Below are 115343 nucleotides of genomic sequence, written 5' to 3' on the forward strand. Positions count from 1 at the left end.
GAACGGGCAAAACGCCTGGTAGAGCTAGGTCAAGATGTGGTGGTACTGCTGGATTCCATTACCCGCTTGGGGCGTGCCTATAACCTGTCAGCCCCGGCTTCGGGACGGATCTTGTCCGGTGGTGTGGACGCTTCCGCGCTATACCCACCCAAGAAATTCTTTGGGGCGGCGCGTAACGTCGAAAATGGTGGTTCGCTGACTATTTTGGCTACCGCCTTGGTGGAAACCAACTCCAAGATGGACGAAGTTATTTTCGAAGAGTTCAAAGGCACCGGCAATATGGAGCTGCGTCTGTCGCGACAGTTGGCGGATAAGCGCCTATTCCCCGCGGTAGATGTGAACGCCTCGGGTACTCGCCGTGAAGAACTGCTGCTAAACAAGGAAGAACTGCAGGTCACTTGGAAGTTGCGGCGGATGCTTAGCGCCCTAGAGCCTCAGCAGGCTACCGAGTTTGTGCTGTCTAAACTGAAGAACACTAACTCCAATGCCGAGTTCTTGATGATGATCGCTAAGATGAGCAGCCAGGTTTAATCGAAAAATAGCGATTTTAAATCTGATACCAAGAGCGTGGTGCCCCGCCGTTTCTCGGCGGGGCACCACGCTTTCTGCGTAAACTGTGGTAAGGGCTACGAATGTAACGATTTGGTAGCGAAATGATTGCATAATGGTTTAGACTGATTTTCGCCTGGTAAACCGGGCAGGTTATTTTGTCGACTGAATGGGAAAATCGTGGGACGTCATAGCCAAGGAAAGAAACCATTCCGCCATCTACTATGGCAGGCGGGGTTAGCCACTGCAGTAATCGCAGCCGCAGTCGGTACCTCGGGAGCAGTCGCTCTGCATTCCGCTTCCCTTCCCGCCGGGCAACCGCAACCCGAAATGACGACGCAAACCATTTCCAAAACCAACCCGGTTGCTCAAGCAAGCGGAGAATACGGTTTAGAAAAAGTTAGCGCTAAAGTCTTAGACGAATCCCCCACAACCGATCCTGCCACTGCGTTAGCCAGCGATAATCCGCAACCAGCTTCGCAAGCAAGTACTGCTGGGGCTAGTGCTTCCAGCGCGCAATACTCCCTGGCAGCTTTACGCAGAGCAGGCGTAGTGCATTGGAGCGGATATAAATTCACCTACTATTCCCAAAAAGTCTTACCCGGTGGGGGACTGCGGATTCCCGGCCGCCACGTGAATGCTAACGGGTATGTAGCTGACGCCGACGGTTATATTGTGCTTGCCAATGATGCTCCGAAAGGCACCGTGATTAACACTCCCTTTGGCGGGCCAGGAAAAGTCTATGACCGGGGTACCCGGGGAAACCACTTCGACGTTTACACTTCCTAAGCAGCCGCTATTTGTGTTTTACGCGGGCGCGTCCTCGTACCTGATCCTACCCGGGTAAACAGGTAAAAGTGACCTGGGTAGCGCTCTCATCTAAGATGGACACGATGAGTTTGCAAGCCGTAGTAGAAAAAGTAGCTAGTGAGCCGGCAGCTAAAAAGTTCTTCTCCCAGCCCCATAGCGTCCAGTCCCTTTATTGTCCTGCCGGAGTAAGGCCGGCGCTCGCGGCAGCCGCGGCGCAAACCGAGGTAAGTAGCGGAAAGTTTTCCCCGCTACCCGTCTCATCAGTAAATACTAAGAAAGCTGCGCAGACTGAGGCGGCTAAGGAAAAGGGACGCGGCCTGATCTTGTATGTAACTGCCTCGGGCAGAGCCGCCGAACAGGTAGAGGCGGAACTGGCGGGATACCTGCCCCGAGTTGCCCGCTTCCCCTCCTGGGAAACCCTGCCGCATGAACGGCTGTCTCCCCGTGCCGACACTATGGCGCAGCGAATCGCCGCCCTGCGCCGCCTGACCCATCCGGAAACCAGCGGCCCCGGGCAGGCGATAACCATTCTGGTAGCTCCTGTTAGGGCATTATTGCAGCCGGTAGTAGCGGGTTTAACCGAGATTGAGCCCCTAAGAATTCTAGAGGGCGAAGATTATCCTCTCGATAAACTAGCTACCCGCCTACTGGAGCTGGGATACGAGAAAACCGATTTGGTGTCAACGCGGGGACAATTCGCGGTGCGGGGAGGAATTGTTGACGTATTCGTACCCGGGGAATCTCATCCCCAGCGCTTAGATTTCTTTGGGGACACTCTAGAGGAAGTAAACTACTTTTCCCTTTCAGACCAGCGCAGCCTGGAAAAAAGTCCTGCCGGGGTGTGGGCGCCGGCCTGTCGGGAATTGCTGTTAACCGACCAGGTTAAGCAGCGCGCTAGCGAGCTGCAACCCTCCCTGCCAGGTGTGGCCGATATGTTAGAACTGATCAGCCAGGGGATCGCAGTCCAGGGGATGGAATCTTTAGCCCCGGTGTTGGCTCCCGGGCTGCAAAGCGTGGTTTCCTTGCTGCCGGAAGATACCACTATCGTGATTGACGAACCGGGGAGAGTAGCTCGCCGCGCCGCAGATTTGCTGGCCACTTCCCACGAATTTGAGCAGGCGGCTTGGCAAGCAGCGGCGGGAGGCGGAAAAATCCCGATCCGCGCTGCCCGCGCCCTCCAAAGTCTCAATGATTTTAATCAAGAAGCTCTCGATAAAAGCCTTGGCTGGTGGGAACTAACTGGTCTGCCCAGTGCAGATATTTTGGATGCCGAAAACGAGGAAGAACCGGCCGCGGAGACCGTAACTCTCACGGAGGAACTCAGCGGGGGCGAAGAAGAAAATGGGCTCAGCGAAACTACCCGACCCACCTATGTTTACAACGGTCAAACTAGCATGGGCGCGAGGGCGACCAAAGGCTACCGCGGACAGATTGACCAGGCAGTTAAAGAATTAGGGCAGTACCTAAACGCCGGTTGGCAGGTGATTATCTCCTGTTCGGGACGCGGCTTGGCCAACCGATTCGCCGCTAATCTTTCCGAGGCAGGCCTGCCTGCCCGTGCAGTAGCCACTCTAGCTACGTCCTCGGATATAGAAAAGGGAAGCGTGCTGGTTACCGCCGGTAAAATCGCGGCTGGTTTCACCCTGAAAGCCTCACACCTGCTGGTATTGGCAGAGGCTGACTTGACTGGACGTTCTCCGCGCCTGGCACAAGCTCCCCGCAAATTGGCTAGTCGGCGGGGGAAAACCATTGTTGATCCTCTGTCACTAAAGCCCGGGGACTACGTGGTGCACTCCCAGCATGGGGTGGGACGCTTCGTGCAGATGACCAAGCGCACTATCGGTAAAGGCCAAGACGCAGTTACCCGCGAATATCTGGTATTGGAGTACGCCCCTTCGCGGCGGGGACAAGCTGGTGACCGGCTCTATGTCCCCACTGATTCTTTGGATTTGGTTTCCCGCTATGCCGGCTCGGATACTCCGCAGCTAAACAAAATGGGGGGAGCGGATTGGGCGAAAACCAAGAATCGTGCCCGTAAAGCTACCCGGGAAATCGCGGCAGAACTTATTCGGCTCTACGCTGCCCGTCAGGCCACCAAAGGACACGCATTCGGTCCCGATACCCCCTGGCAAAAGGAACTCGAGGACGCGTTCGAGTATCAGGAAACTCCTGACCAGCTCGCTACCATCGATGAAGTCAAGGCGGATATGGAAAAACCGTCCCCTATGGATCGCCTGCTCAGCGGAGATGTAGGGTTCGGCAAAACCGAAGTGGCGGTGCGCGCGGCTTTCAAAGCTATCCAAGAAGGGTTCCAAGTTGCCTTGCTAGTGCCGACCACGCTGCTAGTAAAACAACATTTTGAAACTTTTAGTGACCGTTTCGCGCCCTTCCCGGTAAAAATTGGGCAGCTATCGCGTTTTTCTACCCCTGCCCAGGCGCGAGAACTCAAAGACCAGTTACGTGGCGGCGAAATCGATTTGGTGATCGGAACCCATAGTTTGATTACTGGGGAAGTCGGGTTCAAAAATCTGGGACTGGTGATTATTGACGAAGAGCAGCGTTTCGGGGTGGAACATAAGGAAACTTTGAAAGCTCTGCGCACCAATGTGGATGTGCTCTCTATGTCGGCCACCCCGATTCCGCGCACCCTAGAAATGGCGGTGACCGGGATTCGGGAACTTTCGACCCTTTCGACCCCGCCGGAAGAACGCCACCCGGTGCTCACTTTTGTTGGTGCTTACCAGGACAAACAGGTAAAGGCAGCGATCCGACGGGAACTGCTGCGTGACGGACAGGTTTTTTATGTACATAACCGGGTAGAATCGATCGACCGGGTAGCGGCGCATCTGTCGGAACTGGTTCCGGAAGCCAGGATCGCGGTGGCGCACGGCAAAATGCATGAAAAGCAACTGGAACAAGTAATGGTTGATTTCTGGAACCACCAGGCTGATGTGCTAGTTTGCACCACGATTGTAGAAACCGGGCTAGATATTTCCAACGCCAACACCCTAATTGTTTCCGGGGCGCATCGAATGGGGCTTTCCCAACTACACCAGTTACGAGGACGAGTAGGGCGCGGGCGGGAACGTGCTTACGCCTATTTCTTCTACCCGGGCGATAAACCGTTAACCGAAACTGCGCATGAACGCTTACAAACTATCGCCGCGAATACCGATTTAGGTGCGGGGACAGCGGTTGCCCAAAAGGATTTGGAGATTCGCGGAGCCGGAAACCTGCTGGGCGGGCAGCAGTCGGGCCATATCGCCGGGGTTGGTTTTGACCTGTATATCCGGATGGTGTCCGAGGCGGTGCGCGGTTTCAAAGAGGGCGCACAAGCAGAAGCAGACGATAGTGAAGTGCGGATTGAACTGCCGATCGATGCCCATATTCCCCCTGAATATATGGAGTCAGAACGGCTGCGTCTAGAGATGTATCAAAAGCTATCCAGCGTGCGGGAAGAAGCGCAGCTGGAAGCGGTGCGAGAAGAAATGACTGACCGTTACGGAGTGCCACCAGCAAATGTGCAGCTACTGTTTACGGTGGCGAAGCTACGGATGGCTGCGCGTGCCCTAGGGATTAAGGAAATTGTGGCACAGGGGCGTTTTGTGCGTTTTGCCCCGATTAGCTTGGCGGATTCGCAAATGCTGCGGATAAAGCGGCTGCATCCGGGAACGGTGATTAAGCCGGCGGTACGCCAAATCTTGGTGCCAGCTCCTAAGGGAGAAAAATTGGGGCAAAGCGCTCTGCATGATGAACCGCTAGCGCAGTGGGTGGCAAAGTTGTTACAAAATGTGCTGACCCCCTTTGGAAAAATAAATTCTAATGCACAAGAATAGAGCTGACCGCACCCTCTTGATAAGCTAACCCTAGCTATTAGCTTCAGAAAGACAGTCTTATGAATAACAAAGTTCTTCGAGTTATTGGTATTTGCGCCGGCACCGCCCTGCTCGGGATGGGGCTTAGCGGATGTTCCAACGCTGAAACCGCGAAAGATGGTTTTCCGGTCGAACAGGTGGCAGCTGAGATTAATGCGGCCACTCCCACTGATGAACAGCGCGTATCCTATATGCAACAGATGCGTTCCCAAGTTCAAAAACAGTTGGGAACTGAAGTGTATCCGCAAGCTGTTTGGGATTCCCTAGAGCGCGGCGAGATACCGTCCCAATACCTTGCCTCTTGGGCATCCGCGATGAAGGTCGCCAGGGAAGAATTGCGTAACCAGTCTGGATATACCGATGCGGATATTAATAAGTGGCTGGCTGCCGAAGCTGGGGTAGCAGGCATTAAGCAGGCAGACTTTTCTACGGATACCCTAGATTTCTGGCGGCTACAAAAGTTGTCTAGTGATCAGCAACAGGGGAAGTTATCTGCGGATTTAGCAAAGCGAATTCAGCCGAAGCTCCTGGCGGCGCAAAAACAGGGTGACAAGCAGGCTGCGGCTTTGAAGATTAACGCCCTCTTAACTCAGGCATTGTCGAATACTACCGGGATCCAGGTGCTAGAACCTGATTTGGGTGCCGGAGTGAAACTGCAAAGTTTTGCCAAGGTGGAGCAAATGCTGCAAAGGCAAATGCCGCAAGGTTCGCAGCCGGCTAAGTAAACATTTTTCTTTCCGTCTGTGCCTAAAGATAGGGACTTTTGCAACCTGCTGACGTCCTTTACTTCCAGTAGACTGTAATTAAGTGATCAACAAAATCTATAAGGAGCGTGACCGTGTCACTAATCGTTGCTATTAATGCCCGTGAAATTCTTGATTCTCGGGGAAATCCCACCGTTGAGGTGGAAGTATTGTTGGATTCGGGTGCTTCTGCCCGTGCTTCCGTTCCTTCCGGGGCTTCTACCGGCGCTTTTGAAGCCGTGGAACGTCGGGATGGCGACAAAGGTCGTTACCTGGGTAAAGGCGTTCAGGATGCGGTTAATGCCGTAATGGATGACATTGCCCCAGAGCTAATCGGTGAAGATGCTTTTGATCAGCGCGCTATCGACCAGATGATGATGGATTTGGATGGCACTGCTAACAAAGGCAAATTGGGTGCTAACGCTATTTTGGGTGTTTCTTTGGCTGTTGCTCATGCCGCCGCCGAGGAAGCAGGGGTGTCCCTCTTCAAGTACCTGGGTGGCCCCAATGCCCACGTGCTGCCGGTTCCGATGATGAACATTTTGAACGGTGGTTCTCACGCTGACTCCAATGTGGATATTCAAGAGTTCATGATTGCCCCTATTGGTGCTGACTCTTTCGCGGAAGCTCTCCGTATGGGCGCCGAGGTGTACCACACTTTGAAGGGCGTTATTAAAGATCGCGGTCTATCGACCGGCCTGGGTGACGAGGGCGGTTTCGCCCCCAACCTGGACTCCAATGCGGAAGCTCTCGACCTGATTTGTGAAGCGATCAAGAAAGCTGGATACGAGCCGGGTAAAGATGTGGCTTTGGCTCTGGATGTGGCTTCTTCCGAGTTCTTCAAAGATGGCAAGTACCTGTTCGAGGGCGAGCCTCGCGACACTGATTACATGGTGAAGTACTACGATGAACTAGTCGCCAAGTACCCGATTGTTTCTATCGAGGATCCGCTATCGGAGGACGAATGGGATGCTTGGAAGGCTTTGACCGAGCATATCGGTGACAAGGTTCAGCTGGTTGGCGATGACCTGTTTGTAACCAACCCGGAGCGTCTGGCTCGCGGCATTAAAGAGGGCGTAGCTAACGCTCTACTGGTGAAGGTGAATCAGATTGGCAGCCTGACTGAAACCCTACAGGCGGTTGAAGATGCTCACCGCGCCGGTTACAAGTCCATGACTTCTCACCGCAGTGGCGAGACCGAGGACGTAACTATCGCTGACCTGGCGGTAGCCACTAACTCTGGTCAGATTAAGACCGGTGCTCCGGCACGCTCCGAGCGGGTAGCGAAGTACAATCAGCTGCTCCGTATCGAGGACGAACTGGGCGACGCTGCGGTATATGCTGGGCGGAACGCATTCCCGCGTTTTAAAGCCTAGTTTGCAATGCCTATACAGCTGATAGGCGATTAGCTCAAAACATCCGGGGTGGGTCGAAAGATTTTTCTTTCGACCCACCCCTTTTTTTGTTTTTAGGCATTAGGGCACCGATAAATCTGTTCGTTTTATTCACGCGATGTGCGTTCGCGCGAACGCGTTGTCGGGTTTCTTCGGAATAATCCCGGATTTCCCGCTATTGAAACGGAATCAAAACAGAAGTTAAATACCTTCACTCGTGCGGGTAAAAAGTGTTGATAGCATTGTGGGGTAATCATGCGCTTTTGGGGTTTACCCCAAAAGTAAGGTTAGAGTTAGACAAGTAATAAGCAAGGAAGCCAAAGACCAACTAACTCGCTACCGAATCTCGCAGGATAGACGTTTAGAGCGTTAATTTTTTCGCGATTAATCTAAACGAGCAGCGGGTAATGAAGAATACTGGGGATATATGAAGATGAAGAAGTCTTTAGCGGCAGCTAGCGTAACTTTAGCGATGCTTTTTTCTGCTATTGGGCTGGGGTCTTCTACCCCAGCCGGAGCTGCTACTGTTTCCGCTGCGAACTGGGCAATGCCCACACAGGTTAAAGCCAATATTCCTGAAAATACCGCTTCTGCAGCTAACCAATCCTTAGCTGATTGGGAAAAACTACAGGCAAAATTGAGGCAAGAAAACCCTATTTCCTGGCTATTTACTGGTGATTCCATAACTCATGGCGCTAATACCAGTGAAGGGCTGCGGCGCTTCAGCGAGTATTTCAACTCTTATCTACATTCGACCCCCATTAATAGAATAGGACGCACTAACGATTTAGTGATGAACACCGGGGTGGCTAACTCGACTACCCGGTATTTGCGTCAAGCTTTCCAACAATCTGTCCTTGATAAAGGTGCTGACGTAGTCTTTTTGGCTCTGGGGATGAATGATTCGGTAAATGCCCCTACCAAGGAACGGGTTGAACAAAATACTTACCGACAAAATCTCGAATACTTTATCGACCAGATTCGCGCCTCCGGGGCAATTCCGGTTTTGCAAACCCAAAACTATCCTACTGACGGGCGACATGCCTCTTTCGATGCGTGGATGGACACTGTCCGGGAGGTGGCAGCAGAAAAGAAAGTGATTCTGCTGGATGTCCAAAAGTTCTGGCAAACCGAGCACGCGTCAGATAACTCTGACGGCTGGATGCAAGGCGATGGGGTACATCCCAGTGCGCAAGGCTATCTGGAGTGGGCAAAATTCCTGGTAAAGCAGTTGAATATTTGGAATGAAGATTCAGCGCTAGCCAATACTTCCAAAGCATATGTAGAGCGTTACGGAAGTCCCCTCACCGACGTGCCAGTGACGCAAAACGTACCCGAAGTGTTAAAGAAACAGCCCCCACACCCGGCAAACCTGGTGTTCAATCACGCCCAGACCACCAGTGAATCTTGCTCCCCGCAGATAAAGGATGACCAAGCCGCTCAGGTAGCATCCTTTGGAAAACAGAACTTTACGGTGCGTTTCAAAGCCACCTCTACTCAGACCGGAACCCTTATTTCCTTTGCTGATAAGGATTCTAATCTGCAGCTGCGCCTAGATATCGCGGAGGGTGGAAAGTTTAAGGTTCAGCGTCAATTCAAAACCGGTAAGCTTGACGGTTTCACTTTACAAAATCCCATCGTCGCTGACGGAAAATTCCATACTGTCAGCGTAAACATTACTGACGGTACTGCCGACTACTATCTTGACGGGGTAAAGGTACTGCCGTTGAAAGGTGCGGGAGTTGCCGGCGCTAACGCCCTCACCTTAAATAACTTCTCGGTAGATTATGTAACCTTGTGCGCAGCGCGGGTGGGTGCAAATCCCACTCCCGAGAGCTCATTTTCCGGGGTATTAGATTATGTCGCGGTTTCGGATCAAGTGTTGAGCGAACAGCAAATAGCCGAACAAGCCGGTGCCGCTACGGTTAATTCGGTGATTTCTCCCTTTATCCATAATGCTAAGGGCGACCCCAACACCTGGGTATTTTTAGGTTCGGACACTATCTATGGGGGCGAGGGCGATATTTCCGCTAAATCCGCCACCGAAGTTTTTGACGAAGTGGTGAGCTGGGAATGTAACGGTAATAGTTGTGACAATAACCCTAGCGGGCTGCAGCTTGCCGCTCGCTCGCGTTTCGTAGTGAATTCGTCCTATCCGGGGCAGACCACCGCCAAAATGCTAGCCGCATATGACAGCCAGGTAAAACGACATAAGCCGCAGGTGCTATACCTGATGCCCGATGCGCTAAATCCCGCCGGGCAGCCCTATGAAACGCTTGACAGTTTTAAGAGCAATATCAAACAGCTGGTTGCCCAGGCGAAGGCAGACGGAATCCGCGTGGTGCTAGTTACGCCTGCCGAAGCCAGTGCCGAGGTAGACAAATACGCCGACGCAATGTTACAGCTAGCTGCTGACGAGGAAGTACCGGCAATTGACGCCCATCAATACTTTCAAAAGCTGCAAGCAAAGAACCCCAACTATGGTGACATTGTCGATAGTCAGGGCAGCTTGAATCACAAAGGACAGTTACTGCTAGGCAAGTTCTTGCTGAAAGAATCGGGGATTCCCGCTCCCAATGGGCGCAGAATCGCCGCTTTGAACTACTACGATCCCACAGCCAAACTGGTAACCCCGGCGGCTTCTTCAAATGTTGATGGCGCAGATCAAGACCCGGTTAGCTGCAGCGTAAAGCCCTCTGGAATGGTTAAACCGCAAGAGGGCGTGCGCTATACAGTGACTGTAAATGGTAAAGAAATAACTCCCCAATCTGGTGGGACGTTCACCTATGATTACGGACAAACTCTGCGTATCAAAGCCGAAGCAGCAGCGGGATACGTCATTTCTGCCGGGGTGCAAACAATCTGGAGCTGGACTGCGCCTACTCGGGAAAACTTGGATTGCGATAAACCTGAACCTCCGGTGGTAGATCCCAGCCAGCCCGATAAGCCCGGTGAGGGCGAAACTCCAGGCCCCGGTGGTGACACTCCTAAACCGGAAGCTACTGATAAACCAACGGATAAACCTAGCGGTAACCCCGGAAAGGCTAACCCGACTACGCCAGGTTCCTTAGATAAGTCGAAGAATCGCCCTCAGCAGCAATCCTCCGCTAGCGACGTTACCGCAGGTAATCTTGCCCGCACCGGTTCTTCCCCCTGGGGGTATCTGCTTGCGGCCGCGTTATTTGCGGGTGCGGGGGTAGCACTACGCTTTAAACGCCTATGAAATCGCGCGCCGGCAAATCTGCGTTAGCCAAAAATCAGTTAAAGGATCAGCGTAAACGGCTCACTAGGTTTCCTGGGGGGAGGCTGGCGTCTGCCGCTTTACTTATCGGGATAGCGCTTTGTGTTCTAGTGGGGACTGTTATCTGGGCTGTGGGGATACCTCGCTCAGATACCGAAGCGACAAAAGAAAAACCTCAACTGCCAGGGGTAACTATCGCCGGGCAAAAGGTGGGCGCTGCCGAGTTTAAATACGCCCTCTCAGAGGTTAAATCCCAGGCGGTAGCGGCTTGCGCCGGCGAAGAAAGCTCTATTGGCGCTGACTTTTGGCAAAAAAATCAAGCTAAATGTACCCGCCTAACCGCTGCCCCTACTGCTAGCTCCGAGAACGAACGTAAACAGCTGGTAGTGCAAAAAGCGTATTCGCCTGCCAGTAAAAAGTTTTGCGCGAGCGCCCGCAAACCGGCTGAATATGCTGCTTGCCAGGCTGTGCATTTACTAGAAGGACAGCACGCTGCCTATAGGCAGGCGGTGCTAGGGGGACAAATGAACACCCCCACCTGGGAAGAGGCGCTGCAGTCTTGGCGAGAGGGTAGCTCCCCTAGTGACGACGCAACGGTCACGCGGAATCAGAGTTTCGAGGGCGAGCAACCTGGTTTATCGGTTTATCTTTCGAAATATGTCAGCGGTTTGCGCGACCAATATATCAATGCTGAACAAGCCCCAGGGATGAGGGTTAGTGACCGACAGGTTAAAGATCACTATTTGGCTAACGCCTGGGATTTTGGTGAAGAAATTGCTAAGCTTTCCTCGGAAGAAGAAAAGTGGAAGATTATCTCACCCAGCGTCAAAGTTGATCTTCGTACCCAGATTTATTACGACTTGTTGGCTCAGCAGGTTCAGGGTATGGATACGGTGATAAATCAAGAAAGCGTAGTTGCTTTCGTTAAAGACACTTTCAGTAAATAGAGCTGGTTACCCAGCAGGCGATAGGGGAAAGATGAACCTGAAGAAACTTGCTAAAGCTACCGGTATCACAGTGCTTGCCACCAGTTTGGTTGCCCTGTCTCAGTTGCCGGCAGTAGCTGCCCCGGTGCAGGCGGAAATTATTCCTGCCACTACCTATTACGTGAGTGCAGCGGGTAATGACGCTAATGATGGAAAATCTGAGGCTAAACCCCTTAAGACCTTGGATGCTGTCAATAAACTGACTCTGCATGCCGGTGACAAGATTCTGTTAAAACGTGGGGATGTCTTTAACAACCAGCATCTGTGTATCAGTGGCGATAAATCCTTCAAGTTTAATGACGGCACTACCTGCGCCTACCAGGTAGATAGTGATGGAGCGCCCCTGGTGATTTCGGCATATGGTGAGGGTGCTAAACCGGTAATTGCCGCTAATGGCCAGGGACAGTGGAAACTGGACTATGGTTTGACCTTGGGGCACAGTCAGCATTATCTGGCTAAGGATGCAGTTTCTTCTACCGTAATGCTAAAAGATACTGAAAATATCGAGCTTAGCGACCTAGAAATCACCAATAAACGGCTTGAAGATGGCAGCGGAAAAGAAAATGGGTGCGCCTATAACGATAACTGCGCCCTTGACCGCACCGGGATTGCCGGGATCGCTCAAAACCGGGGAACTTTAGATCATGTGGTGTTAAAGAACCTTTACGTCCATGATGTGAAAGGTAATATCTACAATAAACACAGTGTTAATGGTGCGATTTATTTCAGTTCCCTAATCGCCAGCGACCAGATGAAACCAGCTGCCGAACGTAAGGCTCCGGGATTTAAGCCTGCCTTGGACAAACCGGAGAAAGGATATCCCCGGTTTAATGACTTACAGATTATCAATAACCGGGTAGAAAACTCCGGACGCTGGGGGATAGCCGCTGTTTACAGTGCTTACGCCAGCGTTGCCGTTGATGGTCGTATTCAGATTCCTGATGAGGTCATCACCAAGTATGGTTCCACAAATGTGGTAATCAGCAATAACTTTATTAAGAATATCGGTGGTGACGCGATTACCGCCATGTACGGGTATAAGCCGGTAGTTGAAAGCAATGTAGCCACCGAGATTGCTACCCAGATGAACACTACCGATTATCTTTTTGCGAAAGATACTCCCGGAAAATTTGCTAAGACGGGAGGGCGCGTAGCTGCCTCCATTTGGCCGTGGAAATCAAAAGATGCCGTATTCCGCTTCAACGAGGGTTTCAATACCCAAAATGCCGATAAAGGTAACGGTGACGGAATGCCCTGGGATGCGGACTCAGGCGACGGTACCGTCTACGAGTACAACTATTCTGCCAATAACTCTGGCGGAACGGTGATGTTCTGCGGAGATCAGGCAGCAAACTCCACCTTCCGTTTCAATATTGCGCAAAACGATTCCCTCGGGGCGCTTTCACCAACTTTTTGGGTTCCAAGCTATAGCGGAAAGTATCCGAATGCGCATGTTTACAACAATACTTTCTATTTGAAATCAGGATCCTCGATTTTGCACCCTGCGCAAGCTCAGCAAGGAACGATGAAAGTAGAAAATAATATTTTCTACAATATGAGTGACCAACCCCGCACTGAATCTTGGAATCCCCTAGGGCATATCACCTGGAATCCAAAAGATATTGATGGGAATGCCAAGGTAACTTACTCGCATAACCTTTACTACAACTACGCTAACTATCCCGCTAGCGACCAGAATCCCGTAAAAGTAAGTAAAGGCAGCGCAGTCCTGGCAGATCCCGGGAAAGCTCCCAGTGATGCTGCCACTGACATGAAAGCACACCCTCACTATTTCCCCGGGTTAAGTTATGCCGCAGCGGATGCCAAGACCACGGTCTTTGATGGTTACAAGCTAGCCGCTAACTCGCCAGCAATTGGGAAAGGTAAAGGAATAACTGACGATAACGGCTTTGCTTTAGGTACTGATTTCTTTGGTCGCACTGCCAACACCTTTGATATTGGGGCAGTCTCTACCGATCAAAAACCGCTCCCGCCAGCAACCGTTACCGATAGCGCGAAACTGGTTAGCACCACCTATCAGGTAACTGACGGACAAACCGTACCCAGCAAGAATGGTGCCTATAAAGCAGGAAATACTATCCACGTTCCCTCAACTGAAAAGAGTCCCAGCACCATCGCGGAAGTGCTCTCTAACCTAACTGTAGAGGGTAAAGCGCAAATAGTTGATACTGCCGGTAACGCTCAGGCAGAGGACGCACTGGTGGCAGCGGGAATGAAGCTAAAGATTACCTCTTTAGATGGCAAAGTTACCAGCGAGTTTCCGCTGTCTATAGATAACGTGTATAGCTGGCTGGATGACTACACCCATAACGTGCAAGGCAATGTCTGGTTTGGGCAAAAGCAGACAGGTGCTAATGGTAAATGGGTAAATATCGATAAAGCTGACCCTGCATGGCCGAACTGGCAGGTAGACGGGTATTACGGGCCGGGTATTAACGGGGCTCAACTAGCTCCCGCCGACCGGAGCGCTCTTAACGGTTTGCTTTCTGATTCCCCGACATCGGCGGGCGCAACCGCAATGGCGTGGCGGGCTCCCAAGACCGGTTATATTACTTTCAAAGTTAAGGACGCGGCGGCAGGTAAACCTGCGGAACCATTCTTGCGTCAAGGGGATGCTACCGGCGGGACAGTCACCGTGAAACTGCTGGTTAATGGAAGTGAAAAACGTTCTTTGACTTTAGCAAAGAAAGATATTCGCCCGGATGGAGAATTTAATTTCACCGCCAATGACGCGAATGCTTTACAGGTTTCTAAAGGGGACTTTGTGCGGGTAGTTGCCGAATCCACCGGCAATCCCGCCCAACCATCAATGTTCGTCAGCCCCACTATCACCTATATTGATCGCACAGTAGATACGGAAGTTATCCCCGTGAAACCGGGAACTACTACTGGCGAACCCGATACTCCAACTCCGGGTCAAAATCCGCAAACCGATAAAGGATATGTGGAAGGTAAAGTTCCAGGTTTTGCCCTGAGTCTTACAGGAAACGAAGTTAGCGGTAAAGTGACTTTGCCGCAGGTTGAAGGTATCGAATATCTGGTTAATGGAGCCGCGTTAGCTGATAGCTACCCGGCCGGCCCCGTAGTTGTGACTCTAAAAGCGAAAGCCGGTTACAAACTGGGAGAAAGTGCCACCACTGAATGGAAATTCACGGTGCCAGCCACCCCTGAATTTGCCAGTGAGGCTGGAAATCTTCAGATTCCCACCACTGTCGGCGTGAGCTATGACGCGCAAAATCAGGCGGTGGCTCCCGGTAAATCGGTGACAGTAACCGCTACCGCTAGTGATGATTATTCATTTGCGGCTACCCGCGCGGTGAAGTGGACATTTACCGCTGACCAGAAGGACGATCCCAAGCCAGGAACTGACCCCGAGAAACCCGGTACTGACCCCGAAAAGCCGGGTACTGAACCCGAGAAACCGGGAACAGTGCCCTCGGATAATCCGACTCAGCCTGACAGCGGAACAGTCGCTGATGGGAAGAAACAAAACCCCAACAACCCGACTACAGCGGTCAGACAGAATCGGGGTTCCCTGGTTAATACTGGTAGCCTGGCAGGCATGGCAGGCATCGCAGCTTTAACGCTTGGGGCTGCGGGAATGGTGATTGTTCGGCGACGTGCTCGGGAGTAATAGCAATCGCGCTGAATACTCGACCTCTCAGAATGCCGGAGCGCTATTTGTCAATAATGATGAAATAATGAAGGCGTGAAGTCTCCGCAACCGCCTAAAAGTGTACAAAGAGAGAATACCCGCAAGCAGGGCTCTGCCTTCCGGTCAGTTTCTCCTTTGGTGCGCACCGCTAAGCGCAATCGGGGACGTTCCCCGATGGTTAAAGCGGCAAACCGGCGGGTCAAAGTAGGTTCACGCTTTTCGGTAACCGTGGGTAGCATCCTGGTGGTAGCCTCCATATTTTTGCTACTGGTGGGGGCGCCCTTGTTTGACCTGGTAAGCCAGCTGGAACAACGTAACAAGGTACATGCACAACTGGTGGCGGCGAAACAAGAAAACCGAGAACTGCATAAAGAATTAGAGTTGTGGGATAACTCAGACTATCTAACCCAGCAGGCGCGCGAGCGCCTCGGTTACGTAAAACCGGGTGAAACCCGCTATGCGGTGGTGGATCCCGGCAAAGACTATCAGGCACGCCAGGAAGCAAAACTAGAGAAACTGCCGGCTCGCCCCTGGTACTTAGAAGTAACCCACTCGGTGAAAATGGCGGGGCAAAGCACAGCCTCTAAAGAATCCTCGACTCAAACTCGTCCGCAACCCGCCCCGGGAGCCACCCCTCAACAAGAAACGGCAAAAAAGAAATGAGTTTTGAACTTGACGAAGCCACCCCTGCCGACCTGGAAACCTTATCTTCCCAGTTAGGGAGGATTCCTCGGGGGGTAGTGGGAGTCGCTGCGCGCTGCGTATGCGGCCGGCCCGCGGTAGTGGCAACCGCTCCGCGCCTAGAGGATGGTTCTCCGTTTCCTACGACCCTGTATTTGACCCTCCCCAGTTTGGTGCGCTCCCTATCCACCTTGGAAGCCTCCGGGAAAATGGCTGACTATCAGCAATTACTGTCCGAGGATGAAGATGTCGCTAAGGCGTATCGCCGCGCTCACGTCTCCTATATCGAAGCTAGAAACGCCCTAGGTGAAGAAACTGGAATTGGACAAGTCTCAGAAATTGCGGGTATCAGCGCAGGCGGAATGCCCGAACGGGTCAAATGCCTACACGCCCTCGCTGCCCAAACCCTCGCTTGCGGCAAAAAAGCAAACCCCATCGGTGACTTAGCGCTAGCTGACCTGAAAGCCGCCGCCCTGTGGGACAGCGAGCACTGCTACTGTGAATAGTCGCTGGTTTTCCCATCGATAATCGGGTGCGTCTAGGCATCGCTATCTCGGCAAGAAATACCTTCGACCCATAGTTTTCATTCAACTCTCCTGTTAGTCAGGAATCTGAATCCGTGAAAATATAGGGCTATGGCATTAGTTGCAGGTATTGATTGTGGCACCAACTCGATTCGTTTAATCATTGCTCGCCGGGAGAATCCCAGCGAGCCGCTGACCGTTCTATCTCGAGAAATGCGGATAGTGCGCCTGGGAGAGGGGATCGATAAAACCGGGCAGTTCGCACCGGCAGCCCTAGAACGCACCTTTACCGCCACAGAAGAATACGCACAGATTATCGCCAAATCCGGGGTGGACAAGATTCGTTTCGTTGCCACCTCCGCCAGCCGGGACGCGAAAAATCGGGAGGAGTTTTTCACCGGGATTAAGCAGCGCCTAGGGGTAATCCCCGAGGTGGTTTCCGGAGACGAAGAAGCAACCCTATCCTTTTCGGGTGCTACCTCCTCCTTTAAAGACGAGGACGAGCCGGTACTGTTGGTAGATATTGGGGGCGGGTCTACCGAGTTTGTTTTAGGGCAGCGCGGGCAGGTAATAGACACCATTTCCACCAATATGGGTTCGGTGCGTATATTTGAACGCTACCTGGCGCCGGTGATTGCCGAGGCTAAACGCGGGGACGGCTCCCTAGATCCCCGCCAGACTCCCGGCATGGCGAAAGCCCTAATAAAAGCCACTTCCGCCATTGATGAGCTGATAGATGAAGCAGATAAAAAACTAGGGTTAGACCGCGCTCGCACCCTGATTGGGGTGGCCGGAACGGTCACTACCATTACCGCCCACGCCCTCGGCTTAGAAGAATACCAGCCCGAAAAAATCCATGGCTCGCGGATCACCCCCGCGCAAATGCTGAGCTCGTGTAACTGGATGATGAATCAGCCGGTTACAGCGCGCGCCGCCCTCGGCTATATGCCCACCGGGCGCGCCGATGTTATCGGCGCAGGTGCGCTGGTATGGTCCCGAATTATTGAACGGGTAAACGGGGAAATCGAGGCAGACGGATCCGGATTAAAAGAAATTCTTACCTCCGAAACTGACATATTAGACGGCATCGCCCTGTCGCTCTTGCCCTAGGGTTTTAGCGAGCTTCCTCCTATTAAACAGCAGAGATAAAGGCGGTACAGACGGGGTGAGGGGCGCCCTAAATCCAGGAGCTAAACCACATACGCCAACCCCAATGTGAATAGGGAATCGGCATCCCGCTAACCACCGGGTAGAAGAATAGCGCGACTAGTAGAATCACGATAACCAGGGCAATCCCCATCGAAACCGCGATATCGGGAGTGCGCCGCGACGGGGCAACTAGCTGATCTCGGCACGCTAGCAGCGGCTCGGGGTATGGCCGCAATAACCCCAGGAAGAGCCCGATCAGATAGGTAACGGCTAAAGCTAGGAAGGGAGTGAGCACCACCATATAGAACATAAAAATGGTGCGATACCAGTACAACAGCCAGGGTGCCCACAGTCCCAGGTAGCCGACCAGGATTACTCCCGCCCGCCAGTCACGGCTAACGAACGTACAGTAAATAATCACTGCCAGGGCGATTACTCCTACCCACCACAGCATCGGGTTACCCAGTGAAGACATGGCTTCCACCGTGAAATCTCCGTTATCGCCATGCGGTTTTTCAAAAAGCATCGAGGTAGGGCGCTGATTAATCAGCCATTGCCAAGGATAGGACTGGTAGGGGTGTTTACTGGTTACCCCGGTATGGAAGGTCATTACCTCACTCATATAGGTGACGTAATCAGAAATCGGATCTAACCAAGAGGAATCTCCGGCTGCGGAGGCCGTCTTCCCATGGCCCCAGGCATCAGGGTGAGTAAACCAGTTCCACCAGTTCAGTAAATACACCCCGAAGGCTACTAAGACTAGCTGTGCGAACGCCGGTAGACCTCCCCGGACAATCGCCCCCAGCCAAGCACGTTGCTTACCCTTAATGCCGGGATACTGCTTGCTGAGCGCGCTAGGGGATATCCGCAGCACCGAAAGCCGTAAAGTGAGATCCCGCAAGAACACGAAAATACCGCACACTGCCAACAGGTAAAGTCCGGACCATTTCACGGCGCAGGCACATCCTAGCCAGACCCCTGCTGCTACCAGCCACCAGCGCACTCCCGCCAGGTCGTTGCCCAGCTCGGCTCCCAACAACTCGCGAACCATCCTGCGACGCACCTGTAGCTGGTCATAAACCACGCACAGCACCCCAGCCAGGCAAAACACGGCTAAAATCCCATCTAAGAGTCCTACCCGCGAGAGGGAAATCGCCACCCCATCGGTGGCGATAAAAATCCCGGCAATCCCGGTGAGAATCCAAGAGTCAAATAGTGCCCAAGCTAGGCGGCAGGTTAGATACACCAAAATAATCCCGCAGATAGCGGCGGCGATCCGCCAGCCGAAAGGATTGGACCAACCGAAAAGCTTCATCCCCAACCCAATAATCCATTTACCCAGGGGAGGATGCACTACGAATGCGGGATCGGCAGTGGCCGCCGCAAAATCCCCGGCTGCGAACTTAACGTCCCCGCCTTTGGGCCAGTTAGTTTCGTAACCAAAATGCCACAGAGAATAGGCATCTTTTACATAGTAGGTTTCATCGAAAATCAGTTTGCGGGTGGCTCCCAGGCGGGGCAAGCGCGCGATGGCTGCGATCGCGCAGGCGATAACGGTAACTATCCAGGATCGCTGGTTGTCGATTACCTCTTTGTCTCGCCGTCCGCGCCATCCGCGCAGGTAGAGCCGAGGCAGTGAGGTAACAGATGTCCACGAAGGTGCAGGTGGACGCCTGCGTCGGGATTTAGGCTTTACCTTGTCGCTTGTCGTCAAAGTTTTTCGTGCCGCTGCCGGTGGGGGCGGAGCGGGACGTCCAGGCATTGCTTGCATGTATTCGATATTATCCGGATAGGGCATAATTGTGAGAGTGGAACAGTTTTCCTGGGATGCAGGTGTCATCGCTTTAGCGGCAACCCCGATTGGTAATCTCGCTGATGCTACCCCTCGCCTGATTAGCGCCTTTGAACAGGCAGATTTGATTGCAGCCGAAGACACCCGTCGCACCGGGCTGCTACGCGAACGCTTGGGGGTAGCAAGGCGTGCGCCCTTAGTTTCTTGCCATGAACACAATGAACAGGCGAAAGCTGAACAAATAGTTTCTTGCGCCGAGCGCGGTCAACGCGTTCTGTTGGTAACGGACGCGGGAATGCCTACGGTTTCTGACCCCGGATATGTGATTGTACAGGTGGCAATAGCGCGCGGGGTACCACTGACGGTACTGCCTGGCCCTTCTGCGCCGCTGCTCGCCCTCGCCCTCTCCGGGTTGCCTACGGATCGCTTTTGCTTTGAAGGGTTTTTGCCGCGCAAACAAACTGCGCTCAGGCGGCACTTAGAGGAGCTTTCCGGCGAGGAACGCACCATGATTTTCTTGGAATCCCCTCGGCGTTTAGCAGCAACTTTGGAGGCACTAGCCCAGGTTTTTGGCGCTGGTCGCCGAGCTGCAGTCTGCCGGGAACTCACCAAGATGCACGAGGACGTGTGGCGGGGCAGTCTTAGCGAACTTAAAGAAAAAGCGTCCGAGGTGCGCGGAGAAATCGTACTGGTGGTGGCAGGAGCCGCGCCGCAGACCCCCTTGACGCCCACGGAAGCAGTGGGGCTCGTCCTTGGCCGGGTAGAGGACGGCGAAAGACTAAAAGATGCGGCTAAAGCCGTAGCCGCCCAAAGCGGTCTCAGTTCCAAGGCGCTTTATAACCAGGCGCTTGCGGAGCGAAAATAACCAGGTCTTTAGGGATATTTTGCTTCCGGCAATGGGGCATTAGGATAGAGGTATGACTCATGTTTTATCCGCTGTTGCTTGGCCCTACGCCAACGGTCCGCGCCATATTGGGCACGTAGCCGGTTTTGGTGTCCCCTCCGATGTTTTCAGCCGCTATATGCGAATGGCGGGACATGAGGTGTTAATGGTGTCGGGAACCGATGAACACGGTACCCCGATTTTGGTGCAGGCAGAGGCAGAAGGGATCTCCCCCCAAGAACTTGCCGACCGCAACAACCGGCTAATCGTAGAAGATTTGGTGAACCTGGGGCTATCCTATGACCTGTTCACCCGCACTACTACCGGAAATCATATTGCGGTTACTAAAGCCATGTTTGCGCAGGTACGGGCCAATGGCTACCTGATTGAAAAGCGAGCCATGGCCGCGATTAGTCCCTCCAGTGGCCGGGCGCTCCCGGATCGCTATATCGAAGGTACCTGCCCGCTGTGTGGAGCTGACGGAGCCCGCGGGGATCAATGTGACAACTGCGGTAAACAGCTCGATCCCATCGATTTGATTGACCCAGTTTCAAAAATCAATGGGGAAACCCCCAAGTTTGAGGAAACCTCCCACTATTTCCTGGATCTTCCCGCGCTCGCGGACGCCCTCGGGAAATGGCTCGATGAACGCGAGGCCTCGGGGACTTGGCGACCCAACGTGATTAGGTTTTCCGAGAACATTTTGGCGGAAATTAAGCCCCGCGCTATGACCCGCGATATTGACTGGGGGATTCCGGTTCCCGGTTGGGAAGACCAACCCAGCAAACGCCTATATGTGTGGTTTGACGCAGTGGTGGGATATTTATCTGCCAGTATCGAATGGGCACGGCGCACCGGTCAGCCAGAACGCTGGCGGGAATGGTGGAATGACCCGCAGGCACGTTCCTATTACTTTATGGGCAAAGACAATATCGTTTTCCACTCCCAGGTTTGGCCAGCGGAGCTCCTCGGATATAACGGCGAGGGCGAGCGTGGAGGTCAGCCCGGTGAAATGGGGCGGCTCAACCTGCCCACCGAAGTGGTTTCTTCGGAATTCCTGACTATGGAGGGCAAGAAATTCTCGACCTCTAAATCCGTGGTGATTTATGTGCGGGATATGCTTTCGCGCTACCAGGCCGATGCCTTACGCTACTTTATTTCCGCAGCTGGCCCGGAAAATCAGGACGCGGATTTCACCTGGGCAGAGTTCGTGCGCCGCACTAATGACGAATTGGTTGCTGCCTGGGGTAACTTGGTTAATCGGGTGGCTTCGATGATTCATAAACGGGTGGGAGCGATTCCTCAGCCCGGACAGTTACAACCCGAAGATAAACAGTTATTAGACCAGGTTGAAACCGGATTTGCTGAGGTAGGACAGCTGATTGCCACTCATCGGCAAAAGGCAGCGCTGCAGCAGATTATGCATCTGGTGTCGCTAGCGAATCAATACGTAGCCGCTACCGAGCCCTTCAAATTGAAAACTCCAGAGACTCAGGAGCGCCTGCACACGATATTGTGGGTATTAGCGCAGGTGATTGCGGATCTGAACCTGATGTTTTCGCCGTTCTTACCGTCCTCGGCTAATGCCATTGACCGGGTATTTGGTGGGCAAGGGGATATTGCCCCCATGCCTCGTATTGAAGAAGTTAAAGATTTAGACCAAACTAGAGAAGACGGTTCAGATTTCATCTACCCCATTATTACGGGCGATTACGATGACGTTCCACATTGGGGAAGGCATGAAATTCAAATCGGAAGGTCAGTTTCTAAACCCAAACCCGTGTTTCAGAAGCTGGAACCTGAGATTATAGAAGAGGAATTAGCCAGGCTCGCTTAGGAGCCGCGGCATAAAGGAGAACGTACGTGGCTGGGTTTTGGCAACGCTTGAAAAGACTCTTTAGAGGGTCTTCTGCTCGTGACGACGAGCGCGAGTCCCGCCTGCCGTTGGCCTTGGAAAGCGCTGATAAACAAGCGGATAAATCTGAGGGCGAACGGACAGTTTACGAATCATCCGGGGTTGTGATTTTAGAAGACGACACGCTATCTGATAATCAAAGCGAGGAAGTATCTTCTGAATCTGCCGCGTCGAGCTCAGCGGCAGAAAAAGCAGAACAACCTGCGAGCAGTTCCCAGGAACAGGCCGCGGAATCGTCCACACCTGACTCGGTAGCTCCGGTGGAAAATACCGCCAGCGAGGAAAAATCCGTCCCCGACTCGGACACCTCTAACTCCCAGCCTGCAGCCCAGCAAACAAACACCTCTACGACCCCTGCAGAAGATAACGAAGATAACTTACCAGAGACTCCGGTGGAACCTGTAGTGGAGCCAGGTAAGAAACTGCCGGTGCACGGGGTGAAAACTGCCGACATCTGTGCAACTAGTGACCAGGAAACCTACGGGGCTCCCGCTATTGACCGCACTCCGGGACGCAAACTAATTTTGGCATTTGAAAAGCACCCTGCGAATGGACATACCCAGGTGTGGTATACCCGCAGCCGGGATCATGGAATCAGTTGGGAAGAACCCCGTATTCTCTTCGACCAAGAAACTTACACTGATTCTGGTCAGTCTTTCACTGACCCCCAGATAATCATTTCCCAGGTCACCGGGCGGGTTTTTATCGCCGTAACTACCCGCAGTGATGATGATGAATCCCAAAACCATATCGCGGTTGCCTTAAGTGACGACGAAGGTGATACCTGGCGATACCGCGATTTGACCAGCCTAGTTGACGGTGATCAAAGTTGGGTTTCCCGGCGTACCGCACATGGACACGGAGTGCAGCTGCGCCACGGGATTTGGACCGGCAGGCTCGCCTATGTGGCAGTAGCCACCGATGCTGACGGTAAACGAGGCGCGGTAGCGGTTTGTTCCGATGACCAAGGAATATCCTGGTGGGCAGGTAAATTTGCTGGTGAAAAGGTTGTACAGGCTACGATTACCGAGCTTTCCGATGGGAAATTGGTAATGGGCTGTATTGAAGAAACCGATCAGGGATTCACTTTCAACGCGTATGCCTCCGCTGATGGTGGCCGCAGTTTCACCGAGCATTTAAATAAAAAGGCTTTGGGCAATACCCTACCAACAGCGGTGGAGCGGGCATTCTATTCTGCCCCCGAACACACCGAACAATCCCGGGTAATGTTGGCAGTGGCGCGCAACCAAAACGGACAGGGAACTGTACGTTCCATGTTTGATTTTGCTTCCGAACTTTTAGGGATTATTCCCTTTACCTCTAAGCCGGTCAATACGCTAGATGTGGTGTCTTTGGAAGATATACGGATTGTCACGATTGCCTACGAGACTGACTCCGGTATTTCGGTGGCGGCATTTTGCATCGATGCCCTGTCCCTGAAATATCTTGCAGTTGGTTGGAACGCCACTGAGAAAGAGCAAAATCAAGTCTTGCGACATGCCGGTTTGCTTTCTCGCAGGTAAATATCCAGATATACAGGTTTAATGATAGATTTTAACGCCCTTTTTTCTGCCGATACCCCCACCTCTCAAACCCTGCTTCCCGGCGCAGTTGCGGTCGGTTCGCAGCCGTCCGCGCCCCCTGCTCCCTCCGATCCGAAAGAAATTGTTTCGGGTTTGAACGAGCCCCAGCGGCAAGCCGTTGAGCATCAAGGCCTGCCGCTGCTGGTGATGGCGGGAGCCGGATCTGGGAAAACCCGGGTTTTAACCCGCCGTATTGCCTATCTGTTGGCTACCGGCAGGGCGTATCCCTCGCAAATCTTAGCCATTACCTTTACGAATAAAGCGGCTGCAGAAATGCGAGAAAGGGTTAGTTCCCTGATCGGACCACAAGCGAGCCAAATGTGGGTGTCAACTTTTCACTCCGCTTGCGTGAGAATCTTACGCCGCTACGCCGAGGCTGCTAACCTTAAGTCTTCTTTCACGATTTACGATCAAGCGGATGCTACCCGTTTGGTTTCCATGATTCTAAAAGAGCTACAACTTGATCCCAAGCGATTTCCAGCTAAGAAAATTCAAAATCGAATTTCTGATTTAAAGAACTCCCTGATAGATCCGGACACCTACCTCGCGAGTGCGGGTCTGGGGCCAGATGCCGAGGTAGTGGCGAAGGTATACCCGACGTATCAACATCGCCTAAATGCAGCTAATGCCCTAGATTTCGATGATTTGATTATGCGTACGGTACAGTTGTTCCAGACGAATCCCCTGGTGCAGGCGAGTTTTTGTCACCGTTTCCGTCACGTGTTGGTTGACGAGTATCAAGATACTAACCATGCACAATACGTACTGGTCAAGTTGCTATCTGGGGTAGCCGGTGCGGCAATTAACCAACCGGAACAGCTAGAGGGCGAGCCAGTCACTGCCGCGGAGCTAACGGTAGTTGGAGATTCCGACCAGTCCATCTACGCTTTCCGGGGCGCCACCGTGCGCAATATCGAAGAATTTGAAAAGGATTTCCCCGGGGCACGCACTATCTACCTGGAACAAAACTACCGTTCCAGTGGGAATATTTTGGCGGCGGCCAACGCGGTGATTTCGCATAACCAGAGTCGGCACAAGAAAAAGTTATGGACAGATTCGGGCGAGGGCGAAAAAGTCGGAGTACGGATATCTTCCGCTGATCGCGACGAAGCGCTTTCCGTAGTAGAAGAAATTAATAATCTGGTAGGTGCGGGATATAACTACGGTGATATTGCGGTCTTTTACCGGATAAATGCGCACTCGCGCCTCCTGGAAGAAACTTTAACCCATGCGGGGATTCCCTACCGGATTATTGGCGGTACCAAGTTCTATGAACGTAAAGAAATCAAGGACGCGATCGCCTATTTGCAGCTGGTGGTAAATCCCGATGACACGGTGTCTTTTACCCGCGTGATCAACACTCCTAAACGTTCCTTGGGTGACAAGGCGCAAGCAGCATTGCAGGCCGCGGCGAATACTTATGATGTTTCCCTAGGGCGGGTGGCAGCTTTAGTATGGCTACAGGAGCTGGGGGAAGAGCGCCCTCGGGCGGCTGCGGATAACAACCTTTCGGGGATGAGTGAATCAGTGTCCGATAACGCCGAGATTAGCGGACTTACTCCCCGGGCGCGCACCAGTATCGCTCAGTTTTGGGATTGTTTAGTTTCTGCCCGGCAATCCTATGTCGAGGGCGCGCCGTTGAAGGAAAGCTTGCAGACGGTACTGACCGAGTCGGGATATTTGAAGTCCTTGGAGGGATCTAAAGATCCCCAGGACGGGGTACGCTTAGATAACCTTTCGGAGTTCTATAACGTGGCTTCCCAGTTTAGCGAAGATGAACCGGAAGGCACTTTGGTGGATTTTTTGGAGCGGGTGGCCCTGGTGGCCGATGCGGATCAACTTCCGGGTGACCAGCGAGGACAGGTTACTCTGATGACCGTACATATGGCGAAGGGTTTGGAGTTTCCGGTGGTGTTTGTGACCGGATTAGAGGAAGGGACTTTCCCGCATTCTCGCGCCTTGGGAGAAGCCGGGGAAATGGCGGAAGAAAGGCGTCTCGCCTATGTGGCGATTACTCGCGCGCAGCAAAAAGTATATTTGACAGCCGCCCACAACCGACAAATGTGGGGAGAAACCCGCTGGCAGCCGCTTTCTCCATTCTTGCTGGAGGTTCCGACCGAGTTAATGGATCAACCCGACCAGTTAAGTAAGAGTAACGGACAGTTTGAATTTTCCTTCGATACCTCTTCTTCTTGGAGCTCCGGGAGCAGTTGGGGGAGCAGTTCTCGCGGACGTAAAAATAGTTCTGGGTACCGCAGTCGCGGTGACAGTAACTACCAGTATCGAAGTGGCAAGTATCGGGATGAGGACGCCGCCGGGCCGGCATTCGGAGCAGGAGGAACCGGTAAGATTTCGCGGCGCGAAACCGGGAAAGTGAAACGTCTGGGAACCGATTTGGGGGCACGTACCGATGCCAATGCTTCTATTGGTAAAGCCGTCGAGGTCGGCACCGGAGATCGGGTGCGCCACGATAAATTTGGGGAAGGTACGGTGATCGCCATTGAAGGGCGGGGGCGTTCTAAGAGCGCCAAAGTAGAGTTCGCGGGGGGAGTAACCAAGCGGCTCTTGCTACGTCTAGCGCCGATGGAGAGAATCTAGCCGAAAGTCGGCTCCGAGTTACTATCTTGCACTAGGCAAGCGTTTTTCGATTCTTAACCATAAAAAACTCGGGGGTTGGACGAGACGTCCAACCCCCGAGCAAATTTCTCCCCCTGCCCGCTGGGTAGAGAGGACAGAAAAAGTTTTAGAGGATTCCCAGTTCCTTAACGGTAGCGATTTCCTCTTCAGCGGCCTTCGCGTTAGCCACGATATGCTGCTTGGTCTTTTCGGGGAGCTCTAGACCTTCCACTACCTGGTACTGTCCGTCCTTGCAGATTACGGGCATACCGTAGATGAGGCCTTCGGGAACTCCGTATTCTCCGTGAGAGGGGCCGGCGAAAGTAGACCAGTCGCCCTCGGGAGTACCTAGAGCCCAGGTGTGCATATGGTCGATAGCCGCCGAAGCCGCCGAAGCCGCCGAAGAAGCGCCCCGAGCCTCGATAATGGCAGCGCCGCGCTTAGCTACGGTAGGTACGAAGTAGTCGTCCAACCAAGCCTCATCAACCAGTTCCGGAGCCGGTTTGCCGTCTACAGTGGCGAAGGTGAGGTCAGGGTATTGATCAGCAGAGTGGTTGCCCCATACGATCATCTTCTTGATGTCTTTGACCGCAGCGCCAGTCTTTTCTGCCAACTGGGAGATAGCGCGGTTGTGATCCAGGCGCATCATAGCGGTGAAACGCTCTGCCGGTACATCCGGAGCCGACTTAGAAGCAATGTAGGCGTTGGTGTTCGCCGGGTTGCCGACTACCAGTACGCGAATGTCATCGGCAGCATTATCGTTAATAGCTTTGCCTTGCGGGCCGAAAATGCCACCGTTGGCGGCTAGCAGGTCTGCCCGTTCCATGCCTTTACTGCGGGGGCGAGCTCCCACCAAAAGGCCATAGGAGCACCCGGCGAAGGCCTGGTTGGGGTCATCGTAAATATCTACCCCTGCCAGTAGCGGAAATGCCGAGTCGTTAAGTTCCATTGCGGTTCCCTCTGCAGCTTTAACTGCCTGCGGGATTTCCAGTAGGTTTAACTTTACGGGCTGATCGGGGCCCAGCATAGCGCCCGAGGCGATACGGAACAGGAGGGCGTATCCGATATTACCGGCGGCGCCAGTAACGGTAACGGTAACAGGTTTCTTGCAGCAGCATTCTGCCATGTGATTCTCCTTCGATGAGAATTGTTTTCCTACCGACCGCTCCCGGTCGGTCAAGCCAACTAGACTTATGTTTCAACCCTAACGCTTTAAGGTGGTATCTGCCACTAAAAGATTTCTTTAAAATAGCTATATAAATGCAGGAAGTAAGGTGCCTCTCGATATCGAGAAATCTTTCTCGACCCTTAGTCCTAACTGGGCGCGCCTGCCTGATATTTTTTCTAGGCTCGTCTTCAAAGAAACTTCGGTAACTAACGTTATTTCTTACCGGTAAAAATCAGATGTTCGTAAAGGAAGAACCGTAAAATAGTTCCCAAAATCAGTCCGATAATATTGGCAGAAATATTATCAGCAAGCAGCGAGGTGAGCCCCAGAAGGTAGTGGCTGACACCCAGGCAAATTACTGCAGGTACCATTCCAAGCACGTTAACTACCGCGAAGCCGATGAATTCTTGCAGGCGGTTATCGGTGCGTTGACTGCGGAAAGTCCATTGCCGATTTACCACCCAAGAAAATACGGTGGCTACCGCGGCGGCTAAGATTTTAGAAGTCAAGGGGTGAGAAGCAAGCCAACTGACCATTAGCAGGTTGAAAACCGACACATCAACCAGGTAGTTCATCCCGCCTACCAGGCAGAACTTAATAATTCTAGTCAGGCGTCCCGGGGCAGCCAGATAGGTGTATAGTTTTCCCACAGCTTACGACTACAGACGGGAGTAGACCGGAGTGATCTGCGCGGTTCGGGCGTTCGAAAGCCGATCGCTGCGCCGCCCATCTGCCAGCTGCCCCTGTGCCCAGTTGCCTACGCAGTACATATTGTTCTTCTTATCTAACATGCAAGTAAAGGTACTGCCCATGAAGATAGTGGAACGGGCATTTGCCCCCAGGCGAGCATCTAAACCGCTGACTGCCGGAGCCGTCCCCACAATCTGAGTATTGGTGCGGGCAACCCGTTTAGTTAGAGCAATACCAGGTCCGAGTTGTCCGAAGTCATTGCGTCCCCAACAATAGGTAGTGCCATTGGAAGTAACTGCGCAGCCCCCGTAGTAGCCTAGATAAACCTGGTTGACTTCGGGAAGGGAACTGATCAGCTCGGGCTGTAGCATCTTGCCTCTGGTGGACATATCGCCAGGCTTACCTGCCTGACCATCGGTATTGATTCCCCAACAATAAAGCCGCTTGTTTTCACCGATTGCGCAACTGCGATCCCCAGCGGCACGTAGAGAAACGAACTTCATATTTGAAACCGGTGCCGGGCGTAGTTGGTAATCGACTGCCAGGCGGTCATTCCAGCCGTCCCAGCCAGCTTTTACTCCCCAACAATAAACCGTCCCGTCTTGTTTAAGTGCGCAGGTATGGTCGTTACCGGTAGCGACCTCTTTCACATCGGTCATTACCGCTACCGGCTTTAGTTGGTTTCCGATGTTAGTGCTGTTGCCAACCTGTGCCATTTCATTGGCTCCCCAGCAAGAAAGCACTCCGGAGTTGGACAGGGCGCAAGCGTGGCGTCCTCCCGTAGCAATTTGGGCGGTATCTGCTGCCAGGTTCCCTACCCGCAGCGGATTGAAAGATCCCGACAATTGGGTACGGGATTTAATCTGTCCCAGTTGTCCAAAGGAGTTATCGCCCCAACAGTACACAAACTTATCGGTGCCCAGGCCGCAGGTGTATTCGCGACCGGTGGAAATTTGAGTGAATTTTACCGGTTGATTCGCGATGGTCTGCGGCTTTATGGCTGGCTGACGGGTTATAGGAATCCCCAGTTGGCCAGAATCGTTCACCCCCCAGCAGCGGGCGGTACCGTCGGTGCGCAGCCCGCAGGCAAAGGAGCCAGAGGCGGAGGCGCGCCGTAAATCCTGAGCGACTCCCACTGGTTGCACGGTATCGGAGGGGGAAGTGGTCTGGTTGAAAGTTGGAACCGGAGAAGGGCCGGGTTGTACCGGACGTAAAGACAGAATAATGCGCGGACCGTTAAAGGTTGGAGTAGGAGAAGGCCCGGGCATTATCGGATCATAATCCGAGGTAGGAGTAGTCGAGGTGGGTTGGGGATTGACCGGTGTTAGCGTGATTTCGTAGGTAGGTTTTACGGCTCCCGCGATGGAGGTGGTGGGGGCGATGATTAGGGTTCCCAGGGCAAGAAATACTGCTATCACTGCTAGTGTTACCTGCACGCCAATACGCCGTTTAGACGCGGCATCACGCATCTGGGGTCACCTCCCGTCCAACCTCGGGTTAAAACCGTACTCCTTAGTCCATTCTAACCTATTTTTAACGAACTTTGAAGTTGGATAATAGGTAAAATCCGACTAAATTTACCCAAGAAATCTCGATTAAGGGTACCATCAGCCGTCTGCTGAAGTAACCTGGAGCTATGAGTATTTTAGTTACGGGAGGCGCCGGTTATATCGGCGCTCATGTGGTTCGTCTCTTACAGCAACGTGGAGAAAAGGTAGTCGTCGTTGATGACCTGTCCTACGGTAGTCCTACCCGGATTGGGGACGCGAGACTGGTGCAACTTGACGTTGCCAGCTCTGGTGCCCGCAAGACTCTATTCCAAACCCTCATTGACGAGGACGTCACGGCAGTTATCCATTTTGCTGCGCGTAAACAGGTGGGGGAATCGGTAGAAAAACCCATGTGGTACTACCAGCAGAACGTTGGGGGACTGGCCAATATGATGTCCGCTATGCGTGATGCCGGGGTTCGGCAAATGATTTTCTCGTCCTCCGCGGCAGTCTATGGGCAGCCAGATGTGCCAGTGGTGCCGGAAGAACTTGCCGGTAAACCTATTAATCCCTATGGGGAAACCAAAATGATTGGGGAATGGATGATGGCAGATTGTGAACGCGCCTGGGGGTTGCGTTGGATAGGTCTGCGCTACTTCAATGTTGCCGGATCCGGGTGGGACGATTTGGGGGATCCCGCTCGCCTGAATCTAATCCCGATGGTGCTTGAACGCCTGGCGCAAGGCAAACACCCAGCTATCTTTGGCAGTGATTATGACACTCCCGATGGTACGTGTGTGCGCGACTATATCCACGTAAAAGACCTGGCTGAAGCCCATTTACATGCTCTTGACTATGTTACTTCTGGGCAAGAGATGGAACATCATACTTTCAATGTGGGCACTGGACAAGGTACTTCCGTAAAAGAAATTGTAGAGGGATTACGGCAAGTTACCGGGATTGATTTCGAAGCGGATGAGCAGCCTCGCCGCGCCGGGGATCCCGCTCAGCTAATCGGGGATACTACCCGGATTCGCGTTGACTTGGATTGGAAAGCAGAATACGGAGTCAAGGAGATTCTGGAATCTGCCTGGAGTGCTTGGCAGGCCGGACCAGATAAAATTGAAGGACTATAAACCGCAAATATAGTCCCGTTCTCTATCTTTCCGGGTTTGATAGGAAGCCTTCCTATCAAACCCGGAAATTTTTTTTCACGCGCCCATAGTAAATCATTCCCGTTATTAAAGATTTGGGGTATCCGCAGCTTGCTTCGATGAAAATCAGTTTCGTCCTCGGAAAAAGAAGAAAATCCTGAACCAATAGTGCTATTTGAACTGGTGATACTGATTGGGCTGTAAAGTACCCTGTTGGAAGGATTTCCAGAAAGATGGAGATTTATTGGGGTCGAGCTGTACCATCGCCCCATGTCCTCCCTTGTAATATGCCAATTTGGAAATCGGGGGAGCTCCGGTCAAGTTATTATTTGCCGCGCCGCGGTAGGCCAAGAGCATCTTACCCAACGCCCAGGCCCCGGAATCAGAATCACAAGTCAGATTGCTTGCCCCCGCGTTTGCCAGGTCGCGTTGTTTGAAGGGGTTAAGGAAGGTGGAAGGGGTAATCAGGGTTTGCGACAGCTTAGAAACCACCTGGCGTTGGCGCTCGGCTCTGCCGATATCCCCGCGTGGATCTTGATGTCGCATCCTGGAAAATGCCAAGGCAGTTGCCCCATCGGCCTGGTGACAGCCACTCTTCCATTTCAAAGCGGAATCAGCGTCGTTGACATCATAGTCGAGACACAGTTCCACCCCGCCTACCGCGTCTACTAGCTGGGTAACCGCACCCATAGTTACCTCAACATAGTGATCTACCTTGACTCCACTTACTCCCTCCACCGTTTTTACCAGTAGTTTCGGTCCGCCGAATGCGTAGGAAGCATTGAGTTTATTGAGGCCGTGCCCAGGAATGTCAACTGCGGTGTCACGGGGTAGGGATACCAGTTCCGCTACCCCATTAACTTTGCGTAGCAACATAATACTGTCGGCACGGGCACCTTGAACCCAAGGTTGTTGCACGCCCCCATCACTGCCATCGGAACGCTGATCGGAGCCGGCGATGAGCCAAGTTTCTCCCTCGCTAGCCGGTAGCGCTGAGAGGGCATCAACTCGGTTCAACTGGGAATCCACCAGGTACCACAGGTACAGCGGCCAGGCGATAACGAAAATAATGAGCACCGTGAGTGCCCATTTAAAAACTCGGCGTGCGGGGAGGTGGGCATGAGGAATCCGTGGAGAGCGGGAAGGCGGGGTAGGCTCCAGTTTGGCAGCGGCGACTTGTCTTTGAGGCGAGCTAGAGTCTGCGGGGAGACGATCTGCGGGCATTACCCGAGTACGGGTAGGAACCGTGCGTCCCGCAAAACGAGACTCAGAGCGCGGCTGTATGGGAATTTCTTGTGCCTTAGAAGTGAAGGAAGCGGGGCTAGCCCCTTGATCGTTGAGGCGACGGGAGATTGCCGGGCGCGAAGGGCGATCCGGGGAAGAGGAATGAGAGTTTTCGGAATGGTTGGCTAATCGTTTGGGATCTGAATAAGTGGGTTTGGCGGAAACAGCAGAACGCCGCCGCCTTTGCTGTGGAGCGTAGGAGGGGGGAACTGCTTGACTTGGCCGGGGACGGCGCCTCTTGGGAGGTGGGAAAGATTCCGGTAGGTTCTGCTGACTCAAGTTATTTGTTTCCTAACTGTTGACCGGAGGGTGCTTTATTGTCCTGCTTCGCATTTGCGCTGCAGTTCAGCTAGTTCTTCGGGACTTAATTTGGAGTTAAGTGACCCGCTTTGCCTCATGTCCTGTGCTGGCTGCAAATCTTCGGTAGTAGACTCCGAAGTCTCGGGAGTCTGACTGGAAGCAGCAGAAGGGGTGGCACTGTCCTGCGAGGGCTGGGAAGAAGAGGTCTGTTCGGTAATCGTGCGAACATTGCCGTTCCCGTCTCGCACTTCTACCCCGGCAGGTAGAGGAGTGTCATTTATGAAGGAATCCCAAATCGGCTCGGCCTTCTTTTCAGAAAGCAATAGGCGGTTCCGGTCAAAAGGAGCCTCGTATACCGGGAGAGTAAGGAAGAGCAGATTATCCGGCTTAAGCGATTGTAAAGACCATCCCAACCCGCTCAACTGGGAAACTGAAGATAGCCCCTCGGAGACGGTCAAAGCCCCTAGACCATTACCTACAAAGCCATAAAGCTGATTCAGGGACGTAAGCAAGTTCTTTTTTAAGGCAGCCCGCATCATAATACCCATAACCGCTTGTTGACGCTGGATACGTTGGATATCGGAGCCATCTGATCCTTTGACTCCGTGGCGTACTCTTGCGTAGGCTAAGGCCTGTTTACCATCGAAATGTTTACATCCGGGCTCTAGTTCTAGCCCAGAGTTTATCTTGTCTTTTATCTTGGTGGGGACGTAAATGTTGATTCCCCCCAGGGCATCAATCATGGAAGAAAAACCATTGAAATCCACCACTATGGATTCATCAATCCGTATCCCGGAGAGTTTTTCCACTGTTTTCCAGGTACAGACTACCGCCGACGCGCGGTCGCCGCCTAAGGATCCAATCGAATATGCCCAGTTGAATTGGGCTCTTTGCGGTTCAGACCTGCTGCCATCCCTACGCTGACAGGAAGGAATGTCGACAATTAAATCCCGGGGAATAGAAACCACATTTACCTGGGAACGATCTTTAGAGATGTGCATAATCATCGTGGTATCGGAGCGTTCGGTGGGATCGTCATTATTTGTTAAAGTTTGGTTGCCTTTACCGGACCGAGAGTCAGAACCAATTATCAGAATGTTGAGGGCTCGCCCGTCGTAGGAATCTGGGGGAGTTCGCCCTAGTAAGGAAGAGGCGCCGAGATTGTTTACCCGCCCGGATAAGTCAGCGTAAATCAAAAGGCCGGCCGCTAAAGAAAACGATAGTAGAAACACTAAGGTGCAGGACAAAGCGCGTCGTATCTTAGGAGGATACGGCGGATTATTAGCGTGGCGAATACGCCCGATATAGTCTTTCGCGCTCTTCTTGTGTGAACTCACGTGTACTACTTTATGCTGTCTACGCCTAATTGTAACGATTTGGATAAGAAGTTAGGGAAGTTGCCAGTTTATAGGAGCTGCACCTAACTGCTGCAACCAAGAATTGGTACGCGAAAACGGGCGCGAACCGAAGAATCCTCGGGAAGCGGAAAGAGGTGAGGGGTGGGCAGATTCTATGCAAGGAGTGTCTTTCAGGGCGGGACGTAAAGATTGTGCCTGCTTGCCCCATAAGATGGCGACTAGGGGGCGATCCCGCTGCACCAAGGCAGAAATAGCGCAGTCGGTTACCTCTTCCCAGCCGCGACCCCGGTGGGATCCGGCTTCATTTGGGGAGACAGTGAGTACCCGGTTTAGTAGCATTACGCCCTGCCCAGCCCAGGGACGCAAATCCCCACTGCTGGGCAGGGAGCAACCCAGATCTTCGTGGAGCTCTTTGAAAATATTTTGTAGCGACTTTGGAATGGCGACTCCCGGTTTTACCGAAAATGACAGCCCCATTGCATTGCCCGGGGTGGGATAGGGATCTTGTCCCACGATCAACACTTTTACCTGATCAAACGGGTAAGTGAAAGCTCGAAAAATGTCTTTGCCCGCAGGGAAATAGTTATTTCCTTCTTCGCGCAGCATTTTACCCATCTCGCTGATTTTGCCAGCTACCGGTTCCATAGCTGGTACCCAGGAGGGGTGCATGATCTTTTCCAGGTTGCTACTCATGCTGCTACTTTACCCTGTGAACGCCGATAAACCAGGAGGGGCAAATGTGCTTTATCGGCGTGGCAGGTAGGTTGCCGGTATGCAGATGCGGTTAATGTGGGCATGTGAGCAAACAAGAGTTTCCGCCAGATGAATTCGACTCGATGGGCGAAGAAGGTCCCTCTGGTGCTCATCGCCGTCCTATTAGACGCTGGCAAACCCTGCTACCAATCTTGATTGTGTTGGTATTAGGTCCGGCTTTAGCCTGGGGCGGGGTAGCGCTGATGAAAACTACCGGCAAGATCCACGATGCGCAGCCGATTGTCACCCCCAGTGCGAGCGCTAGTGTTACGGTTCCCAGTAATAGTCCCACCAAAATTGATAAACCTGATAGCACTACCTCGCCAGATACGAGCGAGAGTCCACAAGCTAGTGTCGGTAACGCCGATAAAGAAAATGTGCGGGTTCGGGTGCTTAATGCTTCTAAGCGTTCGGGATGGGCGAAACAGGTAGCTGAAGAATTGCAGTCTGCGGGCTTTAATAATCCGGTAGCGACTAACTCGCGGGCTCGCGGTTTAGAAGGATCAACCGTGCTGTATCGCGGTGAAAAATATCAGGCAGCTGCCGAGGAAGCCGCTAAAGTCGCTGGGATTTCCCAGGTTTACGACGCCAGTAACGGCAAGTTTCAAATTGGGGATACCGATATCGCCGTTTATCTTCTTGACTAGTTATCTGCCGATATAGCCCTGGCGCGAGTGTGACTTTGGGCTAGCTGATTTCTCTATCAGGATATTTTGCTCCAGTTATGAGCGATAGTTTGCACTTGGCCTAGGAGAGTGCCAAAATCGTATTTAGCACTCGAACCTAGAGAGTGATAAAAATCGAGTTCTTGATGAGGGGGCAATGTTCCGAGACAGGATCGGTGCAGCGTCCTCGTCCGTCGCGGGCATCAAGGCTGGGTCAAAGATCTAACCGCGTGGCGCAGTAGCGTCGCGATGGAGGGAATAAAAGCATATGAGCAAAATTATTGCTTTTGATGAGGAAGCTCGCCGGGGAATGGAGCGAGGGCTAAACACCCTGGCTGACACGGTGAAAGTAACGCTAGGACCGCGTGGTCGTAACGTAGTCTTGGAAAAGAAGTGGGGCGCTCCCACCATCACCAAAGATGGCGTGTCAGTAGCTAAAGAAATCGAGCTGGAAGATCCGTACGAAAAGATTGGTGCTGAGCTAGTCAAAGAGGTCGCCAAGAAGACTGACGATGTGGCTGGTGACGGTACTACTACCGCAACCGTATTGGCTCAGGCGCTGGTGCGCGAGGGTCTGCGCAACGTAGTTGCCGGGGCAAACCCGATTGCCCTTAAGCGCGGCATCGACAAGTCGGTTCAGGCAGTTGTGGATCAGCTGCACTCTGATGCCAAAGAAGTTGAGACTCGTGACGAGATTGCGGCTACCGCTTCTATCTCCGCCAACGATCCCGAAATTGGGGCTTTGATTGCGGATGCTATGGAAAAGGTAGGCAACGAGGGCGTTATTACCGTTGAGGATTCCAACTCATTCGGTACTCACCTGGAAGTCACCGAGGGTATGCGTTTCGATAAGGGCTACATCTCTGGTTACTTCGTAACTGACCCGGATCGTCAGGAAGCGGTGCTAGAAGACCCCTACATCCTGTTGGTGGAATCGAAAGTTTCCCAGATTAAGGATCTGTTGCCGCTGCTGGAAAAGGTAATGGCTACCGGTAAGCCGCTGCTGATTATTGCAGAGGACGTAGATGGGGAAGCCCTGACTACCCTGGTGCTGAACAAGATTCGCGGCACCTTTAAGACCGTTGCGGTTAAGGCTCCGGGATTCGGTGACCGTCGCAAGGCGATGCTGCAGGATATGGCGATTCTAACCGGTGGTCAGGTCATTTCTGAGACCGTGGGTCTGACCCTGGAAAATGCCGAGCTGGATATGTTGGGCAAGGCGCGCAAGGTAGTCGTTACCAAGGATGAGACCACTATCGTAGAGGGCGCGGGCGCTGCCGAAGATATTGAGGCTCGCGTAAAGCAGATTCGTCAGGAAATCGAGAATACTGAATCTGACTACGACCGCGAGAAACTGCAAGAGCGTCTGGCCAAGCTGGCTGGCGGGGTAGCAGTTATCAAGTCCGGTGCCGCCACCGAAGTGGAAATGAAGGAGCGTAAGCACCGGATCGAGGACGCAGTTCGCAACGCTAAAGCCGCTGTTGAAGAAGGCATCGTGGCTGGCGGTGGGGTTGCCCTGCTGCAGTCCGGCCTGAAAGCTCTGGATAGCTTGAAGCTGAGCGGCGACGAAGAAACTGGCGCCTCCATTGTTCGGGTAGCTCTGTCCTCCCCGATGCGCCAGATCGCCGAGAATGCCGGTCTGGAAGGCTCGGTAGTGGCTGAACGGGTTGCTCACCTGCCTGCTGGTCAGGGTCTGAACGCCGCCAATGGCGAGTATGAAGATCTACTCAAGAGCAATATTGCTGACCCGGTTAAGGTCACTCGTTCTGCTTTGCAGAATGCGGCCTCGATCGCGGGAATGTTCTTGACCACCGAAGCGGTAGTAGCTGACAAGCCGGAGCCTCCGGCTGCAGCTGGCGCCGATGAGGCGGCAGCAGCTGCCGGTATGGGCGGAATGTACTAAACCGTACTCAATTGGTTTTGCGACTAGGTCGCAAAACCAAGGTGATACCAAAGGCGGGGACGAACCTCACGGTTCGTCCCCGCCTTGTCTATCCATTTTGAGGTGTATGCGGAAAATGGGGTTAATGCCGGGCTAATGTCCATTTCCGGCTCCATTTTGGGTTAATACCCAAATGTGTGTACGGGTTCGGCGTGGGGGCTAGGTTTTTCCTCCCGCCCAAGAATTCGGAAAACGTAGCGACGTTTTCCGAATTCTTATGCCCACCGCACCCACTCGGATAAAACCTAGCCCCCGCACCTCGGGGTCGAAGTTCGTGAAAGCATGTGCAAAACCCTAAAATCCGGGTTAATACCCAAATGGGGGGGTTAATACCCAAATCAACCCGCGGTTAGGTATTAACCGGCAAACATGGCGGCAGCCCCACTTTCAGCTTCTTCGTAACTTACAGAGGCAGCCTGCAAGGCCTGGCCAATGGAATCCAAGGCTGCTTCCATTTGGGCTTGCGCCGCGCGCCAACGAGTTGCGCAATCCGCGAAGGAGCTAGCAGCTGCCCCGGTCCACGATCCTTGCAGAGCCTGCACTTGCGCCATCATAGCCGCGGCATCGGTGCGCAGTTGCCCGGCGATTGCTGCTGCCTGAGCTCCGGCTGCCGATACTTGCCCGGAATCTACATTGAACTGTGCCATCTTGGTTTCTCCTTAAAATAACAGATTGATTGGCTGTCGCCCTCAATCTAGAACCTGACTAGCCCCGCTCAAACCTGCCCGATAATAGTTTCAGAAAACTAAATCCTTAGCTGATCCTGGGGACAAAATAATAGCCAGGGGCAGGGGCAGGGGCTAATAAAGGTTGTCATCGGAAGATCGAATCATCTGGTACCGGTAATTTTGGAAGACCAGAAAAGCAATCCCTAAAATTCGGTCAGCGAATCCTCGTCGTCAGCGGAAGAATACATGGTCTCTTCTACATCTTCATCTGTGGAGACGGTCGGTGTTTCTTCCTCTTCAAATTCTTCTTTCTCGGGTTCGGTGCGACGATAATCGTCATTTTTAATAGTGACTTTCCGCATCGTAAAAGTGGAAAACTGGTCAGCCACATTTTCCATTGAAGAAAGACCATTTTCGCTATCATTATCGGCATTTTCAGCTTGTAAGCGGGCGCTGCGCGCTTCCAGGTCTTTTCTCTCGGTCGCCGAAATCTTTCTTAGAGGAGTCGTTAAAGAACTCGGGTTTTCTCCCCCGTTTAGAATAGGTCGTCGCGCAACTGTCCGCGGGGATGCCCTCTTGATAACCACAGTCTCGGAGGTATCTGCGCTGCGGGTTTTTTCTTTACTGCGAGGACGCAGGCCAGAACGCTCTTTCCCAGAAATATTCCCGGGGATCAACGTCGATAGCTTCGCGTATTCGCCCTCTAAATTTTGCCGGGCGGCATTTTCGTTACCGCTGCCCAAAGGAGAAAGAAAAATAGCATCGCGCGCCAATAACTTTGAGATTAGTGACCGGCGTAACCGCGCATAGCGCAGCGGTTCCATAGTGTCCATTTCCGCTTGCATCAACTGGCAATATCCTCGGTAATCCTGAGGAGAAGCTCCCAGATACGACATGGAGGCGTCAACGAATACACAGGCGTCCAGATCATCCGGCGGTGGCTGGCGCCCTTCCAGCATTAAAATCAATTCCCCGACCCGGGTAGCCAGCTCTTTTGGTAGTCCCATTTCTGCGAGGCGGGTAAGTGCAAAATCAGCCGAGGCGGGATAGTTTTCGTAGTTAGTAGTATTTTTTGCGCGTGTTTGCGACTGGGTAATTACTCCGTGATACCAGGCGGCAACCGTTAATACCGCTGGCTGTTGAGAAGTGTTCGTATAATGATCCAAACAGGTAAGCAGACGGATTAAATGGTTCTTGGTATGGAATTGGCGCCCGGCAGACTGCCACATTTGCAGCAGCTTATCCGCTTCTTTACGCAATAGGGTATCGTCGGTGATCCCCAGCTCTCGCATAGCTTTGACGAATCCCGTCTGCAGCCAAGATGGCGCACCTGGCATAGCCTCCGTACCCCCGACGATTGAGTGTTGCAGTGGTTATCCTACGGCTAAAATCGCTTTAGAGAAAATACAATCAAAAACAGCCCCCGCAGCTGCAACTATGCTTCGATATTTTTCGGCATATCGGGCTGTGTGCTTCGCGTAGCTTTCTTTCCCGCGCCTTTCTTAAAAACTTTTGCGATTTTCTTACTCGCTTTTTTCTGGACGGCAGGAGGAGGTAGCGCCGGGAAAGACATTCGTATAGTTAGCCCTCCGCCGGCAGTGGGCAGCGCCTGGGCGGTTCCGCCATGCACCGCGGCGATAGCCGCCACGATCGAGAGACCCAGACCGGTACCGCCGGTTTGCCGCGAACGCGAACCGTCACGGCGGTAGAAGCGACCAAAAATCTCCTCAAGTTCTTCTTCGGGAACTCCCTCGCCGTGATCACGTACTTCTAACACTGCCTCACCAGAGTTAATCCCGGCCAAGATTTCTACCGGCACCTGGGGGTTGGTGTAGCGTTCCACATTGCCGATTAGATTGGTCATCACTTGGGTTAGTTGATCGCGATCGGCTAACACCAGGGCGCTTTCCCCCTCATCTAACTCCAATGCGGAGCCATCTAGATGAAGTAAACTAATGTCTCGCTCTGGCGAAAGTGCCGATAAATCTAATGCTCCTGCCGCCGCTATCCGGTAAAGATCTACCGCCTCCATTTTTATTTTCCGTCCTTCGTCCAGACGCGCAAGCTTTAGTAGATCCTCTACCAGAAGTCCCATCCGGGTGGCTTCTGACTCGATCCGCCCCATAACTTCTTCCACCCGCTCGGGGGGTACCCCGCCCATTCTGTACAGTTCCCCGTATCCGCGGATGGCTGCTAAGGGGGTGCGTAACTCGTGAGAAGCATCAGAAACAAACTGGCGTACTTTTTGCTCGTTACGCTTTTGAGTAACAATAGTTTCTTCAATCCGAGAAAGCATAAAGTTGAGCGCAGAAGCCAGCGAAAGCACTTCTCCGGCACGCACCTGGGATAAATCAATACGTTCGTGTAGGTCCCCCGAGGCGATTTTCCCGGCAACCTCCTCCATTTGCCGCAGAGGGCGCAGGGAGACTTGCACTAATACATAGGCTAAAACCCCGCCGACCAAAATAATGATAAGCGAAGTGCCCAGAACGTTAATCCCGGTAGCGGTAACTGTTTGGGTAACGGTCTGCAGCGGCAGCGCCACTATTAAGGTCCCGGTGATCTTGGGGGTTTGGTCGCTACGAATTGGCAGCATAATGGCGCGCCAAGATGAAGAGGATTCGCCTGCGATCGTAAAGGGCTTTTCCCACTTGATGTCGCGGGAACGCTCTGCCAGCTCTAGAGCTTTAGAGTCTGGGCGTCCTCTATCTACCGCCGCGGCAGAAGAGGTAGCTTCGGCTACCTGTCCGGCGTAGTTGACTCTCACAAAATAATTGGTGGGCTGATTGCCTTGGAAAGTCCCTTTATCTAGTAGATCTACTAAATCGTTAGTTTTTATCCGCGAGGCGGTAGCCTTCAGATTGGAATCTATCTGCGCGGTCAAATGCGAATGCAAGATCCCGAGCATGGCGGCTCCAGTTCCGCCCAGCCCGCCAGCCAGCAATGCCATGATAACCAGCACTAAACGCCAGGTGAGAGGGATTCGTTGCCAATAGGTACGGTGCTGCTTGCTGCCTGTTGGCGCCGGATTATCCGTAGAAAACTGCTCTGCTTTACCGGGGACTTCTGGGGTCATTAGTGCTTTCCGGTGCGAATCATGTAGCCGATGCCCCGGCGGGTGGTGATGATATCTCCACATGACCCCGGCACATCTAGTTTGCGTCGCAGATAGGAAATATACGATTCCACAATCGCCGCTTCGCCATTCCAGTCGTATTCCCACACGTGGTCGAGGATTTGGGCTTTCGAAACTACTCGCCCTTCGTTAATCATCAGATAGCGCAGCAATTTGAATTCGGTAGGGGAGAGGTCGATTACTTGGCCGGCACGCCGGACTTCATGAGCGTCCTCGTCTAAAGCAATATCGGCCACCCGGATGACCGCGTCTTCACCCGCAAGCCCCCGGGTGCGTCGCAAGATAGCGTTAATCCGTGCCACCACTTCCTCGAGGCCGAAAGGTTTGGTTACATAATCGTCCCCGCCCACGGTCAGACCCTGGACTTTATCGCTCATGTCGTCTTTTGCAGTTAGGAAAAGAATGGGGGTGGTGAAGCCATTTTCGCGCAGGCGGCGAGTGACAGTGAAGCCGTCCACGTCGGGCAGCATTACGTCTAATACGATCAAATCTGGATCGGTAGATTCGGCCTGTTTTATCGCTTCGGAGCCATCAGCAGCCGTGAAAACTTCGAATCCGGTATAGCGCAAGGAAGAGGCTAACAAATCGCGGATATTGGGTTCATCGTCTACTACCAGTAAGCGAGCAGTGTCATTAGCAGTCATAGCAGGAATTATTACCCAGAAAACTGGATGGTAGCTGAATAGACTCTGGCAGCTAGGTGGGTAAAAGCTTAGGGCGGGCAGGTGTTAATCTCGGCTCTCGACAGGTAGAATCAAGCCAGCAACAACAAGATAACCTGAGGGAAATAGCGTGAATAAAGCGAAAGAACCGCTGGTAGTACATGATCGTCAAACCTTGGAGCGGGTAGAAAGAAATGCCGGAACCGTGGGGCTGGTGGTCACTCGCGGTAACTGGCATCCCGGGCATCAGGCTGCTTTTGCTGAGGCCAGCGGGCGGGTAGATACCCTGGTGGCCTCGGTTTATACCAATCCGGTAGGGCCAGCCTTTGAGACTACCTCCGATATGATTAGCGCTGCGGATTTAGAGTTAGCGGCGCGCAGCGGGGTAGATATTATTTTCGCGCCCTCAACTGAGGCTTTTTATCCTTTCGGGGCGGCACTAACGGTGTTAGACCCCGGGCAGATTATCCGGCAATATGAAGGTGCGCACCACCCTGAGCAGGCACGCGATCGCCTAACCCAATTGGTGAAAATGTTGGGTATCGTCCGTCCTCATAAAGTATTTATCGGGCAATGCGATGCCCAGTTTTTAGCGGCGGTGCGCCTGGTGGTGCGGGATTTGGATATTCCGGTATCGGTAGAGGTGGTTCCTACTTTTCGGGATTTAGATGGACTCACAGTTTCCCAGACCACCCAGGCTCTTTCTGCCACGCAACGCGAGGATGCTACCTACTTCGCGAAAGCCCTGTTTGCGGGAGTGCAGGAGGCAGCATCCTCAGGCTCAGGGGCGGCAGTTCTCGCAGCAACCCGGCAAGCTCTGGGAGAAAGCGGCGCCGAAATTGAGTATCTTGATTTGGTCGATCCGATTTCCTTCGGATCCTGGCAGGCAGATGGCCCCAGCACTGCCTGCCTAATCGCAGCGGTAAAGCTAGGTGACATCCGTTTGAGCGATAACCAGTTAGTGGTACTTTCCCGTCCTTAAGCCCGGGTTTAAGCTAGCGAGATTGAACCGGTTAACCGCTCATAGCTAACATGGAATGCGTGAGTGAAGCTAATAACCAAAGTGTGCCGGAACAGATTCGTATTCGCGCTGACAAACGTCAGCGCCTGATTGACGATGGTCGCAACCCCTATCCCATCGCAGTACCTATTACTCATACCCTTAGCCAGGTGCGGGAAAAATACCCGAACCTAGCAGCCGGAGAAGAAACTGAAGACTTCGTGGGGGTCGCCGGGAGGGTAGTGTTTTCCCGTAATACCGGTAAGCTCTGCTTCGTAACTTTGCAGCAAGGCGATGGTACTCGCCTGCAAGCAATGCTTTCTGCCGCCCAAGTAGGTAAAGATTCCCTCAGTGATTACAAAGCCGATGTGGATCTGGGGGATCACCTGTTTGTTTACGGACGGGTAATTGCCTCCAAACGCGGGGAGCTTTCGGTCATGGCACAGCCTGGTGAGGACGGACAACCCGCCTGGCAGCTCACTTCCAAGTCTTTGCGTCCGCTGCCGAAAACTTTTAAGACCGAGGACGGGCAAGAGGTTTCTCTGTCTGAAGACCAGCGAGTGCGTCACCGGGAAGTAGATATGATTACCCGGGAAGCTGCTCGCGAAATGGTGCGCACCCGCGCGAAGGTGGTGGCTTCCCTGCGCGAAACTTTATCCGGGCAGGACTTTATCGAAGTGGAAACCCCGATGCTGCAAACCCTGCACGGTGGGGCAGCTGCCCGCCCCTTCGTCACTCATATGAACGCCTATGACACTGACCTGTATTTGCGGATCGCCCCGGAATTGTTCTTAAAACGTTGCCTGGTAGGCGGGATTGATCGGGTTTTTGAAATCAACCGCAATTTCCGCAACGAAGGTGCCGATTCCTCGCATTCTCCCGAGTTCACCATGCTGGAGGCTTACCAGGCCTACGGGAATTACCGCCAGATTGCCGAACTTACCCGCCAGCTGGTGCAAAATGCGGCGCAGGCTGCCCTGGGAACTACCGTCGCCACTTTGCCGAACGGAGAATCTTATGACCTGGGGGGACAGTGGGAATGGATTGACCTGTATGGTTCCCTATCAGCGGCTTTGGGGCAAGAAATTACTCCGCGTACCCCGCGAGAAGAATTGGTGAAACTGGCTAAGGAGCGCGAGATTGAAGTCGAAAAGTTCTATTCTCCCGGCAAACTCGTGGAGCTGCTATGGGAAGAGGAAGTCGGCGACGCGCTCTATGCTCCCACTTTCGTAGCGGACTTCCCTGAAGACACCTCCCCACTGGTGAAATCACATCCCGAAAAACCCGGCCAGGTGCAAAAATGGGATCTGTATGTGCGCGGATTCGAGCTGGCTACCGGCTATTCGGAACTGAATGATCCGGTGATTCAGCGTGAACGTTTTGAAGCGCAATCTCTTGATGCCGCCAACGGCGACCCGGAAGCTATGCAAGTAGATGAAGAATTCCTGCAAGCGATTGAAGCAGGAATGCCGCCAGCTGGGGGCATGGGAATGGGGCTTGACCGCCTGCTAATGGCGATTACTGGTCTGGGGATTCGCGAAACCATTACTTTCCCGCTGGTAAAACGGATTTAAATAGTCTGGTTGCGGCGGAAATCCGCCGGCGCCCTCCAAAAATCTTATTGTTAAGTAACTAGGGAAGGGGATAATAATGCCCGTAAAAACTACCCATGTGGGGTCACTGCCGCGAACTCCGCAGCTACTAGAAGCCAATAACCTGCTGTCCGCCGGGAAAATCAGCCCCCAGCAGTTCGAAGAAATTATCGAACGTGCCTCCGCGGAAGTGGTAGCCAAGCAACGCGAAATCGGGATTGATATTGTCAACGAGGGCGAGTACGGACACGTTACCTCGGGGGCGGTCGACTATGGCGCCTGGTGGAACTATTCTTTCTCTCGCCTGGGGGGACTTACCCAAACCGATGAGGATCGTTGGGCAAAAACCGAGGTTATTCGCTCTGAGCCCGGCAATATCCGGCTTACTACTTTCACTGACCGGCGTGACCGCAACCTATTTCGCGAAGCCTATGAAGATCCGGACTCGGGAGTTCTCGGTAACCGCAACTCCGTAGGTAACCCGGTGATTACTGGTCCGCTTAGCTATATCGGGGCTGACGCTGCTCGCCGGGATGTAAATCTATTGCTCAAAGGGCTGCAAGCTAATGGCCTGGATGCTTCTTCCGGCTTTATCGCCGCTCTTTCGCCCGGATCTTGCGCGCGGGTAGATAACCGTTATTACCGCACCGATGAGGAAGTAGTCTGGGCATGTGCGGATGCGATGCGCCAAGAATATAAGATCATCACCGATGCCGGTCTCACGGTGCAGATTGATGATCCCTCTATCGCGGAATCCTGGGATCAGATCAACCCGGAACCTTCACTAGAGGACTACAAAAAGTTCATCGGGGTGCGCATCGAGGCTCTGAACTGGGCGTTAAAAGATATTCCTACTGAACTTACCCGTTTCCACGTGTGTTGGGGGTCTTGGCACGGTCCACACACTACCGATATTCCCTTCGCCGATATTGTGGAGGACGTGTTGCGGGTCGATGCGAGAGGCTACACTTTCGAGGCCTCTTCGCCGCGCCATGCCCATGAATGGCGTATTTGGCACGAATACCAGTTGCCGGCGGACAAGGTGCTCATCCCCGGCGTGGTATGTCATTCCACCAATATCGTGGAACATCCCCAGCTGGTAGCCGATAGGTTGTCGCGCTACGTGGCGGCAGTTGGCCCGGAACGGGTAATCGCTTCTACTGACTGCGGGCTAGGCGGACGTTTGCATTCCTCAATCGCCTGGGCGAAACTACAGTCCCTGGTGGCTGGGGCACAGCTGGTTTAAGGCCAGGAGGGTTTCTACCTTGCTGAGGCTTTCCGGGGCGGTTAAAGATTACGCTTGGGGATCTCTCCGCGCTATCAGTGATTTCACGGGGATTGATTTTGAGGGTCGGCGAGTGGCCGAACTCTGGTTTGGTGCTCATAAAGGAGCGCAGACTCTGGCGGAAGCGAGTCCCCTGTCGGAAGTAATTGCCGCCGATCCTGCGGGGATGCTAGGGGAAGATGTTTCGGCGCGCTTTGATGGGCAGCTTCCCTTTCTGCTGAAGATAATTGCTCCCGAGCAACCATTATCTTTACAAGTACATCCGGGAAAACAGCGGGCAGAGGCCGGTTTTCAAGCAGAAGAAGAAGCGGGAATTCCTCTAGATAGTCCGCGGCGAAACTATCGAGATCGTAACCATAAGCCGGAAATGATTTTCGCGCTTACCACTTTCGAGGCCTTCGCTGGGTTTCGCGCGCCGCGTCGGGCTAAAGAGGTATTAGATAATTTGAATGCCCCGCTAGCACGGGAAATGCTAGAAACTTTGCGTGCCTATCCCGGTTATCGTGGTTTACGGGCAGTGGCGCGTAAACTTTTGGCGCCATTAGATGAGGAACGTCGAATTCAAATAGAGGCGGTAATCACCGCTTGTCAAGATCGCTTAGATCGAGGCACTTCCCCCTCGCTGAGGGTAGACCGCCAGGCAGTAGCGCTCGCGCGTACCTATCCCGGTGATCCGGGAGCCGTCTTATCCTTGCTGCTTAACCCGGTTACTCTACGGGCGGGGGAGGCGCTATTTATCCCTACCGGCGCGGTGCATGCCTATGTATCGGGATTGGGGATTGAGATCATGTCTGCTTCCGATAATGTGTTGCGTGCCGGGCTTACCCCTAAACATATTGATGCTGGTGAAGCCTTGCGGTGTATGGATTTTCACGGTGCGCCCCCGGTGCGGATCGCTCCGGAAATGAATGGGCGAGGCACCGGGATCTACTATGCGCCAGTAGATGATTTTGAACTTTCAGTTTCCGAGATAACTGGTGGGGAATGGATTCCGATTCCCGGTTTCGGTCCGCGAATACTATTAGGGGTGTGCGGTGATTTAGAAGTCGGAGTTGGCGGGGAAGTAGAAACTATCTGTACCGGACAAGCAATTTTTGTTTCAGCAGCTGAGGGGACAGTGCGCGTGCGAGGAAACGGAAAGCTAGTGCAGGCGGGAGTACCGTAATGGAGATTAAATCTTTTTGGGATAACTCTTGGGTCAGTGCCCTGTCGGGTTATTCTTCTCCTTGCCTTACCTGGTACGGACAGGATCGTATAGAGCTCTCGGGGCAGGTAGTCAATAACTGGTTTACGAAGACTCAAAATCTTTTGGCCGGTGACCTAGCAGCCGAACCTGGCGGGGTTTTAGCTCTGGGATTGGGGCTTTCCTGGCGTGATCTCCTGTGGCGAATCGCCGGGTGGGGGTTAGGGCTCACGGTGAAGAATCTGACAGCTGATGCCCCTGGCAGTAAAGAGATGACAGATCTGATTGCAGATCCGGATCTGGTTGCCTGTGCAATCAGCGACCCGGCGGCCGGCTCTGGCTTTGTGGAAAGCGGAATTGAAACCTATCTTGTCAGCCTGTCTCCGCTGGCTTGGCGTTACCCGGAGGCTTTGCCCGTCGGATTTCTAGACGGTAACCGGGAAGTGCTCGCTCAAGCTGATCAACTACTGTTCCCTTTACCTAGTGAAAACTTTGCGCTGGCAGATACCGATTTTCGGGTAAGCGTAGACGGAAAAGCAATCGCAGATTTTTCCCGCTGGTGTGAACAAAAGGTTCCGGGGCGCCGAATCTTGATCAAAGTAGCTGAGGATGCGACTCCACAATCCTTGGCGCTGGTGGTCGGGCAGATTTGGCGTTATCAGGGCGCAGCAGTAGTCCTAGAGCCAAATTGTGGGGAAATCGAGAAAATTTCTTCTGTGGAACATATTGCGGAATTTATTGAACTGAACTGCAGGTAGATAAGATTTCTAATCTTTAATAAGCGCAGATGCTACAGAAAATCTATACCATTTTTTTGGGTGACTTCCCCGAATGACACGCTTGTAGTTTATACTCTTATAGACACCTATTTTTGCGAGGAGATTAATATGTGGAACATTTTTGGCGAGGGACCCATCTCGTCTAATCCGCAATCCTGGCAAATTGGGCAGGATGACCAAGGCCCCCTCTCCTGGCAAGAACAAGCGTTATGTGCCCAAACCGACCCCGAGGCGTTTTTCCCCGAAAAAGGGGGTTCTACCCGGGAAGCCAAAGCGGTTTGTGAGCTCTGCGAGGTTCGCGATGAATGCCTCAGTTATGCCTTAGAAAATGATGAACGCTTCGGAATCTGGGGCGGTCTTTCAGAACGGGAACGGCGCAGATTGCGGCGCAATGTAGGGTAGCCCAGTGGCCTGTGCCTCTGAACCAACCGCTTCCTACCAGCATCCCAGCGTTCAGGTTTTTATCGCCACGCGGGGTCTTAGTCCCTACCTGAAACAGACTTTAACCGCGCTGCGTGCATGCCGTTACCCCGTAACCTCCCTGGTAGTCGTAGATACTGCCGCTGATACTACCCTCACTCCCGCTCAGCTGCGTCCCTACGCGCCTCTACATTATTCCCAGGTAAAAGCCAATAATTTGGGGCAGGCAGTACGCCTTGCCCGCGCCAACAATCTGGAGGCCGTCGACTATCTGTGGATGCTGCATGATGACTCTGCCCCTGACCCGGAATGTCTGGGGCAACTTGTCCAAGTGTTCGAGAACTCGACTACCCTGGGGATTGCCGGTCCGAAAGCCCTGGATTGGGATAAACCGGAAACGCTGGCCTCGGTAGGTATCCACGCTACTCGGGGCGGCGAGCGCCTTACTCCTTTCGATCCGGGCGAGGTTGACCAGGGGCAATATGACGGTATCAGTGATGTGCTGGCGGTAGGAACCGCAGGACTATTGATAAAAGCCCAGCTTTGGGATCGTTTGCGGGGCACTAACCCTCTGCTAGGAAAATTTACTGAAGGATTAGAACTGGGACGGCGCGCACGCATGGCTGGCTACCGCGTTTGCCTGGTGCCAGCAGCCCGTATTTACCACGCGCAAGCCGGACTCTTCGGGTTACGCGAATATCTGGAGCATCAAGACTCCGCTAGTGGGATTGCCGATACCAGGAACGAAAATACCGAGGAGAAGCAGGATACAAAGTCTCCCGGAGTAGGCAACCAGGTGGAAACGCCAGCGGATAAGTCCGCTCCGCTAACGGAAAATCTGTTGACAGCGCAGGCGCCGTCATCACCAATGGGGAGCAGGCAGGAGGATCGACAAAAAGAGCGTATCCAAGGGGAAGAGGAAAACGCCACTGAGGATTACGAACAGCTGGAAACTGAAGAGGATGGGCAACTGGCAGAACCGGATGCTCCCGTTCCTCACCAGCCAGTTTACGTTTATGATCCGGTTCCGGTTACCCCACTGGTTCTAGAGGCTCCCCGGGAAAAAGAAAACTCCTATCCGGAGCGGCGCGCCGATAAGTACCTCTATCGTGCCCTAACTATCAGCTCGGTGCTTCTGCCATTATGGCTTTGTTTACTACCTCTAAAATCGCTGATGATAGCCCTGATGTGGGTGCTACGCTCTGCAGGTCAGCGAGCAGCAATAGAGCTCAAGGCGGCGAACCGAGTATGGGGATCGTTAGGGAAAATCCTGGCGGCGCGGCGGATTCAGCGGCGACAATCCCAGATCTCGCGGCGCGAACTTGCCCGCCTGGAAGTACCAACTAGCAGGGTACGGGAAAACCGGCGTCTGATTCGGCGGGTAGACCGCGAAAGCGGACAGGAAGTGCTCAAACTAGGGACAGTAGCGAAATCCCAGTTGGACAAGGTAACTTGGCACGCCCAAATCATCGCGTGGCTACTCGCCCTCTTCTTCCTTAGTATTAGTCTTTTCGGGATGCGAGATTTCCTTGGTGGAATGCACGGAGGATTCTGGAGTGTGCTGCCCGGAAGCTGGCATGACTTTTGGATATTGGCAACCAATTCTTGGCGTACTTTTTCTACGGGGATTATCGGCCTCCCGGATCCGATTGCCTATCCGCTGCTGGCTATTACCGCGCCTTTCGCTATTTTCGGCATTGCTCCCACCACCGTATTGCGTTGGTTACTGGTTTTGTCCCCACTGGGCGCGGGAATGGGTGCCTGGCTGGCATCGGCAGCCCTAACCCGAGTAAATTCGGTGCGTGCCCTGATCGCTCTTAGCTGGGGCGCAGCGCTGCCGTTCTTGGTTAGTGTGCAGGCAGGAAATATTGCTGCTGTCCTCGGCCATGTCTTCCTTCCTCTGGCAGTATGGGGAATTATTTCGTTCTTTGACCTGCGACGTCCCTACCTGTTGGCGGGAGTGCTGGGAACAGAGACTTATCTACCAAACTATTCGCGCCGCCTCCCCGCAGGCCTTGCAGCGCTATCTCTAGTAGTGGTGAACGCCGCCGCCCCCTGGCTGTGGTTAGCTGCTTTAGTCTTCGTGCTAGTTTGCAGCCTGAGCGTAACGGTAAAGAAGCATTTACCCTGGCGGCGTAGCTGTGCGTACCTAGGGGGCGGTCTAGCGATACTGGTTCCCGCGTTGGTAACGCTGTTACCGTCTCTTATTTGGGCGTTACGCACCCATAGCATGCGAGCATATCTATTCCTGACGCCCTCGGCGTCTACCCCAATAGCAATTCGCTCTCAGCTGCAGCTTTGGGGGCAAATACTATCTGGCGTTCCGTTATATCTTGGAATAGCTGCTCTCAGTTGCGTGGCAATAGCCGCGGTCGGAGCTTTATTTACCGGACGAGAGTTACTGGCCACCCGTATAGCGTGGGTATTTACCCTGGCAAGCGTGGTGATCGGAATGCTTGCGCTGACACAAACAGTGGCTCCCGGACAAAGTCCCTGGCTGCTTTCGGTGTTTTCGGTAGCGCTAATGGGACTACTGGTGTCCACCTCGCTGGGATGGAGTGCGATCCAGCCTCCCAAACGGCTTCGTTACCTGCTGGCAAGCTTAGTTACGCTGGCGCTGGTACTTCCTCTGGCTACCATAGCTACCTGGGCGCTGCCCTCGGCGAATACTCCCTTGCAGGTCGGTTCTGACCGCTCACCAGTCGCGTTTTCGATTTTATCGGCATCGGAAAAACGAACCCGGATGCTGCTGATAGATAAAGACGGGGATCGCTACCAGGTGGCGATGCGCCGGGAAGCCGGACCGGGACTACTGGCCACCAACTGGCAGATTCGAACCCAATCCCCTGCCCAACATACTTCCCCCGAAAGTGGGGTGCTGACGGCGCTAGTAGCGGGAAATGACCGTCAAGCTGCAACCAAGTGCGCAGATTTAGCGGTAGAACAGTTACTGGTTACTAAGCAAGCCGCCGCTGACGGACTGGACTCCAAACTCATCTCTTCCAGCTATTTTCATCCGGTAGCTACCAATGATGATTACAGTGTGTGGCGCCTGGACACTTCCAGTTTTATTCCCGCTCGCTCCGATGCGCGAGTGAGAATCGGTGACGGAAAGCGCCAAGAAACGGTTCCGGCAGCAGTGCTAAGTGCAAAGAAGTCTCTCGCGCCCTCCCCGAAGAAACGTGAGCTTTTACTGGCAGAATCAGCTTCGCCGGCCTGGAAAGCCCAAATAGCTGGGCGGGATCTTCAGGCTCGATCTAAGGGAGGGCTCCAAAGTTTTACTATTCCGGCCGGCGGGTCCGGAAATCTCCAGGTGAACTTGGCTAGTCCAGGACGTTATCTGGTGATAGGACTATTCCTGCTGGTTTACCTAGGTGCTGCATTCACCTGCCTGCCTTTGGGGGACAGGAGGAAACAAAAATGAAAAAACCCGCCTTTAAATCTGTGGTTTCCCTGTTCTCGGCGCTAGCGATTCTGCTAGCTGCCTTGGCGCTTGCTTTGCTGATTCCCAAAACGCTTCCCGCCACCTCCATCCCTACTAATAGCGGCCGCGAGGTGGCAGTTCCGGCAGGAATCCAGCAAGTTATCTGCCCGACTTTGCCCGGAGAGGGCGCGAAGGCCTGGGTGGAAGGGATCTCGGAAACGGGATCTGCGCCGCTAACCGATGCATCCGGGAACGCGCTGGCAAAGGACGCTGCTCACTCAGTGGGCAAATCTGGGTTGACACTACAGGTGAAACCAGTAGCAGGTAAAAATGCCGCTGCTTTGGGATATGTTAGCAGCAACGGGAAAGAGGACGAGAACGGATTTTTCGCGGGCCTGTGCGCTGCCCCCACTAATCGCGCCTATTTTCTGACTCCCGGCACTACCACCGGAAATGCTTCTACTTTGCATTTGCTTAACCCGTCCGGAGCGCCTCTTACTGCTCGGATTCAGATTTGGACGGAACAGGGTCCCTTGGCGGCTAAAGTCACGCAAAATATCCCTGCCCGCGCTAGTACCTCTCTGGTTTTAGATGGGCAAGCTCCCGGGTATAACCGGCTCGGGGTGCTAGTAGAGGCCGAGGGGAAGGGGGTGAGCTCTTGGGTCAGTTCCACTTTGGCGACTGGAGCCCAAAAGGCTGGCGCTGTGCATTCGCCGGCTCTAGCCGCCCCTTCCCAAGAAGTGCTGATTCCAGCAGCTAAAATTACTGGTAAATCCAGTTTGCGGGTGCTTAATCCTAGTAGGGAAGTGGCGAATTTGCAGGTATCCCTCCTGGATGTAAAAGGGGAAACCCCGGTGCCCGCCCCCAATAAGTTGCAGGTCGCGACAGAAGCAGTTTTCGATATTCCTCTGGCAGGAGTAAAAGACGGCCTGGCTGCGGTCAAGGTTCAATCAGATCAACCGGTAGTGGCGGCGGTCTTCGCCCCGGAGACCTATGCAAAGAAGGATACGCTGGCAGTTTATCCCTCTGTGCCGCCCAGTACTTCGGGAGCAGTGCTGAGTAATCAACAGGCGGCTAATCTGGCTTTCGAAAGCGGGAAAGAACAAAAAATTGTTTTATCTTCCGCCGGGAAAACCCAGGAGGTAGCGGTAAAACCGGGCGTGTTGACCTTAGTGAAAGTACCTGCGGGTGTTTGGCAATGGCAAAGTGAAACTGCGCTGCACGCCGGTCAGCTGGTGGGAGATCCTGCCGGAACTTTTCGAACTATTGGGGTCGGGAAAGCAGCTAGGGAAATAGCTGCGATTACAGTAAAAACTAACCCCTAGCCGCTAATAGGGGTCTCAATTGGGTAGATCCTGGCTAACAGTATCCCAAATATACTGTTCGAAAAATTCTTGCGCTAATAACTAGAAGTATCCGGGAAATACCTCTTCGGGTAAACAGCCAATTTCAGTACTGAGGTGTTCCGCCAGCACCGCTTTAACTGCTTGTTCTAGTTCCTGACCGCTGCGACAACGCCACTGGATCGGCAAGCGGTAAACCACAATTCTAGTAGCCAGCTTCCCGCCCTTATCTGCGGGAAATAACCGTCCTAAGACCGCCTGTGGAGATTCCCAGTCAGCCGGATCCGAAGGAGGAATATCTTCCACCCCAAATTCGATACGGTTTACTACCTCATGCTTGCGGGTAGCCTGGGTAGCCAAATCCACTACCAGCTGATCAAATTTTTCCCGCCTCGTCCTCCAAGCTGGGATCATCGGCAAGAAAGTCACTCCGCGCGCCCCGCGTCCGTGGCGATCTCGCCTATTTCGTGTCAAACCCCTCACGAGAACGCACCTTACCGCGAGTTAGACTTGGGTTTTATTTCCCGCGCCGCTAACGTGCAATTGTGCGGGTAACTAGATCTTGTTCAAAAAATGGCTGCAACCAGGTGGCAGCCGCTACTTTAACCTATGTGTATAAGGATTCCACTGCTGTCCTCGGCCCCCTTGCTACCCAGGCAGAACCGCACGCCTATGATCTTTGCGCCGAACACGCAAACAATTTGACCGCTCCTCGGGGTTGGCAGGTTGTTCGGTTAGCCAGTGAGTTTACTCCTGCCGAGCCCAGTGATGACGATTTAGAGGCCTTAGCAAATGTGGTGCGGGAAGCTTCTAAGCGGCGACATATTCCCACTGCGAAAGTAAATAAGAACTGGGATGGGCGGCTGAGCCCCGAAGCCACCAGTGGAGGCAGCGGACATGTGGGGCACGAGTACGATGCGAGCGTTAAACAGGGACTGACTGCGGAGCGTCGTAAAGTGCAAGAGCAGCGCCGTGGACATTTACGCCTCCTACCGGGAGGATTGCCGGATTAAACCAGCCAATAGGTCAGACATAGATTCTACCGATCGAGCCTATAAATAAAGCAACAGCCTAGCAATAGCGCCAAAAAATGCATCGGCGTGGCACAATAGAATTCATGACCGTGAAAATTTTGGTAGTGGACGACGATGAGGCACTTGCAGAGATGGTGGGCATTGTGATGTCAACCGAGGGCTATAAGTCAGTGTTTTGTCATCACGGTGATCAGGCTTTTGATATTTTTCAGGAAAGTCAACCGGATTTGGTGTTGTTAGACGTGATGCTGCCCGGCAAAGACGGAGTGGAAATCTGCCGACAGATTCGCACCGTATCCGATCTGCCGATTATCATGCTCACCGCTAAATCAGATACAGCCGATGTGGTGGCAGGGCTAGAAGCGGGAGCCGATGACTATATCCCCAAACCTTTTAAACCCAAAGAACTGGTAGCCAGGATTAAAGCGCGGTTGCGGGGACGTACTAGCGAGGGTCAGGACGAGGACGTAGATCTGGGTGATCTTCATATCAACGTGGCGGCTCACGAAGTTTTCCGTGGCAATGAACGTATCGATCTGACTCCTTTAGAATTCGATTTATTGCTAACCTTGGCGCGCTCGCCGTGGAAAGCTTTTAGCCGGGAAGAATTATTAGAAGATATTTGGGGATACCGTCACGCGAATACTGATACTCGTTTAGTGAATGTGCACGTGCAGCGGCTGCGAGCCAAGATTGAAGAAGACCCGGAACATCCCAAGATTGTGCGCACCGTGCGAGGAGTTGGCTACCGTGCTGGAGGCAACTAGGCGGCTATGAGCAGCCAACCCCCAGCCCAGGAGGCAGCGGTCAAAGAATCGTCCGGCAGCTTTTGGGGATTGCTGCGGGACAAACAATGGCGATCGGCTTTTAGCGCCCTGGGAAACCAAGTCGCGAACTGGCCGATAGTGCGTTTTTTTCTGTCTTCGATTTCTGCGCGACTAACCGCACTAATGGCATTAGCCACCGCGATGATGATGATCATCTTGATTGTTTCCGTAACCTCGCATGTATCTAATGGGGTTTTTCAAAAACGTTTAAATATTGTGCTGCAAGATGCATCTTTGCGCACAGAAAGTTTGCAATCTGCTTTTGATGCCACGGTGACCGATTCCGTCAGTGGGGTACAAGATGCGGCCTATACCTTAATGTCAGATCAACGAGATGCCTTGACCGGTGCAGGCGGGGTAGGAGCGATGCTGCTGCGGGATCCAAATGAGACTCGCCCCCTGGCGATCAACGAAATTATTGACCCGGAACAACGCGTTTTAATCACTCCGCAGTTACGGAAAGCGGTTGAGCAAAAGGGCGGACTTCACTGGCAATCAGTGTCTTTGAAAAACTCGCAAGAGCAGAAAACTCCCGGTATCATTGTGGGTTCGCGAGTGTTTCTACCTTTGGTGGGTAGCTATGAATTCTATATGGTCTATTCCTTAGCCTATGAGCAACAAACCATTTATATGGTGAACCAGGTACTAATTTTTGGAACAGTGGTGCTGCTCGGGGTGTTAACAGTCCTGATGGCAGCGGTTTCTTATTCGACTATGGCGCCTGCGCGGCGAGCAGCAAAAGCAGCGCGCAAAGTCTCGGCCGGTAATCTGCAGATTCAGCTGCCGGTACGCGGTAGGGATGAGTTAGCGCAGTTATCCCAAGCGTTAAACGATATGGCCAGCTATCTGCGAGAACAGATTAGCGACTATGAAGAGCTGTCAACTTTACAGCAGCGATTTGTATCTGATGTTTCCCATGAGCTACGTACCCCGCTAGCCACTATTAGGATGGCGTCCGATTTGATTTATGATGAACGCGACCAGCTTTCGCCGACTAATGCCCGCTCCGCCACGATTCTGCACCGCCAAGTTGACCGTTTCGACAAAATGCTGGCGGATCTCATTGAGATTTCCCGAATTGATGCCTCCGTGGCCAAGCTTTCATTATCCGAGGTAAATCTGGGTTCTTTAGCGAGTGGAATTCTAGAATCTAATCGCACTCTGGCAGAAAACATGGGAGTAGAGGTAGTTTTAGAAACCTACGGGGATACCGTGGCGCAGGTAGATGAAACTCGCGTCAGCCGGATTGCCCAAAACTTGCTGGTGAACGCGATCGAGTTTGCGGAAGGTAAACCAGTGAAGGTTACAGTCGCCGGTTCAAAAACCGCAGTGGCTTTGCAGATCCGCGATCATGGTGCCGGTATGACTGACGCGGTTGCGCAACATGTTTTTGATCGTTTTTACCGGGCGGATCCTTCCCGCAAACGTACCACTGGCGGTACCGGCCTGGGGCTCGCAATTTCTGCCGAGGACGCGGCTTTGCACTCCGGGTTACTCACGGTTTTATCCTGCCCCCAGCAAGGTTCTGCTTTTACTCTGCTATTGCCCCGCCAGCAGGGAGAAGAAATTGCGGATTTGCCAGAAGAAGTTGAAAACCAGGATTTGATTACCGCTCGCTCCCAGTGGGCTATCGACCACCCAGAAGACATTATTTTGTCGGAGGATCTAGAGGATACCGCTTTGGAAGTGCGCCACTTGGAGGCGAGTGACAGCCCTCAGCAGGAAATTCCCGTGAGTGCAGCAGACAGCCTACCCCGAATGCCGGCTGAGATGCCTGCCGATATGAAAGAGTCAACTGCCGCTCAGCCATTGCCGCATATGCCAGCGCCCGACACGGTGATTGATGTTCAAGAGCGGATTAAGAATCTGGAAGGTGACGATGCTGCGCAAACCAGCCCGGAGGGAAAGGCAGAGACTCAATGAACTGGTTTAGTCGTGAGCTTCGGCATTGGGAAAAGCAATTGCTGCGGAGGTGGCGAAAAGATTTACCCGCGTCTTTGCGAAAGTCTGCTGCGTCCTCGAAAACCTTAAGAAATGGGAAAATCAGCGAGAGGAAGCGGCTTCGCTTGGGGATCCTGTGTACCTGCCTAGCTTTCACTTTGGCGGCTTGTGCATCCCTTCCTGACGCCGGGCCGGTGCATGAAGGCGAGGTGAATCCGGATTCTCGTAACCCGCTCGCCCAGTTGGCTACGGGACCGATTGATGGATCAACTCCCGAAAAACTACTGGCGGATTTCCAACAGGCCTGTGCCGCAGGTACTTACGATGACTTTGGAATTGCTAAACAGTTCCTAACCTCTGGTACTCGGCGCAGTTGGCAACCGAAAACTCAAGTAACCGTGCTGAAACCGAAGACGGAACTAAAAATAGTTTTTGCTGATGGATCGAAATTGGCTACCGGAAGTGGACAACCGGTATTGCGGGTCAACAAAGTGGGAATGAGGCAGAGTTTCCGGGAAGAGGAAACCGTTAAATACGAGTTGACGAAGGAGGGCGGCCAGTGGCGGATCAGTTCGCTGCCTGACGGAGTGGTGTTAACCAATACGGCGTTTAAGAATGCTTATTCGAAGCGAAACGTTTACTACTGGTCGAGTGATCATCACTTTTTAATTCCTGATCCCCGGTGGGTGCCGCGTAAGAACATTGCCCAATACTTGCTGACGGCACTGTTTTCTGCCCCTACCATTGATCTTGAAGGTGCGGTGAGTGCGACAGAGCCGATCACCAAGATTCCTTCTAACTTGGTTACTATGCAAGGTCGCAAAGCCATGGTCGAACTGCCCGACACTTTGCGATTACGTTCTGAAACGGAAATGGCAAGGATATATCAGCAAGTAAATGCCACTTTATTGGGGATTGCTGGGATTGATGAGGTTACAGTTTCGCAAAACGGTAAAGCTCTACCGGATCCTGCTGAGCAGTCAGCCCCGGTAAAGAAACAGATGATGCTGGGGGTTAAGAATGGGGCGGTAATCGAGGAATCCGATACCCGCTCCGGGGTATTTACAACGGCACAAGACTTGGGCGGGGAAATTACTTGGCCCACTCCCGGGCCAGTCGGCACTGATTTTCAGGTAGCGATTCGCGGAGGCAAGGAACTGGTACGCTTGCAACGCGGAAAAGCCCCCCAGGTTCTTTACCGAGGCGAGAATCTGCGGGTTCCGCAAGTTGACCCTTGGGGCTGGGCATGGACTGGGGACGCTTCCAAACCCGGGGATATGGTGGCAGTAAATAGCCATTTTCAGGTGGCGCGAGTGAAAATCTCTGAGGGTGAAAACTGGAAAATCCCGTTTTTTGCGCTCAGTGCTCCCGGGGTGCGCGGCCTAATCTTATGGCAGGTGGGATACAGTTTCCAAGGTAGAATGGCAACCGTGATCCGAGCAGAAGATGGTACCCCTACCCAGATAAAGGTGGGCAAGCTAGGTACCGATATCTTGTCTGAGGTAGCTTCGGCAGCTTGGATTGATTCGGGCCAGGTAGCAGTTCTACAGTCCGGAGGTAACCCGAAAATACAGGTGCTGGCGGTGAACTCGTATGATGAAACCTTTGAGGCGGCGCCGAAGTCTCAATACTTGGTGCCCAATCCTTCCAACGGGAATGTGCAGGTAGTTAACGAGCTAGGAACGCGGCTGGGGCATATCCAACAGTCGTGGCGGGTACTCGGAAATGGGGTTTCTTATCCCGCATTTGCGGCAAGCAGTTAGCGTTAACATCAGCTCGCGTCTAGTTTCAGATTTTTCTTAGCTTTGATGGTTTCAGGTGCTTTGGTTCCCAAGGCCAAGCGCTCCAAGTTTTCCAGAGAGAATTATTTTCTGAAAACATCACTGCAGTTGAAGCTAGCAAGCTGTATCTATGGCAGACCATCTTCTTTCCAGCCATCCTCAAAAATTATCTACTCTAGTCGGAGCGCAGGTGGCTAAAACCTATCGAGATTTTTCTACCTTGATATTTCCGGAGAGTTGCCCCGGTTGTGGGCAGTTGGATACCCGGTTATGTGATCGGTGTAGAGGGATATTTTTGCGCGCTCCCATAACAGTTAGTTCAGCTATTCCCCTTGATGCAGGTATAAATGAGATTTGGACTCTCAGCGTTTACCGGGGCTCAGCTCGCAAAGTTGTATTGGCGATGAAGCACTCGCGATCTGCCTACTACCAAGAGCTACCACTCTTTTTTGGAGCGGCAGCCGGTAAGCGCCTCGCTGCCAGTTTTCGGAGGCCGGTTATAGTATGTCCTGTGCCGTCAACTTTTCGGTTTGGCAAAACTGCGATCTCTTCTACCGCTGGCAGGTTGGCTGCCGGAATTGCCTCCTCATTGGAGGCCGAAGGGGTATCAGTAGGGTTATCGGGCTTGTTAGAGCTCAAAGCAGGTAGTAAAAAGCAGGCGGGACGCAGTTTTGAGGAGCGGGTTCGCGGGCGGACAGGAAGTATGCGGCTGGCAGCGGGGGCAGATTTTGATTTTAGTAAGGAAGTGTTGCTAGTCGATGACGTGATTACCACGGGAGCGACCATTCGGGAGGCAGCTCGGGTAATAAATGGGGAACACGCACAGGTGAAAGCAGTGTTCTCATTTAGCGTAGCGGAAGGCAGCCTCAAAACCCCTTAATCATTCCCGGTAATGCGGTAAAATTTTGGTACTTGAAAAGCCCAAAGATGGGCGAAAGGGGGTGGTAGCTGCAATCACCGCGACCGGAATGATCCGGATCGCATCGATTCGGGATCTTTGATCCCCATACTGTGCCCTGGAGGACACCAATGGAAATTATCGTTGAAGCACGAAACGCTGAAATCCACCCCAATTTCCGCCAATATGCCGAGGAAAAAGTCGCTAAGGTTGAACAGTTTTATCCGCGGGTTCAGCGGGTAAATGTGGAACTCACTCACGAACCAAATCAGCGGCAAGCGGATACTTCCGAGAAAGTGGAACTGACAGTTTTCGGAAAGGGGCCGATTATTCGCGCTGAGGCCAGTTCTTCTGACCGTTACGCCTCAGTAGATATTGCTTGTGGCAAACTATATGAGCGGCTGCGGCGCGCCCGTGACCGGGCTAAGGATCATCGCCGCCACCGGGATTCGCACCGTCAAGAAGAGCCTTTAAAGATTGAGGAACTCAATTTGAAAGATGCGGCGAAGGCGGTCACCCCGAAAGATGATGAGTTTTCTCCCGATATTGCGCGCGAGAGGAAAATCGGGGTAGCTGATGAAAGCCAATTAGGCGATTCTCCAGTGGTGGTGCGGCAAAAACTACACGAAGCATCAGTGATGACTGTTAGTGAGGCGCTTTACCAAATGGAACTGGTGGGACATCCCTTCTTCGTGTTTATCGATTCCGAAACCATGCAACCGTGCGCGGTCTATCACCGTCGTGGCTGGACTTATGGGGTTATTCGCCTGGATGCCACCGCGACTCCTCGGGAAAAATAGTCGCCGTAGTTGCCGATTATTTGCTTTTAGTGACTAGTAGCTAGCTAGAACAGTTGGTTTTTAGTCTATAGCCCGTGGCCTAGATGCCTAGGAACAGGTAATAAACCCAGAAAATCAGGAGGGGGTCGCTGACGATCGTCAGCGACCCCCTCCAACTATTAGTCAGCGCATCTGGAAACGGCGATTGCCGTCATTCCACCCAGTTTTTTCCAACAGCCGGGGCTGTGCGGTATCACGGTCAATCCGCCAGCCGGGATCAGTGAGCATTCTAGAAATCGCTAGCCCCACTCCGATGGATAAAACCACAAAAAACACTTGGACAAGAGCGGCGGTGGCTTGGGGAATATCACCATTCGAAAGGTGAGTAATCGCGGCGTAGAGGGGCACTCCGGGAATCATGATCACCACTGCGGGCACTGTCAGTGAGGTACGGGAGAACCGGAAACCGCTGAGGCGAGAAATAAAATGTGCCACGATCCCAATAGTTAAAGCCGCCAGACCTACGGCTGCCTGCGGTAGCATTCCCTGTGTCACCAGAAACAGTCGTCCCACATTGGCAAATCCCGCAACCAGGGCAGCGCAAATTGCCACTTGCGGGCGGATGGAAAACAGCACGGCGAAACCAAAAGAAGCCACCACCGAACAGGTAAATTGCAGCAAGTATAGAGCTACTCCGGTGACCGGGAAAGCCGTGGGTGGGTCAATATGCCACTGAAATAAGGTGGCAATCATCCAAACCGATATTCCGGCTGAAATCACCAGCATAATAACGTAGGTCATGCGGGAAATTCCGGCTAGGAAATCCATTCTTACCAAGTCCAATATCGCGGTTACCAGCGGGAATCCTGGAACCAGAAACAATACTGCGGAAATAATTCCTTGCGGGTGGCCAACCGAAACCAGCCCAGTCAACACCAGTGCTTGACTAACTCCCATGTAGATCAAGGAAGCAAGCAGACCACAAAGCATCCACACCCCAAAATGGTTGGCGTGACGTTTTAGCATCGCGCGACGCAATATCTGTCCGCAAAGAGCCGCAATCGCCACCACTAAGCATTCGACCAGTCCGCCCCGGTTAAGGAAACAAAAGCCTGCGCAGGCAACCCCGGAGGCTAGGCAGTTAATAACGGCAGGATAAGGTGGCTTGCGGTGGACAATTTCGTCGATACGCTGTTGGGCGTCCTCCACTAGCAGCCCCGGTTTTAAAGCGCGTACAAACAGGCGTAAATCATCTAGTCGCGCAGCATTAGTCCCGAATGTACGTTGCTCATGAGACTCAGTTCGGAAAGTTCCATGCGCATAAACCGAGGTGACTATCTCGGAAAAAGTTACTTGCGAGTGTTGCGCTTCAATCCCGACAGCGTTGGCCAGTCTGGCCATCGAAAATTTAACCAGATAGGCACTAGCACCCGCCGCTAACAGAGTGCGTCCCAGGTGGGTTACTACTCCAGATTGGGCAGCTAGCCGGTCGCGTAAGGCGCGAAGCTCGTCATGCTCGCTACCGTGGGGATTAAGAGTATCCCCTTTGGACTGTTGTAAAGCGTCTTCTGCGGACGATTCGCTTTTTTCTGCGCCGATGTTATTTTGGGTGGATCCTTGCTTCATAAAATAATTATCTCCCCGCACCTCCGCAAGTATCCAGGACGAAAGAGTTAAATCAGGGGCGATAATTATTACAATGCGCCAGCCCTGACCGGGCTGACGCATTGTAAAACTAAAGTATCGACAGGCTACAGGCCACCGATGATTTGCGCGATTAGGATCTTACCCACCATCGCCAAGGGGTAAACCAGGGAGTAACCAAGCGCCACTCGCGGATCAAAGTTAGTGCGGTTATTCGCATAGGCGAGGACGGCCGGCTGAGTTTGCGCCCCAGCCAATAGACCAGATAGGCGGGTTCCACCCATCTTGAACGCGTAGCGCATCACGAAATACAAACCGAAGCCTACGGTGAGGGTAACTGCCATACCTACCAGTAGAATCCCTAGCCAAGCCCCGGAGGTAAAGGCTTTCATAATCTGTCCGCCAGCGTTATACCCGGCTTGTGCCAAGAACACCAGCAGACCAAACTCGGCAAGCACCTGACAGGCGGTATAAGGCAAAGCGGTGGGGAAGGGGCCGATCCGTCCTACTCGGCCAAATACCAGCCCTACTAGCAGCGTTCCAGCTGCAGAACCAATCGTGAAGTATTCGCCACTAGGAGTAAGGATGGGGAACTCGCCGATTAGCAGTCCCAAAACCATACCAATACCTAAAGCTACCGGGTTAATAGAGGTCAAACCGGTAGTAGAGTCCCCAAAGTACTTAGATAGCTCTTTAAGGTTCTTGGTGGGCGCCACAACCCGAACCCGGTCTCCCATCTGAAGTACCAGGTCAGCGCGCCCTAACATATCGGTGTCGCCACGCCGTACCCGCGACACAGTCGCTTGGTAACGGTCCTCCAGGCCAAGCTCCCCTAAAGTGCGTCCAGCCAGCTTCGGATCAGAAATAGTTATCCGGCGATAGTCCCAATCCCGCCGGTCGGCAGCAAGGGAAATAGAGGAATCATGCCCCAACTCAGAAACCACTTCAACTACCAAATTCTGCGGACCAACCACGGTCACCAGACAGCCTTTACCGAGTTTAGTGTCGGCAGTGGGGCGCACAATCGGCCCGTCCTCGGTTTCCCGAAGCCGAGAAAAACGCACGTTTTCGCCAACATGGGCACGAATATCGCGCACCGAAGGGAGGTCATCCCGCTCAACTCGCACCGTGCGAGAAACCAAAGATGCGGGGCGGTCTTTATCGTTCTTGCCATAGTTGAGAGCTAAAGTAGCTACGATTAGCATTCCGAAAACGCCAAACAAGTAGGCAATGGAATAGGCAACTGTTGCCGACTGCTCATCACCAGAGGCCGCGCCGGCAGCAGCTAGAGCGGGGGTGTTAGTAATTGCGCCCGCAAAAGTACCGCCGATAGTGGCCGCATCCATTCCCGCGATTTTGCCTAGCAGGCAGGCAACTACGCCCCCGCCGGCTAACACCGCGAAAGTAGCGGCCATAATCCCTAAAGATTTCTTCAGAGAAGCAAAGAAAGAATTACCCGAGTTTATCCCGATAGCAAAAGCAAATAGAGCCAGACCGAGTTTTCCGAACTCATGCGGGAATTTGGAAACCATATCCACGCCATAGGAAGTGCCCCAGGCAGAGATCCCGATCGCTAGGAAGAGGACGGCAGCCGCCCCCAAACCGATTCCTTTGATCCGGAAATGACCCAGGTACATCCCGATCCCGATTAACCCGAAAAGTACAAGTACCGGCTGTTCTGCCAGGTATTGGAAGACTGTCTGCACGGTTCCTCCTTGTAAAGCCATAAGACAGTATTCATCTTGTCATAGCCTCTCCTAAGATTGTCAGACCAAAGTCCATTTAAGAGGTGAAAATAGGGAGGAGTGGGTCACCATTACGGTGAAAATCGATACTTGTCCGGTAGGTCAACTTAGCTTCGCGTATCAAAACGTGAGACGAAGCCCAGTGCAGAGGGTGTGAGACGTAGAGTTTAGCCTGTTATGACGAAACGAATTATTGAGCTAGTCGCCCTAGTACTGCTGGTACCAGGGAGGGCTAGACACGTCTAAAATCGTTTCGAGACGTAGCAAGCCCTAGGTAACAGCACCTAGGGCTTTTTTATTTATAAAAATCAAAGAAATATTTACCAGAACGGGGAAAACGATGAGCAACAAGGAGCAATCACCGGGCGCGGCGCCTCCTCCCAAAAGGATGAGTGGAGCGCGGGCGGTGGTCGCTACCCTGGAACGCCTGGGAGTGACCGATGTGTTTGGTTTACCCGGCGGGGCAATCATGCCGGTTTTCGATGCGCTCTATGACTCGCAGATCAACCAGATCATTGTGCGTCACGAACAAGCCGCGGGACATGCGGCGGAAGGTTATGCACTCTCGAGCGGGAAAACCGGAGTAGCAATCGTAACTTCGGGGCCAGGAGCCACCAATCTGATGACCGCTTTGGCGGATGCCCATATGGATTCGGTGCCTCTGGTGGCAATCTCGGGGCAGGTGGCTGCTAGTGCTATCGGTACTGACGCTTTCCAAGAATCTGACGTAGTCGGAGTGTCGATGCCGATTACCAAACACAATTTTTTGGTAACTGAGCCGGAAGAGATTCCGGTTACTTTGGCGAAGGCCTTCCATTTGGCCTCTACTGGCCGTAAAGGCCCGGTGTTGGTAGATATTGCCAAAAATGCCCAAGTTGGCGAACTTGATTTTTCTTGGCCGGTAACAGTGGATTTACCCGGATATAAGGTGCCGAGTAAACCACACGCTAAGCAAATAAAAGCCGCTGCGAAGTTGATGGCGCAGGCAGAGCGCCCCGTCCTCTATGTGGGTGGGGGAGCGTTGGCGGCCGAAGCGACGGCAGAGCTAAAGGAACTGGTGGAAGTTACCGATTTCCCGGTGGTACTGACTTTGACCGCGCAGGGAGCCTTCCCGTCCTCGGATCCCCATTGTCTGGGAATGCCGGGAATGCACGGTACGGTGCCGGCAGTGACCGCCTTGCAGCGCGCCGACGTGATGGTGGCGTTAGGGACACGTTTCGATGACCGGGTAACTGGGCGCCTGGATGCTTTCGCTCCGGATGCGAAAGTGATTCACGCCGATATTGACCCCGCGGAAATCTCCAAAAACCGGGTAGCGGATATACCGATAGTGGGAGACCTGCGGCAGACCCTACAGGGACTACTGCCGAAAGTTAAAGAGGAAATGCAGCGTAACCCGCGGGACATTTCCGGTTGGAAGCACCATTTGGATTACATCTGTGAGCGTTACCCGCTTGCCTATGATGAACCAGATGACGGTCTCCTCCCCGCCCAATATGTGGTCAAACGGATCGGGGAAATGGTCGGTAAGGACGCCATTTATTGCACTGGCGTGGGGCAGCATCAGATGTGGTCACAGCAGTTTTTGCCACATGAGAACCCGCGCGGCTTCCTCACTTCCGCTGGTTTAGGGACGATGGGGGTAGCAATTCCCGAGGCGCTTGGAGCGCAAGTAGCTAACCCCGGGGCGCAAGTCTGGGCGATTGACGGGGACGGTTGTTTCCAGATGACCAATCAAGAACTCGCGGTCGCCACCTTAGAGAATCTACCAATTAAAGTGGCGATTATTAACAACTCGGTGCTGGGAATGGTGCATCAATGGCAGGAACTGTTCTTTGACTCGCGCTTTTCGGGCACCTTGCTGCAAGACGGAGAAGGCGGCAAAGATATTCCCGACTTCGTGAAACTGGCAGAAGCCTATGGAGCGCTAGGTTTGCGGGCTCGCACCAAAGAAGAAGTTGACCAGGTAATCACGCAGGCGATGGAAACCAATGATCGTCCGGTGGTGATTGATTTTCGCGTCTCTACCGATTCCCAGGTCTGGCCGATGGTGCCGGCCGGGGAATCAAATAGCAATGTTATCTATGCAGGCGGGCAGGGCCCGGTCTGGGAAAATGAGGAGTGATAGTGATGGATAATCGCCACACCCTTTCCATCTTGGTAGAAAACCAGCCCGGCGTGCTTGCACGGGTAGCTGCCCTGTTTACCAGGCGGGCCTTTAATATTCATTCCCTAGCGGTCGGAGAAACCGAAGAACCAGCGATTTCGCGGATAACCGTACAGGTAGATGCAGAAGATTTGCCTTTTGAGCAGGTAACTAAACAGTTAAATAAACTGATAAACGTGTTGAAAGTGGTGGAGCTACACCCCCAGGATTCGGTTACCCGCAAGTTTGTGCTGTTCAAAGTAAAAGCGAATGCAGACAACCGTTCCCAAGTGCTACAGATAGTGGATCTGTTCCGCGCTTCGGTAGTAGATGTTCACCGCGAATCCCTGGTCATCCAAGCTGCCGGGGTGCAATCGAAACTCGAGGCACTGATGGAGACCTTAGCGCCTTACGGTATCAACGAAATCGTGCAATCGGGGGCGGTCGCCATTGGCCGTGGCCCGCGTTCAATCACAGATCAACTAAAGGAGAAGTAACAATGGCTGAAATCTTTTACGACACTGACGCGGATATGGCCGCACTCGCGGGTAAGAAAGTTGCCATTATCGGTTACGGTTCGCAAGGTCACGCCCACGCCCTCAACCTGCGGGACAGCGGGGTAGAGGTAGTCGTGGGGCTGCGGGAAGGCTCGTCCTCGGTAGCAAAAGCTAAAGAACAGGGTCTCGAGGTCAAATCGATTGAGCAGGCAACCTCCGAAGGGGATATCGTGATGATTCTTGCTCCCGACCAGGTGCAGCGGACGGTTTATGCGCAGCAGATTTCCCCGAATCTGAAACCGGATGCCGCGCTTTTCTTCGCCCACGGCTTCAATATCCGTTTCGGTTACATTCAACCCGGTGCTGGCCACGACGTATGTATGGTGGCTCCGAAAGGACCCGGTCACAAGGTACGTGCCTCCTACGAGGCTGGCTACGGTACTCCGGCAGTTATCGCGGTGGAACAGGACGAATCCGGTAACGCCTGGCAAGTAACTAAAGCCTATGCGAAAGCTCTGGGGGCAACCCGGGCAGGGGTAATTCAGACTACCTTTACCGAGGAAACCGAAACTGATCTTTTCGGGGAACAGGCAGTGCTCTGTGGCGGGGTATCGCACCTGATTCAAGCCGGTTTCGATACCTTGACCGAGGCCGGTTATCAACCGGAGATTGCCTACTTCGAGGTTTGCCACGAGATGAAACAAATCGTGGATCTGATCAACGAAGGCGGAATCACCAAGCAGCGTTGGTCCTGTTCAGACACCGCCGAATACGGCGACTACGTGTCGGGGCCGCGAGTGATTACCGATCAGACCCGCCAGGCTATGCGCGACATTCTGTCCGATATTCGCGACGGTTCATTCGCGCGGCGTTTCATCGATGACCAAAACAATGGAGCTCAGGAGTTTAAACAGATGCGTGCAGCAGAAGAAGCCCACCCCATCGAGAAAGTGGGGCGCGAACTGCGTGCCATGTTCTCGTGGAATCAAAGTGATGATGACTACCAAGAAGGGCAGGCGCAGCGCTAAGGGCGGACTTAGCCTGGACGTCACAGCAGCTGCTGTAGCCGGTTCTCGAAAAGATGTGAGAGGGGGCTTGAGCCGAGCGAAGCAAGGCTCACTGGGGTCCCCCGAACGCTTTTCGGGAACCAGCAAACGGTAGCGTGGAGGAAGGTTAGTAAGGACTGTGGAGAAAACCATTAAACTCGCGGTTATTCCCGGGGACGGGATTGGCAAAGAGGTAGTGGCCGAAGGGCTAAAGGTCATGGATGCTGCCTTGACGGGTAGCGGAATCACGGTTGATAAAACCGAGTTTAATCTGGGGGCTGCCCGCTACCTGGAGACCGGAGAGATCCTGCCTGAGGCAGAGCTAGACAGGATCAAAAAGCATGACGCGATTTTGCTGGGGGCGGTCGGAGACCCCGCGGTTCCCTCGGGCGTGCTAGAACGCGGCTTGCTGCTCAAGCTACGTTTCAGCCTGGATCACTATGTGAATCTGCGTCCGGCTCGCTACTATCCAGGAGTCCCCACTCCGCTAGCGAATCCCGGCGAGATCGATTTCGTAGTAGTGCGGGAAGGTACCGAGGGCTTGTACTGCGGTAACGGCGGGGCGATTCGGGTGGGTACCGATCAAGAAATCGCCACCGAAGTTTCCGTAAACACTGCCTTTGGAGTAGAGCGGGTGGTGCGTTTTGCCTTTTCCCAGGCTGCCAAGCGGCGCCAGCACGTTACCTTAGTGCATAAACATAATGTGCTGGTTCATGCCGGACATCTGTGGCGGCGAACCGTAGAGCAGGTAGCTCAAGAATATCCCGAGGTTACCTGGGATTACGCGCACGTAGATGCCGCTACTATCTACCTGGTGCAAGACCCGGGACGGTTTGACGTAATCGTCACCGACAACCTGTTCGGCGATATTTTAACCGACGAGGCAGGCGCGATTACTGGGGGAATTGGTCTGGCGGCCTCGGGAAATATCAATCCTGATTGCACCTTCCCCTCCATGTTTGAGCCGGTACACGGCTCTGCCCCCGATATCGCAGGTAAAGGGATTGCGGATCCCACGGCCACGATTTCTTCAGTAGCAATGCTGCTAGAAAACGAGGGTGCGGGGCAGCAGGCAGACAATATCCGTGCCGCGATAGCTGCCGATATGGAGGAGCGCGCCCTCGCCGCCGAGCAAGGTCACCCCTTGCAGCGCAGTACCAGCCAGATTGGAGATGCGATTGCTGCCCGCCTCTAGGGTGGAACGAAAATCCGTACTCTGTTGAGAAAAACTGGTCACCCAGTGACCTTGAAAAAAGTTTAAACCCCAGAATAGGCTTCCCAGGAGCCGGAAAGAACATAATGATGAGCGAGAATGGTTTAACCCATGTGCCAACCAAGTTAGAGGAAGCATCGCAAGTACCGCTGCCGAGCGCGGATGAATTGGCGGGACGCTTTACTTTGCAGCCCAACCAGCATCCAGCCAGCGAGGAAGAATACCGCGAGATTATGGATTCCTTGTCTTTTGGCAGAAAGTTCGGCGATCACATGGCGGTTGTTGACTGGAAAGCAGGTGAAGGGTGGAGCGGACACCGCGTCCAGGCCTTCGAAAACTTGAGCCTGTCGCCAGGAGCTGTAGTGTTCCATTACGGTCAAGAAGTTTTTGAGGGTCTAAAAGCCTACCGTCATAAAGATGGCTCGATCTGGGCTTTCCGTCCTCGTTATAATGCTGCGCGCTTGAATGCATCGGCGCGGCGTCTGGCACTACCGGAAATCCCGGAAGAGGACTTCGTAGCTTCGGTAGTTGATTTGGTGCGCGCCGATAAACGCTGGGTTCCCACCGCGCCAGGCACCTCTCTCTATCTGCGCCCCTTTATGATCGCAACTGAGCCCTACCTGGGGGTACATTCTGCCAGTGAAGCGAAATATCTGGTGATTGGTTCTCCATCTGGCTCCTATTTCTCGGGCGGGGAAGCCAAAGGAGTCTCCATTTGGGTTGACCGCCACTACCATCGGGCAGGTCCCGGCGGAACCGGGGAAGCGAAATGTGGAGGCAACTATGCGGCCTCGCTGCTACCCCAAAATCTGGCCGCTGAAAAGGGTTATGAACAGGTGTGTTTCTTGGACACCAAACGTGGAGAAAACCTGGAAGAACTGGGCGGCATGAACGTGTTCGTGGTGCGCAAAGACGGCTCAGTACACACCCCGCGCCTGACTGGCGTAATCCTGGAGGGCGGGACTCGCTCAGCGATCTGCCGGCTACTGCGCGATAGCGGCACCCCGGTTTTTGAACGCGATATTTCTCTAAAGTCGCTGGTAGCAGATATTCGCTCCGGTGAAGTCAGTGAAGTATTTGCCTGCGGAACCGCGGCGGTTGTAACCCCCATTGGGCGGCTGGGTTCCGATGATTTCGAGGTGGAAGTGCCTTGTGGACCGGTCACCGCCGGCATTCATCAGCGCCTGGTAGCTATCCAAAATGGGGAAGCGCCCGATCCTTACGGGTGGACGTATCAGCTTTGTGACTAGCGGCGCTGAGGACGCGGGCGGAAAAATCTGCTGCGCTCGCACTTAGGGTGCGGGTCGGGATTCCAGCTCGCGCGCCCTCTTCTTCGTAACCGCACCCCGCAACTACAGACAATTATTTTGGGAGAGAAAATGGCTTATCCACTTCGTTCAAGAACTTCCACTGCCGGCCGCAATATGGCAGGCGCGCGCTCACTGTGGCGGGCAACCGGCATGAGTGACAGTGATTTTGGGAAACCGATTATTGCCATTGCCAACTCTTTTACCCAATTTGTACCGGGTCATGTACACCTAAACCAGGTGTCCCCACTGGTGGCGCAGGCAATTAAAGATGCCGGTGGGGTGGCAAAAGAGTTCAACACCATCGCGATTGATGACGGGATTGCCATGGGGCACCAAGGGATGCTCTACTCCTTGCCTAGCCGGGAGATTATCGCGGACAGTGTGGAATATATGGTGAATGCTCAATGTGCGGACGCCCTAGTCTGTATCTCCAACTGCGACAAAATCACCCCGGGAATGTTGATTGCCGCCATGCGGCTCAACATTCCGACGGTGTTTGTCTCCGGCGGTCCTATGGAGGCCGGGCGCGGAATCGACCCCAAAATGATTGTGGGACCGTCCCAAAACGGTCACGGCAACCTGATTACCGTAATGAATGCCACTGCTGACCAGAATATTTCTGATCAACAGCTGAGCGAGATTGAAAAAGCGGTTTGCCCCACCTGTGGTTCTTGTTCAGGAATGTTCACCGCTAACTCCATGAACTGCCTGACGGAGGCGCTGGGCTTGGCGCTGCCTGGAAATGGTTCTACCCTGGCGACGCATATTGCGCGCCGCGACCTGTTCACCCAGGCAGGCAAGCTAATCGTGCAGCTATGTGAGCGTTACTATGGCAAGGAGGAGGACGCGGTTTTGCCGCGGCAAATCGCTTCCCGGGAGGCGTTCCTTAACGCCATGAGTCTAGACATGGCGATGGGAGGATCTTCCAATACGGTGTTACACCTGTTGGCGGTTGCCCGCGAAGCCGGGGTGCGCTTTGATTTGGAAGATATTTCCCGCCTAGGACGCAGCGTCCCCTGCCTGTGTAAAGCGGCGCCCAACCACAATGATTACCATATGGAGGACGTACATCGCGCCGGGGGAATTCCAGCCCTCCTGGGGGAGCTTGACCGCGCCGGACTGTTAAACCGCGAGGTCACCTCGATTCATGCGCCCTCGTTAGAAAAATGGCTAGCCGATTGGGATGTGCGTGGCGGCTCCGCAACAGACAAGGCCGAAAAGTTGTTTAAGGCGGCTCCGGGAGGGGTGCGCACCACCGAGCCATTCTCGACTACTAACCAGTGGAAAGACCTGGATACCGATGCGGTCAGTGGTTGTATCCGCGATACCGCTCACGCCTATTCCGCCAATGGGGGACTTACGGTTTTGCGGGGAAATCTGGCAGAAAAAGGTGCCATTATTAAAGCCGCCGGAATCGACAGCGACCTGTACCATTTCCGCGGTAAAGCGATTGTGATGGAATCTCAGGAAGAGGCCATCGAGAAAATCCTAGACCATAGCGTTAAGCCTGGTCACGTAGTAGTGATTCGCTATGAAGGGCCGGCGGGCGGACCGGGAATGCAGGAAATGCTCTACCCGACCTCGTTCTTAAAAGGGCGGGGTCTGGGCAAAAAATGCGCCCTCATCACTGATGGGCGTTTTTCAGGGGGCACTTCCGGGATCTCGGTGGGGCATATTTCTCCCGAGGCCGCTGATGGGGGCTTAATTGCCCTGATCGAGGACGGAGATGAAATCACTATCGACGTCAATGCCGAATCCTTAACCCTAGAGGTTCCCGAACCAGAACTGAATCGCCGCCGCGAAAAAATGGAGCAGCGTCCTCACCCCTATACTCCACGCAGCCGCAAACGCACAGTTTCGGATGCCCTGAAACTCTATGCCGCCTGCGCCCTGAGCGCCGACCAAGGCGGGGCGCGCGATGTATCCCGAGTCACCGGGTGACGGTCTCAAGTACCAGTCAATCTAGGGCGCAAATCCGGGCTGGCCGGCAAAAAGATGCGAGAGGGGGCTTGAGCCGAGCGTAGCAAGGCTCACCGGGGTCCCCCGAGCGCTTTTTGTCGGGCAGCGTCACGATATCAGTGTGCGTTACGCAGCCAACCTTGACTACACCAGTAACGACGGGGATAACTGAGCTGGGAGCTGAAAAGATGTGAGAGGGGGCTTGAGCCGAGCGAAGAGAGGCTCACCGGGGTCCCCGGAGCGCTTTTCAGCCCCCAGCGGTACCCAGCCCTGGCATGGTTCAGCTATTTACGTGCTAGGTCGTTGGTGTTTTCGGTGCCGCGGAACACTACCCACTTCCACCAGGCGAACTCGCCAATGAAGTTAAGGATCATGGTTACGCCTTTGATAATGAAGTCGTTGACGCCTGCACTGGCAGCCAGCGCCCCGAGCCACATAGTGATGGGGATAAAGAAGGCGTAGAAAACCGCGACTTTGACCATTGCAATCGGCACGTTATTGGCGGATTTGAAGGTGTAACGCCGGTTGAGGGTGAAGTTATAGATTACCGAGAGGGTAATGGAAATAAAGTGGGTCCAGGCGTAGGGCAGGGGAGTTAACCACTCTAAAAGAGCAAAACTTGCCGCCTCCACCAGCCCGGCAGAGATCGACAGCAAAGTGAACTTTAGAGCTTGGATAGCTGCATCTTTGCCTTTAGCAGCCTCGCCGGGCAAGGGGGCTTTTGCTGATGCTGCTGGTTCGCCCTCGGTTGTTGAGGGAAAATTTCCTTCCGAGTTCATCGAAGTGCCTCCAATCGCGCAAAAATCTTTTTGTTTGCCGGATAAATATCTTTAAAAGCCGCAAACATCTGGTCATAGCGGTCTTTAAATTCGGGATTCGGCTCATAGGAGGCGGTAATCGGAACTAGGGAAGAGGCCTCCGCTAACGAAGGTATTTCTCCTAATCCGGCGGCTATCACCAACGCTGCTCCTACCGCTCCTACATCTTGCGGATTGGCTACGGTGTCTACCGGTTTCCCGGTAATATCAGCCAGAATCTGGCAGGTCACCGGGCTGAGTGCCCCGCCGCCTACAAACCGCAGTCGGGGAGCAGTCTTGATTTTCTTTTCTTGGGTTTCCAGGAACCAGCGCACGTGATAACACACGCCCTCCGCCACTGCGCGTAGCAGCTCAGTTTTCCCGGTTTCTAAACCAATTCCGATAAAGGTGCCACGAGCATTGGGGTCTTCGAAGGGGCAGCGGTTGCCGTGTAGCCAAGGCGCGAATAGCACCCCACCGGCTCCGGCGGGTGCGGAGTCGATTACTGTTGACATGTATTCGTAGAGGGAATGGAACTCGCTCTCGGGATCTTCCGACACATCTCTTTGATCCAGGTAAATATGGATCTCATCTTTAGCAAGATGGTCGCGTACCCATTCCAAGCATTTTCCTGCAGTTTCCATTTCTGCGAAATAGTTATAGTCTCCGCTGATCGCACCCACCACGGTGGCAATCATGGCAGAAGTATCAATCGTGATCTTGTCGGTGACGGTTTCCACCCACCCGGAAGTACCCATATACACGTGGGTGTCGCCCTTCCTAGCAGCCCCCGCACCTACCGGTATCAGGGAAGCGTCCCCTCCTCCCGAAAAGACCGGCACCCCTGCTTTTAGCCCGAGCTCGCGGGCTTGCTGAGGGCGGAGCGGCCCCACAATATCGGTGGAGGCCACGATAGGCGGCATCAGCTGCGGGTCTACCTTCAGCATCTTCAGCATCGCGGGGCTAAAACGTTTTTCTTTTGAGCGGATATCGTACAGCAGCGTAGAAAACGCGCTGTCCTCACTCATAGTAAATTCGCCGGTCATCCGGGCAATGATCGCATCTTTAACGTCTAACCACTTGTGAGCCTTGGCTAGTTCCTCTGGCCGGTTTTCTTTCATCCAGTGATATTTCCAGACCGGATCTTTCGCCGAGGCAGACACGGCGCCGGTATGGTAGAGACTGCGCAGTAGTTTCACCAGGTTAATCCCGGCTATCCGGGGAGCCTGGCCAGCAATTTTTCGCAGCTGGCGGCCACCGCGCTGATCCATATAAGACATTGAAGGATGTACCGGACGAGCCTCTTCGTCTAGCAGCACCAGGGACTGCATTTGGGAACAGAAGCTAATTCCCTTTATTTGCGCCAGCTCCGCTTCTGCCTGGGCCTTTATTTGTGCGGTAGCGCTAGCCATTGCCGCCCACCAGTCATCGGGGTTTTGCTCAATGCCTCCCCCGGGAACTACTTGCAACCCGTAGCCTTCACTGGCGCTGGCCACCGGGCGAATCTGGTCGCTGACTTCAAATAGGCAGGTTTTAACGCCGGTAGTTCCCACGTCGTAGGTTAAGCAGTACATTATTGCCTCTTTTCTAGGGTGGACCAAAGCATTTCCGTCATCTGTTCGGCGAATTCTTTTGCGGGTGCCATCTGGTACAGCTGGGAGCGCCCTTTGAAATAGGGGGTAGATAGTGAGTATTGCATCATCACCATGGTGTTATCCACGGTGAAGGCCAGGACTTCCGCGGGTAAATCCGTGCGGATGTCTCCGCGTTCCTGCCCCTGCTTAATCAGTTTGAGTAGCCCAGATGCGGTATAGCTTTCTAATTCACGGGCGATATCCAGGGTTAACTCCTGATTCCCAATCGCGGTGATTTCATGGTAAAGCCGCTGGTATTCCGGATATTCCTCGCAAGCGTTTACAGTTAATAGCATCAGTTTACGGATTTTTTCCCGCCCGCTGACTTCTGCTTTTAGAATTGCGCCAATATCGGTTTCGATAAGCCCGGCTCCCAGGTGAATCACATACCGGAACAGATTTTCCTTGGATTTGAAGTACTGAAACAGTGATCCCACGGAGACTTCGGCCGCTTTAGCAATCCGGTTGGTGTTCGCCGCTTCATAGCCCTTTGTTGCGAACTCGCTGACTGCGGCATCGATAATCCGCCTGGCTTTCTCCGGATCTAGCTGCTGGAACCGCTGCGTTGCCCATTCCATTTATGAATTCCTCTTTCCAGTGAGTGAGCTCTCACTTATCTGGCGTGATAGTAACACGTTTTCGTTCCCTCCAGACGCATTTTCGGATATTAGAGGGAAACATCGGGAGAATTGCTCTTCCTAAAACTGGCTGTTACTGCAGTTAAAAGCTGCTTTGATGAGGCGTAGTTACGGGTGTTAATCATTGACAGTAACGCCCCTAAAGGTTAACCTAGGTCACGTTGTTGTGAGTAAGCGCTCACGTTGTCTAATGGGGGTCAAAATGGATATTAATCGTCCGGGAGCGCGGCAGGTAACGCGCGAGCTAGATGAGCTAATCAAACAACCTGTTTACTCGATTTCTCCGTCTGCTTTGCGTGAGTATGAGGATGAGTATTTTGCAAAAAAGTGCACTAAATCGCGGACGATGATCCGGGAAGCACAGGAGGTTATCCCGGGTGGGGTGCAGCATAATCTGGCGTTTAACCATCCCTTCCCCCTGGTGTTTACCGGCGCTAACGGCAATAAGCTGACTGATCTGGACGGTAATGAGTATCTGGATTTCTTGCAAGCGGGCGGGCCCACCGTCCTGGGGTCAAATCCCCCGCAGGTGCGGGAAAAAGTTATTGACTTGCTTAATACTTGCGGCCCCTCCACCGGGCTTTTCCACGAATACGAGTACCGTCTGGGCGCGCTAGTGCGCGACCTGATCCCCTCTGTGGATATGTTCCGCGCTTTCGGCTCCGGTACCGAAGCCTGTATGGCCTCCATTAGGGTGGCGCGTCTAGCCACCAAGCATCGCCACGTCCTAAAAATGGGCGGCGCCTACCATGGCTGGTCAGACCAGCTTGCCTACGGTATCCGAATTCCGGGGTCAAAGTTCACCCAGGCCAGTGGAATTCCCCTGCGGTGTATGTCGCTGACTGACGAGTTTTTCCCTGGCGATCTCGAAGACTTGGAACGCAAACTGAAGCACAAGAAGCTCACCGGTGGTACCGCCGCGATTATGATCGAGCCGATCGGGCCGGAGTCCGGTACCCGTCCGATTACCCAAGAATTTTTACGAGGCGCGCGGGCGCTGGCGAACAAATACGGAGCGTTACTGATTTTTGACGAGGTCGTGACCGCTTTCCGGATTTCTGAGCATGGGGCGCAGGGCTACTTCGGAGTGATGCCCGATCTGACCGTGTTCGGTAAAGTGATCGCCGGTGGCTATCCCTCTGCGGGGGGTCTGGGAGGACGCAAAGAATATATGCGTTATCTCGCCGCGGGGATCCAAACCGGAGATAAAGTAAAGAAAGCCCTGGTCGGGGGAACCATGACCGCGAATCCGCTGTCTTCGGTGGCCGGCTACTACACCATTAAAGAGATTGCTGAAACCTCGGCTTGTGACCGCGCAGCCAAGATGGGGGATCGCTTAACCGATGGGCTCCGCGCCCTCATCAAGCAATATCGTCTGCCGTTCGTGGCGTTCAATCAGCGCAGCGTGTGTCACCTGGAGACCGTGGGGACTATGCATTTTGCGATCAACTGGAAGAAACCCTGGGAGATCCCGAACGTTTTGAAAGCGACCAGCCAGCGGAAGAAAGAAATGGAGCATATGGGTGCCGCCTATATGGCAGAAGGCATTGTGACTTTGGCCGGATCGCGTTTGTACACTTCCGCTGCCTATAACGAAGAGGATATCGACCAGGCGCTTGCTGCCTTCGAGCGGGTGTTCCAAAAGGTGGTAAAGCTGTGAACTGCGACGAAGATATCAAACGCGCGAAACTAGTCGAGCTTTCGCATCAGTTGCTCTCCGATGGGTTAGTGGTGCGCACCTGGGGGAATTTTTCGGTACGCGTCAGCGGTGACGACTTTTTGATTACCCCCTCGGGACGTCGTTACGAAACCATGACTGAGGAGGAGCTGCCTTTATGTACCGGCTCTAAAGATTGGTCCGGCCCCTATAAACCTTCCTCCGAGTATCCGATGCACGCCCTCACCTATCGGTTATTTCCGCAGGCGCGCTGGGTGATTCATACGCACCAGCCCTATGCGTCAGCTTTGTCGTTGGCGAAAAAGGATTTCCCACTGGATGAGGAAGCGCAAGCGGCGTTGGGGCAAGAGGTGCTGCCGGTGGCTCCCTACGGGTTGCCCTCGACCAAGAAACTGCACCGCGGGGTGGAAGAAACCCTGCAGCGTACCGGGGCGCAGGTGATTTTAATGAAAGCCCATGGCGCCATGATTTGGGCCGAAAGCGCTGACCAGGCGCGGAGGCTGGCGAATGCTTTGGAAAAGGTAGCCAAGGATTTATATCAGCGGGAGCTTTCCTGCTTGCCGCCTTTGCCTGCGCGTTCGCTTACTTCCCGGCGCGAGAGGGAGGATGACACCCTAGTCTGGGTTGATGAACAAGGCCGTCCCACTACCCCTGATGCGGCCACGCAGACGAATCACTTGCGGATTTATGGGGAGCGCCCCGATGTCGGCGCCATCATTACCTGCCACCACGCAGAGGTAGCGGACTTTTTTGGAGGAAAACTACCTGCCTACCTGGATGATTATGCCCAGATTATCGGGCTGAAAGCTGATGGAACCACTCGCGGTAATGCGGTGCTGACCAACACGGCGGCCTATTGTCTTGGCGCGGATCTGGATGCTGCCCACAGCGCCCAGATAGTGCTAGAGAAGAACGCATTAGCGGCGCGTTACGCCCGCGTTTGCGGAGCAAAGCCGTTAAAAAAGGCGGAAGCACTGTTGATGCGGGAAATCTATCGCCGTAAATATTCAAAACAGGCTAGTTGATAGCAAAATAATAGGGAACCGGGTAGGAAGTAGGTGCTCGCCGGTAGAGAGGGACAGGCATGAGCAGTTCGCAAGAGCAAGCCATTAAGCGGGCGGTCGAGACCGCGCGTAGCTGTTTTAACCGCGGAACTACGATCCCGATATCTGGGCGGCAGAAAAATCTCACTGCTCTGTTACGGGAAATAGAAAAATCGCAGGTAGAGATTTATCGCGCCCTCAAGCATGACTTGAACAAGAGTCGCGCCGAAGCCTATATGAGCGAAATTTCCCTGGTGAAAGCGGAAATAAAACATCTGCGGCGTCGTCTACCTTGGCTGGCGATGCCTCGCCCTAAAATGCCTGCACTTTCTCAACTGCCCGGGTGGTTGCAGGTACAACGCGAACCCTACGGGGTGGTGTTGGTGATGAGCCCGTGGAATTATCCTTTCCAACTCACTATGGAACCCATTGCTGCCGCTATCGCCGGTGGAAATACGGTGGTAGTAAAGCCTTCTGCCTATACCCCGCATACCTGTGAGGTGATCGAAAAAATCTTGCGCCGCGCACTCCCGCCCGGAATGGTGAGCGTTATCCGTGGGGGACGCGCTGAAAATACCGCCCTGTTAGAGCAGCGCTTTGACCATATTTTCTTTACTGGCTCTCCGGCGGTGGGGCGCGTGGTAATGGAGGCAGCATCCCGTTACTTGACCCCGGTAACTTTGGAGCTGGGCGGAAAATCTCCCTGTTTTGTGGATCGCACAGCCAATATCCAAAAAGCGGCGCGCAGGATTCTGTTCGGAAAACTGCTTAACGCAGGGCAAACATGCGTCAGTGTCGATTATGTTTATGTGCACGAGGACGTGCGGGCGCAGCTCATCGCCGCTTTGCAGGCGGGGATTGCCCGGGCTTTGCCCAGTGAGCAATACCGAAAATCTACGTTCGTCAAGATTATTTCTCCCAAACATTTTTCCCGCCTGTCGGGGCTACTCGCGGGACAAAGACTATTGGGTGCGAAAGGCGGAGGCCGCGCGGAAGATTTTCTTGACCGGCAGACCCAGCAGGTCAAACCGGTAATCGTGGACAATCCGTCCTGGGATTCTCCGGTGATGTCGGAAGAAATTTTCGGTCCGATTTTGCCGGTTCTTCCCTTTACGGATCTGGAAGCAACTTTGGCGGACTATGAAGAGCGAGAACACCCCCTGGCGCTTTATATCTTTACGAAAGATCGGGGCTTTGCCCGGCAAGTGATGAGCAAAGTGAACGCCGGGGGAGTATGTATCAATGACACTTTGCTCCATATGAGCTCTTCGAAGGCGCCTTTTGGGGGCGTAGGTAACTCGGGGATGGGAAATTATCACGGAGACTGGTCGTTTAAGGCCATGACCCGGGAGCAAACGGTCCTCCGTAAATCTTGGCTGTTTGATATTCCGGTGCGTCACCACCCCTATGGAGAGAAATCTTTGAAAATTCTGCGTTCTCTGCTGCGTTAGCGTTTAGAGGAGCGAGGCGTGTTAGCGGCGGAGGGAGGCGACTTCACGCTTTTAAAACTGCCGCAGATCGTGATGAGGGCTTGCGGAAGTGGCCGCGCTAGTCTAGAGGGTTACTTCCTCTAGGCGCGCAGTCTTTACGTCGAGGACGAATCCGCGGACAGTGCCGCCCACAAACGGGCTGTCTAGCAGTTTCTTCATATCGTTTCGAACTGATTCGCGCACGTCTTTGAACCCCCCAGGTCTCCAGGTGGGACGCTGTCCGGTGTCTTTTTCTAGTTCGGCGAGGAATGCTTCGTCATCGGTCTTCGACATTCCGCAGTCAGTGTGTTGAATCAGCATCACGTACTTGGTTCCCAAGCTGCGTTGGGACGCGGCGAGGGTACGGATGGTGTCGGGGGTGACCAGGCCGCCGGCGTTGCGGATCACGTGGATTTGTCCGGGTCCTACCCCCAGCATGGTTTCCACGTCAATCCGGCAATCCATGCAGGTTACTACCGCTACCTTCATCTCGGGTAGGTGGGGAGCTTCTCCCGGAAACTTTTCGGCGTAGGCGGCTTCATTTTTTAACAACTGTTCGATGGGGTCCATGGTTGCTCCTGTTTTCTACTTGTTAGTTAAATGGTATTAAATCTGCCTGGCTGGCGGGGCGTAACCGAGTTATTTTTCTTGAGCGCAATCCCACAGCCTCATAGTTTGCAAATTTGCCTGTTACCCGCTTAGGCTTTTGAGAGTACCTAGGGGCTATGGCGCAGTTGGTAGCGCGTCTCGTTCGCAATGAGAAGGTCAGGGGTTCGAATCCCCTTAGCTCCACTCCGTTGGCGCAACACGAATGGTTGCTGGCACGGTGAACCCGAACGGCGCGAAAACCGTTCGGGTTTTCGTATTGGTGAGGACGACGAAATTGTGGAGATAAGGGGATTCGAACCCGTAAGGGCTGGCGCGGTAGTGATGGGCGCGGGGGCTAGGTTTTTTCTCCCGCCCAAGAATTCGGAAAACGTAGCGACGTTTTCCAAATTCTTATGCCCACCGCACCCACTCGGATAAAACCCAGCCCCCTCCCTCGTCTCTCCAGTGTGGATGCCCAAACGGGAACTAGCCGGAACCTCCTATCTCCTAAAGCAGACGGGCATATTTTTGGAAAGCCCCTTGACGTGACATCCCGAGAGCCTGTCCTATAACTTCCCAGGTAATACCTTGTTTACGGGCGATAGTGACCGCATCTTTTTCGTCTTTTTCTATTTTCGCTCGTTCTAAACGCACGCGCATCAGAGCTTTAACCGGATCAGCCTCAATAACGTAATCAAAGTCTTCCGGCTCTGCCTGGAACTCGAACCAGTTTGCTAGTTCTTCATCACTCATGTTTATTCGCGGTTTACTCATTTTAAACACCTCGTATATTTACTACGAGCTATGATAACGTGGATTATTCGTGTCTTATCGGCTATCCCTATTTCTAGATAAAGTCCGTATAATTGTGTAAAAGTAAAAAGGCCATATAACAGTCCTTTTACGGTACAATGTTTTTAACGACAAAAACATACCCAGGAGGACTTTTACATGACCCAAGTACATTTTACACTGAAAAGCGAAGAGATTCAAAGCATTATTGAATATTCTGTAAAGGATGACGTTTCTAAAAATATTTTAACAACGGTATTTAATCAACTAATGGAAAATCAACGAACAGAATATATTCAGGGCTAATGCCCATTTTGTGTGTCTTTATTTTGGTGTTTTGGCTGGTGGAACCTTGTAATTTGGGGTTTGGTTAGCTTTTTGGGCTTGTTTTCTACGGGTTGTTGACTTTCCGTGTTTTTGGTGTAGGGGTCTGCTTTTGTTTGATTTATGGGTCGTAGATCAAGCAGAAGAAAGTGTCCTACCTGCGGCGAGGCGGGTGCTAAAAGGAATGGTAGAACCAGAAAAGGACTTCAGCGTTACCGCTGTACCAAGTGCGGGGCCTCTTTTTGTAATACCCGGCCAGATATTTCCAGAAAGGCACAGCTTGACCAGTTCGTTAAATGGTTAACCGGGAAAGACGCTATAGGCGACCTGCAAGTTTCTTCTTCTACCTGGCAGCGAAGAACTAACTGGTGTTGGCGGGTTGAACCGGTAATCGTACCAACTGGGCAAATCTATGACTATATACAAATAGATGGCACCTACCTGCCTTACGGCTGGTGTCTTCTAACCGCCGTAAACAGTGGTAAAGTCCTGGCCTGGCAATGGTGCAACCAAGAGAACAAGGCCGCCTATAAACAGCTGTTAAAACGCTTACCAGAGCCCTTAATGGTTATAACTGACGGGCAAGCCGGAGCGTTAAGCGCTATCAAAGACCAATGGCCAAACACGCGCGTGCAACGCTGCCTAGTACACATAAAACGAAACATCCGTGCCCTTACAACAACCAACCCTAAAATCCCGGCACACAAAGCACTATGGGGTCTAGCCAAACGCCTGGTAACAATAAAGGATCTAAACCAAGCAGACCAATGGATAGGGCTAGTGCAAGCCTTCCATAACCAATGGGGAAAATGGTTAAACCATAAAACCTATAAAAACCAAGTACCCCAAGACCAAATACCCTTATGGATTCGCCCTAACCAGCAATGGTGGTACACCCACCAAAAAGCCCGCAGAGCCTACAACCTACTCGCCAAACAAACCAGGAAAGCAACCCTGTTCACCTTCCTAGACCCGACCCTAAACAAACAAGCCACCACCACGCTACCCGCCACCACCAACGAGCTAGAAGGCGCTATAAACGCCGCCATCAAAACCCTGATCTACAACCATCGCGGCTTATCCGAGCCCCACATGAAAAAAGCCACCGAATGGTGGTGCTACCTCCACAGCGAACACCCACTCAAACCACACCAACTAATCCAACCACACCACCTAAAACCCGACCCCAAACCAGGGCCCGAACAACCGAAACCAGGCCCGAAACTATGGGACAACGCCATCGACTACAACCCCAAATACCAAGACGGATCCCTACACATCCGCAAAGGCTGGGCAGGACACTAAACCACCCCGACACGCCCGGAAAAAGACACACAATTCGGGCATTAACCCTATATTCAAGCAAAAGAATATGAACGAACAGAAAACCGACAAAGTCAACGAAATGGCTATTATGAGCGCAGCTTTACGACACGTGTAGGCACGCTAGAATTAAAAGTACCCAGAACACGTGATGGCCATTTTTCACCCACAGTGTTTGAACGTTATCAACGAAACGAAAAAGCCCTCATGGCTTCAATGTTGGAAATGTATGTATCAGGCGTTTCAACTCGTAAAGTATCAAAAATTGTGGAAGAACTTTGTGGTAAATCCGTCTCTAAGTCCTTCGTTTCTAGCTTAACAGAACAGCTAGAACCTATGGTTAACGAGTGGCAGAATCGTTTATTATCAGAAAAAAATTATCCTTACTTAATGACCGATGTACTCTATATAAAAGTACGAGAAGAAAATCGAGTACTCTCAAAAAGCTGTCATATAGCGATTGGAATAACCAAAGATGGCGACCGTGAAATTATCGGCTTCATGATTCAAAGTGGCGAAAGCGAAGAGACCTGGACAACATTTTTTGAATACCTAAAAGAACGCGGTTTACAAGGTACGGAACTCGTTATTTCTGATGCGCACAAAGGATTAGTCTCTGCCATTAGAAAATCCTTCACCAACGTAAGTTGGCAAAGATGCCAAGTTCACTTCCTAAGAAATATCTTTACCACCATTCCTAAAAAAAATTCAAAATCTTTCAGAGAAGCTGTTAAAGGAATTTTTAAGTTCACAGATATTAACTTAGCGCGTGAGGCTAAAAATCGATTGATTCATGATTATATCGATCAACCAAAATATTCAAAAGCTTGCGCATCATTGGATGATGGATTCGAAGACGCCTTTCAATATACCGTACAAGGAAATTCCCACAATCGACTAAAGAGTACCAATCTAATTGAACGACTGAATCAAGAAGTACGCAGAAGAGAAAAGATTATTCGCATCTTCCCCAATCAAACATCAGCCAATCGCTGAATTGGAGCCGTTCTTATGGACCTACATGATGAATGGATTTATTCTTCAAGAAAATACATCAATTTTGATAAGTAGAAATGGTAAAAACATTGTATAGCATTTTACACAGGAGTCTGGACTTGACTGAGTTTATGGAAGAAGTTTTAATTGATGATAATATGGTTTTTGATATTGATAATTTAAAAGGATTTCTTAATGATACCAGTTCATTTGGGTTTATAGCTAAAGAAAATAATAAAATTATAGGATTTGCATATTGCTATACACTTTTAAGACCTGATGGAAAAACAATGTTTTATTTACACTCAATAGGAATGTTACCTAACTATCAAGACAAAGGTTATGGTTCAAAATTATTATCTTTTATTAAGGAATATTCTAAAGAGATTGGTTGTTCTGAAATGTTTTTAATAACTGATAAAGGTAATCCTAGAGCTTGCCATGTATATGAAAAATTAGGTGGTAAAAATGATTATAAAGATGAAATAGTATATGTATATGATTATGAAAAAGGTGATAAATAAATGAATATAGTTGAAAATGAAATATGTATAAGAACTTTAATAGATGATGATTTTCCTTTGATGTTAAAATGGTTAACTGATGAAAGAGTATTAGAATTTTATGATGGTAGAGATAAAAAATATACATTAGAATCATTAAAAAAACATTATACAGAGCCTTGGGAAGATGAAGTTTTTAGAGTAATTATTGAATATAACAATGTTCCTATTGGATATGGACAAATATATAAAATGTATGATGAGTTATATACTGATTTTCATTATCCAAAAACTGATGAGATAGTCTATGGTATGGATCAATTTATAGGAGAGCCAAATTATTGGAGTAAAGGAATTGGTACAAGATATATTAAATTGATTTTTGAATTTTTGAAAAAAGAAAGAAATGCTAATGCAGTTATTTTAGACCCTCATAAAAATAATCCAAGAGCAATAAGGGCATACCAAAAATCTGGTTTTAGAATTATTGAAGATTTGCCAGAACATGAATTACACGAGGGCAAAAAAGAAGATTGTTATTTAATGGAATATAGATATGATGATAATGCCACAAATGTTAAGGCAATGAAATATTTAATTGAGCATTACTTTGATAATTTCAAAGTAGATAGTATTGAAATAATCGGTAGTGGTTATGATAGTGTGGCATATTTAGTTAATAATGAATACATTTTTAAAACAAAATTTAGTACTAATAAGAAAAAAGGTTATGCAAAAGAAAAAGCAATATATAATTTTTTAAATACAAATTTAGAAACTAATGTAAAAATTCCTAATATTGAATATTCGTATATTAGTGATGAATTATCTATACTAGGTTATAAAGAAATTAAAGGAACTTTTTTAACACCAGAAATTTATTCTACTATGTCAGAAGAAGAACAAAATTTGTTAAAACGAGATATTGCCAGTTTTTTAAGACAAATGCACGGTTTAGATTATACAGATATTAGTGAATGTACTATTGATAATAAACAAAATGTATTAGAAGAGTATATATTGTTGCGTGAAACTATTTATAATGATTTAACTGATATAGAAAAAGATTATATAGAAAGTTTTATGGAAAGACTAAATGCAACAACAGTTTTTGAGGGTAAAAAGTGTTTATGCCATAATGATTTTAGTTGTAATCATCTATTGTTAGATGGCAATAATAGATTAACTGGAATAATTGATTTTGGAGATTCTGGAATTATAGATGAATATTGTGATTTTATATACTTACTTGAAGATAGTGAAGAAGAAATAGGAACAAATTTTGGAGAAGATATATTAAGAATGTATGGAAATATAGATATTGAGAAAGCAAAAGAATATCAAGATATAGTTGAAGAATATTATCCTATTGAAACTATTGTTTATGGAATTAAAAATATTAAACAGGAATTTATCGAAAATGGTAGAAAAGAAATTTATAAAAGGACTTATAAAGATTGATTATATAATATATGAAAAGCTATTATAAAAGACATTAGTATTAAATAGTTTAAAAAAATGAAAAATAATAAAGGAAGTGAGTCAAGTCCAGACTCCTGTGTAAAATGCTATACAATGTTTTTACCATTTCTACTTATCAAAATTGATGTATTTTCTTGAAGAATAAATCCATTCATCATGTAGGTCCATAAGAACGGCTCCAATTCAGCGATTGGCTGATGTTTGATTGGGGAAGATGCGAATAATCTTTTCTCTTCTGCGTACTTCTTGATTCAGTCGTTCAATTAGATTGGTACTCTTTAGTCGATTGTGGGAATTTCCTTGTACGGTATATTGAAAGGCGTCTTCGAATCCATCATCCAATGATGCGCAAGCTTTTGAATATTTTGGTTGATCGATATAATCATGAATCAATCGATTTTTAGCCTCACGCGCTAAGTTAATATCTGTGAACTTAAAAATTCCTTTAACAGCTTCTCTGAAAGATTTTGAATTTTTTTTAGGAATGGTGGTAAAGATATTTCTTAGGAAGTGAACTTGGCATCTTTGCCAACTTACGTTGGTGAAGGATTTTCTAATGGCAGAGACTAATCCTTTGTGCGCATCAGAAATAACGAGTTCCGTACCTTGTAAACCGCGTTCTTTTAGGTATTCAAAAAATGTTGTCCAGGTCTCTTCGCTTTCGCCACTTTGAATCATGAAGCCGATAATTTCACGGTCGCCATCTTTGGTTATTCCAATCGCTATATGACAGCTTTTTGAGAGTACTCGATTTTCTTCTCGTACTTTTATATAGAGTACATCGGTCATTAAGTAAGGATAATTTTTTTCTGATAATAAACGATTCTGCCACTCGTTAACCATAGGTTCTAGCTGTTCTGTTAAGCTAGAAACGAAGGACTTAGAGACGGATTTACCACAAAGTTCTTCCACAATTTTTGATACTTTACGAGTTGAAACGCCTGATACATACATTTCCAACATTGAAGCCATGAGGGCTTTTTCGTTTCGTTGATAACGTTCAAACACTGTGGGTGAAAAATGGCCATCACGTGTTCTGGGTACTTTTAATTCTAGCGTGCCTACACGTGTCGTAAAGCTGCGCTCATAATAGCCATTTCGTTGACTTTGTCGGTTTTCTGTTCGTTCATATTCTTTTGCTTGAATATATTCTGTTCGTTGATTTTCCATTAGTTGATTAAATACCGTTGTTAAAATATTTTTAGAAACGTCATCCTTTACAGAATATTCAATAATGCTTTGAATCTCTTCGCTTTTCAGTGTAAAATGTACTTGGGTCATGTAAAAGTCCTCCTGGGTATGTTTTTGTCGTTAAAAACATTGTACCGTAAAAGGACTGTTATATGGCCTTTTTACTTTTACACAATTATACGGACTTTATCTATTTCTAGTAGCGAGCCATTTCTTGCTGCTCCTATCAGCATTTCTACTTCGTTCCCAAGTCCATACAGTCGTACGGGGTTACGTAAAGCGTGGAAAATATCTTCTTTGCTAATGCCGTGTTTTAAGGCGCTGTCAAGGATCTCCACCTTGTCAATTATTTGGAACAAGAATCAGTTTGTCAATAGTTCGGAACAACGTCGAGCAGAGTACAGGTTGCTGATGGTCAAGGTAGATGCGGTCATTATCGCCAGTAAAAATCCTAACTAGGTTTGGGCTAGGGTTGAGGGGTGCAAATCGAGTATCAAAACCACCTGGAACCGGGGCAGTCAGAAATCCTGGTACGTGAACTTTTGGAACAGGCTTTTGGCCCCGAAGAGCTGGGGGAGCCGGAAGATTTAATCGCCCAACTGCAGGCGGGGCAGTTCCAGACTTTTTCTGCTTGGGAGGGGACGCGCCCGCTAGGGGCAGCGATAGCATGGCCAGCAACCAGCGAAATTGCTTTGTTGAGTTGGCTGGCTATCAGTCCCCGCACTCGCGGTCACGGGGTGGGCTCTAAACTTTTCCGTCAAACGATTTCCGCTCTGGAATCTAGTAACAATCCCCTTTTGATTCTTGGAGAGATTGAGGACCCCACCAGCCACTCCGCCTCGGAAGATCACGGTGATCCGCAGCGGCGTTGGGCTTTCTACCAACGCCTGGGAGCTAAACACCTGGACTTTCCTTTCGTGATGCCGCGCCTGAGTGCGGACGTGCCGGTGGGGGAGGATATGTGGCTTCTAAGTTTCGGAGGACGCGCTCATGCGGACATCGACGCCGGTACCGGCAAGATTGCGGGGCTGGGTTTGGGTCGTCCCCTAGAAAAATTCTTGAAAACCTACCTAGCCGACAGCGGTGAAACCGTGAATGCAGACGGAAAATACCGCATCGAGATCGAAAAAATGCTGGCCGCCGCCAATCTAGATTAATCCTCTGGAGAAAATCTAATGCTAGTGCTCCAACGTTACCTGTAATGATTTGACGCGGTTTTCGCTTGCTCGGAAATAAGGTTTTCCTGGAGGGCGCGGGCGGGCTAGGCTGGTTTAGGGAAGATGGTTTTCTTTTGTAGTGGGGTGAATCAGTGGAAGAACAGTCCGTGCAAGTGGGTGCGCCGATTCCCGGGCGCATTGTGAGCTTGCGGCAGGTACCGGATTTGGTGTTCTCCGGCATGATTGTGGGGGCGGGAGTGGCCTTGCGCCCGCTGCCGGGATCTAAAGAAGTAACTGCAGTAGCTCCCATTTCGGGGCGCTTAGTTAAGTTGTTTCCCCACGCCTTTATGATTACCAGCGGGGAACAAACGGTGTTGGTGCACTTAGGGATCGACACGGTAAAGATGCGGGGGGATGGTTTTACCTGCCATGCCCTCGAAAATGAAATGGTTAAAGCCGGAGAGCCCATAACCACTTTCTCGGTTAAACAAATTGAAAAAGCGCGCTACTCGCCGTTATGTCCGGTGGTGGTATTGGATTCCACCCCCTCTGACCTGGAAAATCTCTGCCCGGAAGGTAATCACGTGGAAGTTGGGGATCTGCTGTTTGAAATCAGCGCCGCTCCTGCCGGCGATCCCAGCGAGTGGTGACCCCTACATCTTGGTTCCTGTAAATGATTAACCAGCGCCGTTACCCGTCTTCTATTCAGTGTTATTAGTTACTTAGGCACCTGGCATCCGCGCCGAATCGCCTATCATAAAAAGGTATAAGTCCGTACCGATTTATATTGATCAACGTTTCAAGTGGAGAGATAGGGATAATGCCAAAAACTATGGAAAGAGTGATCAGTTTCCTGATCGCGCCGTTGCTATTAGTGGGGATGGGGTTACTGGCGGTCACACAAGTGCCAAGTGCTAACGCCGAAGATAGTACCTCCGATAAATCCGTGCGGATCGAAATCCTGCCGGAAATATTTCTTAAATCCGGTGGCAAGGAAGTGTTCGCCAAACCAGAGGAAACTATCGGGGTAGGACGCTCTCTCAATGTTTACGGTGGACCCCCTACAGGACAGGTCTTGGAAGTTTGGAAAAACGTTGCTTTCCAGGTCTATGACCAGGGTGGAAAACTAATCGAAACTACCAAGGGTACGGTTGGAGATAACAAGCGCTGGGGAGGTGCAAAATACTTAGGGCCGTATCCGCAAGGTAAAACCTATACCGTAAAGGTAGATCCCTCCACCCTGCCAGCTGGCTATCACTCGTGGTTCACGGCTCAAAAATCTGGGTACCCGGAGGCTACAGGCGGGAAAACTGACATGATGACGGTGCCCCAAGATTCACAGTCCGCGACTAATGCTGCGGGCAATGTTAACCCGATTGCGGAAACCCGCTTCCACATGGACGTGGTGAACATTGCTTATGCGAAAAACCCGGAAATTGCCAAGGATCTTTTTGCGGTAGATGCGAAGGGAAAGATCACCGGGCTTAATCCGAAATATAAAGCCGGCAGTGACTATGTGCTCAAGCCCATCGATCAAGATGGAAAGGTGGTACTGCCTACCTCAGCAGAAGCAGATAAACTTGCTGCCGAAGGTTACATGCCTAGCCAGTATTATTTCTACTACAAGGACAAGGCCGCTCCGATCTCCGCGCTAGAATTCCATGAAGGTTTTAGTTATTTGCGGTACTGGGAGGGCGTTGACCAGGTAAATACTAAGGCTAAATTTAAGTCTTCCAGTGTCTTTACGGTGATGTTGGATCAAAAGATTCCTGCAGTTACCTTCTATAAGGGCGCGCCTGAAGAAGGTAAGGATCCCGAAGTTTTGGCTACCCAGCAGGTCTATTACCGACATTCCCTCGCGGGTAACTGCCTAAGTGATGGCAAGACTTGCCTACCGAAGAAGCTCCCTGCTGCTCCGGCTGCTCCGGCAGGGCAGGTTTTCAAAGAATGGAATACCAAGGCAGATGGCAGCGGACAATCTTTCAACGCCGAGACTGTAGTTATGGCGGATATGGCGGTCTACCCCGTGTATGGCGAGAACACCCCACCCGTCTTAGAGGTCAAAGATGCCACTATTACCGCTGGTGATGAGCTGGATTTACGTTCCCTTATTACCAAGGCTTTTGATGAAGAGGACGGGGCTGACCTCGCAGATAAGGTAGAGATTGAAAAAGGCAACTTTGATCCGGCTAAACCGGGCACCTACGAAGTTAAGTTCACCTTGACTGATATGAATGGGGAAAGCGTATCTGCCACCGCGAAAATAACTGTGGAGGAAGAGTCCGCGCCGAATCAACCAGATAAACAGGACAAGCCGGGCAAACAGGAGAATTCAAATTCCCCGTCCCGCGGTGATAAGCAGCAGATGCCACCAACTGGAGCAGCAGGAAGTAGTGCTTTACGCATCGCTTTGGTTTGCCTTTTAGCGGGTATGGCTGCCACTAGCAGAGCGCGGGTGAGTCGGAAACGATAAACCAGGCTCACGCTACTAGCCTCCTCCCTACGGAAACTGGGGGAGGGTAGAGAGTCTTGCAGACAGAGAGTGGGGGCGGATTCCTTTGGAATCCGCCCCCACTTTTGTTCCCCATCTCAAGCAAATAAGGAGATATCAATACGCTCAATCCTTATTGCTGGTATTAACTCTAAGCTACGTTCCTGGAAGGGAATATAAACGAACCTGGAAGTAGCCTCTACGTTTGGTAAAGACTGCAGTTCAAAACGGTTCCTGAACGATTTCTCTATTTTTCCCAAGAAGTTTCTGGAAGCTAAAAGCGCTGGTAGTGGCAGTAAAATGTAAGTTATTGTTTGTTAACTTAGTGATCTGCAGGTGGGACTAGGCGACTAACCCAAGCGACTATCTGGTCACGTAGAAAATCAACTTTTTCCGCATTCGCGAAACTGCCATCAGGTTTGCGGTAGTTGGCAGGAAGTTGTCCGTAAAGGCTGAGCTTTTCTAGGAACAGTAATTCGCAATTGGGAGGTAGCAGCGCTTGAGGATCCTCAATTAGGGGCGCAAACCACTGGGAAGCCAAGGTTTGGGGGTCTACTACAAATAAAGCTGGGAGCGCAATATCGTGCAGTAACTTCTCGGTGTCGACCATGGTTAGTTCCGCCAGGGTGCGTTTGCCAATTACAAAATAAGACCGACCCTCACCTTGGTCATTAGGAATCCGAGTATGCCCTACCCGCTCTAATTCAGCTAGTTGGGAGGAAGAGAAAACGTCCTCCCAAGGAACCTCGGCGGGACCGAGAATCGGGGCGGTTAATACTAGCGCCTGTACTTTGTCTGGCACGGCGCGTAACGCTACCAAGGCACCCGACCCATCTGCATGCAGCACCTGTTGGTCAAAACCGCGTTCAGACAGCCAGCCGCAAGCTGCCTTTAGATCCTCGATCTGATTCTCCAAACTGATCACGTCATCCGAGCTATTTCCGCAGCCCGAAAAATCTAATTGCAAAGTACTGTACCCAGCAGCGCGATAGGATTTTGCGAAGGCATCAAACCATCCTAAACCGTGCCGATCAAGCAAAAACGAATGCGCGAAAATCACTGCGCGGTTACTGGCGTCCACTGGAACTACCAAGTCGGCCGCCAAAGTTACCCCCCGAGAAGTGGGGATGCTGATTTCACTCATATATCCACCGTAAACGGTGAGGCATAAAAAATGTTGTGAAAAAACACAAAAATCACTTAAGGAAAGCTTTTACTATTTCCGCATAAGACCGTGATAGATCCGTGAGATAGAATAGCTAACAGTTGGGCTAATCGACATGAAAGGTGTTGACCGTGGGGAAAAAACTGTTGACCGTCCTCGGTATTGGTGCTGGTATTGCGCTAGTTCGCCGCGAAATTCGTGAGAATCCAGAGGGTGGGGTAGCTAAAACCGTTAACGCGGTGACTTCCAATCCCCAGGTACGCCGGGCAGGAGATGCCACCAAGCAAAAAGCTTCCGAGATTTTTCGCCGTCAAGGGGAAGCTGTTACCGACAAGATTGCGGATGCGGTCAAAGAACGAATCTTTGGAGTAACGCCGGCCAGTAAATCGGAACCGGAATTTGTAGATGTAGAGATTGAGGAAATAACCGTTGAAGGACCGGATTCCCGACTCTAAAATGACTGGCTCAGTTGTTAATAGTGCAGATACTGATCCAGGTAAAGTATCTGCAGTTTCCAAAAAACAACTGCGGCGGTGGCGCAAATACCTCGCGGAAGAACGTCTAGAGGCTGATACTTACCGCTACCTAGCACGGCGGCGGAGCGGAGATGAACGGGAAGTTCTCCAAGAATTATCAATCGCCGAAGAACGCCACGAACAGTATTGGTTAAACCTATTAGGGGAGGATGCGCTTCCTACCCCCCGGGCAAGCATGCGTTCGCGCCTCCTCAATTTTTTCACTCGGATTTTCGGAACCATCTTTATGTTGGCGATGATGCAGCGAGCAGAGCAGCGTCACGACTATGAGGCTGACCTGGATGTTCCCAAGGAAATGGTGGCGGATGAAAAAATTCATTCCGAGGTGGTGCGAGGCTTAGCAGCCCGCCAGCGTGCCACAATTTCGGGTAGTTTCCGAGCAGCGGTTTTCGGCGTCAACGATGGCTTGGTGTCTACCTGCGCCCTCATTTTGGGTATTTTTGGTACTGGAGTTTCTAAAACCACCATTATCGCTACTGGTTTGGCCGGATTGCTTTCGGGAGCGTTGTCCATGGGGGCAGGGGAGTACGTTTCGGTACGCTCCCAAACTGAACTTTTGGCTTCTTCTTCGCCCGACCCTGAGTCCGAGCACGCCATCGATAAGTTGAATATGAATGAAAACGAATTGGCGTTAGTGTTTCGGGCACGGGGAGACGATGCCGAAACTGCAGACCGGAAGGCTGTCGCCGCTTTTTCCAAGATTAGAAAAGGTGGACATGCCTACTTAGAGTCGAATAGTCAGGAATACGAAGAAATCGGTACCGGTATGAAAGCAGCGATTTCTTCATTTACTTTTTTCGCTATCGGAGCGTTCATTCCGCTTTTCCCGTTTTTGCTGCCAATCTCGCCCCTGCAAGGTGCGGTAGTGGCCGTGATTTTAGTAGGTTTGGCGCTAGTGATCGTGGGCGGAATTGTGGGGCTGTTGTCGGGAGTAAATCCGGCTCCGAAAGCATTGCGACAGCTCTTGATTGGGTATGGAGCCGCGGGAGCCACCTATCTGTTGGGGTTAGGGATCGGCACCCAGCTCTAAGCAGCTTAAATCCCGCTGTCGGTAGCTGGACTGTTAGCCGAATTCTCCCGGGAGTCGGGATCTTCAGGATGTCCGTTCCCCTCACTGCTCAAGTCATCGGCACCTGTAGTTTTTCGAGCGTTATTTTTATCGCGCCACCGTAAAATCTGCCGAAGCTGACGGGGAGTGAGGGTGATCCTAATGTCCGGAGCCTCGGGAAGTACCCAGCCTCGCCACTGAGATAAGAGCACGAACACCAGGGCGGTAATAATTGAAAGCGCCATTCCAAGTACTGGCATCCCCAGTTTAAAGAAGACCACCATGATTACTGCGGAGGTCGCAGCAGGCGTGGCATAAAGGTTAGCTCCCCCAAAAATCTTGGGGATTTTTCCCACCATCACATCCCGGATGATGCTGCCGCCTACGGCCGTGGTTAGTCCCATCATTAGTGCGGGTAATATTCCAAGTCCAAGGGCTAGAGTTTTTTGAGCGCCGGTGGCCGCCCAGCATCCGAGGCAGAGGGCGTCGGCTACCGTTATCAGCCGGTTTGTCCATTTTGCTTCTAGGCGCCAAAAGAATGCCATTGTCGCCCCCAGGAGGGCTCCCCCTAGATAAAAAGGGTCGGTGAATGCCACCGGAATTTGTTGTAGCAGTACGTCCCGAGTCATCCCGCCCCCTAGTGCGGAGATAACCGCGAGGGTGGCGAATCCGACCGCATCGAAATGGCGTTCCCGCGCAAGTTTTGCTCCAATTATCGCGGCACAAAACACTCCGGTCACATCTACTGCTCGGAATGCGAGCTCGAGGACTTCGGGGCCAAAAGAACTTGTGGGCATACCTATATTTTTGTCTTTTTCCCCCTAGTTTTTCCACTCCTGGATTAGTCCTGCGGATGTCCCCCTAGCAGCTAGTCCATCTCCTTCTTAGGGAGCAGGTTTTATCGCAACCCCAGGTTTCCCTCTATGTTGAGGTACGCATATGCATACGAGAGCGCTTTTATCGGAGTTTGGGCAGGGCGGTTAGTAGGCGCGATGGTGAGGGGAAAGAGTGTGTGCGAAAAACTAAATACCGCAGGGGGAGATTTTATCCGAGTGGGTGCGGTGGGCACGTAGGGGTGGGTTTTATCCGAGCAGGCGCGGTGGGCATAAGAATTCGGAAAATTCTTGGGCATTTTTCGAATTCTTGGGCAGGAGGAAAAACCCACCTCTGCGCGCCGAAACAATCGGGGTTTTTACCGAGCCAGACCCGGACATGGAGTGCTGTTACCGAGCAGGATCCGGGTTGATTGCGGCATCAATTTTACGCTTAGAAGGCAACCCTGCCAGGAGCAATATTCCAGCTAGCGACAAAATGGTATAGAACCAGAAGAGGCGAGTAAATCCTTCGTTTAACCCCATCTGGAATGCGGTCTCTATCTGCTCGCGATGGGACTCAATATCTTTTAGATATTTAGCTCGCATTTGTTCCACACTTGGAGGCACCGTTCCCATCTGGGCTTTTATCTTGGCTTCTTGTTGATCAAACATATAGTTCGCTATGTCTTTACTGCGATCTACTATGTTGGTAACATCGGCGGTTTTAATTTTGTCTTGCAGAGGAGCAGGCATATCGGACATCTTGAATCCCATATCTGCTTTCGTCTTGGGGGCGTCTGTTTTAGGACTGGGCTTTTGCTCCGGAACATTTGTTTGCGCGTTAGGAGGCATGGTCTGCCTCTCTGCTTGCCCTTGTGGAGGCATTACTGCGGGCATCTTTCCGTCAGCTTCAGGTGCCTCCGCCGTCATGGCGGGCATTGCCGGCATTTCCATCGCGGGCATCGCGTCCATGATTTTACCGGAAAGCCCTCCCATCGCGGTGGCGAGCAACCCTACTAAGATCGCGGGAGCCAAAGTGGTGCCCAGTGAGCGAATCAAAGACAGTGTTGCTTGTCCGGAATTAGCATCAGACTCGGGAATCAAATGCAAGATTAGGTAGGTTAACGGCGCGCCCATCAAGAACCCTAGTCCTAGTCCCATCACAAAAATGGAAACTGAGTTAGAAAGGATACCTGGGTGGGCGCTTGCCCAATAAATCAGCATAAATCCGGCGATCGTGGAGATCACTACGCCAACTCCTAGAACTGCGCGAGGACCGAAACGGTCAGTTAGCCGTCCACTTAAAGGCGCGCCGACTGCCGAGGCCACGCCAATAATAATCGTGGGGTAACCACCGGCTCCTGAGGGTAGACGCATGCAATTTTCGGCGAATTGGGGGATGAACATGACGGTCATCATTAAGATGCCAGACACTGCCCCAAACATTAGGGTGCAGCCTACGTTGATCGTACCGAAATACTTGAAATCGATGAGGGGATCGCGGGCGCGTTTTTCTGCCACCCAAAATACTGGCAGTAAGATTACGAAAAGCAGTAATCCCACCCAGACGTCACGATTCTGGATCGACTTGCTAATGTTGGTGAAGTCGAGATTCTGAAAAGCCCACAGTAGGGCAGTAATCATTATTACCAGGATAAATACGCCTGGTACGTCTAGTTTTCGATCTGAACTTTGATTCTCTTGCGGCAGTGACCAAATTCCGAGGGCGACTACGATTACAGCAATCGGAACATTAATGTAGAAGATCCATTGCCAGTTTTCTTGTCCGGCGATATCCAAAACTAAAGAACCTGCGGAACCACCGAATACTGAGGCGACGCCGTACACCATGCCGACCAGCCCCAGAGCCATTCCTCGTTTGGAAGGAGGAACAATGGTTCCTACTGCGGCCGTTGCCACCGGCATCATCCCGCCGCCTCCGATTGCTTGGATCGCGCGGGAAGCGAGCAGCAATCCTAGAGAGGAGAAGTCTTGTGCTAGTCCGCATCCTAGGGAGCCAAGCCCAAATAGTCCGATAGCCAGCACGTATACTGGTTTACGGCCAATTATGTCCGCGATTTTTCCGATTACTGGAATCGCTGCCGCATAGGCGAGGGTGTAAATAGTAAATACCCAAACCCCGACTTTGTCATCGACTCCGAGTCCGTTTTGAATAACTGTACGCGCCGGGTTTACGATCCCCATATCTAGGGCGCCCATGCCGATTCCTGCTAAGTAGAGGACGAGGACGAGCTTCCAGCGCTTAGGAGCGGTAAAGTCGGCCGGTGCGTCCTCGTCTTTCCCCTTGGCTGTTTCAGAGGGTTTTTTCGGTTCTGTTGTTACCTCGGTTTTCGAGGAATTAAGTTCGGTGCTCATGTTAATCCTTCACTTAGCCAGTGGTTGTTGGCGAGACTCTTAAACTTCTAGGTGGTGGGAGGTGTCTACGGATTCCACGAACTCGCGCAGCATTTCGGTAAAGATGGTTAATTCTTTCTGACTGCGTTCGGCAAATAAGCCGCTGAGACCAGCCTCCATAGGGGCAGTAAAGTCGTGTCCGATTTTCCCGCCTAGTTCCGAGATACGCAGTATGGTTTTACGGCGGTCGTTATCGCTGGTTTCGCGATTTACGTATCCAGAATCGACTAGCCGATCAGTCAAGTAGCTGACTGCCGCGCGAGTAATGTGTAGTTGCTGCGCTAATTCTGAGGGGGAGAGGGGAGTCCCTGCCAGTTCAGCTTGCCAGATTTGTAGTAGCGCTTCCCCGTCTTTTCCGTGTAGTCCCATTTTTGAGGAATACCGGTTAATCAGGTCATTTGAAGCAAACACCATTCTGTGCAGTTCGTACAGGAGTTGGTCGATAAGCTTCTCGCGCCTCTTGGCAGATGTCGCAGCATTATTCATGTAGTTAAGTATATTAACAATTAAAAAACTTAAGCAACCCGGATTAAGGTTTTATACCCCTTGCACGACTTGATCCCGCAGGGATCCCTCGGTTAGGGAGTCACCGATATCGGGATTAATGCCCAGAGGAGCCGGTTTTATCCGAGTGGGTGCGGCGGACATAAGAATTTGGGAAATACCTGGGGTATTTCCCAAATTCTTGGGCGGGAGGAAAAACCGGCTCCTTTGGGTACGGCTGTAGCACGCGCGTAACAGCGATTTAACCAGCAGGTATATAAATTCGCCGGGGTAGGCTTTATCCGAGTAGGTGCGGTGGGTGTGCGAGCCGCGGCCGGTAAAAGATATGAGAGAGGATTGACAGGAGTGTATGTTCGCAGGGGTAGATTTTATCCGAGTAGGTGCGGTGGGTGTGCGAGCCGCGGCCGGTAAAAGATACTAGAGGGGCTTGACCTGCGTAGCAGGTCATGGGGTCCCCGGAGTGCTTTTACCGAGCCAGGCTCGAACTTGCAGGTACAGCTGCAGGTACGCGGACTATTACCGAACCAGGCTAACCAGCGGGAAGGGGCTGCGCGGGGCAGGATGACGCCACCGAAGCCATTGCGCGCTTTTCTTCGGGAGTAACCCACAGTTTCCATTTTTGTTTTATCGCGGTCTGTAAAGCAACATATTGGCATTGAAACCCTTTATTTGGGGGTAGCCAACTGGCAGAGTCCTTATCTTTCTTATCTTGGTTTGCCGTTCCATCAACCGCCAGCAGATTCAACGGATCGTTGGCGAACTGTTCACGAGTCTTAGAGTCCCACCGGCTAGCTCCGGTTTTCCACGCATTGGACAGGGCGACTACGTGATCTATTTGCACCTTGCTGGAGCTTTGGGCACCTTTGTGAAACTGCTGGTAGCGGCCGGTGTAAGGTTCGGTAAACTCTCCGCTAACCACTACACAGTCACGGGTTCCAGGCTTGGTGTGTACCTGTGAAAGGTCACGTTTTAAAATATCGTTCCGGGTATCACAACCATTGCGATCAACATCTGCCCAGCGGATCCCGAATTGGGAACGCTGATAGGGGGAGGCGCTTTCCCACTCGCCCTCAGGTAAAGAGGCAACTGCCTTGACTAAATCGGTTTGCACCGATTCGGAGAGGATTTGATCCGCGCTTTTTCCCCAATCTGGAAGCGTTAGTTGGGGAGCTCCCTTGGTGGAGAGTCCGGCTAAATCTGGACCTAAACCCGGAATAAAAGCCCAGGCTAACAGGGCAAGAATAAAGGTGGCGATGATGCGGTTTCCCCAAGAACCCTTCCCTGGCCGCCACCGGCGTCTACCTCGCCTGCTATACCCCATGTATCTATTGTGCTTATTTTGTGTAAGCTTTCCTACTTAGCTGTACCGCTGCCGGAAGTATTGGCTTTTTTCTCCCACGGTGCACAATAGAAGTATGTTCACGCTTTCCCAGGCAGGTGCCCTCGCCCCTGAGCTTCCGGCGACTAGTATACTGCCGGAGCTGAAAGGCGTCCTCGAGACCGTAGGAAAAGCAATTGTTACGGCAGCACCGGGATCAGGGAAAACTACTTTGGTTCCTCCTTTTTGCTGGGCTCTTGAGGACGCGCGGGCAAAAACTAGCGCCGAGGCAGCGGGGGTAATCGTGACCGAACCGCGCCGGGTTGCTGCGCGAGCGGCGGCTAGCTATCTTCAGACCTTATTGCCTCGAGATGAATGTGATCTGGCCGCGAAAGTGGCATTTTCGATCCGGGGAGAATCTACTCGCAGCCGTGATACCCGCATAGATTTTGTCACTGCCGGCCTGTTTTTGCGACGCCTGCTGGCAGATCCAGAAGTTTCTGGTATTGGCACGGTAATCATTGATGAAGTACACGAACGATCATTAGAGACTGATGTCTTATTAGCTCTGCTCTGCGAAGTACGGCAGCTGCGTCCGGAGTTGCGGATAGTGGTGATGTCGGCGACTTTAAATAGTGATCTTTTCCGTCAGGTCTTAGGGGAAGATACCCCCGTTTTAGAGGCGGAGGGCAAACTTTTCCCCCTGCAGGAAGTATTCGCACCGCCGCCAGCGCGGGTGCGCCGGATTAGTGAACGAGGAACCTCTTGGGAGTTTCGGGATTATTTGGCCGATCTGGCGTTAAACCGTCGTATTCAAGGTGACACTTTAGTGTTTGCCCCCGCAATCGCAGATGTAGAGGCGATTGCCGCTACTTTGCGGTCGCGCGCTAGTCAACCGCAGCGAATCATGACCCTGCACGGGCAGTTATCTGCCCGTGAGCAGACAAAAGTACTGTCCCAGGGCGCCTCTGCTGTTAGCGAGGACGCCCTGAAGCCGGGGGAGGGGCGGATTATTGTGGCCACTTCGGTGGCAGAATCGGCGCTTACTGTTCCCGGGGTTCGCCAAGTGGTTGACAGTGGATTATCGCGGGTTCCCAGTCGGCGCTTGCGCGGAAATGCGGGGGGACTCAGCACCTTGAGTTGCTCGCGAGCCGCGGCAGCTCAGCGTGCAGGCCGCGCCGCGCGCCTGGGACCTGGATATGTAATTCGGGCCTATGACCAGCAAACTTATGCGCGCATGGAAGCCGATACTCAGCCGGAAATCTTGTGCAGTGATTTGGCGCAGACCTATTTGCAGCTGGCAGATTGGGGGCAAACTGACCTGGAAGTTCTGGCGCTGCCGACTCCCCCTCCGCCTGCTGCCTGGCAGCAGGCGGAGAAGGAATTACAGGCTCTCGGCGCTATAGATGCTAACTGCCGGATTACCGCTTTTGGGCGCCAGCTGGTGCAAATTCCAGCTCACCCGCGCCTGGCACGTGCCCTGATTTTGGGGGCACGTCTGGTAGGTGAGCGCCGCGCCGCCCAAGTGGTCGCGGCTTTACAGGCAGATCTGCGCAGTTCAAACGGTGATTTGTGGGCAGCGATTCAGCGTGCGGAACGTCAAGGAGATAAAACCTACCGCACTGAGCGCAGCCGTTTTGAGGCGTTGGCGCGGCGCTATCACAAAATGGATTTCATTAGTGACGCTTTTGATTACTCGCTGTTAAAAGCCACAGATCAGTTGGGACGAACCGGCGTAAACAGCCATGAAGCGCAGTCTTCGCTTAGTTTGCAACACTTTGCAGGAGATCTAGGTGTAGGGGTAGTGGTGGCGATGGCTTTCCCTGACCAAATAGGCCGGTTAACCAACAAAGCTGGCGGGTATCAACTGTCTGGTTCGGGAGCGGCTCACCTAGACAATGACAGTTCTTTGTCCACTAGTAAGTGGTTGGCGATTGCCGAAATCGGGGTGCGCAAAGGAGGGAATGATCAAATTCGTTTAGCCGCACCTTTGACTGAAGAATTAGCCTTAGAGCTGGGGAAACATTTAGTACAAGAGAAACCCTTTGAAGAATTTAGGGACGGAAAAATCTGCGCGTGGCAAGAAAGATTATTAGGAGAAATCCCTCTGCAGCGCCAGAAAGCGAAAATCCGGGAACCTGAACGCCTCCTAGAAGCCGAATATCAGCGAGTGGGACTAGATTTTCTATCTTGGAATCCTAAAGCCAGTCACTTACGTGCCCGCTTGCGCTGGGCGGCGCACTATTTGCCTGCTGTTCCGGAAGTTGGTGACCAGGATTTACACGATAATCCCCGCTTCTGGCAGGTATTGATCAGTTATTTTGCACATGGAAAAAATGCCACTAATGCCCCGGTAGCTGCCTGGCTAGACGGTCTGCTGGACTACGAATCACGGCGCAGTTTGGAGCGGGAAGCCCCTAGCGAGTTTTTGGTTCCTTCCGGCCGGCGCGCCGCTATCATTTATCCAGATGAGGTAACCAACGGTCCGCCCCGGGTGCAAGCAAAACTACAAGAGTTCTTTGGCCTGCAATCCACGCCGAAAATCCTGGGCGGAAAGGTGAACCTGGCGATGGAGATGCTATCGCCAGCAGGACGTCCGCTGGCGTTAGTGACCGACTTGGATCATTTCTGGGATGAAGTGTATCCGCAGGTGCGTGCGGAAATGCGCGGTAGGTATCGCAAGCATCCTTGGCCGGAAGACCCCCGCGCCGCTATCGCGACTGCCACCACCAACCGCCAGCTCCGTTCCCGTAAATAAGGACGAAGGCTAGTAGTAGTGGGGGCAGGGGATAGATTTTTCCTCCCGCCCAAGAATTCGGTAAATACCAGCGGTATTTACCGAATTCTTGGGCCCACCGCGCCCACTCGGATAAAATCTATCCCCCGCCCCCGCAGTCACTCGGCGCGGATATAACCTGTTCCTCACGTCGGTTAGGTACTTGTGGCGGCAAACAGTAAAGGGCGGTGATTACTTATTGTCGATCAGGCTAGGCGGGCGTAAGAGCTTGGGCAATACCTTGGGTGTTGCCCAAGCTCTTTGGGCGGGAGACAAAAGTAATTACCGCCCTTGATGTCGGGATTCCTAATGTCGGTGCGGGAGGAAAAACCTAGCCCGCGCCCTCAGCTATTACGCATTCTAGGCTAGGGCGGCGCCTACTACCTCTTGCGCTTCGGAGATTACTTTATCTACGTGCTCATCACCCTGGAAGGATTCCGCGTAAATCTTGTAGATGTCTTCGGTACCTGAGGGGCGAGCCGCGAACCAGGCATCTTTAGTGACTACTTTCAGCCCGCCGATTTCGGCGTCATTACCAGGGGCACGCACCAGTTTGTCGGTGATATCCTCCCCGGCTAGTTTCAGGGCGGTTACGTCCTCGGAAGAAAGCTTCTTGAGCTTGGATTTCTGCTCTGGGGTCGCCGCTGCCTCGAAACGCTTATAACTGGAAGCCCCGAAACGTTCCACCTGTTGCTGATGCAGCTGCGAGGGAGAAGAACCAGTGACTGCCAGGATTTCCGAGGCTAGCAGCGCCAAAATAATGCCGTCTTTATCGGTAGTCCATACTGACCCGTCCTTGCGCAAGAAAGAGGCACCGGCCGATTCCTCGCCTCCGAAACCGATAGTTCCCGAAAGTAATCCCGGCACGAAATACTTAAAGCCCACTGGTACTTCCACCAATTTACGCCCCATATGGGCTACTACCCGGTCAATTAGCGAGGAAGAAACTAAGGTTTTACCAACCCCGCAACCCTCGCCCCACTGCGGGCGGTGCGTGTACAGGTATTCAATCGCCACTGCCAGGTAGTGGTTGGGATTCATCAACCCATCGGGGGTAACTATCCCGTGGCGATCCGAATCCGCGTCGTTACCGGTCGCAATATCGAAAGGCGTAATCCCGTCCTCGTCCGGAGCCATCTTTTGCCGCAGCGATGCCATCGCGTTGGGCGAGGAGCAATCCATCCGGATCTTTCCATCCCAATCCAAAGTCATGAAGCTGAAAGCGGGATCTACATTGGGATTGACCACTGTCAGGTTCAGGTCGTGGCGTTCTGCAATCATGCCCCAGTAATCGACTGAAGCGCCCCCTAGAGGATCGGCACCAATGCGCACGCCAGCAGAGCGAATCGCGTCCAAGTCAATTACGCTGGGGAGTGCATCTACGTATTCTCGCAGGTAGTCATGGGGGTGTACGCAATCTGCTCGGGATAAATCTGACAAAGTAGAGCGGGGAACATTCCGCCAGCCATCCTCAAGAATCTGGTTAGCGCGGTCGGCAATCCAGCCGGTAGCGTCTACATCGGCTGGCCCACCGGTGGGGGGATTGTATTTGAAGCCACCGTCGCGGGGAGGGTTGTGGGAAGGAGTGATTACAATCCCGTCTGCCACATCTGCACCCGAGGTGCGCACCTCGCCAGGGGCTCCGTTGGCCTGCAAAATAGCCAAGGAAACCGCCGGGGTGGGGACGTAGGAGTTCCGCGAATCAATCCGTACGTCCACTCCGTTAGCTACCAGCACCTCTAGGGCGCTGCGGTGGGCAGGTTCGGAGAGGGCGTGAGTGTCGCGTCCGATAAATAACGGCCCGTTAATTCCCTGGTTGCGGCGATACTCTACGATTGCTTGGGTGATAGCTACGATATGAGCTTCGTTGAATGCGTGGTCGAAGGCGCTGCCCCGGTGTCCCGAGGTGCCGAAACTTACCCGTTGGCTAGGCTCGCTAGGGTCTGGCTCTAGGTCATAGTAGGCGGCTAGGAGGTCATCGACATTGATTAAATCTTCTGGTTTGGCTTTCTGCCCGGCTCTTTCAAACATATAGTTAGTCTCTCACTTATTTGGGTTTCTGTCTGGAAAAGTACATAGGTTTCAACCAGGTAGCTGTTCTCTATTAAATTTGGATTGTGCATCGATTCGATTGGGCTATTCGGCAAGCTATGCAGCTGGCAGCACTTGCCGGTGAGGGCGGGGATGTCCCGGTAGGTGCGCTTGTGCTCGCTCCTCGGGAAGGAGGAACGGGAGCCCTTAATGCTTCCGACGGGGATATCTTCGAGGATGAGGGCGTGATAGGGGTAAAATCTGCAAGCAGCTTCTCGGGTAAAGCTCAAGGTGATAGCGTGTTCGAGGTTCCAGAAGAACCCGAGTTAGAGGATTGGGAAATTATCGGACGCGGATTTAACCAGCGGGAGGTCTCCCCGTTTGACCCTACTGCTCACGCCGAGATTGTGGCTTTGCGGCAGGCGGCGAGGAAGCGTGGCAGCTGGCGTTTGTCAGATACTACTTTGGTAGTGAATCTGGAGCCGTGCACGATGTGTGCCGGGGCAATCGTGAATGCCCGGGTTTCGCGGGTAGTGTTCGGCGCTTGGGATGATAAGGCGGGTGCTGCTGGCTCTGTGCGGGATGTTTTGCGAGATAGCCGCCTGAATCATCGCGTAGAAGTTATTGGCGGGGTTTTAGCGGACGAGTGCGGAGAACAGTTAAAAGACTTTTTCGCTAGTCGGCGCTAGGGGTAACCCTAGGGTTCAGCCATTTACCGGCGCTTTAATGCAGAAGTTGCATCCAATCGTCAGTTCCTTTCACTGGGGACTTCTGTGCATCCTCTGCTCGTGTTTTCTGACTCTAGTTGGGGTGCGTTTAGGTGCTTGCTTTTTGGAATCACCGGTTATTCCGACAAATAGGCAGATAACTTTCCGGCAAACAGGTGGATAACTATCCGGCAAATAGGCAGATAACTTTCCGGCAAACAGGTGGATAGGCTATAGTAAAAATATGTCTGACTACTTAAAACGGGTAATTGACTATGAGATTGCCCAAGTGTTTCCCCAATTACCTGCACTGTGTATAGCAGGAGCTAAAGGAGTGGGGAAAACGGAGACCGCCCAGCGACTCGCCCGCACTACCTACCAGTTAGACCAAGTTGATACTCGCACTATCTTGCAAGCAGACCCGCGTATTTTCCTACAACAACCACCCCCAGTTCTCCTGGATGAATGGCAACTATTGCCAGAAACCTGGGACACCGTTCGCCGCGCGGTTGATGCTGGTGCACGTCCCGAAAGTTTTCTGCTAACAGGTTCCGCCAGCCCCAAACCCGGGGTACAAACCCATTCGGGAGCGGGCAGAATCATAACTTTACGAATGCGACCTTTAACCCTTTCCGAACGAGGAATTACTACCCCCACCGTCAGTTTGCGTGACCTATTCGCCGGTGAGCAAGCGATAACCGGTAGCAGTGACTTAACTGCCTCTGATTACGCTGATGCCATCTGTCAAACCGGGCTGCCCGGATTTCAACAATTAACTGGGCGCGCTTTGCGCTTGGCGGTAGATTCCTATCTGCGTGACGTGATGGATAAAGATATCTTTACTCAAGGATATTTCACCCGCACTCCGCACACTTTGCGAGCTTGGTTGCGTTCTTATGCGCAGGCTACCGCGACTACCGCGTCCTATGCGCAGATATTAGAAGGGGCTACTGCTGGCGAGGGGGATAAACCCAGTTCCGAAACTACCCGCACCTATCGAGATTTCCTGACCAAACTCTGGATTTTGGAGCCTCTGGAAGCTTGGCAGCCTTTGGGTTCGGGGTGGAAACGCTTGACCAGCAGCCCTAAGCATCATCTAGTAGATCCTGGCTTTGCAGCTCGTCTCTTGGATTTAGAGTCTCAGGATTTACTGACTCCTGCCGGGGCTAATATGTACGGTGCCCTGTTTGAGTCTTTGGCTGTGCTATGCGTTAGGGTCTTTGCTCAAGCTCTAGAAGCTACGGTAGGGCATTTCCGTACCCGCGCAGGTGAGCATGAGGTCGATTTGGTTTTGCAAGGACGAGGAGGGGCAATAGTTGCCTTGGAAGTCAAAACCGCGAATCGGGTCACTGACCATGACGTTAAGCATTTACTCTGGTTGCGCGAACGTGTCGGCGAAAAAATGCGAGCTGCCGCTGTCTTGTATGGTGGAAAACAGGCTTATATGCGAAAAGACGGGATTGCGGTGATTCCTCTGGGGTGTTTGGGGCTTTGATGTTGATTTTGGGTAGGCAAACGATTTGAGGGCGAGGGATCGTTTTTGCTGATAGCTACTAGCTGCTGCGTTAGTTTTTGCCGGAGCTGGCGGAAAGGTAACTAATGAGTCCTTTTGTGAGGCCGGAAGCGTACTGTTTTTGCCCTTGAGGGCTGGATAATCTTTGAGCGTCTTGAGGGTTCCTCATTTCGCCTAGCTCCACCATTACTGCTGGTACTTTCGCAAAATTTAGGGTTGCGAGGTCGGAGCGAGGCAGGGGTGCGGAACCGTAAATCGTTGAAGGGCTAAGCCCTGCCACCTGTAATCCCGAGGACACGGCGCGTGCCAGGCGTTTTGACGGTTCCCCTTGGGCAGAGTTTAGGGGCGGACTCGCAACCATGACGAAGAATCCGTGAGGGGTTGGTGATTGGGAACCATTGGCGTGGATAGATAGGAACGCATCGGCGTGTTTCTCGTTCGGGATTTGTCCGCGCCGATCGACACATACCTTATCCGTATGGTCATCTTTTTTAGTCAGATGAACGCTTGCCCCTTTTCCTTGCAGTTCAGCTTGGACAATCAGGGCAACTTTCCAGTTGGCGGTATGTTCAGGATATCCGTTGTTAGTTGCAGTCCCCGACGTGTTGCATATTTTGCTTCCTCCGCGTCCATCAGGGACTTTATTGGTTAAATGTTGCCCGTTAGAGTGACCGGGATCTATTACGATAGTTTTTCCTGCCAGTATCTTTTTAGGTTCTGGATCGGGGGTCGAGGGCGAGGTGGGAGGGGAAGCTGGGCTAGGGGAATCCTTAGCGGTAACGCTAGGAGTGGAGCTGCTAGCGATTTTCTTGGTTGCAGAGAAATCGTGGTGGTCGGTGGCGGGACTGCAAGCGCTTAGGGATAAAAGGCTGATTGCCATTACGGTGACGCCGAACCGGTACACCTTTTGGGGGGAGTAGGGGAATTTTTGGAACACGTTGTAATCCTAACTGTATTTTGAGGGCGAGCCCTAAAACGGGGAGTGGGTGCGCTAATCTGCGCTGCCTCCTCTGATTCCAATCGCTAATTAAAAGAGGAGAGTGCCTAAACCTGGTGTTAGCGTTTTGGAGTGGTTCTGTAGGTTTCTCCGTAGCGAGCAAGGGTTAAGTAACCCTAGCGGTTGTGTCTGGGACTTAAGTCGATTAGAGTAGGCTTTGTAAGGACAATTAAGCTAGTCACGGTAATGCTAGTAGCGGTAATGCTAATAGCCTAGGCATGGCCGGCGATAGGGTCAGCGGAAATCGAAGGAGATACTGACAATGGTAAAACAGCTGCAACACTGGATTAACGGTGAATATGCGCAGGGTAAACCTGCCGGAGAAATTGAAATTGAAGATCCGGCGCTAGGTGAAGTAGTAGCTACTGTTCCCTCCGCATCAAGTGAAGATCTGGATCACGCAGTAGAAATTGCTAAAAAAGCTCAAAAAGAGTGGGCAAAACTCTCACTAGCCAAACGCGTGGACATTATGTTCAAGATGCGGCACCTGGTTTTGGAAAACCAGGACAAGATGGCAAGGCTCATCGTGCAGGAACACGGCAAGAACTACTCGGATGCGATCGGGGAAATCCAGCGCGGCCGGGAAACCCTAGATTACGCCTGTGGAATTAACGCCAATATGAAGGGCGAACATTCCTACCAGATTTCTACCGGCGTTGACATCTTCACCGTGCGGCAACCAGTGGGAGTGGTAGCAGGTATCTGCCCGTTCAACTTCCCCGCGATGGTACCCATGTGGATGCACCCTCTAGCTATCGCTACTGGTAACGCGATTATTATTAAGCCTGCCTCCTCCACTCCTTCCGCTGCCCTCTTGACCGGCGAACTATACAAGCAAGCGGGATTGCCGGACGGTATTTATCAGGTATTGACTGGAAACCGTAACCTGGTTACCTCGATTCTGGAGCACCCCGGAATTGATGCGATTTCGTTTGTGGGATCCACTCCAGTTGCCCATATCGTGCAGGACACCGGGGTTGCTCATGGTAAACGCGTTCAGGCGCTGGGCGGGGCAAATAACCACGCGATTGTGATGCCGGATGCAGATATTGATTTCGCCGCCAAACATATTTCGGCTGCTGCTTTCGGTGCGGCTGGTGAACGCTGCATGGCGCTACCGGTGGTAGTCGCGGTTGGCAGTGCTGGGGAAAAACTAGCCGAGAAAGTTAAAGCTCACGCAGATCAGATCCATGTGGATCAGGGCATGGTCGAAGGCTGCGAGATGGGGCCGGTGATTGACAAGAAGGCTCAGGAGCGTATCGAAGGGCTCATTACTGATGCTGAGGAACGCGGGGCAACCATCGTGCGTGATGGTCGCGGCTTCCGCCCTGAGGGCTACCCGAACGGTTACTTCGTAGGGCCGACCATTATCGATAACTGCCCCAAGGATGCGCCCGCATATTACGAGGAAATCTTTGGTCCGGTGCTGGTAATTACCCGCGCCGATACCTATGAAGAAGCTATCGAAATCGTTAACTCTTCGCCCTTCGGTAATGGCTCTGCCATCTTCACCAATGACGGCGGGGTAGCACGCAAGTTTACTCTCGAGGCTGAGGCCGGAATGGTGGGCGTCAACGTCCCGATCCCGACCCCGGTTGCCTACTACTCCTTCGGTGGCTGGAAAGACTCCCTGCTTGGTGACACTCATATTCACGGCCCCGAGGGCGTGAAGTTCTACACCAAGGCCAAGGCAATTACTACCCGTTGGCCGAGCGAGTCCGGACATTATGAAGCCACGATGAGCTTCCAGCGCGAAGAAGGCTAATAGTAGCTAAAAAACTAAAGGTTCAAGAACATTTGATGTAGGCGCGGGTCGCCGGTCAGTTCGGGGTGAAAAGTGACCCCGATTTGACCTCCGGCCCGCGCTCCTACAATTTTCCCATCTACTCGTCCGAGTTCTTCCACGCCCGAGCCGAGCTTACTGATGCGAGGAGCGCGAATGAAGGTCATTGGCAGATCTTCCATTCCCGCAAAAGCAGCCCGGGTATTAAAGGAACCAAGCTGGCGTCCATAGGCATTACGTTCCACGGTCACGTCCAAGGTGCCGAGCGCCAGGCGATCGACATCACGTTTACCCATAATCTGTTTGGCCAACAAGATTAATCCGGCACAGGTGCCTAGCACCGGCATCCCGGCTTTGACCATGTCTCGGAGCCGCTCCGCCATTCCCAGTTCAAGTAGGAGTTTTGATTGCACCGTGGATTCCCCGCCCGGCAATACCAGGCGGTTAAAACCGGTCTTTAGGTCTGCAGCTTCGCGCAGTTCAATTACCTGAGCCCCTAGTTTTTCTAGGCATTGTTCATGTTCAATGAAGGCACCTTGAACTGCCAGAACGCCAACTTTTTCCATTGAGTTTCGCTTACCGTTTCTGTTGCAGGGAATTACTTTCCGCGCTCGGCCATTAGCAGGTCAATTTCGTTTTCGTTGATGCCCACCATGGCTTCCCCTAAGTTTTCGGACAACTGCGCAATCAGCTTCGCGTCTTTGAAGTTAGTGACTGCCTTGACGATGGCCGCGGCACGTTTAGCGGGATTGCCGGACTTGAAAATCCCGGAGCCTACGAACACGCCCTCGGCACCTAGCTGCATCATTAAAGCCGCATCGGCTGGGGTGGCTACCCCACCAGCAGCGAAGTTTACTACCGGTAGGCGCGAGGAATCGTGTACTTCTTTCAGTAGCGATAGCGGTACTTCTAGCTGCTTGGCGGCTTCGAAAAGTTCGTCTTCGCGCAGGCTGGAAATCCGCCGAATCTCAGCATTCATCGCGCGCATATGGGTAACTGCCTGCACGACGTCACCAGTTCCCGGCTCACCCTTGGTGCGAATCATGGTTGCGCCCTCACCAATGCGGCGTAGCGCTTCGCCCAGGTTACGTGCCCCACACACGAAAGGTACTTTGAACTGAGTTTTATCTATGTGGTAGATATCGTCGGCGGGGGAGAGCACTTCTGATTCATCGATATAGTCGATTTCGATAGCCTCTAGCAGTTGTGCTTCTACAAAATGCCCGATGCGGCACTTCGCCATTACCGGGATAGAAACTGCTTCTTGGATTCCCTTGATCATTGCTGGGTCGCTCATCCGGGAAACACCGCCGGCGGCACGGATATCTGCGGGAATGCGCTCTAGTGCCATAACGGCTGCCGCGCCCGCATCCTCTGCGATCCGCGCCTGCTCGGGGGTGGTAACGTCCATAATCACGCCACCCTTTAGCATTTGCGCCAGTTGACGATTGAGCGCCACCCGTTCTTTCGGGTCGTTTGATTCCTGGACGCTGGAAGCGTTGCCGGTTTCCATTTTCCGTTCCTTCTTTCTGTGAGTGACCTTGTGGGTTGGCGGCGCTAGGCGACGCATTTTGCCCTCTATGCATCTACTTTACAAACTAACCTAGGGAAATAGGTATTTTATTGGGCAAACACGCATCTAGCGAACAAGGGTAGACCAGAGGCGCTACTTCACTCGAGAAAATTTAACTGAGTAACATTCTTGACAGCCTCCTTTAACGCGCGTTAAATAAAGGTAGGCAGACTTGAGTGGCAGCAGAGTCTGTAAAGGGGAAACTCGGTAGGGTCTCGACATAGCGAAACGTTTCGGCTAAACTGAGGATGTCCAATAAAAAAGCGGAGCGAAGAGGCCACTGCCTGCGGGAGAAACCTCGAAAACCGCCCTGCGAAATAAAGTCACCGCCAAGTACAAGGAATGAATAAATGGTCAAGATCGCCCTCGACCCCAATATGTATTACTGGTTCATGCCAGTTTCGCAAACCCTGCATAAAGCCCGGGAGCTAGGGTTTGATTACGTGGAGTTGTCGCCCACAGCAGATTTTCACTTTTGGCATCACTACCCCAAAGCCGATGACGCCTATGTGGCCGAACTGAATAAGGCGCAAAAAGAATCTGGGGTCAAGATCGCTACCTTGAACCCGGTTTTCAACTGGTCCAGCGTAGATGAAGAAGAACGGCAAGCCCAGGTGCGCAACTGGCGTAGGCTGTTAGAAATTGCCGATCAGCTAGACGTTCGTGAGATCGTTTCAGAGTTTTCTGGCGACCCTAACACTCCGCGGCGCTGCGAGCATCAGTGGTACAAGTCTATTGAAGAACTCACCCCGGATTTCGAAAAATATGGGATCCAGTTGCAGATGGAAGCGCACCCCTATGACTTCGTGGAGCTACATGATCCGGCCATCAACCTGATCCGCGGAGTAAATAAGCCCTGGATTGGGTATGAATACTGCGCCCCGCACACCTTCCACCTTTCAGACGGTAAAGGTGATGTGGAACGGATGCTGCGTTCTGCTGGTGACCTACTCAAAGAAGTACATATCGCCGATGTATTCAACCACAAGGCCTTCGATGGCAATCGTTACGTAATTAATCCTCCGGGAGTTGATGCGCGGGTACACCAGCACAATGAGATCGGGATGGGAGAAGTTCCCTGGGACGAGCTGTTTAGCACCCTGCGGGATATGAACTTCGATGGGGTGCTATCTCTGTGTGTATTCGGTTGGCATGACCGCGCCGACGAAATCAACAAGAAGATGATTGCCCGGGTAAAGAGCGAATTCGGACAGTAATCGTTATTCGATAAATCGATAGGAATTGGTTTTTCCGAGGGCGTAGCTGGCGTCCTCGGAAAACTACCTTTTAGGGTTGCTGTCCTTAGGAAATAGCAGTCTAAGAGATTAAACCCTCCCGGTTTACCTGCGCGTATTCGGGTAAAAGCAATGTGTATTCTAGGACGCTATCGGTTAACGCCAAAATGTGGTTCAGCGGTTGCGATTCGCCGCTTCTAGGGTTATTTAGCGATAATCTAAAAGCAACACTATGAAACAAAAACTAACTATCTCCGATGTGGCCAAGGAAGTGGGAGCGGCCATTTCCACGGTGTCTGTTGCGCTGTCTGGGCGACCCGGAGTCTCAGATAAGCGACGCGCGGAAATACAGCGCGCCGCTTTTGAAATGGGGTACCGACCCGATCGGCAGGCTGCCCTTATTCGCCTGGAACGTACACATCTGTTGGGTGTGGTGTTCTATATGGAGCAAGAGTTCCAAATATCGCTTATGGATCCGCTCTACCGCTACGCCGAAAAACACGGATATCGCCTGGTGGCAGCTGGTTGTGTGGGGCAGCGCAGCGAAATGGATTGCATCGAGTCCTTGATGCAAGACCGCTGTGAGGGGATTGTGCTAATAGGTACCAAACTTTCTGCCGAGGATTTAGAAAAAATTGCGGCAGTGATTCCCCTAATTACCTTGTGCCAAGAAGTTGGTTCCACCAGTGTGGATGCTGTGGTGTCTAACGATGCCTATGGGATTAAAAAATCCTTTGACTACCTGTGGGAACAGGGCTTTCGTGACATTGTACATATCAGGGGGGACAATCAAACCAATGCGCACGTACGGGAAGCCACCTTTAAGCAATGCCTTGCAGATCGGGGTTTAACCGCAGATGAAAGTCCTTCGTTGCGGATCTATCAAGGCGGGCAAAATACCGGTGATGGGGCGCGGGTTGCCGATCAGATATTACGACAGGTTCGCACCGGAGAACGAGAGATGCCGCGCGCAGTGATGTGCTTTAACGATCTGTGTGCGCAAGGATTCATGATTCGGATGTGGCAAGAAGGCGTAAATATTCCCCAGGAAATCGCAGTGATAGGTTTCGATGACACCCCGATTGCCTCCGAACCCTATGTGGAACTAACCACCGTGCGGCAAGACCGGGAGGAACTGGCCAGCTTAGCTGTTAAGCGACTGGTAGAGCACGTTGAATTCTTCTTTGATAAAGAAAACTATGGTAAAAAATGGGATGCGATTGAAAACCAAGTAGCCACTCGCCTGATTGTACGCAAAACAGCGTAAGAACTTGAAAGCTGAAAATTATTTCTGGCCGTTATAGGTGGTTGCTGACTAGTAGTCGTAACTACTTGTAGATATACAAGGGGTGCGGGTTCGAAGATTTTCTTCGAACCCGCACCCCTTAGATTTAAAGCGATCAGATTTTTAAAGCGACTAGGTTAGTCGGATTAAAAACCAGGGAGTACTGCCTTATCCGCCCACTCCTTTTCGATGAACGCCTTGACTTCCGGAGAGTGCAGCAAAGTGTCCAGCTTCTTAATCGCCTCGGTCTTTTCGGAATCCTTTTTCCAAACCAAAATATTTAGCGCAGGATTATTCTTGGTAGATTCCAGGATCAAGGCTTCAGAGGGATTTTTGCCTCCAAGTTGAGCAAAGTTACCGTTGATGACGGCGATATCTAAGTCAGCTAGGGCGCGCACTAGCTGCGGACCTTCTACTTCAGGCAGCTCGAATCCGCGGGGATTGTATTCTTTAGACTTGGCAATTACCGATACCTTCTGCTGCTTTTCATCCTTCGGCAATTTAATTAAACCATTGTCAGCCAGTAGTTTTAGGGCGCGCGCCTGGTTAGTGGGGTCATTGATGATCCCAATCTTGGCGCCGTCCTTCAGCTCCTTAATATCTTTCAGCTTTTCGGAATAAATTCCAAGCGGCTCTAGGTGGATTCCCTTGCCATGCTCGAACTGCCATTTGTTCTTGGCGGTCTGATCATCGAAGTAGGGAACCGTCTGATAATAGTTGGCATCCAGATCCCCAGAGTTTAAGGCTTCATTCGGCTGGACGTAGTCGGTGTATTCTTTGACTTCCAACTCGATGCCCTGCTTTTCAGCCAAGTTATCGGCCACGTAACGTAAAATCTTCGCATGTGGATCAGGGGAAGCCCCTACGATCAGTTTGGTGTCGCCGCCAGCAGAATCGCTTCCACCGCAAGCTGCAAGTCCCAGTGCTAAGCCGGCAGCTCCAGCTGCGGCCACAATTTTCTTCCAAGTTTTCATTTTAAATATCCTTATAAGTAGTTTTTAGGTAGTTTACAAAGTTTTCTTACCCGCCCTCACCAGCGTCTACGAAATGGACTAGGGAGGGGGATTCCTGGATAGCAAGTGCCACTCCAGAAAAAATAACTTTTATCGAAAACCGCTAAGAGCGGTAAGAATCTCCGACTGGTTTTCCCTTAGCGGTGATCTACCAGCCGGCTAAGCATATCGCCTAGCCACTGTACGATGACTACGATCAGCAGGATGTCGATAACCACGATTAGCATCACGTCACCCATAAACTGGTTGTAACCATAGTTTATGGCCAGAGCGCCCAGACCACCGGTACCTAAAGTACCTGCCATCGCCCCATAGCCAATCAAAGAAATCAAAGTGACGGTAACTGACTGGATGAGGGCGGGTAGCGCCTCGCGCACCTGCACCCCCATCATGATTTGCCAGTTAGAGGCACCCGCCATTTTCGCGGCTTCTAGTTTGCCGTCCTCTACCCCCTGCACATTGGATTCCACCAGGCGGGCGAAGAATGGTGCCGCCGCGAGTGTTAGCGGAACTACTGCCGCTTTCCATCCCAAAGTGGTGCCCACCAGTAGACGAGTAAAGGGAAGAATCGAAATCATCAAAATGACGAAGGGTAGGGAGCGCCCCACATTCACGATGAATCCCAGCACCGAGTAGAGCACACGCGCGACTTTAGACCCTGACAGTAGCCCCGCGGGAGCGGTCGCCACCAGCAGCAGACCAATAGGCAATCCCAGCAGAATCGAGAATAATCCCGACCAAAGCGACATATAAATGGTTTCTAAAGTGGCATCTAGCAGATTATTAGTAATCACCGGATTGGAAAACCAGCGGCCAGAGCTATCCGCAGCTAAGGGCATCATGGACACAACCTGTGAGGTAGTAGCGGTAAGACTCATGCTCGCACCTCCGTATAGATGTGATGATTTTCCATTTCGCGGATAAAAGCGTCCAGTCCTGTAGATTTCACCCCGACAGCTAAGCGGCCCACTTGTGTGGTTCCCACAGTCTCAAAAGTTCCGGCCACGATATCTCCGCCCAATTGGGCAACCAGATCCATAACTTTCGATCCGGTGGGCACTCCTGGCGAAGAAGTAAAAGCAATATCCACTACCGAGGCGGGTTCGCCATCCAGAGTAACCTCGTCATCAACATTTGGAGGCGGAACCAGATCCTTAGCCAGCCGCGAAGAGTGCGACTTGACTACATCCGCTACCGAACCCGTCTGCACGACTTTCCCACGCTCCAGCAAAGTCACGTGAGTGCAAATCTCGCGGATCACGCTCATTTCGTGGGTAATGATCACTACGGTGACCCCCAAGCGGTCATGCACATCTTTAATTAAATGCAGGATCTGCTGGGTCGATTCCGTATCCAAAGCGCTGGTAGGTTCGTCGCATAGCAACACTTGGGGTTCATCGGCAAGTGCCCGGGCGACCCCTACTCGCTGTTGTTGCCCCCCGGAAAGCTGAGAGGGGTAAGAGGAACCCCGATCATGCAGTCCCACCAAATCCAGGAGATTTTGTACCCGCTCATGGCGTGCCCCGCGTTTTTGCCCCGCCAAATACAGTGGGTAGGCAATATTGCCGGCGGCAGTACGTGAATCGAGCAGGTTAGCTGCTTGAAACACCATCCCGATAGAGCGACGAGCCTGGCGCAAATGTTTTTCAGACAGGTTAGAAAGATTTTGTCCTGCCACCAAGATTTCCCCCGAAGTGGGATGTTCTAGCGCAGTCAAGCAACGAATCAGCGTAGATTTTCCGGCTCCGGATTGCCCCACGATGCCATGAATTTCCCCGGCTCCAATTTTCAGGGAGATACCGTCGAGGGCATGTAGCTTGTCTTGCTTTTTGCGGGGATAAATTTTGTAAACATCCCGCAGCTCAATCAACGGATTTTCCGCTTTAGCGTTGCTCATAAGTTCCTTCCCATCGGTCCTGGCATTAGCACCGTCTTATCGGTTGCTGCAGTGCGCGAGCCAGGTCTCTGCACTGCTCTTGATGGCTACGTTCAGACTAAAGCCCCGAAAAGCAAAACACCAATTATTGAAACGGCTTGTAGTTGCTTTCACGTTTTCGCTAGCATGGAGCCATGAAAGAAACAGCGATCAAATCGATTCAGTGGTGGTGGCTCGCCTAGGCGGGTCCTTTCTTTCAGGCATTTGTTTAACCCGCCCAGTGGCGGGTATTTTTTTGTCTCCCGCCAGCGGAAACTATTTAATAGAAGTGATATTTCATTGAGGAGCATAAAATGACTGATAACCCCAAAATCCAGCCTTTAGGATTTCCGATCGATAGCCATATCCCTTCTCGCTGGTACAACCTGGTCGCTGATTTCCCGGAGCCGATGCCTCCCTACCTGAACCCGCAGACCCGCCAACCGATTACCGCGAAAGATTTAGAACCGCTATTTGCCCCCGGCCTCATCGAACTAGAGCTGAGTAAGGAACGCTATATAGATATTCCTCAGCGGGTTCGGGAACTGTACACTAATTTCCGTCCTGCACCGCTTTATCGCGCTCATAACCTCGAGCAGGAATTAGGTACCAAATGTCGTATCTACTACAAATATGAAGGTAATTCTCCTGCCGGATCCCATAAACCGAACTCGGCATTAGCGCAGGCTTACTACAATGCAGTGGCCGGGATTAAGCGGCTCACCACGGAAACTGGTGCCGGCCAGTGGGGAGCGTCCCTGGCGATGGCGTGCTCGATGCTGGGGATGCAATGCGAAGTGTGGCAGGTACGTACTTCCTATGACCATAAGCCCTATCGACGCTTGCAAATGGAAGTCTATGGCGCTCAATGTCACGCCTCACCCTCCGAATTAACCGAGTCGGGGCGTAAAATCCTAGCCGAAAATCCCGATACTTCCGGGTCTTTAGGGATGGCGATTTCGGAGGCCGTAGAATCTGCGGTTTCGGATCCGCAAGCTCACTACGCTTTGGGCTCGGTTATGAACCAAGTGATTATCCACCAGACGGTAATCGGCCTGGAGGCGCAATCCCAGCT

General features: G+C 52.2%; 87 protein-coding genes, 1 tRNA gene and 3 pseudogenes (2 of these 91 running past the window's edge). 59 read left to right on the forward strand and 32 right to left on the reverse strand.

Annotation, left to right across the window (positions count from 1 at the left end):
• From rho to ACZ5BI_RS00960, 11 genes are all read left to right on the forward strand, one after another.
• On the forward strand, nt 1-531 hold the 3' portion of the coding sequence (gene rho, locus ACZ5BI_RS00910; protein ID WP_464896809.1) for a transcription termination factor Rho. Its footprint begins 1122 nt before the window's first position; only the last 531 of its 1653 coding nucleotides appear in the window; the start codon falls outside the window, past its left edge; its stop codon occupies nt 529-531.
• Nucleotides 532-729: 198 nt separating this feature from the next.
• Complete coding sequence (locus tag ACZ5BI_RS00915; RefSeq protein ID WP_316085836.1) at nt 730-1338, forward strand: hypothetical protein; 609 nt, start codon at nt 730-732, stop codon at nt 1336-1338.
• A gap of 104 nt (nt 1339-1442) precedes the next feature.
• On the forward strand, nt 1443-5195 hold the full coding sequence (mfd, locus tag ACZ5BI_RS00920) for a transcription-repair coupling factor (RefSeq protein WP_464896421.1): 3753 nt from the start codon (nt 1443-1445) through the stop codon (nt 5193-5195).
• A 59-nt stretch (nt 5196-5254) separates the two neighbouring features.
• Complete coding sequence (locus tag ACZ5BI_RS00925) at nt 5255-5959, forward strand: hypothetical protein (RefSeq protein ID WP_316085841.1); 705 nt, start codon at nt 5255-5257, stop codon at nt 5957-5959.
• A 113-nt stretch (nt 5960-6072) separates the two neighbouring features.
• Nucleotides 6073-7353: a phosphopyruvate hydratase gene (gene eno / locus ACZ5BI_RS00930; protein ID WP_278611367.1), complete on the forward strand. Its 1281-nt coding sequence runs from the start codon at nt 6073-6075 to the stop codon at nt 7351-7353.
• A 445-nt stretch (nt 7354-7798) separates the two neighbouring features.
• A complete protein-coding gene (locus tag ACZ5BI_RS00935; RefSeq protein ID WP_464896422.1) occupies nt 7799-10594 on the forward strand; it encodes a GDSL-type esterase/lipase family protein in 2796 nt (931 codons plus the stop codon).
• On the forward strand, nt 10591-11559 hold the full coding sequence (locus ACZ5BI_RS00940; protein WP_464896423.1) for a hypothetical protein: 969 nt from the start codon (nt 10591-10593) through the stop codon (nt 11557-11559). Before ACZ5BI_RS00935 ends, ACZ5BI_RS00940 begins: the two co-directional genes overlap by 4 nt.
• A gap of 31 nt (nt 11560-11590) precedes the next feature.
• Entirely contained in the window at nt 11591-15253 is a 3663-nt protein-coding gene (locus tag ACZ5BI_RS00945; RefSeq protein ID WP_464896424.1) for a hypothetical protein, read from the forward strand.
• 75 nt (nt 15254-15328) lie between these two features.
• A complete protein-coding gene (locus ACZ5BI_RS00950; RefSeq protein ID WP_238128424.1) occupies nt 15329-15937 on the forward strand; it encodes an FtsB family cell division protein in 609 nt (202 codons plus the stop codon).
• A complete protein-coding gene (locus ACZ5BI_RS00955) occupies nt 15934-16461 on the forward strand; it encodes a DUF501 domain-containing protein (RefSeq protein ID WP_316086608.1) in 528 nt (175 codons plus the stop codon). Before ACZ5BI_RS00950 ends, ACZ5BI_RS00955 begins: the two co-directional genes overlap by 4 nt.
• Before the next feature lie 129 nt (nt 16462-16590).
• Nucleotides 16591-17589: a Ppx/GppA phosphatase family protein gene (locus ACZ5BI_RS00960; protein ID WP_316086609.1), complete on the forward strand. Its 999-nt coding sequence runs from the start codon at nt 16591-16593 to the stop codon at nt 17587-17589.
• Between the two features lie 67 nt (nt 17590-17656).
• Here the strand turns inward: ACZ5BI_RS00960 and ACZ5BI_RS00965 are convergent, their stop codons facing one another.
• Nucleotides 17657-19399, reverse strand: coding sequence for a dolichyl-phosphate-mannose--protein mannosyltransferase (locus ACZ5BI_RS00965; protein WP_316098123.1), 1743 nt, complete (start codon nt 19397-19399; stop codon nt 17657-17659).
• A gap of 37 nt (nt 19400-19436) precedes the next feature.
• On the opposite strand from ACZ5BI_RS00965, the gene rsmI reads away from it, so the two are divergent.
• Genes rsmI through ACZ5BI_RS00985 form a run of 4 tightly spaced genes read left to right on the forward strand, consistent with a single transcriptional unit; the run spans nt 19437 to nt 26399 of the window.
• Nucleotides 19437-20285 (forward strand): 16S rRNA (cytidine(1402)-2'-O)-methyltransferase, encoded by an 849-nt coding sequence (gene rsmI, locus ACZ5BI_RS00970; RefSeq protein WP_464896425.1) that lies wholly within the window; start codon nt 19437-19439, stop codon nt 20283-20285.
• Nucleotides 20286-20337: 52 nt separating this feature from the next.
• Nucleotides 20338-22140 (forward strand): methionine--tRNA ligase, encoded by a 1803-nt coding sequence (gene metG / locus ACZ5BI_RS00975; protein ID WP_316086779.1) that lies wholly within the window; start codon nt 20338-20340, stop codon nt 22138-22140.
• Between the two features lie 26 nt (nt 22141-22166).
• Nucleotides 22167-23741 carry a sialidase family protein gene (locus tag ACZ5BI_RS00980; protein ID WP_316098120.1) on the forward strand — a complete coding sequence of 525 codons (1575 nt, stop codon included), beginning with the start codon at nt 22167-22169 and terminating at the stop codon, nt 23739-23741.
• Nucleotides 23742-23762: 21 nt separating this feature from the next.
• Entirely contained in the window at nt 23763-26399 is a 2637-nt protein-coding gene (locus ACZ5BI_RS00985; protein WP_316098119.1) for an ATP-dependent helicase, read from the forward strand.
• Between the two features lie 145 nt (nt 26400-26544).
• On the opposite strand, the gene ACZ5BI_RS00990 is transcribed toward ACZ5BI_RS00985, so the two are convergent.
• The 3 genes from ACZ5BI_RS00990 to ACZ5BI_RS01000 form a co-directional block, all read right to left on the reverse strand.
• Nucleotides 26545-27543, reverse strand: coding sequence for a malate dehydrogenase (locus tag ACZ5BI_RS00990; protein WP_238128418.1), 999 nt, complete (start codon nt 27541-27543; stop codon nt 26545-26547).
• A 254-nt stretch (nt 27544-27797) separates the two neighbouring features.
• Nucleotides 27798-28235 (reverse strand): GtrA family protein, encoded by a 438-nt coding sequence (locus ACZ5BI_RS00995; protein WP_278608397.1) that lies wholly within the window; start codon nt 28233-28235, stop codon nt 27798-27800.
• Nucleotides 28236-28244: 9 nt separating this feature from the next.
• A complete protein-coding gene (locus ACZ5BI_RS01000; protein WP_024059529.1) occupies nt 28245-29744 on the reverse strand; it encodes an RCC1 domain-containing protein in 1500 nt (499 codons plus the stop codon).
• Nucleotides 29745-29911: 167 nt separating this feature from the next.
• Between ACZ5BI_RS01000 and galE the strand changes: the two genes are divergently transcribed.
• Nucleotides 29912-30901: a UDP-glucose 4-epimerase GalE gene (galE, locus tag ACZ5BI_RS01005; RefSeq protein ID WP_412585266.1), complete on the forward strand. Its 990-nt coding sequence runs from the start codon at nt 29912-29914 to the stop codon at nt 30899-30901.
• Between the two features lie 189 nt (nt 30902-31090).
• Here galE and ACZ5BI_RS01010 read toward each other — a convergent pair whose 3' ends face one another.
• Genes ACZ5BI_RS01010 through ACZ5BI_RS01020 form a run of 3 tightly spaced genes read right to left on the reverse strand, consistent with a single transcriptional unit; the run spans nt 31091 to nt 34554 of the window.
• Entirely contained in the window at nt 31091-32482 is a 1392-nt protein-coding gene (locus ACZ5BI_RS01010; protein ID WP_316086636.1) for an LCP family protein, read from the reverse strand.
• A 35-nt stretch (nt 32483-32517) separates the two neighbouring features.
• The gene (locus tag ACZ5BI_RS01015) at nt 32518-33840 is read right to left on the reverse strand and encodes an LCP family protein (RefSeq protein WP_316086637.1); all 1323 of its coding nucleotides are present in this window, start codon (nt 33838-33840) and stop codon (nt 32518-32520) included.
• A 51-nt stretch (nt 33841-33891) separates the two neighbouring features.
• Nucleotides 33892-34554, reverse strand: coding sequence for a uracil-DNA glycosylase (locus tag ACZ5BI_RS01020; RefSeq protein ID WP_024059525.1), 663 nt, complete (start codon nt 34552-34554; stop codon nt 33892-33894).
• 104 nt (nt 34555-34658) lie between these two features.
• On the opposite strand from ACZ5BI_RS01020, the gene ACZ5BI_RS01025 reads away from it, so the two are divergent.
• Both ACZ5BI_RS01025 and groL read left to right on the forward strand, forming a co-directional pair.
• Nucleotides 34659-35261, forward strand: a complete 603-nt coding sequence (locus tag ACZ5BI_RS01025) for a LytR C-terminal domain-containing protein (RefSeq protein ID WP_316086638.1) — start codon at nt 34659-34661, stop codon at nt 35259-35261.
• 286 nt (nt 35262-35547) lie between these two features.
• Nucleotides 35548-37182 carry a chaperonin GroEL gene (gene groL / locus ACZ5BI_RS01030; protein WP_464896426.1) on the forward strand — a complete coding sequence of 545 codons (1635 nt, stop codon included), beginning with the start codon at nt 35548-35550 and terminating at the stop codon, nt 37180-37182.
• A 395-nt stretch (nt 37183-37577) separates the two neighbouring features.
• Here groL and ACZ5BI_RS01035 read toward each other — a convergent pair whose 3' ends face one another.
• The 4 genes from ACZ5BI_RS01035 to ACZ5BI_RS01050 all read right to left on the reverse strand — a co-directional run bounded on the left by ACZ5BI_RS01035 (nt 37578) and on the right by ACZ5BI_RS01050 (nt 41669).
• Nucleotides 37578-37868: a WXG100 family type VII secretion target gene (locus ACZ5BI_RS01035; protein WP_024059522.1), complete on the reverse strand. Its 291-nt coding sequence runs from the start codon at nt 37866-37868 to the stop codon at nt 37578-37580.
• 224 nt (nt 37869-38092) lie between these two features.
• A complete protein-coding gene (locus ACZ5BI_RS01040; RefSeq protein ID WP_316086308.1) occupies nt 38093-39226 on the reverse strand; it encodes an HD domain-containing protein in 1134 nt (377 codons plus the stop codon).
• A 98-nt stretch (nt 39227-39324) separates the two neighbouring features.
• Nucleotides 39325-40965, reverse strand: a complete 1641-nt coding sequence (locus ACZ5BI_RS01045; protein WP_316086309.1) for a sensor histidine kinase — start codon at nt 40963-40965, stop codon at nt 39325-39327.
• Nucleotides 40965-41669, reverse strand: coding sequence for a response regulator transcription factor (locus ACZ5BI_RS01050; RefSeq protein ID WP_024059519.1), 705 nt, complete (start codon nt 41667-41669; stop codon nt 40965-40967). The genes ACZ5BI_RS01045 and ACZ5BI_RS01050 overlap by 1 nt, the downstream gene beginning before the upstream one ends.
• Nucleotides 41670-41817: 148 nt before the next feature.
• On the opposite strand from ACZ5BI_RS01050, the gene ACZ5BI_RS01055 reads away from it, so the two are divergent.
• The 8 genes from ACZ5BI_RS01055 to ACZ5BI_RS01090 all read left to right on the forward strand — a co-directional run bounded on the left by ACZ5BI_RS01055 (nt 41818) and on the right by ACZ5BI_RS01090 (nt 52695).
• Nucleotides 41818-42669 carry a pantoate--beta-alanine ligase gene (locus tag ACZ5BI_RS01055; protein WP_316086310.1) on the forward strand — a complete coding sequence of 284 codons (852 nt, stop codon included), beginning with the start codon at nt 41818-41820 and terminating at the stop codon, nt 42667-42669.
• 50 nt (nt 42670-42719) lie between these two features.
• The gene (lysS, locus tag ACZ5BI_RS01060) at nt 42720-44261 is read left to right on the forward strand and encodes a lysine--tRNA ligase (protein ID WP_316086311.1); all 1542 of its coding nucleotides are present in this window, start codon (nt 42720-42722) and stop codon (nt 44259-44261) included.
• Between the two features lie 76 nt (nt 44262-44337).
• A complete protein-coding gene (locus tag ACZ5BI_RS01065) occupies nt 44338-45525 on the forward strand; it encodes a cobalamin-independent methionine synthase II family protein (protein WP_464896427.1) in 1188 nt (395 codons plus the stop codon).
• Between the two features lie 19 nt (nt 45526-45544).
• Nucleotides 45545-46729: a mannose-6-phosphate isomerase, class I gene (manA, locus tag ACZ5BI_RS01070; RefSeq protein WP_278611401.1), complete on the forward strand. Its 1185-nt coding sequence runs from the start codon at nt 45545-45547 to the stop codon at nt 46727-46729.
• Nucleotides 46729-47505 (forward strand): TIGR03089 family protein, encoded by a 777-nt coding sequence (locus ACZ5BI_RS01075; protein WP_464896428.1) that lies wholly within the window; start codon nt 46729-46731, stop codon nt 47503-47505. The genes manA and ACZ5BI_RS01075 overlap by 1 nt, the downstream gene beginning before the upstream one ends.
• Nucleotides 47506-47634: 129 nt before the next feature.
• Nucleotides 47635-47928, forward strand: a complete 294-nt coding sequence (locus ACZ5BI_RS01080; protein WP_022864340.1) for a WhiB family transcriptional regulator — start codon at nt 47635-47637, stop codon at nt 47926-47928.
• 4 nt (nt 47929-47932) lie between these two features.
• Nucleotides 47933-51370: a glycosyltransferase gene (locus ACZ5BI_RS01085; protein ID WP_464896429.1), complete on the forward strand. Its 3438-nt coding sequence runs from the start codon at nt 47933-47935 to the stop codon at nt 51368-51370.
• Nucleotides 51367-52695, forward strand: coding sequence for a DUF5719 family protein (locus ACZ5BI_RS01090; protein WP_316086401.1), 1329 nt, complete (start codon nt 51367-51369; stop codon nt 52693-52695). The genes ACZ5BI_RS01085 and ACZ5BI_RS01090 overlap by 4 nt, the downstream gene beginning before the upstream one ends.
• A gap of 81 nt (nt 52696-52776) precedes the next feature.
• On the opposite strand, the gene ACZ5BI_RS01095 is transcribed toward ACZ5BI_RS01090, so the two are convergent.
• A complete protein-coding gene (locus ACZ5BI_RS01095) occupies nt 52777-53187 on the reverse strand; it encodes a metallopeptidase family protein (RefSeq protein ID WP_464896430.1) in 411 nt (136 codons plus the stop codon).
• A gap of 71 nt (nt 53188-53258) precedes the next feature.
• Here ACZ5BI_RS01095 and ACZ5BI_RS01100 point away from each other — a divergent pair, with 71 nt between their 5' ends.
• From ACZ5BI_RS01100 to hpf, 6 genes are all read left to right on the forward strand, one after another.
• Nucleotides 53259-53726 (forward strand): DUF3499 domain-containing protein, encoded by a 468-nt coding sequence (locus ACZ5BI_RS01100; RefSeq protein WP_278611409.1) that lies wholly within the window; start codon nt 53259-53261, stop codon nt 53724-53726.
• Between the two features lie 104 nt (nt 53727-53830).
• Entirely contained in the window at nt 53831-54514 is a 684-nt protein-coding gene (gene mtrA, locus ACZ5BI_RS01105) for an MtrAB system response regulator MtrA (protein WP_038109247.1), read from the forward strand.
• A gap of 6 nt (nt 54515-54520) precedes the next feature.
• Nucleotides 54521-56497 (forward strand): MtrAB system histidine kinase MtrB, encoded by a 1977-nt coding sequence (gene mtrB / locus ACZ5BI_RS01110; RefSeq protein ID WP_464896431.1) that lies wholly within the window; start codon nt 54521-54523, stop codon nt 56495-56497.
• Entirely contained in the window at nt 56494-58278 is a 1785-nt protein-coding gene (locus ACZ5BI_RS01115) for an LpqB family beta-propeller domain-containing protein (protein WP_316087188.1), read from the forward strand. The genes mtrB and ACZ5BI_RS01115 overlap by 4 nt, the downstream gene beginning before the upstream one ends.
• A gap of 529 nt (nt 58279-58807) precedes the next feature.
• Nucleotides 58808-59176 carry a ComF family protein gene (locus ACZ5BI_RS01120; protein WP_316099143.1) on the forward strand — a complete coding sequence of 123 codons (369 nt, stop codon included), beginning with the start codon at nt 58808-58810 and terminating at the stop codon, nt 59174-59176.
• A gap of 149 nt (nt 59177-59325) precedes the next feature.
• Entirely contained in the window at nt 59326-59994 is a 669-nt protein-coding gene (hpf, locus tag ACZ5BI_RS01125) for a ribosome hibernation-promoting factor, HPF/YfiA family (protein ID WP_024059505.1), read from the forward strand.
• A gap of 162 nt (nt 59995-60156) precedes the next feature.
• On the opposite strand, the gene ACZ5BI_RS01130 is transcribed toward hpf, so the two are convergent.
• Both ACZ5BI_RS01130 and ACZ5BI_RS01135 read right to left on the reverse strand, forming a co-directional pair.
• Complete coding sequence (locus tag ACZ5BI_RS01130) at nt 60157-61701, reverse strand: threonine/serine exporter family protein (RefSeq protein ID WP_464896432.1); 1545 nt, start codon at nt 61699-61701, stop codon at nt 60157-60159.
• A gap of 23 nt (nt 61702-61724) precedes the next feature.
• The gene (locus ACZ5BI_RS01135; protein WP_412585511.1) at nt 61725-63323 is read right to left on the reverse strand and encodes an aspartate:alanine exchanger family transporter; all 1599 of its coding nucleotides are present in this window, start codon (nt 63321-63323) and stop codon (nt 61725-61727) included.
• Nucleotides 63324-63702: 379 nt separating this feature from the next.
• On the opposite strand from ACZ5BI_RS01135, the gene ACZ5BI_RS01140 reads away from it, so the two are divergent.
• From ACZ5BI_RS01140 to ilvD, 6 genes are all read left to right on the forward strand, one after another.
• Nucleotides 63703-65487 (forward strand): acetolactate synthase large subunit, encoded by a 1785-nt coding sequence (locus ACZ5BI_RS01140; protein WP_316086501.1) that lies wholly within the window; start codon nt 63703-63705, stop codon nt 65485-65487.
• 5 nt (nt 65488-65492) lie between these two features.
• The gene (gene ilvN / locus ACZ5BI_RS01145) at nt 65493-66005 is read left to right on the forward strand and encodes an acetolactate synthase small subunit (protein WP_316086499.1); all 513 of its coding nucleotides are present in this window, start codon (nt 65493-65495) and stop codon (nt 66003-66005) included.
• 2 nt (nt 66006-66007) lie between these two features.
• Nucleotides 66008-67033 carry a ketol-acid reductoisomerase gene (gene ilvC / locus ACZ5BI_RS01150; protein WP_278620072.1) on the forward strand — a complete coding sequence of 342 codons (1026 nt, stop codon included), beginning with the start codon at nt 66008-66010 and terminating at the stop codon, nt 67031-67033.
• 157 nt (nt 67034-67190) lie between these two features.
• On the forward strand, nt 67191-68246 hold the full coding sequence (locus tag ACZ5BI_RS01155) for a 3-isopropylmalate dehydrogenase (protein WP_412585506.1): 1056 nt from the start codon (nt 67191-67193) through the stop codon (nt 68244-68246).
• A gap of 104 nt (nt 68247-68350) precedes the next feature.
• A complete protein-coding gene (locus ACZ5BI_RS01160; protein ID WP_464896433.1) occupies nt 68351-69514 on the forward strand; it encodes a branched-chain amino acid aminotransferase in 1164 nt (387 codons plus the stop codon).
• 129 nt (nt 69515-69643) lie between these two features.
• Nucleotides 69644-71515, forward strand: coding sequence for a dihydroxy-acid dehydratase (gene ilvD, locus ACZ5BI_RS01165; RefSeq protein WP_316098628.1), 1872 nt, complete (start codon nt 69644-69646; stop codon nt 71513-71515).
• Between the two features lie 302 nt (nt 71516-71817).
• On the opposite strand, the gene ACZ5BI_RS01170 is transcribed toward ilvD, so the two are convergent.
• Genes ACZ5BI_RS01170 through ACZ5BI_RS01180 form a run of 3 tightly spaced genes read right to left on the reverse strand, consistent with a single transcriptional unit; the run spans nt 71818 to nt 74542 of the window.
• Entirely contained in the window at nt 71818-72312 is a 495-nt protein-coding gene (locus ACZ5BI_RS01170; RefSeq protein ID WP_316098626.1) for a GtrA family protein, read from the reverse strand.
• A complete protein-coding gene (locus tag ACZ5BI_RS01175; protein ID WP_464896434.1) occupies nt 72309-73904 on the reverse strand; it encodes a xylulokinase in 1596 nt (531 codons plus the stop codon). Before ACZ5BI_RS01175 ends, ACZ5BI_RS01170 begins: the two co-directional genes overlap by 4 nt.
• Nucleotides 73904-74542 carry a TetR/AcrR family transcriptional regulator gene (locus tag ACZ5BI_RS01180; protein ID WP_307737999.1) on the reverse strand — a complete coding sequence of 213 codons (639 nt, stop codon included), beginning with the start codon at nt 74540-74542 and terminating at the stop codon, nt 73904-73906. The genes ACZ5BI_RS01175 and ACZ5BI_RS01180 overlap by 1 nt, the downstream gene beginning before the upstream one ends.
• Before the next feature lie 262 nt (nt 74543-74804).
• Here ACZ5BI_RS01180 and ACZ5BI_RS01185 point away from each other — a divergent pair, with 262 nt between their 5' ends.
• The 3 genes from ACZ5BI_RS01185 to ACZ5BI_RS01195 are packed head-to-tail and all read left to right on the forward strand — an operon-like array spanning nt 74805 to nt 78774.
• A complete protein-coding gene (locus ACZ5BI_RS01185) occupies nt 74805-76262 on the forward strand; it encodes an aspartate aminotransferase family protein (RefSeq protein WP_464896435.1) in 1458 nt (485 codons plus the stop codon).
• On the forward strand, nt 76259-77305 hold the full coding sequence (locus ACZ5BI_RS01190) for a class II aldolase/adducin family protein (protein WP_464896436.1): 1047 nt from the start codon (nt 76259-76261) through the stop codon (nt 77303-77305). The genes ACZ5BI_RS01185 and ACZ5BI_RS01190 overlap by 4 nt, the downstream gene beginning before the upstream one ends.
• A gap of 59 nt (nt 77306-77364) precedes the next feature.
• Nucleotides 77365-78774 carry an aldehyde dehydrogenase family protein gene (locus ACZ5BI_RS01195; protein ID WP_464896437.1) on the forward strand — a complete coding sequence of 470 codons (1410 nt, stop codon included), beginning with the start codon at nt 77365-77367 and terminating at the stop codon, nt 78772-78774.
• A gap of 102 nt (nt 78775-78876) precedes the next feature.
• Here the strand turns inward: ACZ5BI_RS01195 and ACZ5BI_RS01200 are convergent, their stop codons facing one another.
• Nucleotides 78877-79362: a beta-class carbonic anhydrase gene (locus tag ACZ5BI_RS01200; RefSeq protein WP_464896438.1), complete on the reverse strand. Its 486-nt coding sequence runs from the start codon at nt 79360-79362 to the stop codon at nt 78877-78879.
• A gap of 149 nt (nt 79363-79511) precedes the next feature.
• Here ACZ5BI_RS01200 and ACZ5BI_RS01205 point away from each other — a divergent pair.
• A tRNA-Ala gene (locus tag ACZ5BI_RS01205) sits at nt 79512-79584 on the forward strand.
• A 303-nt stretch (nt 79585-79887) separates the two neighbouring features.
• Here the strand turns inward: ACZ5BI_RS01205 and ACZ5BI_RS01210 are convergent.
• Entirely contained in the window at nt 79888-80154 is a 267-nt protein-coding gene (locus tag ACZ5BI_RS01210) for a hypothetical protein (RefSeq protein WP_464896439.1), read from the reverse strand.
• A 177-nt stretch (nt 80155-80331) separates the two neighbouring features.
• Here ACZ5BI_RS01210 and ACZ5BI_RS01215 point away from each other — a divergent pair.
• The 5 genes and pseudogenes from ACZ5BI_RS01215 to aph(2'')-Ia form a co-directional block, all read left to right on the forward strand.
• Nucleotides 80332-80472: pseudogene (locus tag ACZ5BI_RS01215) on the forward strand (transposase); the annotation flags it as partial.
• A gap of 147 nt (nt 80473-80619) precedes the next feature.
• Entirely contained in the window at nt 80620-81801 is a 1182-nt protein-coding gene (locus ACZ5BI_RS01220) for an IS1249 family transposase (protein ID WP_464895807.1), read from the forward strand.
• Nucleotides 81802-81849: 48 nt separating this feature from the next.
• Nucleotides 81850-82890, forward strand: a pseudogene (locus ACZ5BI_RS01225) (IS256-like element IS256 family transposase); the annotation flags it as partial.
• A 44-nt stretch (nt 82891-82934) separates the two neighbouring features.
• The gene (locus tag ACZ5BI_RS01230; protein ID WP_000134308.1) at nt 82935-83339 is read left to right on the forward strand and encodes a GNAT family N-acetyltransferase; all 405 of its coding nucleotides are present in this window, start codon (nt 82935-82937) and stop codon (nt 83337-83339) included.
• Nucleotides 83340-84779, forward strand: a complete 1440-nt coding sequence (aph(2'')-Ia, locus tag ACZ5BI_RS01235; RefSeq protein WP_464896440.1) for an aminoglycoside O-phosphotransferase APH(2'')-Ia — start codon at nt 83340-83342, stop codon at nt 84777-84779.
• A 129-nt stretch (nt 84780-84908) separates the two neighbouring features.
• On the opposite strand, the pseudogene ACZ5BI_RS01240 reads toward aph(2'')-Ia, so the two are convergent.
• Nucleotides 84909-86081: pseudogene (locus ACZ5BI_RS01240) on the reverse strand (IS256-like element IS256 family transposase).
• A gap of 389 nt (nt 86082-86470) precedes the next feature.
• Between ACZ5BI_RS01240 and ACZ5BI_RS01245 the strand changes: the two are divergent.
• The 3 genes from ACZ5BI_RS01245 to ACZ5BI_RS01255 all read left to right on the forward strand — a co-directional run bounded on the left by ACZ5BI_RS01245 (nt 86471) and on the right by ACZ5BI_RS01255 (nt 89621).
• The gene (locus ACZ5BI_RS01245; RefSeq protein ID WP_464896441.1) at nt 86471-87148 is read left to right on the forward strand and encodes a GNAT family N-acetyltransferase; all 678 of its coding nucleotides are present in this window, start codon (nt 86471-86473) and stop codon (nt 87146-87148) included.
• Nucleotides 87149-87300: 152 nt separating this feature from the next.
• A complete protein-coding gene (locus tag ACZ5BI_RS01250) occupies nt 87301-87798 on the forward strand; it encodes a PTS sugar transporter subunit IIA (RefSeq protein ID WP_464896442.1) in 498 nt (165 codons plus the stop codon).
• Nucleotides 87799-87968: 170 nt separating this feature from the next.
• On the forward strand, nt 87969-89621 hold the full coding sequence (locus ACZ5BI_RS01255; protein WP_464896443.1) for a bacterial Ig-like domain-containing protein: 1653 nt from the start codon (nt 87969-87971) through the stop codon (nt 89619-89621).
• Nucleotides 89622-89961: 340 nt separating this feature from the next.
• Here the strand turns inward: ACZ5BI_RS01255 and ACZ5BI_RS01260 are convergent, their stop codons facing one another.
• Nucleotides 89962-90783, reverse strand: coding sequence for an alpha/beta hydrolase (locus ACZ5BI_RS01260; RefSeq protein ID WP_464896444.1), 822 nt, complete (start codon nt 90781-90783; stop codon nt 89962-89964).
• 152 nt (nt 90784-90935) lie between these two features.
• On the opposite strand from ACZ5BI_RS01260, the gene ACZ5BI_RS01265 reads away from it, so the two are divergent.
• Both ACZ5BI_RS01265 and ACZ5BI_RS01270 read left to right on the forward strand, forming a co-directional pair.
• Nucleotides 90936-91259 carry a YtxH domain-containing protein gene (locus ACZ5BI_RS01265; RefSeq protein ID WP_278606129.1) on the forward strand — a complete coding sequence of 108 codons (324 nt, stop codon included), beginning with the start codon at nt 90936-90938 and terminating at the stop codon, nt 91257-91259.
• A gap of 1 nt (nt 91260) precedes the next feature.
• Complete coding sequence (locus tag ACZ5BI_RS01270) at nt 91261-92370, forward strand: VIT1/CCC1 transporter family protein (RefSeq protein ID WP_464896445.1); 1110 nt, start codon at nt 91261-91263, stop codon at nt 92368-92370.
• Nucleotides 92371-92375: 5 nt separating this feature from the next.
• Here the strand turns inward: ACZ5BI_RS01270 and ACZ5BI_RS01275 are convergent, their stop codons facing one another.
• From ACZ5BI_RS01275 to ACZ5BI_RS01290, 4 genes are all read right to left on the reverse strand, one after another.
• Nucleotides 92376-93185 carry a trimeric intracellular cation channel family protein gene (locus ACZ5BI_RS01275; RefSeq protein ID WP_464896446.1) on the reverse strand — a complete coding sequence of 270 codons (810 nt, stop codon included), beginning with the start codon at nt 93183-93185 and terminating at the stop codon, nt 92376-92378.
• 426 nt (nt 93186-93611) lie between these two features.
• The gene (locus ACZ5BI_RS01280; protein ID WP_464896447.1) at nt 93612-95579 is read right to left on the reverse strand and encodes an MFS transporter; all 1968 of its coding nucleotides are present in this window, start codon (nt 95577-95579) and stop codon (nt 93612-93614) included.
• A gap of 39 nt (nt 95580-95618) precedes the next feature.
• Nucleotides 95619-96104 carry a MarR family winged helix-turn-helix transcriptional regulator gene (locus tag ACZ5BI_RS01285; protein ID WP_464896448.1) on the reverse strand — a complete coding sequence of 162 codons (486 nt, stop codon included), beginning with the start codon at nt 96102-96104 and terminating at the stop codon, nt 95619-95621.
• Nucleotides 96105-96651: 547 nt separating this feature from the next.
• Nucleotides 96652-97443: an HNH endonuclease family protein gene (locus tag ACZ5BI_RS01290; RefSeq protein WP_316694730.1), complete on the reverse strand. Its 792-nt coding sequence runs from the start codon at nt 97441-97443 to the stop codon at nt 96652-96654.
• A 94-nt stretch (nt 97444-97537) separates the two neighbouring features.
• Here ACZ5BI_RS01290 and hrpB point away from each other — a divergent pair, with 94 nt between their 5' ends.
• The gene (gene hrpB, locus ACZ5BI_RS01295; protein ID WP_464896449.1) at nt 97538-100198 is read left to right on the forward strand and encodes an ATP-dependent helicase HrpB; all 2661 of its coding nucleotides are present in this window, start codon (nt 97538-97540) and stop codon (nt 100196-100198) included.
• A gap of 378 nt (nt 100199-100576) precedes the next feature.
• Here hrpB and pgm read toward each other — a convergent pair whose 3' ends face one another.
• Entirely contained in the window at nt 100577-102247 is a 1671-nt protein-coding gene (pgm, locus tag ACZ5BI_RS01300; RefSeq protein WP_464896450.1) for a phosphoglucomutase (alpha-D-glucose-1,6-bisphosphate-dependent), read from the reverse strand.
• A gap of 86 nt (nt 102248-102333) precedes the next feature.
• On the opposite strand from pgm, the gene ACZ5BI_RS01305 reads away from it, so the two are divergent.
• Nucleotides 102334-102936, forward strand: coding sequence for a nucleoside deaminase (locus tag ACZ5BI_RS01305; RefSeq protein WP_464896451.1), 603 nt, complete (start codon nt 102334-102336; stop codon nt 102934-102936).
• A gap of 262 nt (nt 102937-103198) precedes the next feature.
• The gene (locus tag ACZ5BI_RS01310) at nt 103199-104449 is read left to right on the forward strand and encodes an ATP-binding protein (protein ID WP_270626979.1); all 1251 of its coding nucleotides are present in this window, start codon (nt 103199-103201) and stop codon (nt 104447-104449) included.
• 70 nt (nt 104450-104519) lie between these two features.
• Here the strand turns inward: ACZ5BI_RS01310 and ACZ5BI_RS01315 are convergent, their stop codons facing one another.
• Nucleotides 104520-105404, reverse strand: a complete 885-nt coding sequence (locus ACZ5BI_RS01315; protein ID WP_464896452.1) for an N-acetylmuramoyl-L-alanine amidase — start codon at nt 105402-105404, stop codon at nt 104520-104522.
• A gap of 322 nt (nt 105405-105726) precedes the next feature.
• On the opposite strand from ACZ5BI_RS01315, the gene ACZ5BI_RS01320 reads away from it, so the two are divergent.
• Nucleotides 105727-107229: a CoA-acylating methylmalonate-semialdehyde dehydrogenase gene (locus ACZ5BI_RS01320; RefSeq protein WP_278606121.1), complete on the forward strand. Its 1503-nt coding sequence runs from the start codon at nt 105727-105729 to the stop codon at nt 107227-107229.
• A 14-nt stretch (nt 107230-107243) separates the two neighbouring features.
• Here the strand turns inward: ACZ5BI_RS01320 and pdxT are convergent, their stop codons facing one another.
• Both pdxT and pdxS read right to left on the reverse strand, forming a co-directional pair.
• Nucleotides 107244-107813: a pyridoxal 5'-phosphate synthase glutaminase subunit PdxT gene (pdxT, locus tag ACZ5BI_RS01325; protein WP_464896453.1), complete on the reverse strand. Its 570-nt coding sequence runs from the start codon at nt 107811-107813 to the stop codon at nt 107244-107246.
• A 32-nt stretch (nt 107814-107845) separates the two neighbouring features.
• Nucleotides 107846-108760, reverse strand: a complete 915-nt coding sequence (gene pdxS, locus ACZ5BI_RS01330) for a pyridoxal 5'-phosphate synthase lyase subunit PdxS (RefSeq protein ID WP_316694718.1) — start codon at nt 108758-108760, stop codon at nt 107846-107848.
• A gap of 410 nt (nt 108761-109170) precedes the next feature.
• Between pdxS and ACZ5BI_RS01335 the strand changes: the two genes are divergently transcribed.
• Nucleotides 109171-110037 (forward strand): sugar phosphate isomerase/epimerase family protein, encoded by an 867-nt coding sequence (locus ACZ5BI_RS01335; protein WP_464896454.1) that lies wholly within the window; start codon nt 109171-109173, stop codon nt 110035-110037.
• A 250-nt stretch (nt 110038-110287) separates the two neighbouring features.
• On the forward strand, nt 110288-111322 hold the full coding sequence (locus ACZ5BI_RS01340; RefSeq protein ID WP_464896455.1) for a LacI family DNA-binding transcriptional regulator: 1035 nt from the start codon (nt 110288-110290) through the stop codon (nt 111320-111322).
• A 164-nt stretch (nt 111323-111486) separates the two neighbouring features.
• Here ACZ5BI_RS01340 and ACZ5BI_RS01345 read toward each other — a convergent pair whose 3' ends face one another.
• The 3 genes from ACZ5BI_RS01345 to ACZ5BI_RS01355 form a co-directional block, all read right to left on the reverse strand.
• The gene (locus ACZ5BI_RS01345; protein WP_464896456.1) at nt 111487-112314 is read right to left on the reverse strand and encodes a MetQ/NlpA family ABC transporter substrate-binding protein; all 828 of its coding nucleotides are present in this window, start codon (nt 112312-112314) and stop codon (nt 111487-111489) included.
• Between the two features lie 176 nt (nt 112315-112490).
• Complete coding sequence (locus tag ACZ5BI_RS01350; protein ID WP_464896457.1) at nt 112491-113231, reverse strand: methionine ABC transporter permease; 741 nt, start codon at nt 113229-113231, stop codon at nt 112491-112493.
• On the reverse strand, nt 113228-114250 hold the full coding sequence (locus ACZ5BI_RS01355) for a methionine ABC transporter ATP-binding protein (protein WP_464896458.1): 1023 nt from the start codon (nt 114248-114250) through the stop codon (nt 113228-113230). The genes ACZ5BI_RS01350 and ACZ5BI_RS01355 overlap by 4 nt, the downstream gene beginning before the upstream one ends.
• Nucleotides 114251-114582: 332 nt before the next feature.
• Between ACZ5BI_RS01355 and ACZ5BI_RS01360 the strand changes: the two genes are divergently transcribed.
• On the forward strand, nt 114583-115343 hold the 5' portion of the coding sequence (locus tag ACZ5BI_RS01360) for a TrpB-like pyridoxal phosphate-dependent enzyme (protein ID WP_464896459.1). Its footprint extends 544 nt past the window's final position; only the first 761 of its 1305 coding nucleotides appear in the window; it begins with the start codon at nt 114583-114585; the stop codon falls past the right edge of the window.

This window comes from Varibaculum sp. GTC20041 (assembly GCF_055387755.1).

Excerpts from the sequence above, each read along its gene's own strand:
- ACZ5BI_RS01185 (WP_464896435.1), top strand. The coding sequence starts at position 74,805 with ATGGATATTAATCGTCCGGGAGCGCGGCAGGTAACGCGCGAGCTAGAT.
- ACZ5BI_RS01130 (WP_464896432.1), bottom strand. The coding sequence starts at position 61,701 with ATGCGTCAGCCCGGTCAGGGCTGGCGCATTGTAATAATTATCGCCCCT.
- ACZ5BI_RS01170 (WP_316098626.1), bottom strand. The coding sequence starts at position 72,312 with ATGAACTCGGAAGGAAATTTTCCCTCAACAACCGAGGGCGAACCAGCA.
- ACZ5BI_RS01270 (WP_464896445.1), top strand. The coding sequence starts at position 91,261 with ATGACTGGCTCAGTTGTTAATAGTGCAGATACTGATCCAGGTAAAGTA.
- ACZ5BI_RS01180 (WP_307737999.1), bottom strand. The coding sequence starts at position 74,542 with ATGGAATGGGCAACGCAGCGGTTCCAGCAGCTAGATCCGGAGAAAGCC.
- ACZ5BI_RS00955 (WP_316086608.1), top strand. The coding sequence starts at position 15,934 with ATGAGTTTTGAACTTGACGAAGCCACCCCTGCCGACCTGGAAACCTTA.
- ACZ5BI_RS01020 (WP_024059525.1), bottom strand. The coding sequence starts at position 34,554 with ATGAGTAGCAACCTGGAAAAGATCATGCACCCCTCCTGGGTACCAGCT.
- mtrB (WP_464896431.1), top strand. The coding sequence starts at position 54,521 with ATGAGCAGCCAACCCCCAGCCCAGGAGGCAGCGGTCAAAGAATCGTCC.
- pdxS (WP_316694718.1), bottom strand. The coding sequence starts at position 108,760 with ATGGAAACCGGCAACGCTTCCAGCGTCCAGGAATCAAACGACCCGAAA.
- ACZ5BI_RS00925 (WP_316085841.1), top strand. The coding sequence starts at position 5,255 with ATGAATAACAAAGTTCTTCGAGTTATTGGTATTTGCGCCGGCACCGCC.
- ACZ5BI_RS01255 (WP_464896443.1), top strand. The coding sequence starts at position 87,969 with ATGCCAAAAACTATGGAAAGAGTGATCAGTTTCCTGATCGCGCCGTTG.
- ACZ5BI_RS01310 (WP_270626979.1), top strand. The coding sequence starts at position 103,199 with ATGTCTGACTACTTAAAACGGGTAATTGACTATGAGATTGCCCAAGTG.
- ACZ5BI_RS01275 (WP_464896446.1), bottom strand. The coding sequence starts at position 93,185 with ATGCCCACAAGTTCTTTTGGCCCCGAAGTCCTCGAGCTCGCATTCCGA.
- ilvD (WP_316098628.1), top strand. The coding sequence starts at position 69,644 with ATGGCTTATCCACTTCGTTCAAGAACTTCCACTGCCGGCCGCAATATG.
- ACZ5BI_RS01335 (WP_464896454.1), top strand. The coding sequence starts at position 109,171 with ATGGTCAAGATCGCCCTCGACCCCAATATGTATTACTGGTTCATGCCA.
- metG (WP_316086779.1), top strand. The coding sequence starts at position 20,338 with ATGACTCATGTTTTATCCGCTGTTGCTTGGCCCTACGCCAACGGTCCG.
- ACZ5BI_RS01340 (WP_464896455.1), top strand. The coding sequence starts at position 110,288 with ATGAAACAAAAACTAACTATCTCCGATGTGGCCAAGGAAGTGGGAGCG.
- ilvC (WP_278620072.1), top strand. The coding sequence starts at position 66,008 with ATGGCTGAAATCTTTTACGACACTGACGCGGATATGGCCGCACTCGCG.
- ACZ5BI_RS01090 (WP_316086401.1), top strand. The coding sequence starts at position 51,367 with ATGAAAAAACCCGCCTTTAAATCTGTGGTTTCCCTGTTCTCGGCGCTA.
- ACZ5BI_RS00935 (WP_464896422.1), top strand. The coding sequence starts at position 7,799 with ATGAAGATGAAGAAGTCTTTAGCGGCAGCTAGCGTAACTTTAGCGATG.
- pdxT (WP_464896453.1), bottom strand. The coding sequence starts at position 107,813 with ATGGAAAAAGTTGGCGTTCTGGCAGTTCAAGGTGCCTTCATTGAACAT.
- ACZ5BI_RS01075 (WP_464896428.1), top strand. The coding sequence starts at position 46,729 with ATGGAGATTAAATCTTTTTGGGATAACTCTTGGGTCAGTGCCCTGTCG.
- ilvN (WP_316086499.1), top strand. The coding sequence starts at position 65,493 with ATGGATAATCGCCACACCCTTTCCATCTTGGTAGAAAACCAGCCCGGC.
- pgm (WP_464896450.1), bottom strand. The coding sequence starts at position 102,247 with ATGTTTGAAAGAGCCGGGCAGAAAGCCAAACCAGAAGATTTAATCAAT.
- ACZ5BI_RS01160 (WP_464896433.1), top strand. The coding sequence starts at position 68,351 with ATGATGAGCGAGAATGGTTTAACCCATGTGCCAACCAAGTTAGAGGAA.
- mtrA (WP_038109247.1), top strand. The coding sequence starts at position 53,831 with ATGACCGTGAAAATTTTGGTAGTGGACGACGATGAGGCACTTGCAGAG.
- ACZ5BI_RS01345 (WP_464896456.1), bottom strand. The coding sequence starts at position 112,314 with ATGAAAACTTGGAAGAAAATTGTGGCCGCAGCTGGAGCTGCCGGCTTA.
- ACZ5BI_RS01040 (WP_316086308.1), bottom strand. The coding sequence starts at position 39,226 with ATGCCAGGTGCGCCATCTTGGCTGCAGACGGGATTCGTCAAAGCTATG.
- ACZ5BI_RS00965 (WP_316098123.1), bottom strand. The coding sequence starts at position 19,399 with ATGCAAGCAATGCCTGGACGTCCCGCTCCGCCCCCACCGGCAGCGGCA.
- ACZ5BI_RS01260 (WP_464896444.1), bottom strand. The coding sequence starts at position 90,783 with ATGAGTGAAATCAGCATCCCCACTTCTCGGGGGGTAACTTTGGCGGCC.
- ACZ5BI_RS01035 (WP_024059522.1), bottom strand. The coding sequence starts at position 37,868 with ATGGCACAGTTCAATGTAGATTCCGGGCAAGTATCGGCAGCCGGAGCT.
- ACZ5BI_RS01080 (WP_022864340.1), top strand. The coding sequence starts at position 47,635 with ATGTGGAACATTTTTGGCGAGGGACCCATCTCGTCTAATCCGCAATCC.
- ACZ5BI_RS00990 (WP_238128418.1), bottom strand. The coding sequence starts at position 27,543 with ATGGCAGAATGCTGCTGCAAGAAACCTGTTACCGTTACCGTTACTGGC.
- ACZ5BI_RS01290 (WP_316694730.1), bottom strand. The coding sequence starts at position 97,443 with ATGGGGTATAGCAGGCGAGGTAGACGCCGGTGGCGGCCAGGGAAGGGT.
- galE (WP_412585266.1), top strand. The coding sequence starts at position 29,912 with ATGAGTATTTTAGTTACGGGAGGCGCCGGTTATATCGGCGCTCATGTG.
- hpf (WP_024059505.1), top strand. The coding sequence starts at position 59,326 with ATGGAAATTATCGTTGAAGCACGAAACGCTGAAATCCACCCCAATTTC.
- ACZ5BI_RS01320 (WP_278606121.1), top strand. The coding sequence starts at position 105,727 with ATGGTAAAACAGCTGCAACACTGGATTAACGGTGAATATGCGCAGGGT.
- ACZ5BI_RS01200 (WP_464896438.1), bottom strand. The coding sequence starts at position 79,362 with ATGGACCCCATCGAACAGTTGTTAAAAAATGAAGCCGCCTACGCCGAA.
- ACZ5BI_RS00960 (WP_316086609.1), top strand. The coding sequence starts at position 16,591 with ATGGCATTAGTTGCAGGTATTGATTGTGGCACCAACTCGATTCGTTTA.
- ACZ5BI_RS01280 (WP_464896447.1), bottom strand. The coding sequence starts at position 95,579 with ATGAGCACCGAACTTAATTCCTCGAAAACCGAGGTAACAACAGAACCG.
- ACZ5BI_RS01175 (WP_464896434.1), bottom strand. The coding sequence starts at position 73,904 with ATGTACTGCTTAACCTACGACGTGGGAACTACCGGCGTTAAAACCTGC.
- ACZ5BI_RS01065 (WP_464896427.1), top strand. The coding sequence starts at position 44,338 with ATGCCCGTAAAAACTACCCATGTGGGGTCACTGCCGCGAACTCCGCAG.
- ACZ5BI_RS00945 (WP_464896424.1), top strand. The coding sequence starts at position 11,591 with ATGAACCTGAAGAAACTTGCTAAAGCTACCGGTATCACAGTGCTTGCC.
- ACZ5BI_RS01220 (WP_464895807.1), top strand. The coding sequence starts at position 80,620 with ATGGGTCGTAGATCAAGCAGAAGAAAGTGTCCTACCTGCGGCGAGGCG.
- ACZ5BI_RS00985 (WP_316098119.1), top strand. The coding sequence starts at position 23,763 with ATGATAGATTTTAACGCCCTTTTTTCTGCCGATACCCCCACCTCTCAA.
- ACZ5BI_RS00940 (WP_464896423.1), top strand. The coding sequence starts at position 10,591 with ATGAAATCGCGCGCCGGCAAATCTGCGTTAGCCAAAAATCAGTTAAAG.
- mfd (WP_464896421.1), top strand. The coding sequence starts at position 1,443 with ATGAGTTTGCAAGCCGTAGTAGAAAAAGTAGCTAGTGAGCCGGCAGCT.
- ACZ5BI_RS01195 (WP_464896437.1), top strand. The coding sequence starts at position 77,365 with ATGAGCAGTTCGCAAGAGCAAGCCATTAAGCGGGCGGTCGAGACCGCG.
- ACZ5BI_RS01045 (WP_316086309.1), bottom strand. The coding sequence starts at position 40,965 with ATGACCCCAGAAGTCCCCGGTAAAGCAGAGCAGTTTTCTACGGATAAT.
- hrpB (WP_464896449.1), top strand. The coding sequence starts at position 97,538 with ATGTTCACGCTTTCCCAGGCAGGTGCCCTCGCCCCTGAGCTTCCGGCG.
- groL (WP_464896426.1), top strand. The coding sequence starts at position 35,548 with ATGAGCAAAATTATTGCTTTTGATGAGGAAGCTCGCCGGGGAATGGAG.
- ACZ5BI_RS01115 (WP_316087188.1), top strand. The coding sequence starts at position 56,494 with ATGAACTGGTTTAGTCGTGAGCTTCGGCATTGGGAAAAGCAATTGCTG.
- lysS (WP_316086311.1), top strand. The coding sequence starts at position 42,720 with ATGGAATGCGTGAGTGAAGCTAATAACCAAAGTGTGCCGGAACAGATT.
- ACZ5BI_RS01210 (WP_464896439.1), bottom strand. The coding sequence starts at position 80,154 with ATGAGTAAACCGCGAATAAACATGAGTGATGAAGAACTAGCAAACTGG.
- ACZ5BI_RS01355 (WP_464896458.1), bottom strand. The coding sequence starts at position 114,250 with ATGAGCAACGCTAAAGCGGAAAATCCGTTGATTGAGCTGCGGGATGTT.
- ACZ5BI_RS01285 (WP_464896448.1), bottom strand. The coding sequence starts at position 96,104 with ATGAATAATGCTGCGACATCTGCCAAGAGGCGCGAGAAGCTTATCGAC.
- ACZ5BI_RS01350 (WP_464896457.1), bottom strand. The coding sequence starts at position 113,231 with ATGAGTCTTACCGCTACTACCTCACAGGTTGTGTCCATGATGCCCTTA.
- ACZ5BI_RS01000 (WP_024059529.1), bottom strand. The coding sequence starts at position 29,744 with ATGCGTGATGCCGCGTCTAAACGGCGTATTGGCGTGCAGGTAACACTA.
- ACZ5BI_RS01140 (WP_316086501.1), top strand. The coding sequence starts at position 63,703 with ATGAGCAACAAGGAGCAATCACCGGGCGCGGCGCCTCCTCCCAAAAGG.
- ACZ5BI_RS01050 (WP_024059519.1), bottom strand. The coding sequence starts at position 41,669 with ATGACTGCTAATGACACTGCTCGCTTACTGGTAGTAGACGATGAACCC.